We start from the raw sequence: 110573 nt of genomic DNA on the forward strand, positions 1-110573 counted from the left end.
ACGGCCGGTCGGTCGTCATGGAGAACCGCCGCCTGCGAACGGCGGACCTTTATTCGCTGTCCAGCACGCCCCTCCAGCTCATCCTGGGCGACCGGATCGACCTATCGGGCGGGCGGGTTCGCGAAGTGGTGCAGGATGACGATCTGACGACGATCCGCATCGCCGACAATTCAATGTTTGGCGATTCCATCATCACCATGATGTTCGATCCCGAGACCTACGATCTGCGCCAGTGGACCATCACCGATGCACAGGGGCGCGACACCACGGTGATGATCTTCAATGTCGAGCAGGGCGTACAGTTCGACCCCTCGATCTTCCAGATCAACTACCAGCGGATCAACGAGATCAACACGCAGCGTCAGTAGCACCAGACGCTCTGTCGAGCCATTTTCTGTGGAATTTCAACCGGCCGGTGCCGACCAGGCGCCGGCCGGTTGCCTTGTGGGCGGGCGGCTGGCAGGTTCCCCGCCAGAATTCACCGCCCGGATCCCTCCATGCCCTTCACCGTCGCCACCTGGAACATCAACTCCGTGCGCCTGCGCATGCCGCTGGTCGAGCACTTTCTTCAGGAGTTCCAGCCGGACGTGCTGTGTCTTCAGGAAACCAAGTGTCCTGACGATGTCTTCCCGTTCAAGCCGCTGAGAAAGCTGGGCTATGAACATATCCAGATCAGCGGACAGAAGGGCTATCACGGGGTGGCGACGATCTCGCGCCGGCCGCTTGAACTTGTCGAGAAGCGGGATTTCTGCACCAAGGGCGACTGCCGCCACCTCTCGGCCAATGTCGAGGCCGGCGGTCGCAAGATCCTCGTGCATAATTTCTATGTCCCGGCGGGTGGCGACGAGCCGGATCCGGAGATCAATCCAAAATTTCGCCACAAGCTGGATTTCGTGGCCGAGATGCACAGTGTCCCGGCGACGGAGGGACCGGCGGCTGCATCGATACTGGTCGGCGATCTCAACATCGCGCCCCTCGAGACAGATGTCTGGTCGCACCGTCAGTTGCTGAAGGTGGTCAGCCACACCCCCGTGGAAACCGAAGGTCTGGAAACGATGCGCAAAGCCGGGGGCTGGGTCGACCTGATGCGCCGCCACATTCCGCCGGAGGAAAAGCTGTTCACCTGGTGGAGCTATCGCAACAGGGACTGGGCCGCTTCGGACCGCGGTCGTCGCCTCGACCATGTCTGGACGTCGCCGGGGCTGGCCGACGCCATGAACGGCGTTGAAGTCTTGCGCGCGGCCCGTGGCTGGGAGCGCCCATCCGATCATGTCCCGGTGATCGCCCGCTTCGACATCGACTAAGCTAGCCGAAGCGCGGCCCCAGTGCGGTGATGCGGGCAAGAAGGTCCTGGAGGTCGCGCGAAATGCGCTGGTGCAGCTTGGCCGCCAGTTCGGGATATTCCTCAAGGACGCGACGGAAGAGCTTGCGGTTGACCCGCAACAGCTCGGTCTGCGTGTCGGCGCGCGCATGCGTCATGCGCCGCGTGTCGGCGATCAGTGCCATTTCGCCCAGCAGGGTGCCGGCGTCGAGCGTGGCGAGGTCTTCGCTCTCGCCATCGCGTTCGCGGAACAGCACGACGCGCCCCTTGACCACCACATAGGCACCGTCCGCCGGATCTCCCTGGCGGTAGAGTATCGTGCCGGAAGGGCACGAAACGTTCTCGGATCCAAAGGCGAGCAGGCGCAGATGTTCATTTGCCAGTTCAGAGAAAAGGCTCACACCCGACAGGATACGAATGTCGTCGTCGACCGCCATAAGGCGTCCCCGGTTTTCTGCAGCCCCCTCCCGCTTGTTCTATTCCAACCGGGCTGCGTCAAGGGACGAGCTTGTAGCCGCCACTCTCTGTCACCAGAATTTCGGCATTTGACGGGTCGCGCTCGATTTTCTGGCGCAGACGGTAGACATGCGTCTCCAAAGTGTGGGTTGTGACGCCCGAATTGTAGCCCCAGACCTCTTCCAGCAGGATATCGCGGGTCACGACCTTCTTTTCGGCGCGGTACAGGTACTTGATGATCGCGGACTCTTTTTCGGTCAGCCGAATCTTGCCACCCTTCTCATCCGTGAGCAGCTTCTGGCTTGGCTTGAACGTATAGGGGCCCACCAGGAACGTCGCGTCTTCACTTTGCTCGTGCTGGCGCAATTGGGCACGGATGCGTGCCAGGAGCACGGCGAACCGGAACGGCTTGGTCACGTAGTCATTCGCACCGGCTTCGAGCCCAAGGATCGTGTCGGAATCCGTATCCTGCGCCGTCAGCATGATGATGGGGGCCTTGAAGCCGCCCTTGCGCAAAAGCTTGACAGCTTCGCGTCCGTCCATGTCCGGCAGGCCGACATCCATGATCACGAGATCGATCAGATTGCCGCGCACGGCCTGAATACCCTTGGACGCGGTGTCTTCCTCGACCACCGAGAACTCTTCATAGAGCGACAGTTGCTCGACAAGAGTCTCGCGAAGCTCGGCATCGTCATCAACGATCAGGATGGTGCGTGAGGTCATGGGTTCATTCCAGTTCTGCATGGCCGACCGGGCGAAACCGGCTTATGGATGTAATCGCGATAATTGAACGTGTGGTCACGACGATCTAACGAGGTGCCCAGCACCGTGCGTGCCGGGTGAAATGCATGCTTGCCAAGAATATAGGACAATCCTGTCGGCTGGCCACCGTGCGGGCACGGCCGGGCAATCCGCGCCAAGGTTTTCTGTCGATAGGCGGACGCGTCTTTCCTTGCGCGCTCGGGCGCGGCGGCATCCGGGCGATGAAGCGGGAGGGAGATGGGGCGACGCCCATGGCGGCGATGCGCGTGCTGGAGGGCTACTGGCGCGGCGATCGCGCTCGGCGCCCGAATTCCGCGCTCGGCTTCCGAATCATCCATGCAGAGGATGGATGGTGCGACGCTCCGTCGGATCCGAACTACAACCGCCCCGTTCAATTGCCCTATCCCGCCAGCCATGAACACATGCATCGTCATGATCGACTTTACGATCACGTGATCGTTCTGGATTGGAATTATGGCAGGCGTATGCGCGGGGCGGGCAGCGCGATATTCCTGCACGTGGCCAAGCCCGGCCTCCAGCCGACCGAGGGTTGTATCGCAGTTGACCCCCGGACCATGCGTATGATCCTGCCGCTCCTTTCGAAGCGAACGGTCATCCGCGTCGTCGGGTGACCAAGGACCCTTTGCAGCACCCTTCCACGCCGGCCCATGATCAGCGCGCTGCCGGGCAAAATCCCATCAGGGCGTCGCGATCCGCCACACCGATGTCGTCTTGACCTCTGCGTCTTCCAGCGCCCGCGTCACCGGCACCGTGTAAGTGGCCAGCCGTTCCAGCCCCGATATCGGCAAATAGGCGCGGCCGGGATCTCCCACGAGGATGATGGCGCCCCCGGCCGCCAGAGCGGAGAACCATGGCATCAGCCGACCAGCCAGGTCGCGGTCGTAAAACACGTCTCCGGCCAGAACCACGTCCCAATCGCCCAGGGTGCCGATCAGGTCCTGGGTCATGGTTTCCACCGGTACCTGGTTCAAGCCGGCATTGAGGGTCGTGGCTGCCGCACAGAACGGATCGATATCGCAGGCCTGCGCGCGGCGCGCGCCCGATTTCATCGCTGCTATGGCAACAAGTCCCGAGCCGGTGGCGAAATCCAGGACCGTCTTGCCGGCCACAGTTTCGGGATGGTCGAGGATGAAGCGGGCCAGCCCCTGGCCGCCGGCCCAGGCAAAAGCCCAGTACGGCGGCGGCAGGCCGATCTCCCGGAGTTCGTCTTCCGTCTTCAGCCACAGTTCGTGCGCCTCCGCCGCCATGTGCAAAGGGATTTCCGGCACATGGGGCGGCCGCAGGATCGCGGTGTTGGCGCGGATGAAGGCCGTTCGCGCAGCCTCATCTGCCGCCACCTCGCTCATGTCGCGGCGTCGAGACCACCCATGCGGCAGATCTCGGCCCATTCTTCGGGCGCCACGGGTTGGACCGAAAGCCGCGAATTGTTGACCAGCACCATATCGGCGAGTTTGGGGTTGGCCTTGATGTCGGGGAGGGACACCGGCTTCGGCATGTCCTTGAGCGCTCGAATATCAACACATTCCCAGCGGGGATCGTCGGTCGTGGAATCCGGATGGGCCAGCGCGCAGACTTCGACGATGCCGACGACCTCCAGACCTTCGTTGGAGTGGTAGAAGAAGCCCTGGTCGCCGAGTTTCATCTCGCGCATGTTGTTGCGTGCCTGGTAGTTGCGCACGCCATCCCATTGCTCGCCCGCCTTGCCCTTGGCCTTCTGCATCTCCCAGGACCATTTGAAAGGCTCGGACTTGAAGAGCCAGTAGCGCATCAGGCGTTCTCCGGGTTGTTGAAGGTCCAGTTCCACTGCTGCACGACGACGCTCTCGAACAGGCCGGCCTTCGAATAGGGGTCATCGGTCGCGATGCCCTCGGCCTCACCCCTGCTCGCAGCTTCGACCGCCACGAGCGAGCCGCTTGCCTGGCCCGCTGTGTCGAGCATGGGTCCGGCAAATTTGAGTTTGCCCGCCTCATTGAGACGGTTGAGATAGGAGACATGTTCCGGCCGTGTGTCGACTCGGGTCTGGATGTGGCCCGGCTTGTCCTTGCAGATCAGAAGGAAGATCATCGGTTACCTCGTTTTTTCGTCATTCCGTTTCGCTCTTGAGCGGGCGTGACATGAGCGCCTCCACGGCCTGATGGATGGTTATCCGGCCGGCCAGAATTCCCTCGACGGCAACGGTGATCGGGGCTTCAATCCCCCGTTCGCGGGTGATTCTCACCGCGATCGCGGCTGTCGCCACGCCTTCGGCGAGAGGGCGGTTCGCCAGGCTTTCGCCACGCCCGAGCGCCATGCCATACGCAAAATTGCGCGATTGCGGCGACGAGCAGGTAAGAACGAGATCACCCAGTCCCGACAGGCCGAACAGGGTTTCCGGCCGTGCGCCCAGCGCTTCGCCGATGCGGCGCAGCTCCACGAAACCGCGCGTGACCAACGCTGCCTGAGCGCTGGCGCCGAGCCCGGCACCGGCCGCGGCGCCGGCCGCGATGGCCATGACATTCTTGAGCGCACCGCCGATCTCAACGCCAATCAGGTCGTCGGACGAATAGCACCGGAAATGCGGCGCGGACAGAAGCTCGGCCAGCTGCGAGGCGTGCTCGGCGCTTTGCGCGGCCACGGTGACGGCCGTCGGCAAGCCACGCGCCACGTCGGCTGCAAAACTCGGCCCGGAGAGCGCCGCGACCGGGCTCATTGGCAGGACTTCCGCGGCAATGTCGGACATCAGCTGCCCTGTGTCGCGTTCAATGCCCTTGGCGCACAGCACGAGCGGGACGGTCGATGTCACATGGTCGCGCATCGCCAAGAGCATCTGGCGCAGACTCTGAGCGGGCGTCGCGACCAGCACACAGTCGACGCCTCTCAGCGCATGGCCGAGATTGCCGGTCGCCTCCACCTGTTCGTCGAAGCGGATGCCGGGCAGGTAGCGTGGGTTCTCCTGTCGTTCGACAATGGAACGCACCGTCTCGGCGTCGCGCGCCCACAGACGCGTCTCATGGCCGGCTCTGGCCGATGTCAGTGCCAATGCCGTGCCCCAGGCGCCTCCGCCGACCACCGCGATCCTGTCGCTCATGCCTTGGCCCCCCGTTTGCCCGATCCGACGCGTGCTGCCGCCGTCTCATCGAGCGGCCAGCGCGCGCGGGGCGCCAGGGCGAACGCCTCTGCTGGCACGAGGCCCGCATTCAGCCGTTCGAGGCCGGCCCAGGCGATCATCGCGGCATTGTCGGTGCAGAGTTCGAGCGGTGGCGCCACAAGGCGTGCGCCGCGCTCCCGGCACAGGCCATCGAGGGTCGATCGTATAGCCTGGTTGGCAGCCACGCCGCCCGCGACAACGAGTGTGGGCAAGGCGATGCCGGGATGCTCTGATAGAAAGCGGTCGAGGCTGCGGCCCACGCGCTCGCTCAGCGTGCGGGTGACCGCGCTCTGGAAAGAGGCGCAGATGTCCGCGACATCGGCGTCGCTCAGCGGCGCCAGCGACGTCGCGACCTGTCGGACTGCTGTCTTGAGACCGGAAAACGAGAAATCGAGGCGCTGGCTGCCGGCGAGCGGTCGCGGAAGAGCAAAGCGCGAGGGGTCGCCGGTGCGAGCCGCGCGCTCGACATTCGGCCCGCCGGGATAAGGCAGACCGAGCAGCTTCGCGGTCTTGTCGAAGGCTTCGCCCAGCGCGTCGTCGATCGTGGTCGCCCATCGTCGATAGCGGCCGACGCCCTCAACGAGCAGAATCTGCGTGTGACCACCGGAGACCAGCAGCAGCAGATAGGGGAACGCAAGACCGTCAGTCAGTCGGGCGGTCAGGGCGTGTCCCTCCAGATGGTTGACCGGTATCAGGCTTTTGCCCGACGCGGCGGCCATCGCCTTTGCGGTCATGGTGCCCACGATCAGGCCGCCGATGAGGCCGGGTCCCGCGGTCACGGCGATGGCATCCAGCTGGGCAAGCTCCGCACCCGCGTCGTCCATTGCCCTATTGATCACGCCATCGAGCAGTTCGACATGCGCCCGCGCGGCGATTTCGGGCACGACTCCGCCATAGGCGGCGTGGTCCTCAATCTGGCTGGCAACGACATTGGACAGGATGTGGCCCGCGCCGAGGTCGTCGAGACAGACGATTGCCGCCGCCGTCTCGTCGCAGCTCGTCTCGATTCCGAGCACCTTCCTCATGCCGTTTCGCCCAACATATCCCGGCCGATGTTGCCGCAAAAGCAGTTCGCCTATAGGTAGGCCAGAGCGGCCCGAAATCCGAGCCGGACCTATCACGGACCCGATGGCATGCAAACACGAGTCTTGAAGATCGGCACCCGCGGAAGTGAACTCGCGCTTGCCCAGGCGCGCGAGACACGGGCGCGGCTGATGGCAGCTCACCGCCTGCAGGAGGATGATTTCGAGATCGTCGTCATCTCGACCAGCGGCGACCGTATTCAGGATCGTCCGCTGTCGGAAGTTGGCGGCAAGGGGCTCTTCACGAAGGAGATCGAGGAGGCGCTGCTCACCGGCGGGATCGATATCGCCGTCCATTCCTCGAAGGACATGCCCACGGCGCTGCCGGAAGGACTGGAACTCTCCTGTTTTCTAGAGCGGGAGGATGTCCGCGATGCTTTCATCGGCCGCGCCGCGGCGAAGCTCGAGGAATTGCCGGAGCGCGCCGTGGTCGGATCATCGTCGCTGCGCCGTCAGGCGCTCATCCGCCGCCTGCGCCCGGATGTCGAAGTGGTGATGTTCCGCGGCAATGTGCAAACGCGGCTGCGCAAGTTGAACGAAGGCCAGGTCGGCGCCACGCTTCTTGCCAATGCCGGCTTGCGTCGGCTGGGCATGGCCGAGGTGATCACCGAACTTCTGCCCGTCGACCGATTTCCGCCCGCCCCGGGCCAGGGGGCGATCTGCATCGAGAGCAGGATAGGCGACACGCGTGTCCGCGACATGCTCGCTCCGATCGGGCATGGCGAGACCGAAGCCGCGCTGTCCTGCGAGCGGGCGTTCCTCGCCGCCCTGGACGGTTCGTGCCGGACACCCATTGCCGGGCATGCCCGCGTCGAGGGGGACCGGATCGCCTTCAGCGGCATGATCCTGACGCCGGATGGCGCCGAGGTTCACGAGATCGAAGCCGATGGAGGGATTTCGGATGCGGCCTCGATCGGCGGGCGAGCCGGCGAGACGGTCCGGGCGCGGGCTGGTACGACTTTCTTCGACAGCTGGACCTGAGATGGCTCGGCGCGTGATGGTGACGCGCCCCGAACCGGGCGCTTCGGCGACGGCGGCACGGTTGAGGGAAATGGGCCTGGAAGCCGTCGTTCTTCCCCTGACCCGGATCGAACCTCTTGCCGGTACCGTCAAGAATGCTGCCTCCTTCGACGGCGTCGTCCTGACCAGCGCCAATGCGGTGCGGATGGCTTCACCGGATCTGCTGGTGGTTATGCGCGAGCTGCCCTGCCATGCGGTAGGGCCGGCAACCGGAGAAGCTGCCCGGTTGGCCGGACTGAAGGTGGTGCTGGAGAGCAGGGGCGATGCAGCCAGTCTTTCAGAGGACATCATATCCCGTTTGCCTCGCGGATCGCGGCTTCTCTACCCCTGCGGACGCGTGCGCTCCCTCTCGCTGGAAGACGCGCTCGGGGATGCCGGGATCGATGTAACCCCGCTGGAAGTCTATGACGCGGTCGCAGTCGGCTATCCGTCATCGGCTATTCGCGAGGCGGTGGCCGACCGTCCATTCGATCTTGCGCTCATCCATTCCCGGCGTGGCGGCGAGTTGCTGGCTGGCATCATGTCGCGGCCGGAACTTGGCGATCTGTTTGCCGGCACGATGATTCTCAGCATTTCCGCCAAGGCAGCCGCGCAACTTGCAAATCGTCACGTTGAGGTTGCCGCGGAACCCTCGGAACCGGCGCTTCTGGCACTCGTTAAGGCGAAGGTCTGAGAGCTTCGCCCTTTTCAGACGGTCGCCATGTGCTAGAGCAGGAGGCGATATCCGAATTCGAGTGGAGTTCCGCCATGGTCAAGTCGCCCGGTCCCAAACACTCCAAGCCACGCAAGGAGCCTGTGACCATCGATCTCGATCCCAAGGACGTGGAGCGAAAGCCAGGCGAGGCCAAACCTTCGGCCGATACGGCACCCTCCAAGCCAGACGACGGCGCCATCGGCACCTCCCGCAATACGGGAGAGAAATCCGCCTCAACTGGAGCGGGGGAGGCCAAAGCCGACCCTGTCGCGCCCGCCGGTGATACCAAGTCGCAAGGCAGCGGCCCGGCGCAGGCCGAGCCGACGGCGTCACCCTCCGTCTCACAGGCCAAGGCGGCCGCTGGAGGACCTGAATCCACCAAAGCCGGGTCCGCGGCTTCCCCCTCGGCCGCAAGCAAGGCGCAGAGCGATGCCGGCACGACATCCGACGGCTCCAAGGCGAACCACAAGGATGGTGCCGGCGCCGAACGAAAGGCTTCAGGTCCTGCGGTTCCGCCCTCCGGTGCCGGCGGTGCAGGAGGCATGAAGCCGCCTTCCGATACGCGGGGCACCGCGTCTGCAAGGCCAGGCCGGGGAACGGCACTTCTCGCCGGCCTCGCGGGCGGGCTGATCGCGTTGCTTCTGGTCGCGGTCCTCCAGTGGGCAGGCATGTGGCCGGTAGGAACGGCGGCACGCGGCAGTGGCGAGGTCGCCGAGTTGCGGATGCAGATCGACGAGTTGCGACAGGCCATGGCGGACGACGAAACGGGTGCAACGTCGGAGGACATCGACGCCCGCATCGGCGAGGCGGTCGAGGCGAGCGTCGCCCCGCTGCGCGACGAACTCGCTTCGCTTCAGGCCGATCTTCCCGATGGGAGTGGCGAGGCGGCCGATCTGCAGCCGCTCCAGGAGCGGCTCGACGCGGTGGAATCTGCGCTTGCCACCATCGGTGACGGCTCGCCGGATGGTCTGCAGGCCGAAGCCGATGAACGCTTTGCCGCGCTCGAATCACGGGTGGAAGCGATCGAAGCCGGCGCAGGCCAGGACGATGAACTGGCCGCGCGCATGGACGGGCTCGAGCAGGAGCTTGCCGCGGTGCGGACGGAAATGGGCGAGCGGGCGGATGAACCACGCGCGGCGCTGGTCATCGCGGCATCCGCGCTGAAGATGGCGATCGATCGCGGTAACGGGTTCCAGAGCGAACTCGAAACATATGCGTCGCTGGCGCCGGATGCGGAGAGCGTGGCAAGCCTGGGCGCGTTTGCGGAAGCTGGCGTGCCGACACGCAGCGCCATCCTGGCCGATTTACCTGCCGCCGCCGACCGGATGGTCGCCGCAGGGCGCGCGCGTGACGAGGGTGCGGACTTTCTCGGCAATCTGTGGCAGAGCGCGCGCGATCTTGTGGCCGTGCGTCCCATAGGCGCGATCGAGGGCGACAGCACCGAGGCAATCGTGGCGCGGCTGGAGGCGGCGGTGCGCGAGGGCGAATACGGAACGGCGCTGTCCGAATACGAGGCGCTTCCGGCAGCTGCCCAATCGGCGGGCGCCGACTACATGGAAGGCGTGCGCGCGCGCCACGAAGTCGACGGGTTGATGGACGAGGCGTTGACCGGCGCGCTGAGGGCGTCCTAGGGCATGGTATCGCGCAAAGGGCCACAGGTCCCTCACCCTTCCAAGATCATTTTCCCGCTTCCGTCGTCCAGGCTGAGTTCAGCCCGGCGCGGGACGCGATAGGAGAAAGCAAGACCCAATGTTGCGTGTGCTCTTCTTCCTGATTCTGGTTTTCGCCCTTGCCATCGGCTTTTCCTGGCTGGCCGACAGACCGGGCGAACTCACCCTCCTCTTCGGAGGATATCAGTATCGCGTCTCGCTGCTCGTGGCGGCGATCATGGTGGTCGCGACGGTAGCGGCCGTGATGATCGCCTGGTGGGTGGTCAAGGGTATCTGGAACAGCCCGCACGTGGTGGCGCGCTATTTCCGGGCCCGGCGCCGCGACAGGGGATATCAGGCACTGTCGACTGGCATGATTGCGGCCGGCGCGGGCGATTCGGAACTCGCGCGGCGCAAGAAGAAGGATGCGCTGAAGCTGCTCAGTTCCGACCAAGAGCCGCTGATCCTGCTGCTCGACGCGCAGGCCTCGTTGCTGGAGGGCGATCACGACGCCGCCCGCGCCAAGTTCGAGGGCATGCTCAAAGATCCTGAACTGAAGCTCCTAGGCTTGCGCGGTCTCTATCTCGAGGCGCGCCGTCTGGGCGAGAACGAAGCGGCAAGGCACTACGCCGGTCAGGCCGTCGCTGAGGCGCCCCAACTCTCCTGGGCCGCCGATGCGACGCTGGAACAGATGAGCGAGTCAGGCGAGTGGGACGCCGCGATCCAGCTTGTCGAGCGGCAGAAGGCCACGCGTCAGATCGAGCGGGAACAGCTTGCCCGGCGCAAGGCTGTTCTGCTCACTGCAAAGGCACGAGAGACCCTCGACGCCGATCCCACGGCCGCCAAGAATGCCGCGCTGGAAGCCAACCGCCTGTCTCCCGATCTCGTTCCGGCCACCGTGACGGCGGCGCAGGCACTCTTCCAGCTGGGCGACCTGAAGCGGGGAACCAAAATCCTCGAGGCAGCCTGGAAGAAGGAGCCGCACCCCGAGATCGCCGATGCGCATGTTCATGCCCGACCCGGCGATTCGACACATGACCGGCTGGCGCGCGCCAAGAAGCTGGCGGCACTGCGGCCGAACCATGTGGAAAGCGCTCTGGTCGTGGCACGGGCGGCCTTCGAGGCGGGAGAGTTCACCGAGGCGCGCAAATCGATCGAAGCCGCGCTCCGCCAGGAGCCCCGCGAAGGCACGTTTCTTCTTCTTGCCGATGTCGAGGAGGCGGAGACAGGCGAGCAGGGCCGCGTCCGGGAGTGGCTGGCGCGGGCCGTGCGGGCACCGCGAGATCCCGCGTGGGTGGCCGATGGGTACGTTTCGGAAAGATGGGCCCCAGCCTCTCCCGTGACCGGGCGACTCGATGCCTTCGAATGGCGCTCGCCGGTGGAAAGGCTGGGCCGCATCGTGGAAGCGGGCGAAAGCGAACTTCCGCAGATCGCGGTGATCCCGCCCGCCCGTCAGATGTCCCCCGCAGTCGCAGAGGTCGAGGCTGCTCCGGCGGCGGTAACGACGCCCGGCGCGGAAGACGCACAGAGGATGCCCGACCCGAAGGGTGACGGCCCTGTCGCGGAACAGGCAACAGGCGGTGACGTCGAAACGCCGTCCGAAGTCTCTACAGGTGGAAAAGAGCCCACTTCGCCGTCTCCCGAAGCGTCCAAGCCGGTCGTGGCTGAAGCGAAAGTTGGCGGCCAGGTCGACGCGGAGCCGACGGACGACGAGGCTGTAGGCACCGAGGAGCCGCGCCAGCCGCCGATCCCCGACGATCCCGGCGTCGACCCCGATGAGCCCATGAAGCGCGAGGCGAGCCGCTTCAGACTGTTCTAGAGTGCAGGTTGCGCCCAATAAGTTGTCGCCAATCGAAGCGGCCTCTTGGCCCCGGCGCATTGGTGGTCATATGCTACACGGATGTTCGAGCGATTCCTGTCCTTCTTGAAGGACCTTCCCAATGGCGGCAAGGTCGAGCGTGAACCGGATACGATACACGATCCGCGTGTGGCTGCCGCTGCCCTGATGTTTCACGTGATCGATGCAGACGGAGTGCGCGACACCAGCGAACGCAACCGTCTGCGCGAGGTGGTCTCAAAGGCCTACTCGGTGACGGGGAGCGAACTCGACCGTGTCCTGGCGGAAGGCGAGGCCGCCGAGCGCGAGGCGGTCGACCTTTATGCCTTTACCAGCGTGCTCCTGCGCCATCTCGGGCCAGAGGCCAAGGTCGAGCTCATCCGCCTGCTTTGGGAGATGGTCTATGCCGACGGCGAGGCGCACGAGCTGGAGGACAATGTGGTGTGGCGGGTTGCCGAACTGGTCGGCGTCGATTCGCGCGACCGAATCATGATGCGGCAAAAAGTGCGGGAGGGACGTGGCTTGCCTCCTTCGCGAACGGACGCCTCGTGATGCTTCAGGTGCCAAGGCGCACTGAGCGGTCACAGATACTGGTGGTGCTCCATCAGGAGACGTCCAGCCCGGGACGGGTCGGGCAATATCTGGTTGAACGCGGCTTCCACCTCGACATCCGCCGGCCGCCACTCGGCGATCCGTTGCCCGAGACTCTGGCCAATCATGCGGGCGCGGTCGTCTTCGGCGGGCCCATGAGCGCGAACGATCCCGACGAATTCGTGAAGCGGGAGACCGATTGGCTGGCCGTGCCGCTGAGGGAGGGCAAACCCTATCTCGGCATTTGTCTCGGCGCGCAGATGCTGGTCAATCATCTGGGCGGCAAGGTCTTCGGCCGCGACGACGGACAGGTCGAGATCGGCTGGTACCCCATCGAGCCGACGCCCGAGGGCAGGTCCGTGATGGACTGGCCCAACATGGTCTACCACTTCCACCGCGAGGGTTTCGATCTGCCGGCAGGTGCGACGTTGCTGGCCACGGGCGGCATCTATCCCAACCAGGCCTTCCGCTATGGGGACAGGGCCTGGGGGGTGCAGTTCCATGCCGAGCTGACGCGGGTGATGATGCATCGCTGGGTGGTGCATGGCGCACACCGCTTCGTTCTTCCCAACGCGCAGGCAGGTCGCGAGCATCTCAACGGGCGCATGATCTGGGATGCGCGGCTGCGAGCGTGGCTGCACGACTTCCTCGACATGATCTTCCTGCCCGAAGCACTGCGCATGGAAAAAGCGGACAAGGAAAAGGGCCGCCCCTGAGAGCAGCCCTTCCGTGAATTTCCGTCCGTGGCGCGGCCCGTGGCGATAGAGGCCCTATCTGCCGCGCTTCACGCGCCTGTCAGGAAGACTGCTTCCCGAAAGGACGATCCGCCGGGGCCCCGCTACGGTTGAAACCACTCGACATTGGATCACCTCCTTTCGTTTCGTTGAACACAATCAAGAGATTGGGGTGCTTCGCGCGGTTGCGCAAGTCCCCTCAGCGAAATTCCTATTTCTTCTTGTTCTGACGGTTCTCGACCAGATCGTCGACCACGGCGGGATCGGCGAGTGTTGAGGTGTCGCCCAGCGCGCCGAAATCATCCTCGGCGATCTTTCTCAAGATCCGGCGCATGATCTTGCCCGAGCGTGTCTTGGGCAGGCCTGGCGCGAACTGGATCTGGTCGGGCGTGGCGATCGGGCCGATCTCGTTGCGTACATGGGTGACGAGCTCCTTGCGCAGCGCGTCCGAGCCTTCCACGCCATCCATCAGCGTGACGTAGCAATAGATGCCCTGGCCCTTGATGTCGTGCGGGTAGCCAACGACGGCGGCTTCCGACACCTTGTCGTGGGCAACCAGTGCCGATTCCACCTCGGCGGTACCCATACGGTGGCCGGACACGTTGATGACGTCATCCACCCGGCCGGTGATCCAGTAATAGCCGTCCTCGTCGCGGCGGCAGCCGTCACCCGTGAAGTATTTGCCCTTATAGGTGGAGAAATAGGTCTGGACGAAGCGCTCATGGTCGCCATAGACGGTGCGCATCTGCCCGGGCCAGGAGTCCACGATGCACAGATTGCCGTCTGCCGCGCCCTCGATCACCTTGCCGTCATTGTCGACCAGCTGTGGCTGGACGCCGAAGAAAGGCCTGGTGGCGGAACCGGGCTTGAGATCGGTGGCGCCGGGTAACGGGGTGATGAGGATGCCACCGGTTTCCGTCTGCCACCAGGTGTCGACGATGGGCACGCGCTTCTCGCCGACGACGTCATAATACCATTGCCAGGCCTCCGGGTTGATCGGCTCACCGACGGAGCCCAACACCTTCAGGGACTTGCGCGAGGTCTTGGTGACATGGGAATCGCCCGCGCCCATCAGCGCGCGGATGGCGGTGGGGGCGGTATAGAAGATGTTGACCTTGTGCTTGTCGATCACCTCCCAGAAGCGTGAGGGAGAGGGATAGTTGGGCACGCCTTCGAACATCAGCGTGATGGCACCGTTGGCGAGCGGGCCATAGACGATGTAGCTGTGCCCCGTCACCCAGCCGACATCCGCCGTGCACCAGTAGACGTCGCCGTCATGGTAGTCGAAGACGTATTCATGGGTCATCGATGCGTAGACGAGATAGCCGCCGGTGGTGTGCAGCACGCCCTTCGGCTTGCCGGTGGAACCGGAGGTGTAGAGGATGAAGAGCGGGTCCTCTGCCTTCATCGGCTCCGGCGGGCACTTGGCATCCACCTCGCGGATCTCGTCGTGATACCAGAGGTCGCGGCCATGGGCCCAGCCGACCTTGCCGCCGGTGCGACGTACGACCAGCACATGCTTGACCATGACATGCTGGCGCGCGGCGATGTCGATCGCCTTGTCGGTGTTCTCCTTGAGAGGAACAGGCTTTCCTCCACGCAATCCCTCATCCGCGGTGATCACGAAGGTCGATTCGCAATCGACGATGCGGCCGGCGAGTGAATCGGGCGAAAAGCCGCCGAAGACGATGGAATGCACCGCGCCGATGCGCGCGCAGGCGAGCATCGCATAGGCCGCCTCGGGGATCATCGGCATGTAGATGGTGACGCGGTCGCCCTTCTTGACGCCGTGCTTCTTCATCACGTTGGCGAGCCGGCAGACGCGGTCGTAGAGCTCGTTGTAGGTGATCTTCTTGTCGTCGTAGGGATTGTCGCCTTCCCAGATGATCGCCGTCTGGTCCCCGCGCTTCTTCAGATGCCGGTCGACGCAATTGTAGGAGACGTTGGTAAGCCCGTCCTCAAACCACTTGATCGAGACCTTGCCCTTGAAGGAGGTGTTCTTGACCTTGGTGTAGGGCTTGAACCAGTCGATGCGCTTGCCGTGTTTCGCCCAGAATTTCTCCGGATCCTTGACGCTGGCACGGTACCATTTCTGGTAGGTATCGTCATCGATCAGAGCATTCTTCTTCCAGGCCGCCTTGACCTTGTGGACCTTAACCTCGGACATAAACCCTCCTCGAACCATTGCTTTCGGCGCGCGGAACCCGCCCCCGGCAGGCGGAACGCCAGATTTTCCGGCGCATTATTACCATTCCGGACCGGGCCACAACATTAGACCAATGGTTGGGTGCGGCGGAACGTCCATGCGGGCTGGCAGCAATCGAGGTCGCTTGCTGCTAAGTTGCTGAATATAATGGACTATTAGCGATTTTTTCATGGACTGCAAGGCAATCTCGGTGCAGATTTTTGCGTTAGGAGGAGCGCAACCGGCAAAGAGGCAAGGCCATGCATGACCCGCGTGAAATGGAACTGATGCTGAAGGGATACGGCCTGACGACGGCCGAAATCCTCTACCACATGCCCGACCATCCCCACCTTATCCAGAGCTTCGTGTGGCAGCATTACGATCTCGCCCCGCGATTTCCTGCCCTCTACAAGTTCATCGATTTCTGGAAGGAAAAGCTCGACGGACCGCTGCATTCGGTCACCTACACGCACAGGCGGCTGATCTCGGCCACCGAATGGCGAAACGTGACGGGCGAGTTGGTGGTCCATTAGCCATCGCGGCCGCGCCGCTGTTGCGCAGGGGGCCCGCCGCCCCTACGACGGCGGTATGGATGACAGGCTCGTCACGCTGACCGTCTATTACAGCCTCGTCGAGGCGCGCATTTGCGTCTCCATGCTGGAAGCGCACGGCATCTTCGTTCTGGCGCCGACCGAACTGGCCAACAACGCGCCGCATCTTATGACGGCGTTGGGCGGTATTCCCGTCATGGTGATCGGCCGCGATTACGAGGCCGCCAAGGCGCTGCTGGCCGATGTAGACACCAGAGCCGACAGCGGGCCGCCACCGCCGGCCAGACCTTTCCTGCAACGCATATGGGAGGCGACAGTAGGCGCGCTCGTCCTTCTCGTGGCGGGGCTTCCTCCCGCGCCGACGCCGCCCAGGCGGGGCCGCAAGCCGGGTATCCGAAAGGGTTGAGGGGCGGCCCCATCGGCCCGGCGAGGTAATGTCAAACGCAATAAACCGCCCGTGACGTGCGTCGCGGGCGGTTTGGGTGGGCGGGAAGCAACTGATGCCTAGCCCGCCTGTCCCTGGCGCTGTGCCATGAACTGGTCGAATTCCGCGCGGTCCTTTGCCGAGCGAAGCTCGTCGAGGAAGCTGACAAAGGCGTCACGCTCCTCCTCGAGGCGCTTCAGCGTCTCTTCGCGATAGGCGTCGAATGCCGTGTTGCCGGTCCTGCCGACATGGGCGTCGCGACGCCCGCGCTTCCAACCTCTGCAGCTCATGCGCTTGCTCCATATGATGTAGAAGAGAATTGCGAGCCCCACCGGCCAGAAGAAGATGAAGCCCAGTACCATGGCGACAACCCATGCCGCCTTTCCACGCTCGTCCAGCCAGTCGCGGCCGCGTGCCAGCCACTCCGTCACAGTGTCCACGTTCCCGTACTCCTATGTGAATGTTAATCACATTTACATAATGGCGATGCGCGCTGGCGCTTTCAAGAAGAGAATCGAAAAAATCAGGGAATAAGGCCGAGCCCGCGCAGATAGATGGCGGTGCCGCTTTCCAGCATTTCCTCGGCAGAGTAGGGCGCGCGCGGGCGGCCGCGGGTGAAGAGTTCCACCACGCCGTGGCTCAGCGCCCAAATGTGGTTGGCGACCATGCCGGCGGGCGGGCGCTTGCCGGGCGGCAGATGAGCACCCAGGCGCTCGGCAGCGATACGGAGCACGCCCATGGCCCGGTCGGCCGCAAGCTTCAGATCGGGATCACCGGCAATGGATACACCCGATTCGAACATGGCCATGTAGTAGCCGGGATGCTGGCGCGCAAAATCCAGATAGGCGGTGCCGGCTGCCGAAAAGGCCTTCAGCGGTGCCTTCTCCCCATCGCGCGTCGCTTCCTCGAGCCGTTTTGCGAACAATTCGAAGCCGCGCAGAGCGACCGCCTCCAGCAGATCCTCGCGGCCCTTGAAATGGCGATAGGGTGCGGCGGCGCTGACTTTCGCGGCACGCGCGGCCTCGACCATGGTAAAGCCGAGCGGGCCTTTTTCCTCGATGAGCTTGCAGGTCGCCTCGACGAGCGCTTCGCGCAGATTGCCGTGGTGATAGCGGCGACGGCCGCCCGAGCCATCGTCCGGTCCATCTTCCTCGGTATCGGCATCGGTTCTGGCCATGCCCTTTCGGGTAAACCGGTTGCCGGTCGAGGGCAAGGGCTGCTCAGATGACCGAGAAGCCCCTGGCAAAGGGGTCGCGGTCGTCGATGAAGATGGTGTTGAGACCGGTCATGCGCGCCCAGCCGGCAACCGAAGGCACAATGGCGGGCGTAGCCCCGACGGTGGTCTCGGCCTCGACGCGTCCGCGGAACTGCGAACCGATGATGGATTCGTGAACAAAGTCTTCGCCCACCTCCAGCTTTCCCTTCGCATGAAGCTGGGCCATTCGGGCCGAGGTTCCGGTGCCGCAGGGCGAGCGGTCGATCGCTTTCTCCCCATAGAAGACGGCGTTACGAGCATGCGATCCTGCTTCGCTTGGCGCTCCCGTCCACATGATGTGGCGCAGGCCGGAGATGCCGGGGTCACCCGGATGGATGAAATCATGCGCGACGTTGAGGTTTTCGCGCAGGGTTCGGCTCATCGCGACGAGTTCGCCGGCCGAAAAATCCGCCATATCGCGGTAACTCTCCTGCGGCTCCACAATGGCGTAGAAATTACCGCCATAGGCGATATCGACGCGGATTTGCCCCAGAGGCGGGCAGTCGACCTCTATGTCGGTTGCATGCAGGAAGGAGGCGACATTTGTCAGTCGCACCTCCTCCACATAGTCGCCTTCCTGCCGGTATTCGGCCCGCACCAGGCCGGCCGGCGTATCGAGATTAAGAACGCCCTGCGTCTTCGGCCGCACCAGCCCGTGCTCGATGGCGAAGGTGACGGTGCCGATCGTGCCATGCCCGCACATCGGCAGGCAGCCGGAGGTTTCGATATAGAGGACCCCCACGTCGCAATCCGCGCGTGTGGGTGGATAGAGGATAGTGCCGGACATCATGTCATGTCCGCGCGGCTCGAACATCAATCCGGTGCGGATCCAGTCGAACGTTTCCATGAAGTGCGCGCGACGCTCCATCATGGTGTCGCCATCGAGTTGCGGGCCACCGCCGGAAACGAGGCGAACCGGATTGCCGCAGGTATGGCCGTCTATGCAGAAGAAGCTGTAGCGCATGCGCAATTCCTTCAGAAGCGATCCGGGCTGTAAGGCGAAAGATCGATCGCCGGGTCCACCCCGGTCACCAGATCGCGTACCAGACGCCCGGTTGCGGCCGACTGGGTGAGGCCCAGATGGCCGTGGCCGAAAGCATAGATCACATTGGGGGCGCGGGACGAGCGACCGATCACGGGAATCGTGTCCGGGAGCGAGGGGCGATAGCCCATCCATTCGCGCCCGCCTTGTGTCTTAAGCCCCGGCAGGAAACGCGACGCCTTCTCCAGCATCGCCCTCGATCGCGCATAGTTGGGCGGGCGTTCGAGCCCGGCGAACTCGACCGCGCCACCGACGCGAAGCCCCGTCTCCAGAGGCGTAATGACGAAGCCGTGCCGCGCGAAGACAAGCTGGCGACGGACGTCGAAGGCGTCCGGAGGCAAGGTCGTGTTGTAGCCGCGTTCGGTCTCCAGCGGGATGTGATCGCCAAAATTGCGCGCCAGGCGGTGCGACCAGGCGCCTGCGGCGATCACCAGCGTCGAGGCGCCGATGACCCGGCCATCGGCGAGCCGAAGCCGTGACCTGCCGTTCTCCTGTCCGAGATCCGCCACCTCGCCGCGGAGGAAGGATGCGCCGCCGGCTTCCGCATGCGCCCAGACCGCCTTGCCGAGCCGCTGAGGATCGGCCACCGTCTTCCAGCCGGGGACGAAGGTGCCAACGGCGAAGCCCGCCGACAGGCCCGGCTGCAATTCCGCCAAATCCTTGCCGCGCACATGGCGGAATTCAATGCCGAATCGCTCACGGGCCGCCCATCCCGGAAGGGAGGCTCGCCACTCGGGCTCACTCTCGTAGAGTTCGAGGCACCCATCCTCGCGCAGGTAAGACCTCGTGCCCGTTGTTTGCATGAGGGAGGCCCATTCGACTTCGGCAAGTTGCATCATGGCTGCCTGAGCGGTCACGCTCGCATCATGGTTGGCCTGTCGACCGGCTTGCCAGAAGCGCCACAGCCAAGGGGCAAGCCGCGGGAGATAGGCGGGCGCGATCGTCAGCGGTCCGAGCGGGTCGGCCAGCCAGCGCGGCACCTGTCCCATCATGCCCTTCTGCGCCAAGGGAAGGATGTCTGAAAAGGCGAGCGCGGCGGCGTTGCCCGAACTCGTCTCTTCGCAGATACCCGTGCGGTCGATGACGGTGACTTTTCTGCCTTCCCCGACGAGCCCCGCCGCGACCGCGATACCAATAATGCCGCCTCCGATGACGACGACCTCGCGCGAATCAGTCATAACTTCTGCAACCTGTCATATATGGAGAAAGGCGCGCGTGGCCCCGCGCAATATTCTTAAAGCCCCGAGCGACTTGAGAAAAACTTTCATTCCAAATGTATATGGCGAACGAATTACAGCGATTTGCATGAGAGAACACATGGAAATCCTATTACAATCGATTTTGAACGAAGCTATTGTCCCCGCTACATGTCGGCGCTGGAGGGCATTGTGAAGGTGACGGACTGTTTCGGATCAATCAAGACGTCTGCCGAATTTGCCTACAGACGTCTGGAGCAAATGATCGTCATGTCAGAACTTTCGCCCGGCAGCCAGACAACCGAAGCTGAACTGCAGCACAAGGTGGGGGTGGGGCGCACACCAGTGCGCGAAGCCATCCAGCGGCTCGCCTGGGAGGGATTGCTGGAAATTCGCCCAAGGGCTGGCGTGGCTGTGGCACCACTGAAGGGTGATGATTGGGTGCGGATCATGGAAATCCGCCGCAACGTGGAACTCGTTCTGGCGCGCGCTGCAGCGGACCAGATCGAAGACGATGCCAAGCGCACCCTATCGGCAGCGATAGAACTGATGATTCAGGCCTGCGACGCGGGCGATCTCCCGGGCTATGCGGCCGCCGACAAGCTGTTCGACATGGGAATGGCGGAGGCCTCGCGCAACTGCCATGTCGTCAGGGCTGCAATCCCGCTTCAAACCCACACCAGACGCTTCTGGATTCACTTTCATGGGCAAGAAGAAATCCGCAACGCCCTCACGGGCCATATCGCCTTGGCTGAAGCCGTGATGGACAAGGATGTCGGTCGCGCTGTACGTCAGGCCCGGCATCTCATGAGTTATGTGCGTGGGCGCGCCGAGAACGCCGTGCATCGGCTTGGAGTGGCGTAATTACGCGTCCACGCCGAGCACCAACGACGTGCTTTCCCATCCCTCTCCGGCAGACAGCACACAGCTCATGCCGTCGGTACCCGTGGCGATGATCGTCCAGGTGCCGGTCTGCGAGACAAAGACCTCGACAACCGCGTTGTCGTCGACCATGCCCACGGCGGTGGCGCTCTCCTGGAAATGCTGTTCGAGTTCGCCCACGATGCGTTCGCGTTCACCGCACATGTTCATGGCGAGCATATTGGCGTTGAGGGCGGGCGGCATCGCCTGTTCAATGGAACGAAGGTCCTGCGCAGACTGCGTCTGCTGAACATCGGTAGCAGATGCGAAGGGAAGCGCGGACAGGATCATCGCGCCTGCCGCTGCGGTTGCGAAAATTGCCGTACGTGCCATGACAGCACCTCCTTGGCCATGATCGGTGCCATCTGTAATGGCAGAACTGCCGACCATCGGGTTGCTCGCGGTCTCATCGACCGGTGTTGCTTGAAAAATGGCTGGAGGTGCAGAAAGGTTGCATCACGGTTTCTTCACCGGAGCTTCGAGACGAAAAAAGCGGGCTCGGAAGCCCGCCAATCTCGACACAGTCTGGATAGCGCAAGCCAGCGCGCAGCCTGTTCTTGACGCTAGTTCATGGTGGGGATCACGAATTCGGCGCCGTCTTTAACCCCGCTCGGCCAACGCGAGGTCACGGTCTTGGTCTTGGTGTAAAACCGGAAGGCGTCGGCGCCGTGCTGGTTGAGATCGCCGAAGGAGGACGCTTTCCAGCCGCCGAAGGTGTAATAGGCGATCGGCACCGGTATCGGCACGTTGATGCCGACCATGCCGACCTGGACGCGGCTGGCGAAATCGCGAGCTGCATCGCCGTCGCGGGTGAAGATTGCAACGCCATTACCCATCTCGTGATCATTGGCCAAGGAAAGCGCGTCTTCATAATTTGTGGCGCGGACCACTGACAGTACCGGCCCGAAGATTTCTTCCTTGTAGATGCGCATGTCCGGCTTGACGTCGTCGAACAGGCAGCCGCCCATGTAGTAGCCGTTCTCGTAGCCCTGGAGGCTGAAGTCGCGCCCGTCGACGACGAGCTTGGCGCCTTCCTTGACGCCGATATCGACGTAACACTTGATGCGCTCGAGCGCATCCTTGGTGACCACGGGACCGAAATCGGCGGAAGAATCGGTCGAGGGCCCGACCTTGAGGCTCTCGACGCGCGGGATCAGTTTCTCCAACAAGCGGTCAGCAGTCTCCTTGCCCACCGGCACGGCGACCGAGATCGCCATGCAGCGCTCGCCAGCCGAGCCGTAGCCGGCGCCGATGAGCGCATCGACCGTCTGGTCCATGTCCGCATCCGGCATGATGATCATGTGGTTCTTGGCGCCGCCGAAACACTGGGCCCGCTTGCCGTTGGCCGTGGCGCGGGAATAGATGTACTGGGCGATCGGCGTGGAGCCGACAAAGCCGATGGCGTGGATGTCGGGGTCGTCCAGAATGGCGTCGACGACCTCCTTGTCGCCATTGACGACGTTGAGGACGCCGGCCGGCAGGCCCGCCTCGATAAAGAGTTCGGCCAGACGCATGGGCACGGACGGGTCGCGCTCCGACGGCTTGAGGATGAAGGCATTGCCGGCCGCGAGCGCGGGCGCAATCTTCCACAATGGAATCATGGCCGGGAAATTGAAGGGTGTGATGCCGGCCACAACGCCGAGGGGCTGACGCATCGAGTAAACATCGATGCCCGGGCCCGCGCCGTCCGTGAATTCGCCCTTCATCAGGTGCGGGGCGCCGATGCACACCTCGACCACTTCCAGCCCACGCTGAATGTCGCCCTTGGCGTCGGCGATCGTCTTGCCATGTTCCCGGGCGAGCGTTTCGGCCAGTTCGTCATACTCGGCATGAACCAGATCGAGAAACTTCATCAGCACGCGCACGCGGCGCTGCGGGTTGGTCGCGGCCCAGCCAATCTGGGCGGCCTTGGCGTTCTCCACGGCTGCGCGCAATTCCTCCTTCGAGGCGAGGGCCACCTGGCCGCGCACGGAACCGTCCATGGGCTGCATGATGTCCTGGCTGCGGCCGCTCTGGCCTGGTACGCGCTTGCCTCCGATGAAATGTCCGACTTCGATCATGGTCTCGCTCCCTCGCGAAAGTGTTCAGTCCTTATTGTCCTGCTTCGCGGCCCCGGATGCAACGCGCAGGCGCCCGCAACTGTTGTGCAAAAATCAATACTCAGGCAATGTCGAGCTTCAATCTGCGCAACTCAGGCAAGCGATGAACTGGGACGATCTCCGCATATTTCTGGCCGTGGCACGGGCCGGGCAGATACTGGGCGCGGCACGGCGCCTGGAACTCAACCATGCCACGGTGTCGCGCCGGACAACCGCGCTTGAAGTGGCGCTCGGCACGAAACTGTTCCGTCGACTGACCACGGGCACGGAGCTGACGCTTGAAGGAGAGCGGCTGCTGGAGGTCGCCGAACGCATGGAAGCGGACCTGATCGTGGCGCGCGCCGACATAGCCGACGAGGGCGAGGCGGTATCCGGCACGGTGCGTATCGGGGCGCCGGATGGTTTTGGCGTGGCCTTTCTGGCCTCGCGGCTCGGCGGGCTGACCGCGCTTCATCCGCAGCTGGCGATCCAGCTCGTGCCGGTGCCGCGTTCCTTCTCGCTGTCGCGGCGCGAGGCCGACATCGCGATTACGGTGGAGCGGCCGACCGAGGGGCGGCTGGTGGCGGTCAAGCTGGTCGACTACACACTCGGCCTCTATGCCTCGCGGGCCTATGCCCAGAGGCACGGCCTGCCGACGGGCAAGGAAGGACTGCGCGGGCATCGGCTGGTCGGCTATGTGCCCGACCTCGCGATTTCCTCCAGCCTCGACTATGCGGACGAGTTCCTTCCCGGATGGGCGGCGTGCTTTTCCGTGTCGTCGGCATTAGGGCAGGTGGAAGCGGTGCGCTCAGGCGCTGGCATCGGCATCCTGCACGCCTTCATCGCCCGGGCTCACGACGACCTGGTGCCGGTCGAGGCGGTGGCGCCGATCCGGCGCGCCTACTGGCTGGTCTATCACGAATCCATGCGCCCGCTGCGGCATATCCAGGCGGTGGCAGGCTTTGTGCAGGGCGCGGTCGAGAAAGAACGCGCCCTGTTCGGCTAGCCTACAAAGGCCCGTTCGACAACGAAGTCGGCGGGGCGGCTGTTGGAACCTTCCTCGAGACCCGCCTTTTCCATCAGCGCCTTGACGTCGTTGAGCATCGCCATGGAGCCACAGATCATGCCGCGATCGGTCGCGGGATCGAAAGGGGCGACGCCGAGATCGGAAAACAGCTTGCCACTTTCGATCAGGCTGGTGATGCGACCCATGCGGGGGTGGTCCTGCCGCGTGGTCGTGGCGTAGTAGGTCAGGCGGCCGGCCACCAGCTCGCCGATCAGCGGGTCATTGGTCAGCGCCTCGACGAGCTCGTCGCCATAGGCGAGATCGGCAACGTCGCGACAGGTGTTGGTGAGGACGACCTCTTCGAACTTCTCATAGGTCTCGGGATCGCGGATGAGGCTCGCGAAAGGCGCGATGCCGGTGCCCGTGGCAACCATGTAGAGACGCTTGCCCGGCTTCAGCGCGTCGAGCACCAGCGTACCGGTCGGCTTCTGGCGCATGAGCACCGTGTCGCCGGGCCGGATCTTCTGCAGATGCTGGGTCAGCGGACCATCCGGCACCTTGATGGAGTAGAATTCGAGTTCGTCGTCCCAGGCCGGGCTGGCGATCGAATAGGCGCGGAACACGGGCTTGGCCGCATTCGGAAGGCCGATCATCACGAATTCGCCGGAGCGGAAACGAAAGCTCTGCGGTCGGGTGATGCGGAAAGCAAAGAGTGAATCGGTATAGTGTTTCACCCACACAACCGTTTCGGCGAAGACGCCGGGGGGGATCGGAAATTCGCGCGCCTCTTCGGGGGCGTCGGCACGTGCTGTCGCGTCTTGGTGCTGCATAGTGTCCATATCGCATAATTCTGGGAGGTTTCAAGGACAGCGCGGCAGTCGCACTTGCGATGGGTATTTATTAGTATACAAATGAATTTCAAGTCAAGGAGCGGCACTAGAGCGCTGTTCCAAAACGTTGCCTTCTGTTGGGTTGATCTTGCGGGTGGGGCGCTTGAACGAGAAAAAGAGGATCAACCGCGGATACGTGGTCGCCGGTGTCGACGTCGGGGGCACCTTCACCGATCTCATCCTGATCGACACGGGCGAGGGCGGCCGCGTGACCGTCGCCAAGACGCCCACGACGCCCGACAACCAATCCGGCGGTGTCCTTGCGGCACTGGCCCAATCGGGTACCCCGGTTGAGGACATCGACCTCATTGTGCATGGCACGACCACCACGACGAATGCCGTGCTGGAACGTCGGCTCGCGCGCACCGGCATGATCACCACGCGCGGGTTTCGCGACGTGATCGAACTCGGGCGCCGCACGCGGCCCCAGCCCTACGGGATGACGGGGCGTTTCGTGCCGGTCATCCCGCGCGATCTCAGGCTGGAAGTCAACGAGCGCATGGAGGCTTCGGGGCGGGTGCGCGAGACGCTCGACGATGCGGGCATGCGCGCGGCGGTCCAACAACTGCTCGATGCCGGCTGCGAATCGCTCGTCATCCATTTCCTGCATGCCTATGCCAATCCGGCGCATGAGTTGCGCGCGGCAGAGATCGCGCGCGAAATGTGGCCGAACGATCACATAACGATGGGTCATGCGCTGTTGTCGGAAGCGCGCGAGTTCGAGCGCGGCGTGACGGCGGCGGTCAATGCCTCCGTGCAGCCGATCCTGCAGCGTTACGTGCGGCGGTTGGCGGACGAACTCAACGCGCAGGGCTACCTCCGCGACTTTTTGATGATGAACGGCAATGGCGGCATGATTTCGGCCCGCTTCGTTACGCGCGAAGCCGCCAAGACCGTGATGTCGGGCCCTGCCTCCGGCGTGATGGCTGCCGCCTACACGGCCGAACGGGCCGGCATGCCCAATGTGATCACCTACGATATGGGCGGCACCTCCACCGACGTGGCGCTGATCCGCAACGCGCGGCCTGCCGTCTCGAATGAGATCGAGATCGAATATGCGATGCCGATCCACGTGCCGATGGTCGACGTGCAGACAGTGGGCGCGGGCGGCGGCTCGATCGCGCGGCTCGATGATGCCGGGTTGATCCGCATCGGGCCGGAAAGCGCAGGGGCAAGACCGGGGCCGATCTCCTATGGACGCGGCGGCACCGAGCCGACCATCACCGATGCCAATCTGGTGCTCGGGCGCCTGAACCCGAACCGACTGCTCGCCGTCGACAACCCGATCCGCATCGAAGATGTGCGTACCGTCTTCGCGGAACGCATCGGCGGGCCGGCCGGCATGGACGGTACGGAAGCGGCCGGCGCGGTCCTGCGGCTCGCCAACACGAAGATGGCCGGGGCGATCCGCATGGTGTCGCTCGCCAAGGGCCATGATCCGCGCGATTTCGCGCTGTTTGCCTTTGGCGGCGCCGGGCCGCTGCACGCCACGGCCCTGGCGCGCGAACTTTCGATCCCAAAAGTGCTGGTCCCGGCGCGGCCCGGTATCACCAACGCGCTTGGCTGCGTGGTGGCCGATCTCAGGCACGATTTTGTGCGCACCATCAACCGTCCGGTGACAGAGGTCGAAAGCGCCACGATCAGGGCAGTGCTGACCGAACAAGCGGAAGAAGGCCGGGCCCAGATCGACAAGGAGGCGGTCCGGCCGCAGCAGATTGATTGCGTGCATTCGGCCGACATGCAGTTTGTCGGCCAGACACATCTCATCAACGTGCCGCTGCCGTCACTCGAGGTAACGGGCGAGCAGTTGCAGGCTCTGTTCGAGACGGCCTATTTCGCCCGATTCCGGGTCGATCTGAAGGAGATCCGGGCCAATCTGGTCAATCTCAACACCTCGGTAATCGGGCGCCGGGCGCCGGTCGACCTGGCGCGGCTGATCGAGCCGGATGGCCGCGCGGCCACGCTGGACGAGGCGCTGGTGGAACGGCGCAACGTCTGGTTTGCCGGCAAATGGCTCGACACCCCGGTCTATGCCCGTGAACGCATGCCGCTTCACGCCAATCTCAGCGGCCCGGCCATCATCGAGCAGATGGACGCTACCACGGTCGTCGAGCCGGGCGACCGGGTGAGCGGCGACGTCGACGGCAACCTCATCATCCAGATCGGATCAGGCCGATGACCACGCTCGATGCAATCACCCTTTCGGTCATCGAGGCGGGGTTGAACCAGGTCTGCGACGAGATGGATATCGCCTTCTCGCGTTCCGCCTTCTCGCCGATCATCGCGGAAGCCAATGATCGCTCCGACGGTATCTATTCGGCCCAGGACGGTTCGCTGATCGCGCAGGGCATCGGCGGGCTGCCGGTCTTCGTCGGCGTGATGCACTATTCCACCCGCACCATCATCGAGATGATCCGCGACGGGCGCTGCCTGCCGCCGGAGCCGGGCGACATCTACATCGTCAACGATCCCTATCTCGGCGGCACGCATCTGATGGATGTCCGCTTCGCCATGCCCGTCTGGCGGAACGGCGCGATCTTCTGCTGGCTGTCCAACACAGGCCACTGGCCAGATATCGGGGGCGCGGTGCCGGGCGGTTTCTCGGCTTCCGCCACAGCGGTCGAGCAGGAAGGGCTACGGCTGCCGCCGGTAAAGCTCTTCCGCAAGGGCGAGCTCGACCCGCAGATCCAGGCGATCATCTTTTCCAACATTCGCATCGCCGACCAGCGCATCGGCGACATCAAGGCACAAGCCGCCGCCCTGATGGTTGGCCAGGACCGGCTGTTCGAATTGCTGGATCGTTACGGCGACGAGACGGTTGTCGACGCCATCGCCGAACTGCGCCGCCGCGCGGCCGAGCAGATGCGGAGCCGTATCGCGACCATCCCCGACGGCACCTACCGCTCGACGGCCTATGTCGATTCCGACGGGGTGGTGAATGAGCCGCTTACCATCGCGCTGACGGTGGAAAAGAGCGGCGATGAGCTGACCTTCGATTTCGCCGGCTCCAGCCCACCCTGCATCGGCCCGATGAACAGCGTGCTGGCGACCACCTATTCCTCGGTCTATCTCGCCATGCGCCACATCTTCCCCGACGTGCCGATGAGTGCCGGGGCCTTCGAGCCGCTGACCATCCACCGGCCGGAAGGCACTTTTCTCGACGCGCGTTACCCGCGTCCCGTCTCGGGCTGTGCGGCTGAGGTCTCGCAGCGCATCGCGGAGGCCGTGTTTGCCGCGCTCGTCCAGGCGATACCGGACAAGGTGACGGCCGCGCCGGCCGGGTCCAGCGGCAATTTCGGTCTTGGCGGGCATGACCCGGAGCGCGGGCGCGATTTCGTGCTCTACCAGCTTTCGGGCGGCGGCTATGGCGGCAATGCCGATCATGACGGGCTGTCGAATGGCTGCTCAACCATCGGCATCTCCAAATCGCCGCCGATCGAGATCATGGAACAGAACTATCCCATCCTCTATCGCCACTACGCGCTGCGCGAAGGCTCGGGCGGGGCCGGCCGCCATCGCGGCGGGATGGGGCTTGCCTATGAGATCGAGCTGCTGCGCGGCGACGCGCGCGCTTCCTTCGTCATGGATCATGGCCGCTATGGGCCGCAGGGGGCGCTGGGCGGCGCGGATGGCGCAGTCAACACCGTGACCGTCTGGCGTGATGGCGAGGCGCATGTGCCGAAACATCTGTCGAAGGAGCAGGACGTCCCCATGCGCGCCGGCGACAGTGTTTCAGTCGAAACACCGGGCGGCGGCGGCTATGGCGATCCCCTGCAGCGCCCGCCGGAGCGGGTGCTGCAGGATGTGCGGCTGGGTTACTACTCGCCGGAGCAGGCGGCGGATCTGTTTGGCGTCGCGGTCGCGGATGGCCGGATCGATGCGGCTGGAACCGCCGAGCTGCGAGGCGCGGTGGCCGGGGACTGAAAGCTATCGCCGGCCTGTTTGCGATGCGCCCCCTCCACCATGCTTCGCATGGTCCCCCTCCCCCGCTTCGCAGGGGAGGATTTGCCCTCGCGGCCGGCCTCTAGCAACCCGCTTACCTCGTAAGGAAGCTACGCCGACGCGGACATCTGCGCCCTGATCCTCCCCTGCGAAGCGGGGGAGGGGGACCACCGAAGGTGGTGGAGGGGGCGCTCTATTGGGTGTCGGCTCAACCCATCTTTGCCAGCAGCTTCAGCAGCTTTTCCGCCTCGCGCCCGGTCAGCGGCGACAGGGTTTCGCGGGTGATGGCATGGGCGAGCGGCAGTAGATTTTCGACCGTATCGCGGCCTTCCGGGGTCAGCGACACGACCAGGCGGCGCTTGTCGCCGTCATCCTTGGCCAGCGTCACCAGATTGCGCGCCTTGAGCCGGTCGATGACGCCCTTGATGGTGGCGGCATCGGTGGCGATCAGGACGCCGAGCTGGTTCTGGGAAGTGGCCCCTACCTCGTGCAGTTTCGCCAGCGTGGCGAATTGCGGCGGGGTGAGGTCGGAAATATAGCGCGCGAAGATGGCGATGTGGCGCTGGCTGGCCTTGCGCAGCACGAATCCGACCTGCTCGTCGAGCCGGTATGCGGTCTGCTTGGGTTCGGCCGGCATTGCGCCCCTCGCTTGGTTCACCTGAGTCCGTCCTCGCCTTTCACGTCGTCTGCCGCCAGACCGGCAACGCGGGCATGGATACGCGGGCCGCACGCCATGACCAGGCAGAAGAGGATCTCGTCGGGATAAGGCGCATCGGACAGGCCGATCTCCATGGCGTCGAAATGGCTGCGCACATAGGCCGCGTTGATGTGGCCGATCGGCACGTCAAGCCGCGCGCCCAGGGCACCGACTTTCTTGGCAGACGGCACGATGGCCTTGGCATCACCCAGCCGTTCGCGCATGCCGTAGCCGCCGGGCGCATGCCAGAGCGCGGCATGTTCGAGTTCACCATCGGTGCCCACGATGCCGCCCTTGCCGTAGCCGTCGATCGCCGAAATGTCGCCACCGAGCGCATCGATCAGCCGATCCGAGAGCATCAGGCCGAGCGGCTTGAGGTCTTCCATCGCGGGCAGGATGTCGGCGTGAAACCTGCCGGCAAAGGGATTCTTCACCACTGCCATGGCAGCGCCGCGACGGCGCGGAGTGGCGGGCGGCGTGCCCTTGTCGTGCAGGATTTCCTCGGTGAGGACGGCAATCTTGCGGATGGGAAATTCAGGCATCAATGGGTTCCTTCAGTGCATATGCTGGCGACAAAAGCGACCCGTCGCGCCCGCAGACGCGTTCCCGGCCGCCAAGATAGATGATCGCGGCCTCGATCAGGCCGCGGGCGACGCAGGTTCGTGCCAGGCGCGCACCGAATTCGAGCGCCGCGTCGATCTCCGCCGGCTCCAGCGGATCGACCGAAACCGTCACCAGCCGATTCCCCAGATCGCTATCGGGCGACAATTCCAGGGCCGGGCGGCGGTGGATGGCGGGGTGGCCGGGCAGGTCGACCGCGTTGGCGATGAGGGTTGCCGCGACATCCGCCCCGGCGGCCGTACGCGCCAGCACGGTGACCGCATCGGCGATGCCCAGCGAATGGCTGCGCCCGTGCCGGCCGCTGGTGGCGATGCCGCGTACGGGGTCATCGTGGAAGATCTCCAAGCGTTCCGAGGCGCCCTTCCCTGTGCCAGCTATGGCGGCCGCTATGCTCGCACCGGGCCGGAGGTGAAAGGATATGTCGCCGCCATTGTTGACATAGGCCTTCTCCAGCGTGCGGCCGGCCATCATCGCAGCGAGGGTTTCATCGGCGACCGCGCCGGCCACGGCGGCCATCGGGGTGACGAAGAACTCGTTGGCAAAAGGCCCAGTGGCACCCTCCATTCGTCGGGCCGTCATGTGCGCGAACGCGCGCGGCGAATCCGTCGAGGGTTGACGCAGCGCAGGCAGTTCCTCGACCAGTTCGGTCAGGATGGCGTCGAAGCGCCCGCATGCCTGCGCATATGCAGCTTCGATTTCCGCCGGAGCGCCGAACGCTTCCAGAACGAGGTCGATGGGTCCGTGATTGAGGTGCAGGCGTCTGCCGTCGGCGAGCAGGGCTGCTTGCGGGCCGTTCATCGCGCCGGTTCCCGGACCAACTGCTGCAGCGGCGGCCAGGCATTCCGGATCGGCGCGGGCCCGATCTGCCTTTCGTTGAAATACTCGCCGCCCGTTGCCAGAACGTCCGCGACGGTGCGCACATAATCGGCGTAGCCGCCGAGTGCGACGAAATCGTCGCGCCTGAGCGTGAACTCGATGGGCGCCACGAGCGCCGGCGTCGGGACGTAGCCAAAGGCATTGTCGGGCAGCCTGGTGACGTCGACCATCAGCGTGATGCCGCCGCCCGGCCAGACATAGACCGGTGCGCCGCCGCAGGTGACATAGGTCTGCAACCCCTGCACGGAGCGGGTGAGATTGACCGGGTTTTCGGTCACGCCGGCGCGGAGCGACCCGCCGGCACCGGCCATGAACAGTACGGTGCAGAGGGCTGGTTCACAATTGTCCTCGATCAGCTCGACAGACTTGCGCAGCCTTTCGGGGAAGGGCTTTTCAACCGGCTTGAGGTCTTCGTCGAGTTCGAAATAGGCGAATTGCTCCCCGGTGGTCGACACCATCAGCAGCGACATGCCGGGGCGGGCGCCCTTGTTCGGGTTCCAGGGACCGAGGATCTGCAGCGGGTCGGAGATGGTCGTGCCGCCCCATCCGAGCCCAGGTTCGGACACCTTGAAATAGCGGCCGGGCGTAGAGCGGCGACCGAGGATCTTGATGCCGGTGTCTTCCCATCCGATCACCTTGCCTGCCTGATGCTCGGAAACGACGCCGGTGATGTGGTCGTCGACCACCACCACCTCGTTGACGAGATCCTTCCACTGGGTGGCAAACATGCCGATGGCGGCCGACCCGCAGCCGACCCGCATGCGCTCTTCCTGCCGTCCGTCGATGATCGGGGCATGGCCGGCCTGGACGACGATGGTCGACCCGCCTTCGATCTGAAGCTCGACGGGCTGCTTGTTGCAGAGCGCCAGCAGCGTCTCGCAGGTGACGCGGCCTTCCGATTTCGAGCCCCCTGTGAGGTGACGCACGCCGCCGAGCGACAGCATCTGCGAGCCGTACTCGGCGGTCGTGACGTGGCCGACCGGCTCGCCACCGGCCGTCACCATTGCGGTCTCGGGGCCCAGATGCCGGTCGGTGTCGATCTTCACCTTGACGCCGCAATAGGAGAAGATGCCCTCGGTGACGACGGTGACGAGATCGACGCCCTCGACTTCCTGGCTGACGATGAAGGGAGCGGGCTTGAAATCCGGATAGGTCGTGCCGGCGCCAATGCCGGTGACGAAGCGGCGCTTCTCGGTGACAGGATTGCCGTTCCACACGCCTTCGCGCTTCTCGAATTCAACGACCGGCTGCCCTGCGTCGATCTGATGCTCGAGAATGGTGACCGGATCGCAGCGCACGATGCGGTTGCCGAAATTGCCGTAGCGGTCGCAGGCGCCGGTGCGGCCTTCCGCGATGTAGCACATGACCGGGCAGGCATCGCATCTGAGCTTCTCACCAGCGGTCTTTTCCGGCGCGTTGGCAGGCTCGAAACGTTCCGACAGTTCGCTCATCCGGACAGCCGCGTCTTGTCGATGGCGGCCAGCACGCGGTCGGGCGTGGCGGGCAGGCGGGTGATGGTGGCGCCGGTGGCGTGGCGGATGGCGTTGAGAATCGCCGGGCCGGTCGGGATCAACACGTGCTCGCCCAGCCCCTTGGCGCCGAAGGGGCCCTCCGGGTCGGGCACCTCGACCAGGATAGAGCGGATTTCGGGCACGTCGCCGATGGTGGGGATCAGGTAGTCGTGCAGATTCTCGGTGCGGCCGGGCACATATTCTTCCATCAGTGCCATGCCGATGCCTTGCGCGATGCCGCCCTCGATCTGGCCTTCGGCAAGCATCGGGTTGATGGCGCGGCCGACATCATGGGCGGCCGTGATGCGCAGGAGCTTCACCGTGCCGAGCCCCGTGTCGACCTCGAGTTCGACAAGCTGCGCGCCCCAGCCATAGACGGCGTAGGGCTGGCCCTGGCCGTTTTCGTCCAGCGGCCTGGTCGGCGGGTCGTAGCTTTCCATGGCGGAAAAGACGAAGCCGTTCTCATCCGACGGCATATCGGCAAGCGCGATGCGGCGCACGGCCTCGCCCTCGCGGACGACCAATGCGCCGGCTTCCAGCGAAATCGCGGCAGCGTCCGAAACATTGGCGTGGCGCAGGATCGTCTCGCGCAGCGCACGGCCGGATTTCTCGGCGGCCTTGCCCGAGATGTAGGTCTGGCGCGATCCGGAGGTCTTGCCGGCATCGGGCGTCAGCGCGGTATCGCCGCCGACGAATTCGAACGTTTCCAGCGGCATGCCCAGCGCCTCGGCGCAGATCTGCGGGATGACGGTGTTGGAACCCTGCCCGATGTCGACGGCACCCTGATGCAGCACCAGGCGTCCGTCCGCCGTGATGCCGAGCTTCATGGTCGAGGGATTGGGAATGCCGGTGTTGCCGCAACCATACCAGCAGGAAGCGATACCGATGCCGCGGCGCACGACGCTGTCCGCCCGGTTGTGCCGGTCGGCGTCGGCCAGCGCGCGGGTCCAGTGCGGCTGCAGTTCCTCCAGGCATGCGGAAATGCCGATGCCTTCTTCCATGACGTGGCCGCAGACGGTGGGCTGACCGTTCCGGAGCGCGTTCTTCAGGCGGAATTCGAGACGGTCGATGCCGAGCCGGTCGGCGAGCTCGTCGTAGAGCGTCTCCTGCATGTAGGCGGCCTGCGGCACGCCAAAACCCCGAAAGGCGCCCGATACGGGGCCGTTGGTGTGGATGGCGCGGGCAGACGCGCGGTAATTGGGCGTAAAGTAGGGGCCGGAGGCATGGACCGGCACACGGGTTGCGACCGTCGGACCCCAGCTTGCATACGCGCCGGTATTGAAGTCGCCGTCGAAGACCATGCCGGTCACGTGACCCTCGGCATCGGCGCCGATGGTCGCCGTCATGCTTGCGGGGTGGCGTTTGGTGGTCGAGGCCATGGATTCGGCGCGGGTATAGACCATGCGCGCCGGGCGTCCGGTCTTCAGCGCGGCCAGGCCAATCAGCGGTTGGACCGACAGGTCGAGCTTGGAGCCGAAGCCGCCGCCCGTGGCCGTGGGGATGACGCGGACCTTCTCCGGCGGGAGGCCCAAGATCGTGGCGGTATCGTCGCGGTCCATGATGGGGGCCTGGGTGCAGGCCTTGATGACTAGCGTGTCGCCATCCATGAAGGCGTAGCCGGCTTCTGGCTCGATATAGGCGTGCTCGACATAGGCCGTCTCGAAACTGCCCGTCGCGATAGCGGCGGAAGCGGCAAGGGCGGCTTCGGCATCCCCGCGCCGCACCGTGCCGCCGGTGAGCACATTGCCGACGCGTTCGCTATGGATGGCGGGAAAGCCGTCGGCCGTCGCTTCTTCCATTGTCAGCGCATGCGGCAGCGGCTCCCAGGAAATGGGGAATTCACCAAGTTCGAGATCGGCAAGTGCTGCCGGCTCGCCTACCAGAATGGCCACAGCTTCGCCGCGGAATCGGGCTGTCTCGACCGCCAACGCGGGCTGGTCGGCAAAGGGTGGAATGACGCCGAAGCGGTTCTCGCCAGGCAGATCGCGTGCCGTATAGACCGCGACCAAGCCCGGCGTATTCTTCAGAAAATGGGCGAGGTCGCCAAAGGCGAACCGCGCATGCCAATAAGGCGAGCGTATCGCCACCACCCCCAGGGCGGCTTCAGGGCATTCGTCGGCGCCGAACAGTTCCGTGCCGCGCACCTTCGGCTCGCCGTCCAGCCGCAGCGGCGAAGCGCCGACGATGCCGGAATTGTGGCCCGGGCCGGGTAAAGCAACGGCGGCATTGGCGTCCATCACCGCGTCGATGATCTTGCGGTAGCCCGTGCAGCGACACAACACTCCTCCGAGTGCATCCTTGACGGCCTGTTCATCCGGCTGCGGGTTTTCTTCCAGCAAGGCCGATGCCGCGACGAGAAAGCCTGGCGTGCATATGCCGCACTGCGCGGCTCCGTGGCGCAGGAAGGACGCCTGGAGTGCCGAGAGGGTTCCGTTTGAAAGCCCTTCTACGGTGCGGATCGCCGTTCCATCGGCTTCGGCTGCAGGAACGAGACAGGCGCAGGCGGCCTCGCCATCGATCAGTACCGTGCAGGCGCCGCAATCGCCTGCATCGCAGCCGACCTTGGTGCCGGTCGCGCCCAGCTGGTCGCGCAATAGCGCCGACAGGCGGATGGCGGGCGCGGACTCAGTCGTGACCGGGCGTCCGTTGAGCTCGAAACTGAGCGAGAGACGGTCCGCGTTCATGCCGCCACTCTCCCTTCCAATGAGGGATCGCGGACCATCTGCTCGTGCGCCTGCCGCAGCGCGCGGCGCACAAGTTCGGCGGCTGCCTTGCGCCGGTAGCCAGCAGTCGCGCGCACGTCGTCGATGGGGGTCAACTCGTCGAACGGCCAGTCCGCGACTGCTGCCAGCGCGTCGTCGCCCACGCGGCGGCCGATCAGCGCGGTTTCCAGCCGCCGCAGCCGCTGCGCCACGGCCGAGCAGGCGCCGACCGCAACCGCGACCTCTTCAATCCGCCCATCCTGCCCGACAGCGACGCGCACGGCCACCATGGCGATTGAGATGATGAGGTAGCTGCGCGCCCCCAGTTTGAGGAAATGTGAAACGCCAGTGGTGCTCGTTGTCGGGATTCGAAGCCCGGTAAGCAACTCGCCGGGTTGGCGCGCCGTCTGGCGGCTGCCAAGAAGGAAGGCATCGAGAGGCAGAATGCGCCGGCCAGCCAGGGAGGCCAGTTCGACTTCCGCATCAAGGGCCAGGAGCGGGGGTACACCGTCGGCGGCGGGCGATGCGTTGCAGAGATTGCCAGCGATCGTGCCGCGATTCTGGATCTGGACCGATCCCACTTCGCGCGCGGCCAGCTTCAAGGCGTCGAATGCCGGCGGCAGCTCGGCGCGCAGGATCTGGGACCATGTAGCGCGCGCGCCGATAAAGAGATGGTCATCTCGATGGTGAAGGTCGACCAACTCTTCGAGGCCGTTGATGTCGAGAATGTCGTCGCGGATCGGGCGATTGCCTTGAGCAGGAAAAAAATCTGTACCACCTGCCAGAATGCGCCAGTTGCCGGTGGCCAGGAGATCAAGCGCCTCCTCGGTCGATGCTGGGCGGACATAGCGCGACAGGGGAGCCTCCGAAGCTTGGACCGTCATGCACTAATTCATTCGTATGCAAATGATACCAGTCGACCGGGGCTTGTCAAAGCGCAGTTTTGACATAAGCCTGCCCGCCAAGACAAAAGCAGAAGGGAAAGACGCCATGGCCGCATCGGCCCTAGTCGTGATCGATGTACAGAACGATTTCTGCCCGGGCGGGGCGCTGGCCGTCGCGGGTGGCGACGAGATTCTGCCCATCGTCAACCGGCTGGTCGGCGAGCACGAACATGTCGTCGTGACACAGGACTGGCATCCCGCAGGACATTCAAGCTTCGCTTCACAGCATGGCGGCAAAAGCCCGTTCGACAACGTAGAGATGCCCTATGGCACGCAGACACTCTGGCCGGACCATTGCGTGCAGGGCACGCCGGGTGCCGAGTTCCATCCTGCGCTCCAATGGGAAAAGGCCGAACTCATCATCCGCAAAGGATTCCGGCGCAGCATCGATTCCTATTCGGCCTTCTTCGAAAATGATCACGCGACGCCGACCGGCCTCAACGGTTATCTGGTTGAGCGGGGGATCCGCAAACTGGTCATGGTGGGGCTGGCGACCGATTTCTGCGTGGCCTTCTCGGCGCTGGATGCTGCCAGGCTGGGCTTCGCGGTCACTGTGGTGATGGAGGGGTGCCGCGCCATCGATATGGGTGGTTCGCTGGGCGTCATGACAGAAAAGATGCGCGCAGCCGGGGTCACGCTTGAATAGCGTGCCCCGGCTTTAGTCAGGTCACTGAGGCGCTGGGCCAGCAGGCGCGGTTTCCGGCGGTGGCTGGGTTGCCGGCGGGGTCTCCTCACCGGACTGCTCCATGGGGTCGCCACCGACCTGGTCCTGGGCGGCCGGTTCGATGGCTGTGCCGTACATGCCGACACCCCACCAGACGACCAATGCGAGAAGCAGCCCGACGATCAGGATGACGAGTACAGGCGCGCCCCTGCGTCCCTGTCGCGCTTCCGTCGGTTTGACTTGCTTGACCATAATGTTCCTTCTTTCCAATGTTGAGGCATCAATGCGATGCGGCCGCGCCTAGCCCGGGCTGTCGGGATAACGGGGGCGGCGCCTGGAGCCCTTGCGGGGTCTGTTCTCGCGGTAGATGCCATAGCCGAGAAGGGCGAGCAGCGGCGTGGCGACTCCGCCGACCCCACCACGGGCGATCAGAGCAGGCACGACGATCATTGCGGCGGTCTGCGCCATGGCCTTGAAATCATGCGCGCGCCGCTGCTGTGCCACAACTTTCTGGGTTCGTTCGCCCATCCTGTGCGCCACGATGATGATGATGGCGAGCAGAATGAAACCGCCGCCAAAACCGAGCGCCGTGTAGACGGTACCGTAGATGCTCGCGAGCCAGGAAAAGCCCGCGGCAATCAGGAAGCCGATGCCGATAAGGGCGATCACACCCGCTAGAAGATATGCCATGGCCGCGGCCTTTGCGCGGCGCATGGCATCCATGATTTCGCCTGACGCCATCGAGGCGATAAGAGAGGCTAGCATGAGGCTGGCCTATCGGCGCATGAGGACTGCGAAAAGAAACCCGACACCGGCTGCGATGGCCAAGGACGTGATCGGCTTCTCGCGCACGGTTTCCGACAGCTGCTCTTCGACGTCGCGCGCCTGAGCCTTGATGTCCTCCATGGCGGCTTCGCCCTGAGCTTTCGCCTGCTCCAGACCTTCAGTGGCTGCACGGCGCGCCGCCGAGTATGAAGTGTCCCGCGTCTTCGCCATCTGATCTACGAGCTTCGCCATCTCTTCACGCAGCTTTGCGATCTCGGCTTCCAGATCCTGCTGCGTCGCCTCGTTCTTGAGAGGTGCCCCTGCCTTGCCCGCACTCGTTGCCATGAAACTTCTCCTTCTTAATTTGTCGAGGGAAACGTCCGGATGCTCGACTGGTTCCCCGGAATCACCGCCAAACGGGGTAGATGAAGGCTGCCACCGGAACCGAATTCCGATCCGGGCGTTTGTCGTCTGCCCTCCAGACAGCAGATGATATGTTACCGCTGAATTCCAAGAAACCGCCAGTGGTACGTTTGCCCCCGAAATCGGGTGTCGAGGTTGGGCTTTCGCGCGCCGCTCAGGTATCGCTGATCTTCCTGGGGCTCCTTGGCCTCACATTCGCCCTTCATGCCGGCAAGTATATTCTCGCCCCCGTGAGTCTGGCCATCGTTGTCGGCCTCATGCTGGGGCCACTCGCCGGGCGCCTCGAGCGGCTCGGCATGTCTTCCTGGCTATCCTCGGCATTGGTCTTCCTCCTCTTCATCTTCGCCGTCTTGGCTCTGGCGGTGGCTCTGTCGGGGCCCTTGGCTTTCTGGATCGGCCAGGCTCCGGAAATCTGGGAAGAATTGCAGTTCCAGCTGTACCAGCTTCGTCAGCCCATGGCGGCCATTACCGGGCTGCGAGATGAACTCCGCTCGATTACCGGAAATACGGGGTTCACGGTGGCCGTGGAGGAAGGTTCCCCGGTCGAGGACATGGCGTATCTGGCGCCTGCGATCCTCGGGCAGGTGCTCCTTTTCATGGCCAGCCTCTATTTCTATGTGGCGACGCGTCATCAGACCCGAGCGGCTGTCCTCAGCCTCTGCATCGGCCGCAGGCTGCGCTGGCGCGTGGCGCACGTGTTCCGCGACGTCGAGTGGCTCGTGTCGCGCTATCTGCTTTCCATAGCTCTCATCAATGCGGGTCTGGGTGTTGTCGTGTCGCTGGCGCTTTGGGCTGCCGGCGTGCCTTCTCCGGCCCTGTGGGGCGCGCTTGCGGGGCTCTTGAACTTCATCATGTATGTGGGGCCGGCAATCATGGTGGCGATCTTGTTCGCCATCGGGCTTGCCACTTTCGACACGCTGGGCGGTGCTCTTATTCCGCCGCTCGTCTATCTCTCGGTCAACCTTATCGAAGGACAGGCGATCACGCCGGCCGTCCTGGGGCGCACGCTGACGCTCAACCCGTTCCTGGTGCTTGTCGCGCTGGCCTTCTGGATCTGGCTGTGGGGTCCAGTCGGTGGCTTCATCGCGATTCCCGCCCTGCTGATCGTGTTTGCGATCGTTCGCAACATCCTGCCTGGCGCAGATCTGGTGACACCCGTCAGATAAACGGACGCGGCGGGAATTCGACTGGCGACCAACCGGCCAGATCCTCGAGCCGTTCCAGATCGAGTATCTCGCAGCCCCCGTCGCGCCACCTCAGGAGCTTGCCTTGGGCGAGCTTGCGCACTGTCTTGTTGGTATGAACCAGCGATAGTCCCAGCGTATCGGCCAGGTGCTGCTGAGTGATGGGAATCTCCATTGGCCTGCCATTGAAAAGACCCACGTCGCGCGCCCGCTCCGCTATGAACGAAAGAAGATAGGCGAGCCGTTCAAGCGCGCTGCGGCGGCCGACGCTCAACAGATTCTCGTCAAGAATGGATTCCTCGCGGGCGGCGATCCAGGTGACGTCGTAACCCAGAGCGGGGTGGGCTTCATAAAGGCGAAGCAACTCCTCCCTCTCGAACACGCAAAGCAGCATCGGCGAAAGCGCTTCGACGGAATGCTGCATATCGCCCATCAATGTCCCCTGCAGGCCAACAAGGTCTCCCGGCATAGCGAAGTTGACGATCTGACGGCGGCCATCCGTCAGCAATTTGTAGCGGAATGCCCATCCCTTGAGGATGGTATAGAGGTGAGGGTTGCGGGTTCCCTCGGCAAGAACCGTACCGCCCTTGTCGACGCTCAACTCGCCCTTCTTGAATCGAGAAATGAAGTTGAGTTCGTCGCCGGTCAGGTCACGAAAAACCTTGCGATCCTTCAGCGGACATTTCTGGCAGGGATAGACTCGCGCCGAACGAGACTTGGTATCCATCGAACGTGGCTATTCCTCAAAAGACGGGGCCAATGCCCCGCTCCCGCACGAGGCATGTCTTTGTTTAATGACAGATCACGCGCATTGGAAGAAGTAGCATATTGAGGGACCGCGTCAGGAAAGAACACCATTGGCCGACAAATTTCTCGATGGGCTCAAGGTCCTCGTCCTTGAGGACGAATTTCTCATCGCAATGGATGTCGAGGAGCTGTGCCGCGAGCATGGGGCAAGGGACGTCGTCATCATGCGCCACCTCGGAGAGCTGGCAGGCGCTCAGCTGGGAGTGCACCAGTTCAATCTGGCCATTGTCGACGTGCGGCTCGGCGGCGAGACGACTTTCGACTTTGCACGAGAGTTGACCAGCCAGGCCATCCCCTTTGTCTTTGCGACCGGGTACAGCGAAAGCGAAGTGCTTTTCGAGATGTTTCCGGGCGTGGCTGTGGTCAGCAAGCCCTATGTCGGATCGACACTTATCGAAGCCGTGCGTGCAGCGATCATCGCGCGGCCTGTCTCAGGCCGCGCTTGATCCCATTACCTGGGCCGCGATGGAATCGGGTCCGAAATCGCCTTCGCCGGAAATGCCCAGCGTTTGCTGAAGATGGGACCGGGCACGGCTGACCCGGCTCTTGATCGTGCCGACCGCGCAATCGCATATGTTGGCGGCTTCTTCGTAGGAGAAGCCCGAGGCGCCGATCAGAATGATCGCCTCGCGCTGATCCTCCGGAAGGCGCTCAAGGGCCTTGCGGAAATCGTCGAGGTCGAGCGAACCGTGTTGAGCCGGATGGACGGCGACACGTCCCGTGATCGCCCCATCGCTATCTTGAACCTCGCGACCGCGCTTGCGCATCTGCGAATAGAATTCGTTGCGAAGGATTGTGAAGAGCCAGGCCTTCAGATTGGTCCCGGGCTGGAAGGAGGACTGCTTGTCCCAGGCCTTGACCAGCGTCTCCTGGACAAGGTCGTCGGCGCGATCGGCATTCTGCGACAGCGAAACCGCAAAGGCACGCAGGCTGGGAATAGCGCCGAGAAGGTCGCGCTTGAAGTCAGTCGCGACACTCATGCGTCATCTTTCTGCTGGCCGTTCTCGTTCTCGCCAGCCTCTAACTGTCGAAGCAGTTCCGCAAATCGATCCGGCACCTCTTCGGTCACGAGATCATCGTAATATTGCTTCAGCTTGCGTCCGATTTCGGAATTGGCTCCAAGATTCATCGAGCCGTTGCCCCGCTGGCGCTGCTTGGGTTCGTCATTTGCCATGCTATTTCCCTGCCCCCAGGCGTTCATCATTATCATCGGCAGGCCTCTCGCCCTCTGCCTGCTCGGCTCGGCGCTACGCCGTCTGCGTTTGCCGGCGTGCGGCCCAGCCCCATTCGTTCGGTCTAAAACGTGCTTTGTAGCATTCGGTTCCATGATGTCGGAACTTTTTGCAGTCGGCCGCGTTTGAGGATAGCTGGAGACAGTTTACTATTTTGTTCAGGCTGTTCGAGGGAGACGCCATATCATGAGTTTGTCCGCAAGGATCGCGCCGCACTTGCCATTGTTGCGGCGGTTTTCACGTGCCGTATCGGGCTCGCAGACCAGCGGCGATGCCCTTGTGGCCGCCACGCTGGAGGCGATCATCGCCGATCCCAGCATCTTTCCCAAGGCGTCGTCCGACCGGATCGCCCTCTACAGCATTTTCGCGAAGCTGTTCACTTCCGTAGCGCTGCGGGTGCCGGATGAACAGCCGCTGTCGGCTTGGGAAAGCCGCGTGGTTACCAATCTGTCCGCGCTGGCGCCAAAGCCGCGTCAGGCCTTTCTGCTCGTTGCCGTCGAGGGCTTCAACGAGGCCGAGGCGGCCGAGATCCTCGGCGCTTCCGAAGATGAGTTCAGCGAGCTGCTAAACCAGGCGAGCGACGAGATATCGCGGCAGGTCGCTACCGAGATCATGGTGATCGAGGACGAGCCCCTGATCGCCATGGATATCGAGCAGATGGTCGAGAGCCTCGGGCACCGCGTGGTGGGTACCGCGCGCACGCATCAGGAGGCGACCGCCCTCTTCAAGAGCTCGAACCCGAAGATGGTGCTGGCTGATATCCAGCTGGCAGACGGCAGTTCGGGCATTGACGCCGTCAACGAGATTCTGGCGATGGCGAGCGTGCCCGTCATCTTCATTACCGCGTTTCCAGAGCGTCTGCTGACCGGCGAACGCCCGGAGCCGGCCTTTCTCGTCACGAAGCCGTTCAATCCCGACATGGTCAAGGCTCTGATCAGCCAGGCTCTGTTTTTTGATCGGCAGGCCCAGGCGGCTGCCTGAGCGAGCGGTTGCACGTTTGACAAAGAAAGCCCGCCACGCGAATGCATGGCGGGCTTTTCCGTGTCTGCCGACAGGAACGAATGCGGCGGCGCGACGTTACACAATTCAGTCACATCGGAGGCAGGACAAATGCTCTACTGGACCTTGATTTTCCTGGTCGTCGCCATCATTGCAGGCGCCTTGGGGTTCACCGGCATTGCGGGCGCGTCGGCCAGCATTGCGCAGATACTGTTCTTCATCTTCCTGGCGCTGCTTGTGATTTCGCTTGTCGCGGGGTTCATGCGCCGCGCCCGGTGACAGGCGTATCGCCATGAATTCCCGGTTGCCCGCATGGTTTCGCCAGCCTTCCGCAGTTCTGCAGGTGGCGGATGTTGCCATGCGAGAGCTTTCCGCCTTGGAGCAGTCCCATACGCAGGTTCGCGCCCGATAACCCAAAACGAGGCCAACCCGCCACCGCGGAGTTGGGTCGGAGCCTGATTCGGGCGCTCGGCAACACCGGCATCACCGTCGTCTATCAGGACCCGGATTTGCGCGTTGCGTGGGCACACAATTTGCCTGATGCGTGGGGTACCGACACCGACGACATCACCGGGCTTACGGACGCAGAGTATCTGGCTGCCGCCGACCTCAGTCGGGTGCTGGCGCTGAAACATCAGGTGCTTCAGGATGGGCAGCCTCGCCGCTTCGAACTGCGCCAGAGGATCGAGGCGGGTAGTCGGTGGTATGATGTCTGGCTCGACGCTGATCGCAGCCCGGACGGTCGCGTGCTCGGCGTCGTGACCACTCTGGTTGAGACCACCGTCCACAAGCAACGCGAGCAGGCATTGCGAACCTTGCTGCGCGAGGTCAGCCATCGATCGAAGAATCTGCTGGCCGTCATCCAGAGCATCGCGAACCAGACCGGCCGCTACTCCGGCAGCATCGACGTGTTCCTCAACCGTTTTCGTGGACGGCTGCAGTCCCTGGCATCGTCGCAGGATCTGGTGACGTCCTCGAACTGGCGGGGAGCCCGCCTCGGCGAACTCGTCGAGGGGCAGGCCGCGCGATATTGCGACGATCCCGCCTACAGCATCCGGCTGTCCGGCGCCGATCCGCAGCTTTCTCCCAACGCCGCCCTGCATATCGGCCTTGCGCTGCACGAGTTGATCGTCAATTCCATGAGCCATGGTGCGCTTTCGAAGCCCAATGGCTACGTCGACCTCAAGGCGACGATCATGGATGGTGGCGACGGTTCAGCGCCGCTGGCGCTGACGTGGCTCGAGAAGGCTCCGGTAACCGCCGAGGCGAAACCGACCAAGCAGTTCGGCAGCGTTGCGCTGGAACGCGTGGTTCCTGCTTCGCTCGATGGTGAGGCGCAACTGATGATCGGGGAGGGAAGGGTGGAATATCGGCTGCGCATACCGGCGGCCAATTTCGAGCTTAGCTGAGCTGTCTCTTCAGACATGAACGCAGACAAGAAAAAAGCCGGCCCGCAGGCCGGCTTGAAGGTGTGGAAGGTGCGATCGGGGTGGGGGACTTTGTGCACCTTCCCTATGAGACACGGGAACATATTGGGGGGCGATTGGAGGGCTATGTCCGCCGTGTATCATGCCAATAACCCCCACAAAGAGAATTGGTTCCACGCCGCGCGAAGATTTTTTTTCGGTTTTTTCGGCGGAACCCGAGCGGACCCAGACCCGTTGAGCAGACGAGTTGTCCGGGAGGCCCCGCCATGTATTCGCAGATGTCGCAGATTGAACGCGTTGCTCGGCTCGCGATGGGCGACTTTCGAGAGCAAAACAGTAGCGATCCGCTGCCGCCTGGGCCCAATTACAGTCCGTTCGGATATTTCCGGCTGTCCATAATGATTTTCGCAGCCTTCGTTGCGATCCTGCTGGCGCTGATGATCCTCTGATCGCAGTCTCGCTTCAGTCCAGCGGGACGCGCACGCTCATCTCGCCGTAATTCGGCTCGACGAATGTCGCCAGCGCGAACATTGCGCCATAGGCAATCGCGGCCAGAAGGGCCAGGATAAATATAAAACGAAACAGAGTGGGCATACTGCTCCACTATCCCCAAATACTTGTCTGCGCCCCCTGCCCCTTATCGTATGGGAGGCGGCCGATTTCAAGGCAGGCCTGCCGGTCTTGACCCAAACCGCTTTTGCGCCTATTGGAACGGCGAATTTTCCATGAGGCTGGCCTCCATAGCCGCGCCGCGACCTTGATGTGGTGCGGAAGGTGGTCGTGGCCAAAAATGAACCGAAGGTAATTGCAATGTCCCGCGCTTGCGAACTGACCGCCAAGGCCGTGATGAGCGGCAACAATGTGAGCCACGCCAACAACAAGACCCGGCGCGTGTTCCGTCCCAATCTCGTCAACGTGACGCTTCAGTCCGAAGCGCTGAACCAGAATGTGCGTCTGCGTATCTCCGCGGCCGCCCTGCGCTCGGTCGAACACCGTGGCGGTCTGGACGCCTTTCTCGTGAAGGCCGACACAGCCGATCTTTCGCAGCGCGCGCGCCTCCTGAAAAAGCAGGTCGAGAAGAAGCTCGCGGAAATGGAAGCCGCCTAAGGCGTCTGTTCTCCTACCCCGCTTGGCGCGGCGGGCCATGGCCCGCCCGACTGGTTCCATCACCCAGGTTAAAAAAATGAACTCCAGCACGTTTACGATCTGGCCATTCGTGGCCGCAATGGCGATTGTCGTGGTCGCCTCCAATATTCTCGTCCAGTATCCGTTCGGCCATTTCGGGCTTCAGGATCTTCTCACCTGGGGTGCATTCACCTATCCGATCGCTTTCCTCGTCAACGACCTGACCAACAGGCGTTTCGGGAAGGCCGCGGCCCGCAAGGTCGTTTTTGCCGGTTTCGCGCTTGCCGTGCTGCTTTCGGTGTGGCTCGCCACGCCGCGCATCGCCATTGCTTCGGGCTCCGCCTTTCTGGTCGCCCAGCTTCTCGACACGCAGATTTTCGACCGGCTGCGCCATGATGCCTGGTGGAAGCCTCCTCTCGTGTCGACGGTCATCGGCTCGATCGTCGACACCATTCTGTTCTTCTCGCTGGCATTCGCGTCGGCTTTCGCCGTTCTCGATACCGGTCTCGGCATGGAGGATGGCTCGCTCGGCTTCGCCGTGCCGTTCTTCGGCGCCGAGGCGCCACTGTGGGTGTCATTGGCCTTGGGCGACTTCGTGGTGAAGATGCTGGTCGGCCTGGCCATGCTGGCGCCTTACGGGGCGCTCCTGGCAGTCCTGAGGCCGTCCCCCGCAGCGCGCTAGCTGCGCAATTCACCCAAACGCCAGCCTGACGGCGATGGCAGGCGGCGCGCGCATCCGATACATCTGGCGCTTCTTCGTACATGAACGCCCCGGCCAAGGTCGGGGCGCTCTTATATCAGGCGGCCAGCGCCACACGAGTCTTGCCGATCATGAGTGCTGCCCGGGCAGCTTCGCGGCCCTTCTCGATGAAATGCTCGCGATAGATCCGGGTGTGGTGCTCGGTTTCCTGGTAGTGATGCGGAGTCAGCGAGACCGAGAGCACTGGCACGCCCGTGTCCAGCCCGGCGCGCATCAGGCCGTCGACCACAGCCTGGGCGACGAATTCATGCCGGTATATTCCGCCATCGACAACGAAGGCAGCGGCCACGACCGCCCCGTAGCGACCGGTGGCTGCCAGGTCGCGGGCGAGCAGCGGCATCTCGAAGGCACCAGGCACGTCAAACACGTCGATCTGTTCGGCGGGGATCAGTTCCCGAAAACCGTCCAGCGCCCGGTCCACGATATCGGCATGCCAATTGGCCTTGATGAAGGCATAGCGGGTGTGTGTCATCGCGATCTCCTTTCCAGCAACGGACACGTCACCCAAGGCGATCACGAGCATCCGCCGCCGGAGTGGCGGGCAGGACACGCGTTCTCTTCCATCCGGACTGTAACCGTCGGCCCAGGCTTCCCACCTGGTCTGCTGACCCTTTCCCGAAGGTAAGGCGCTCGCGGGCTCGCGGGTCGTCCCGCATACCGCCGGTGGGGATTTCCACCCCGCCCTGAGAACGAGCAGAACATAGGTGACGGGGGGCGGCACCGCAAGCAGCCCACCCCCATCAACGCCTTCTGGCTGGTCTCGCAGCGCGGCGTGCATCGCTTTGAACCGGCGCGGCTTCGTCCGCGCCGTTTCGCGTTCCTCATTCGTCCAGAAGCACGAACTCCAGATAGAGAGAGCGCTGAAACATCGACTGGTTGTCGTCCGACAGAAGCGCCAGCACCAGCGCGCCGTCCTCGCGGCGCCACCAGTCGATCGACTCCATATTGTCGATCTGATGGGTCATGTCGGCTTCGTAGAGAACCGGCCCGTCGACCAGCGCCCCGGCGCGGATGGCGTCGCCTTCGATGCGGCGCATTCGCATGGCCACCCCGCCCGGCAGCGAAAAGCGCCGCTCGAGCAGCAGCAGATCGCCTCCCGGCAGGAAGACGGCGTCCGTGACGTCATAGTCGTTGCTGCGCGTGATGAAGAACACGCCGCGCCGCGGGCCTTCGAGGATTGCCGCAAACAGGTTGCCGTCCCCATCGAGACTGCGCTCGGCGACGACGATCCGGGCGCCCTCCAACGGGCCATCCGCCGGCGCGCGCGCGACCGCCTCCATGCCGTGATTGTAGCGCAGCTCATGAGGCGGGATCAGGAAGTCCACTTCGCCGAGCGGTGGGCCCATGGCGCCCGGCTCGAGACGGAACTCCTCCACGCGGTGCGCGCGCTCGAAGGTCGCGGTGGCGATGCCGCCGGAAATGGAAAGGCCTTCGGCATCGGCATAGTGCTTGTCCTCGAACGGTTCGCCGTCGGGCCCCAGCATGGGCTGCATGGAAAACGCCGCCATGCCGAGCGGCACGCCGTCGCCGTCTCGCTCGACCGAGCCGAAAAACCAATAGCCGTGATCGGCCACGCCGATGAAGTCCCTGCCGGGGGTCAGGAAGCGCATGGAGGAGAGTTGGCCGAAGCTCGATCTCGGTGAGCGCATCTCGAAGCCGCCCACGAATTCGAGCGGCCCGAAGCGCATTTCGTCCGAGCCGAGGCGAAAACGGTCAATGGGCAGGAAGGCGAGTTCGATGTCCCTGGCGGGTTCGGCCCGGGAGGATGTGGCCAGCCCTCCCGCCACGGCGAGCAGCACAAGCAGGAGCCTGGCGGCGAGCCGGGAGACAGCTGCCGCGCGGCGGCTCATCCTGTACGCCGCATCCCGCCGCGCAGGTTCTCTCGCCGCATATCGCGGGCGCTTTGTTCACCGAAAAGGGCGGCCAGCTGTTCCGTCATCGCGCCCGCCAGTTCCTCGGCATCGACGATCGTGACGGCGCGCCGGTAATAGCGGGTGACGTCGTGACCGATGCCGATGGCGAGCAGTTCGACGGGCGAACGGGTCTCGATGAGTTCGATGACGGCGCGCAGATGGCGTTCCAGATAGTTTCCGGGATTGACCGAGAGAGTCGAGTCATCCACCGGGGCACCGTCCGAGATCATCATCAGGATGCGGCGCTGCTCCGGCCGGGCCAGCAGGCGCTGATGGGCCCACAGCAGGGCTTCGCCGTCGATGTTCTCCTTCAGCAGCCCCTCGCGCATCATGAGGCCGAGATTGCGCCGGGCGCGCCGCCAGGGCGTATCAGCGGATTTGTAGATGATGTGGCGGAGATCGTTGAGACGACCGGGACTGGCGGGCTTGCCATCCTTCAGCCATTTCTCGCGGGACTGACCACCTTTCCAGGCGCGCGTCGTGAAACCCAGGATCTCGACGGAGACCCCGCAACGCTCAAGCGTGCGGGCGAGGATGTCGGCGCAGGTGGCAGCCACTGTGATGGGGCGGCCACGCATCGAGCCCGAATTGTCGAGCACCAGCGTGACGACCGTGTCGCGAAAATTGGTGTCGCGCTCCTGCTTGAAGGAGAGCGGCTGCATGGGGTCGATGACGAGGCGCGGCAGGCGTGCGGGATCGAGGACGCCTTCCTCGAGATCGAAGTCCCAGGCGCGGTTCTGCTGTGCCATCAGGCGACGCTGGAGCCGGTTGGCGAGCCGCCCGACCACGCCCTGAAGGTTGGAGAGCTGCTTGTCCAGAAAGGCGCGCAGGCGATCGAGTTCCTCTTCGTCGCAGAGTTCCTCGGCGCCGACCGTCTCATCGAACGCGGTGGTGAAGACACGATAGTCGACATCGCGCGAGACATTTGCGAAGGGATCGTCGTTGCGGCGGGTCTCGCCAGGCGTCTCGGCGTCGAGATCGTCGTCCGACATCTCGTCGGCGCTGGCATCCGATGCCTCGGTCTCGCCCGCGTCCTGTTCCTCGCTGGACGCTTCCATCTCCTCGGCCTGGGCATCGTCGGAACCGGTGTTCTCCTCGCCACCTTCCTCGCCCGATTCCTCGCCCTCGGGTGGCTGTTCCTCGCTGTCGGACTGCTCGTCGCTCTCGTCGTCCTCGCTCAGTTCTTCCGCCATCTCCATGGAGACCAGCATGTCCCGCACCGCGCGGGCGAAGGCCTGCTGATCGTCGAGTTTCTCGAGAAGCGTGTCGAGATTGCTACTGGCGCGGTCCTCTATCCAGTCACGCCACAGCGCGACGAGCTTCTCGCCGCTCTTGGGCGCGGCGCGGCCGGTCAGCTTTTCGCGCACCATCAGCGCGAGTGCTTCCTCGAGCGGCGCGTCGGCCTGATCGGCAACGTTGGCGAGATTGGCGCGGACGAACTTGTCTTCCAGCATGGAGCCGAGATTGTCCGCCACGCCGACCATGCTGCGGGCGCCGATTGCCTCCACGCGGGCCTGTTCGACAGCGTCGAAAACGGCGCGGGCCTGGCGGCCATCCGGGGCAAGCTTCGAATGAAGACGCATGTCATGGCAGGCGGTGCGCAGCGCCATGGAATCGCCCAGTCCGCGGACGATGGCGAGATCTTCGGCCGTCGGCTTGCGCGGAAGGTCGGGCAGGCGGGCGGTGTGACCGACCAGCGCAGGGCGGTCCTTGGCGAAAGTCACCTCGAACTGGCTATCGCCGGAGATCGCCCGCATGCATGTGGCGAGCGCGCGCTTGAAGGAGTCGGTCTCGCCGCCCTTGCCCGATTTCGATCTGGAATTGTCGCCGGGGCCTGCCATTCGTTCCCGTTCAGCTCAACACGACGTTGGCAGCCGATTCCGGCAAATCCTCGCCAAAGGCGCGCTGGTAGAACTCGGCCACCACCGCACGCTCGAGCTCGTCGCATTTGTTGAGGAATGTCAGGCGGAAGGAAAAGCCGACATCGTTGAAGATCTCGGCATTCTCCGCCCATGTGAGCACGGTGCGCGGGCTCATGACGGTCGACAGGTCGCCATTGATGAAGGCCGAACGGGTCATGTCGGCCACCCGCACCATCTTGTTGGCGATGTCGCGGCCCTTTTCGTCCCTGAGATAACGGGCCTTGGCCAGGATGATGGCAACCTCGTCGTCATGCGGGAGGTAGTTCAGCGTCGTGACGATCGACCAGCGGTCCATCTGCGCCTGGTTGATCTGCTGGGTGCCGTGGTAGAGGCCGGTGGTGTCGCCCAGACCGATCGTGTTGGCCGTCGCGAAGATGCGGAAGGCGGGGTGCGGCCGGATGACGCGGCTCTGGTCGAGCAGCGTGAGGCGGCCGGAGGATTCCAGCACGCGCTGGATGACGAACATCACGTCCGGGCGCCCGGCATCATATTCGTCGAACACCAACGCGACGTTGTGCTGGTAGGCCCAGGGCAGGATGCCGTCACGAAACTCGGTGACCTGCATGCCTTCCTTGATGACAATGGCGTCCTTGCCGACGAGATCTATGCGGCTGACATGGCTGTCGAGGTTGATGCGCACACAGGGCCAGTTCAGGCGCGCGGCGACCTGCTCGATATGGGTCGATTTACCGGTGCCGTGATAGCCCGAGACCAGGACGCGCCGGTTGTACGCAAAGCCCGCGAGGATCGCCATCGTGGTCTGGCGGTCGAACAGATAGTCGGGATCGATGTCGGGTACATGGGAATCGGCGACCGAATAGGCCGGCACGACCATGTCCGATTCGATGCCGAAGGTTTCCTTCACCGAAACGGTCGTGTCGGGAAGATTTGCAATGTCGCGATCGACCTTGTTCATCATGCCTCCATGCGGAAGCCGCGGCTGCCGCAGGTCAAAGTTCTGGGATATCGGGGGCCGTCTTTAGCAGATCGACAGATCAACACAAACCCGCCTGCTTCAGCATCCGGTAGGCCTGGATGACTTCCCGGAACCGATCTTCCGACTCCCGATTGCCACCATTCGCATCCGGATGATGGCGCTTCACGAGTTCCTTATAACGCGCCTTGATCTCCGCGCCAGTGGCCGCTTCGCCCAGGCCCAGCGTATCCATCGCCTTGGCCTCAAGCGCGCGAAGCTTTCGCTGGCGAGGAAGGTTGTCCTTCTCGCGACGCTGTTCGTCGCCAAAAACGCCGAAGGGGTCGCGCAGCCGGTTGTAGTAGCCGGCGGAGCCCGAGCGCATCCGGGCGAAATCGTTGGCATAGACGCTGCCCCCATTGGCGCCCATGCGCCAGGTGGGCCGGTGACCCGTGAGGGCCTCCTTCTGAAAGCGGGCGACGTCCGAATCGCCGATGCCGGAGAAATAGTTGAAGCTCTTATTGTAGTGGCGCACGTGGTCGATGCAGAAGTGAAAATACTCTCCCTCCCGCATGCGTCCAACCGGGGCGCGATGCGTGCCGGGCCGATCGCAGCCGTCCCACTGGCATTCAGGCGTGCCAGCTTCCGGCGCGGCCTCGCGGTCGCGCTTGATGCGGATCTTCTCGAAATATTTCGAATAGGCGACCATCGGTCCCAATGCCGTGCAAATCAGAAGGGATTATGGGGTGTTCGTGGTGCGAAACAAGAATTGACTTTTAGCAGACCTTCACCCTAGGCCGGTGCTTCGCCGTATCGCAACGACCACACATATGGTCAATGGAGGTAGGTTTGTCCACCAAAGCCCGCATCGAGGAAAAGATCGCAGCCGCGCTGGAGCCCGAGCGTCTGGAAGTGCTCGACGAAAGCCATCTCCATGCCGGACACGCCCATCACGACTCCGATCACCACGCCGCATTCGACGGCTCGGGAGAGACCCATTTCCGGGTGCGCGTCGTCTCGCCGCGCTTTTCCGGCATGGGGCGCGTGGACCGTCACCGGATGGTCAACGAACTTCTGAGCGAGGAACTGGCGGCCAATGTCCACGCCCTGGCGATCGAACCTGCCGCCCCCGGCGAAAAGACGCGCTGGTAGGACCAGTCACCGTTTGGACTGAACGACCTCGACCGGCTTGATGCGCAGGCTGGTGATCCGATTGCGGTCGCGCTTCAGCACCACGAAGCGCATGCCGTGGAAGGTGAAGGCCTGCTTCTCCTCCGGAATCGTCTGCGTCTCGTGGATCACCAGACCGGCGATGGTGGTCGCCTCCTCGTCCGGCAAGTGCCAGTCCAGCGCGCGGTTCAGATCTCGAATCGGGACGGAGCCGTCGACCACGACCGAGCCGTCCGCCTCCTGCTTCACGCCCTGCATCTCGACATCGTGTTCGTCGGAAATGTCGCCGACGATCTCCTCGATGATATCCTCCAGCGTCACCAGCCCTTCAACCTCGCCATATTCGTCGACCACGATCGCGAAATGGGCCTTGCGGCGCAGGAAGGCGTTGAGCTGGTCCTGGAGCGAGGTCGTGTCAGGCACGAACCACGGCTTGCGCGCCACCTTGACGATATCGACACGCGAAAAATCGTTCTCGACCTCGTGCAGCGCGCGCAACAGATCCTTGGCGTGCACGACCCCCACGATGTTGTCCATCGTCCCGCGCCAGATCGGCATGCGGGTGTGGGGGCTCTGAAGCACCTCCCGCACGATCTCGGCCGGCGAATCGTCGGCACAGATGGTGCGCATGTTGGTGCGGTGGATCATGATGTCGGAGACTTCGAGCTCGTGCAGGTCGAGCAGGCCGCCGACGCGGTCGCGGTCCTGTTTCACCACGCCACCCTCGCGGTGCAAAACCTCGACCGTGCCACGCAGTTCCTCGTGGGCCGACAGCATCGGCGCGTCACGCGACAGGTTGATCCCGAAGAGCGAGAGAAGGCCGCGCACGATGACATTGGCAAGCGAGGACAGGTGGCCGAAGAGCAATACGATGAGCTGGGTGAAGCGGGAGACGGCGAGCGCAAACTGCTCCGGCCGCGACAAGGCCCAGGATTTGGGCAGGATTTCCGCGAAGATCACCAGGAGCACGGTCATGCCGATCGTGGCGTAGACCACACCTGCCTCGCCGAAAATATTCAGCATGGCCGTGGTCGCCAGCGCGGATGCGAGAATGTTCACGAGATTGTTGCCAATGAGGAGCGCGCCGACAAGTCGGTCGCGCCTCAGCACCAGCTTGCCGACGATGCCTGCGCGCTTGTCGCCATTGGCCTCGAGCGTGTGCAGCCTTGCCCTGGAAACGGCCGTAACGCTCGTCTCGGTGCCCGAAAAAAGGAAGGACACCATGATGAGCAGGGCGATGATAAGCAGGGTAATCCAGATTTCGCCGATCATGATCGGAGGTTCTCCTCAAGGAAGATACGTACATCGTCGGCCGCAACGTCGCGAGCGATAAAGGACCGGCCGATGCCGCGGGTCAGGATGAAGGTCAGTGCGCCGCGGGAGACCTTCTTGTCCTGCGCGATGAAATCCATCAGCGTATCGGCGCCCGGCAGGCCGCCGGGGACGTCGAGGAGTCGCGTGGGCAGCCCCACGGTGGCGAGATGCGCTTCGACACGTGCAGTATCGCCTTCCGGCGCTAGGCCCAGCCGTGCGGAAAAGCGATGGGCGAGAGCAAGCCCGATGGCCACCCCTTCGCCATGAACCAGCCGCGCCCCGTCATAGGCGGTGGCGGCTTCGAGCGCATGGCCGAATGTGTGCCCCAGATTGAGGAGCGCGCGGTCACCAGCTTCCAGTTCGTCGCGCGCGACGATGTCGGCCTTTGCCTGGCAGGATATCGCAATCGCTTCCCCGCGCGCGCCACCGCCGGCGAAAATCTCACCCCAATGGCTTTCGAGCCAGCCGAAGAAATCGGGCCGGTCGATGAGGCCGTATTTCACGATCTCGGCGTAGCCGGCCGCGAACTCGCGCCTGGGCAATGTGTCGAGCACATCGGTATCGGCCAACACCAGGACCGGCTGCTTGAAGACACCGACGAGGTTCTTGCCCCGCGGGGTGTTGATGCCCGTCTTGCCGCCGACGGACGAATCCACCTGGGCGAGCAACGAGGTGGGAAGCTGCACGAGGTGCATGCCACGCCGCACGATGGCCGAGGCAAAGCCGGCCAGATCGCCGACCACGCCGCCGCCCAGCGCGATCACGGCATCGCCGCGCTCCAGCCGGGCCTCCAGCACGCCGTCGACGACACGTTCGAGGAGTTCGAAACGCTTGGATGATTCACCGGGCGGGATGATGATGGCGGAATTCTCGATGCCCGCCGCGTCAAGGCTCGCTTCGAGCGCCTTCAGATGCGGGGCTGCCACGTGTTCGTCGGTGACGATCGCGGCACGTATGCCGGGAAGACGAAGGGCGATCTGGGAGCCGGCGCTTGCGATCAGGCCGCCGCCGATCAGGATGTCATAGCCCCTGTCGCCGATGGCGACCTCCACCTTCCGTGCAGATGAAACGGTCATGATCTGGAATGTTCCTCGGAAGAGATTTGCGAGTGACACAGGAAGGCATCCAGCGACTGGAGGACTTCCTCGGCTATGATGTCGCGATGGGCATCGCGTGTCTTCACCACGATGTCGGCGGAGGCATAAACGGGATAGCGCTCCTTCATCAGTCTTTTCATGACGGCGACGGGATCGTCAGCCTTCAGGAGAGGACGATTCTGCCGCTTCTTCACGCGCTCCATCAGAACGTCGAGATCCGCGTCGAGCCACACGGAAAGGCTGGTCGCGCTGATTTCTCCGCGGATGGCCGGGTTCATGAAGGCGCCCCCGCCGGTGGAGATGACGCGCGGGCTTTCGGACAGGAGGCGATGCAGGACGCGCTCCTCCAGCGCTCGGAACTCCGTCTCGCCATAGGTCTCGAAGAGTTCGGGGATCGTCATGCGTGACGCGCCCTCGATCTCGTGATCGCTGTCGAAGAACGGAATGCCCAGCCGGGCGGCTACGCGGCGACCTATGGAGGTTTTTCCCGCCCCCATGAGCCCGACGAAGACGATGTTGCGCCTGCCCAGCGCATCGAGCAGGTTCTTGGGCGAAATTGCCGGAGGCTTTTCGAAATCGGTCATATGTCAGGTCTACTCGCGGAAGCCTTTCGACACAAAAGGCCGGACGCGTCAAGCAGATGGGCTCGTCGGATATCCGTCGTCGCTTCCGCGTGACGGCAACATCCATGAATTCGCCGGAATTTAGCGGCAAAGCGATTCACGGTGGTGAAGGGACGCGCTGCCCCTCTGTCATCCCGGAGCCCTGTCATGTCTCTAGCACGCTTCCTCGTCCCTGCGCTTGGTGCCGCGATCTCGCTTTCAGCCCTTCCGGCCGCCGCCGAGACCCGATCCTACACAGCCGACTATACCGCCAGCTATCTTGGAATTCCCGTGGCGCGTGCGACTTTCACGTCGACCATCGCCAAGGATGGCGGTCTCGAGATGCGGGGGTCGCTCAGCAGCGCCGGCCTAGCCCGCATCTTCAGCAGCACCAGTGGCAACGCAAATCTTAGCGCCCGCATAGCGGGGCGTGGGGTGGTGCCTCGGAACTTCCAGGTGGAATTCAATTCCGGCGGTCGTCCGGATGGCGTCGACATCCGCTTCCGGAACGGATCGGCGGTTTCCGTCAGCCACCGCAGGCCGGCGCCGCAGAGGCGGCGGACCTATGTGCCGATCACGTCGGACCATCTGGAGTCGGTGATGGATCCCCTGTCGGCCACCCTCGTGCGCGCTGCCTCGGCAGATGAGGTGTGCGATCGTCGGCTGAGCATCTTCGACGGGTGGCTCAGGGCGGATATCCGGCTGCGCCCGGTTTCAACGGGGCCGCTGCCGCGGCATGAAGGCGAGGGCGCGGTCTGCGCCGGCAGCTTCACGCCGGTGGCCGGCTTCAATTCGGATAACCGGGACATGCGCCACCTTCGCGAAAGCGGTGCCATCCGCATCACCTTCGCGCCGCTGGGCGACAGCGGTCTCTACGCGCCGGTCGAGGCCAGCATCGGCACGAGAGTGGGGACCGTCCAGATCAGCGCCGGGCCGCTCCGGGTCAATTAACGCGATCAGGCCGGGGGCGTGGGAATGCACCCGGCCAGAAGCACTGCCGACACGATGACGAGACCGACGAGGCCGGCGATGAAGATCGCTTTCCTCAGCGGCGTTCGCAGCACGATATGGCCCTGGCTGGTGTCCCTGCCGGAAAAGGTACGGGGTTCGTCTCGGTTTTCCATCTTGCTTCCTTCCAGCTCCAAAACGACTGCGGTCTCGGCTGGGTTCCTCAGATGAAGCCGATGAAGCGGCCGGCCACGATCACCCCGACCCAGACGAGGATCGAGGTGAATGCCAGAAAGCGAGCGCTGCGGGGATAGGGGCGACCGGTCCGGTCACCGTCGGCGATTTTCCGGAACGCCCACAAGTTGAGGCCGGCCAGTACCAGCAACGCCATCTTGGCCTGGAATGCCGGGTTGAAGACATATTCGCGGGCCTGGACGGCGAACATGGGCAAACCGGTGACGGCCGCGACCGCGAACCCCGAGACGGCGAAGCGACGCATCAGGGACAAGAAGACCTCTCGGTCGAGGACGCGGATCGTGCCGATGATGCGCAGATCCATCAGGAACACGCATGCAAACAACATCGCGAAGCCCATGATGTGGAGTGCGCTGACGAGCGGGTAGACGAGGAAGGAAAGTCTGAACGCCTCAAGCGCCGGCAACCTCTCGATGGCGGTCAGCAGCTCCAAGCCTCGCCCCTTCAGTCTGCCGGCAGGCGGCGGGGATAAATGTCGTAGGTTTCCCCGCCGATGATGAGGCGAACGGCCTTGAAGGTCCGCTCCTCCGGCGTCCGGGAACGGTGACCGATGGCCTGGACCGTGTCGCCTTCATCTGCGACACCCTCGACGAAGCCCGAACTGGCGGTCGCCCGGGGCGGGGCGAGCTCGACATGCCAGATCTCTCCGTCGACATCGACGTCGAGCGCGGCATGCGGATTGCCGAGCGAGATGGAAACGATGGTGCCCTCGAGTTCGGAGATATCATCTTCCGTCCAGGCCCAGCCGTGATGCGCCTGCACCACGCCGGCGCCAAGGCCGACGCTTGCGGCCATGATCACGGCGGCAAAAGCGAAAACAAGCGATTTGCGGATCAGGCGCATGTCAACTCCTTCGGGTCGGTGGGCCACCCCGATGCCCCACACTAAGCGGCAAGGTGGCAGGGTCAAGGCAGCAGACCTGCTCTGTCGTCCGGGCGCGGAGCGTGCTAAGCGGCGGCATGGCGGAAAAGAAGGCACACGAAGTCGACAACTGGCTGAAGAAGCCCGATCCGGCGATGCGGATCGTGCTCGTTTATGGCCCGGATCGAGGCTTGGTCTCGGAGCGGGCGCTCGCTTTCGCCCAATCGACGGGGCTCCCCCTCGACGACCCCTTTGCGGTCACGCGGCTGGAGGGCAGCGAGGTCGAGAAACAGCCAGGCCGCCTGACGGAGGAGGTCGCCTCGATTCCGATGTTCTCTGAGAAACGGCTGATCTGGGTGCGCGGTATCGGGGCCGGCACAGGCATGGCCGCAGAGGTGGCCGAACTGGCCAGGACGACGCCCGCCGATGCCGTGGTGCTGCTGGAGGCGGGCGAGCTGAAGAAGGGCACCGGGCTTCGAGCTGCCGTCGAAAAGGCCGGCGGCGCCATGGCTCTGCCATCCTATGCGGATGAGGGAAAGGGCATCGAAGGCCTGATCGACGAGATGTGCGCGCGCGAGAAGCTGACCATCGAGCCGGAGGCCCGCCAGGCGCTCAGGGCGTTACTCGGCGGGGACCGGCTGGCCACGCGCGGCGAACTTTCCAAGCTGGCGCTCTATAGCGCCGGCAATGATCGTATTGGCCTGGCCGATGTGGAAGCGGCAATCGGCGACGTATCGGCGCGCAGCCAGGAAGACATGCTCGATGCGGTCCTGGCGGGGGAGGCGGGTACCTTCGACACGATCTTCTCCTCGCTCATGGCTGGTGGTGCCAATGCAGGCGTCGTGCTGTCGGCGGCCCTGCGCCGCTTCCAGATGCTGGAAACGCTGAAGGCGGAGATGGACGCGACCGGCAAGCCGGCTCAGGTGGTGATCGCGTCCGCACGGCCGCCGATCTTTTTCGCGCGGCGGCGGGCCTTCGAGGCGGCGATCGGCCGCTGGCCGGCAGATGCGCTGGCGGCGGCTGTCACGCGCCTCGACGCGGCGGTGCTGCAAACCCGTCGAAATGCCGGTCTTGCGGTTGCGACCGCAAGACAGTCCCTGCTTGCGCTGACGCTGGAAGCTCGGCGCCAGGCGCGTCGGCGCTAGGTCGCGACCGCCACGGGCGACGGCGACCAGCCAAAGACGTAGATCAGCACCAGGAGCAGGACGCCCAGCACGAGCCGGTAGGCGACGAAGGGGGTATAGGAATTGTGGCGCAGCCATTTCATCAGGAGCGCCACGGCGATCCAGGCCGCCACGAAGGCAAAGAACCCGCCGATCAGGGCCTCTCCAGTCAGCCGCGCATCACCGGCGCGGTAGAGATCGAGTGTGGCCAGCAGGCCCGCGCCAGCGATGGTAGGCAGCGACAGGAGCAGCGCAAAACGGGCCGACAGAGGACGATCGAGGCCGGTGAGCCGGCCGGCCGTCATGGCGATGCCGGAGCGGCTGACGCCAGGTATGAGCGCCAGACATTGGGCAAGTCCAACCACGATCGCCTGACGGAAACTCATCTTTTCCATGGCTTCCGCGCGTTCCGGCTGGCGGTCGGCCACATAAAGCAGCACGCCGAAGATGATGGTCGTCCAGGCGATGATCTCGGCCGAGCGCAGCATGTAGGTCACGACATCCTTCATGAGGAAACCGACGACCATGATCGGCAGCGTCGCCACGATCAGCAGCAGGAGCAGGCGCGTATTGTCGCTGGCCCTCAGCCTTACCGCATCGGCGAGCCCGAGGAAAAGCTGGGCCACGTCGCGCCAGAAATAGAGCAGGATCGCCCCGAGCGAGCCGACATGGAGCGCAATGTCGAGGGCCAGTTCGTCGGCCTGGCTGCCTTCCCACATGGGCATGCCGAGGGCAACGAACAGATCGCGCACCAGGATGAGATGAGCCGATGACGAGATGGGCAGGAATTCCGTCACGCCCTGAACGACGGACAGGATGAGGAGATAGGTCCAGATCATGGGAAGGGCGAATCCGAAAGGAGGGGAGGATTACGCCTTATGCCATGACGCCATCAGCGGCGCCATCGGGCAAATCGCGGCTCGCGTTGAGCCTCAGCCCTGGGCGGCGTAGACGTAGATCGCGTAACCCAGAAGGAGGGCGAGACCCGATAAGCGCCCGATTTTGGATCGGGCGATGAGCATCACGGCCAGAAGGACGGACGCACCGATCATCACCGGAAAATCGAAGGCGAGAAAGCGCGGGGCGACCGGGATCGGCGCCACAAGCGCGGTGACGCCCAGTATGCCAAGTATGTTGAAGATGTTGGAGCCGACGACATTGCCGATGGCGATTTCGGACTGGCGTCGGAAGGCGGCGATGAGCGAGGTCGCCAGTTCAGGCAAAGAAGTCCCGACCGCGACGATGGTGAGACCGATGAAGGCCTCCGATATGGCGTAGTCGCGCGCGATCGCCACCGCGCCGTCGACCAGGAACCGGGCCCCGACCATCAAGGCAACGAGGCCGATGGCCACGACCCCAAGCGCCTTGCCGGTCGACAGGGTAGGGACCTCCTCGGTTTCGGGCTCCGGTGCACTGCGTCCGGCGCGGTAGGCGGCAAACAGGTAGAGAACGAGAGATGCGACCAGAAGCCCACCTGCCGGGCGCGACAATTCCTCCAGCATGAAAAACGGCAGCAGGACCAAGGCCGCCACCAGCATCACGGCCAGGTCACGGCGCAACGAGGCACCGGCAATCGCAATCGGCCAGACCAAGGCGGCGATGCCCACGATGAGAAGTATGTTGGCAATGTTGGAGCCGATGACATTGCCCAGCGCGATGTCGGGCAGACCGCGCCAGGCAGCGTCGACGGAGACGAGCAGTTCGGGGGTCGAAGTCCCGAAGCCGACCACCGTCAATCCGATGAGAAGCGGGGAAATGGCGAAACCGCGCGCCAGGGCGACGCTGCCGCGCACGAGAAACTCACCGCCCGCAAACAGGCCAACAAGGCCGAGCGCCACCAGCAGGTAGTCCATCTTCGGGAATCCTCACGCGAAAGCGGACGCTTCCGGTCGCGGAATAGATGTGAACGAGATCGAGGTTGCGCAAGGGCGCCGACGTGCCGTTTTCACCGTTCTGCGGGCGCGCTTCACGCGGCATGTCCCGAGGCACGCAGCGCGTCGGCCACATCGCTGGTGTCGGCCTCGGTCAAAGGCTGGCCAGCCGCCGTTTCGGCGATCCGGGCGAGCTGGCTCGCGAGAGCTGACCGCTCTCCCGGTCCCGCTGCGGCGGCCTTCAGTTCGCCGATGGTCTCCACCATGCGGATGAGAATGGCGGGGTGACCCGCACCGGCCTGCCGGATGGGGTTGAAGGCGGCCTCCAGCATGCCCGACAGGGAGGCGCGGTCGGCCAGGACGCGGGCCTTGCCGTCCTGGTCGCGGTAGATGCGGCGCTGCTGCGGCCGGGTCATCACGATCTCGAAACAGGCACCGAGGCGGTCGATGACGGCAATGGCGGTGAAAGGATCATTGGTGCCGGGCGACAGCGCCCGGGTGGCGATCTCGACCAGTTGCCGGATGCCGTGTTCGGGGTCCTGCGCAGCGGTACGCTGCCGGCCGATGGTGAAAGCCCCGCGCATGGTTTCGAGAAGCGCTTCATCGGGGCGCTGCCGGGCATGGATCACCAGATGGTCTCCGCTGCCCAGAAGATGATGCCCCGCCCGCACCCTGACCTCGATAACGGCGTCCTGCTCGCAGGCGATGTGCAGGAGACGGTCGTAGTCGACGACCTGGAGGTAACCGGCCTTCCCCAGCGAGGTCGACCAACCAGACCCGACCGGCGCCGTTTCCTGCAAGGGCGGCTCGATGTCGTTGCCCGGCGGCATGATGCGGTGGATCGTGCCCTGCAATTCGCTCGCGACCACTTCCACCACGTTATCGGCGATGATCGAGCGGGCGATCTTGTGGATGTAGAAAAGCAGCGCCATGAGGCACAAGACAGTCAGAATCGTCCCGGTGGTGACCGCGAAATGCGGGACGCCATCAGGCCCCAGCGTATCGCCGATGCTGCGCAGGACCAGGATCAAGTACAAGATGGTGCCGACAAACAGGCCGAGGACGGACTGGATCTGCTTGTCGGCCATGAAGATGGCGATCAGGCGCGGCCCCAGCTGGTTGGCGGCAAGCGTCAGGATGACGAAGGTGACCGAGACCACCAGCGACGTCATGGTCATCAATCCCGACAGAAGTGCAGACAGAAGATTGCGGGCCGTATCAGCCTCGCCGCCATAGAGCCACCAGCCGATCTCGCCCTCCGGCGAGACAAATTCGCCGCCGAAGCTCAGCAGCAGGAAGGCAAGGGCCCCGGCGCTCAGGAAGAAGAAAGCAGGAACAAGCCAAAGCTGGCCGCTGACCATTGCCAGGAAATTGCTCAGGCGGTCCATTTTTCCCCGTTCTCTCCTTATCCCGCGTCCAGAACGACGTGCAGAGCGAAAGGGTTGCACGGGGGTCGGCAGAAGGAAAGAAGAGGGCCGGGATGCCCCGGTCCTCTCCATTCGCCTTCACTGTGCCGGTGGGCTAGTCGACCTGTGTAAGGAGGTCCTCGAAGATGTTGCGCGCCCGGCCAGGATGACGGACTTCTTTCGCCTCCTCGAGGTTCAGCGGCTCGCCGACCACGACGAGCATAACCATGCCCATGCCATAATGCGGCAGGCACTTTATGCCGTAGATGCCCTCCTCGGTGAGCGTGTAGACGATCTCCTGGTTGATGGTGCCCTTGAAAGGCTCGGCTCCCTCGGGCAGCATGCCGGGAATGGTTTCGGCGTTGTGACCGGGATCGACCGCGACGAAGCGCAAGGTGTCGCCAGGCTCCGCGCGAAGGAACTCGGGCTCGAATACCATCGGCCGTTCGCCGCGATTGAGCATCTTGATCTCGTGCTCAACGGCATGAGCCGCACCAGAGAGGGCGAGGCCGGCAGCAAGGGCGATGAGGGCGAGTGATCTTTTCATGGGTTATTCCTTTTTTCTTGCACGGCCCGTGGCCGTTGAAAGAACCCATACGCTCTCGTTGGCGCGTGCTCTTTGAGGTTGCGCAAAGAGTGATGGTCATCACCGCGAGGGTGCCGCAGGGCCTGCCGCCCCGTCGGCGGGCTTGTGTCACAGTCCGCGCGATCATATTTCATTGCCGCAATTCCTCCGTCCCGCTAAACAGAGCCAAACGAGCGAGCGAATTGGGAAAATGAACAAGCACCGTAGCGACAGACGAGGATCCCGTAAGGACGAATGGGGCGACGATTCCCCCGGCGACTTCCAGGAGCCGAGCTTCTTCAGCCGCAGGCCCGACCCGATAAGGTCGGATGCCGGGCAATCCGAGCCAGTCGAGGCCGATGTCCTCTGGTTCAATGCGTCAAAGGGATTCGGCTTCGTCCAGCCTGCCCAAGGCGACAAGGCGTTCCTTCATATCCGCCAGGTGGAGGCTGCCGGCCTCGCCACGGTGGCTGAAGGGGCCCGTCTGAGGGTTGTCATCGAGCCTGGGCCCAAAGGGCTCAGCGTCACGCGAATCGCCGACGTGCTGTCAGAGCCGGCGGCGTCGGCACGACCGCAGGCTCACCACAGCTCGCAGGCACCTACCGGCGAGGAAGCGGAGGCCGAAGGCACCGTGAAGTGGTACAATGCCGAAAAAGGCTTCGGATTCATCGGTCGCGCAGATGGCGGCAAGGATGTATTCGTCCATGTTTCGGCATTGAACGCGTCCGGCATCTCGTCCCTCGATGAGGGGCAGGCGGTCATCGTGCGCTATGCCGAGGGCAAGAAAGGCCTGGAGGCACGCACGATACGGCTGGCATAGAGCCTGCCGCTCAGGCGGAGCCTTCCAGCACGGCGTCTCCCTCTCCCCGGCGTGGTCTTACCGCTTCTCTTGAAGCGTTTGCCTGGCCGGGGCGAGTTTGCTTGCCTTGCCCCACCGCTGTCGCCGCCACAACGCGCAAATCTTGCTGTTCGTCGCAACGCTCGCCGGCCGGGGAAGAGGGGCGGGCGATGACGGCCCGCCGGGCAGCGGATCCGGACAATTTCGCCGTCTAGACGACATAAGCCGGCCAACGATTCTCCGTGCGAGGACAATCGGTGCCGGGCAGACTCAACATGTGACGGAAAAGAAAGATTGGCACTCCCAAGGGGAATCGAACCCCTGTTTCCGCCGTGAGAGGGCGGCGTCCTGACCGCTAGACGATGGGAGCGCAAGCGATGCGGCCGATATAGAAAGAATTTGGCGGCATTGCAACAGGGGGAACGCGCGATTCGACCGAGAACGACAAGCGGCGCCGCTTTCACGGCGCGGAAATAATCTGTCTGAATTGGTGATGGCCTCGCCACTTTTTAGCCGTCTTTTGCCCGCCCTACGGCCGCAATGTGCCCCCACCTTGCACGTGTTGCCTGAGACGGTTCGGTCCGGCGCGGCTCCGTAATCCCCAAGCCCCCCGCCCACGGGGTCGGTGTTCGGATCGAACCAACTCCGGGTATCCCGGGCTCTACAGCAACATCTCCATTTTGGCCGGTTCTGGTTTCTCCAGCGCCGGCCATTTGCGTTCTAAAGCTACCGGTAGCCACCGTCTTCGGGTTTGCGCAAGATGGCCGCGCCGAGGATCTTGCCCGGCATGCCATCGCGTGTGGTCGCCTGGATCAGGACGGCGCACCCCTCGGCGCCATGCTTGACGAACTCACTCATCGGCATTTCGAACCGCGCCGCACGACCGTGCCATACGCCGGCGCTGTGGAAGCGCGAGACGGAATTCCAGAAGGTGAACGAGCGCCCCTTGTTGCGTCCCCGCGTGATCTCGACCTCGGTGGCGGGATTGAAATAGACGAGCATCACATGGGCCTCGCCCCCCGGGACCTCACCCGCACCGGTCTCGATGACCACGGTGTCGCCCTCGTAGCTCAGCTCGACCTCGACCGACAGCGCGTTGGTTTCCGAATCGATCGCCCCGGCGATGGCGACGCGGTCCGAGCCGTTGACGTGCAACGCTCCGTTCACGACGGCCTGGGGCGTATAGACCGACCGGCTGCCGAAAGCCTGGCTGTATTCGTATTGACGGGCCGTGTTGTCGGCGGTCGCCAGCGTGTCCTGCCAGCCGAGATAATCCCAATAGTCAACGTGATAGGCGAGCGCGACGACATCGCCCGAATGCGCCAGTTCCGCAAGCAGGGCGTCGGCCGGCGGGCAGGAGGTGCAGCCCTGGCTCGTGAACAGTTCAACGACGGCGAGTGGGCGCGACGCAGCGGCCTTCTCTGCGGCCAGACCGGTGGCAGGCGCGAGCAAGAGCAATGCGGCCGCGAAGAGCCTTGTCATCAGGCGTCGTTTCGTCATGGATCCAACGTTTCCGACCGTCTCAGCGCGCGTCCCACGCGGCTGGACAGGATGCTCATAATTTAGGCTGGCGGAGGGCACAACAGGAAGTCACGTTGCGGTGACAGTGCCAACCCGTTCCACAGCGCTGCGAGAGGCGGTCCAATGCTCGAACTTGTCGATCAATATTGCGAACGCACCGGCCCGGAACTCTGGTCGGAGCCGATCAACGCGGCGACCAATCTGGCCTTTCTGCTGGCCGGCTTCTGGGGATTGCGTGAGGCGCGGCGTCATGGCGCCGACTGGCCGGTGGTCACGCTGTGCTGGTGGGTGGTCGCGATCGGCGTGGGCTCCATGCTCTTCCACACCTTCGCCAATCGGGTCACCATGCTGGCCGACGTCATCCCAATCGCGGTCTTCACGCTGGCCTATACCGGTTTCGCCATTCGCCGCTTCCTGGGGTACGCGCGCGGGAAGGCGGCCTTCATCTTCGTCATCTTCTACCTGGCGGCGGGCGGGCTGACGGCGCTCGTCCCGGGATGGCTGCACGCGCTCAGCAACGGCTCGACAGGCTATCTACCGGCCTTCCTTGCGCTGTTTGTCTTCGGCGGCTGGATCGCGGCGCGCGGGCACGAGGCGGGTCCCTGGCTGCTGGCGGCCGCCGCGACCTTCCTGGTCTCGGTAACCTTCCGCGCCGTCGATCAGGAACTGTGCGCGCTGCTGCCGTTCGGCACGCATTTCATGTGGCATCTCCTGAACGCAGCGATGCTCGCGCTGCTCCTTGGAGCGGCCGCCAGGCACGGGCGCGAGGTCAGCTAGCGCCGGGGCCTGACGGCCGTTACCAGCCCCGTCATTCGGCGGGGCTGGGATGCGGGCCCGCGGGCAGTTCGCCCGCAGATTCCTCGGCCGCTCTGCGGCGGCGGAACATCCGCGACAGGAGGCTGCGACGTTCCTCGTTGGGATCGCGGTTCTTGCGCGTGAACACCATCAGTGCCGCGGGCGTGACCACCAGGGTCAGCAACGTCGCGAAGGCCAGACCCCAGACGATCGCGCTCGACATCGACATCCACCACTGCGTGGACGGCGCGTCGATCGTGACCTCGTGGTGGAACAGTTCAAGGCCGAGGCCGAGGGCGATGGGCAGCACGCCGAGAATGGCTGATACCGCAGTCAGCACCACAGGGCGCGCACGTTCGCGGCAGGTCTGAAGCACCGCATCGCGCTTGTCCCAGCCCTCGCTGCGCAGGCGGTCGTAGGTGTCGATCAGCACGATGTTGTTGTTCACGACCACGCCGGCTAGCGCGATGATGCCGAGGCCGGACATCACGATGCCAAAGGGCTGTCCCGTGATCAGCAGGCCAAGGAACACGCCGATGGTCGACATGACCACGGTCATGAGGATGAGGAACACGCTGGTGAACTTGTTGAACTGGGCCAGAAGCACCACGAAGATGAGGAAGATCGCCGTTCCGAATGCGCCGCCCAGGAACGCGCTTGCCTCGTCGCTCTCCTCGCTCGAGCCGGCGAGACGGAAACGCGTGCCGCCAAGTTCCAGCTCTTCCACCGCATGGGCGACCTGTGCCTGGACCGCGGCGACCTGCTGGCCGCTCGCGACGTTGGCCGACACCACGATGGTGCGTTCTCCGTCGATGCGGTTGAGGGTTCCGACGCGCCGCTCCGGCTCCCGGCTGACGAAGTTGGAGATCGGCACGGCGCCCTGGCTCGTCTCGACGCGAAGTTCGTCGAGGGTCGCCAGCGTGCGGCGGTCCTCTGGCAAGCGCAGGCGGATGTCGACGGGATCATCGACGCCGGCAGGACGATAGTCCGAGAGCTTGAGCCCGTTGGTGACGAGTTGCACCACCGTGCCGACCATGCCGGGGCTGATGCCGTATTGCGAGGCCTTGGCGCGATCCACCCTTATCGCCCAGTCGACGCCTGGTGGCGGAAGGCCATCGGCTATGTCGATCACTCCGGGAACTTCGGCGATGCGCGCGGCCACCAGCCTGGCATGGTCCTCGAGATTGGTGGGATCCACCGCCGACAGCCGGATCTGGATGGCCTGGCCGGTGGGCGGGCCAGCTTCGGGCACGCGCACCTCGACTTCCACACCGGGAATGTCGCCCATCACGCCGCGCAGATCATCGAGAATCTCGCTGGCGCCCTTGCGTTCGCGCCAGTCGACGAATTCGTATTGGATTATTCCGACAACGTCCTCGGCAATGTCCTGGCCGCCACCGCGGGTCTGCCCCACGCGCGTGTAAACGGACGAGATGCCCGGCCAGCCCAGCAATCGTTCCTCGGCCTGGCGCGTCGCGCGGTCCATTTCCTGAAGCGAGAGATTGCCGCGGGCCGACACATACATCAGCCCGTAATCCGGCTCGACGTTGGGGAAGAACTCTACGCCCGAACCATATTGGGAATAGCTGTACTGGACGCCGACCAGGAGGCCGAGCGCCAGCAAGAGAACGGTCTTGGGGTAGGTCACGGCCTGCTTGGCGATGCCCATGTAGAGGCCGTCCGGCTTGGCCTCGTCCTCGACATGGGCCTTGGCGAACATCGCGCCGATGGTGGGCGCAAACAAGAGAGCGTAGATCAGCGAGGCGGAAAGCGTGACGATCAGCGTAATCGGCAGGTATTTCATGAATTCGCCGACGATGCCGGGCCAGAACAGCAGCGGCGAGAAGGCGGCGATACGCGTGGCCGTGGCGGCCAGCACAGGACCTGCCATGCGCTGGGCGGCCAGTTCGAACGCAGCGCGCCGATGCATGCCTTCGTTCATCCGACGCTCGGCATATTCGGTCACGATGATGGCGTCGTCGACAAGCATGCCCACCGAGAGGATCAGGCTGAACAGCACCACCATATTGACGGTGTAACCGGCCACCGACAGGGCGAGGATGCCCATCAGGAAGGAGGCGGGAATTGCCAGGCCGATGATGATGGAGGACCGGCCGGACAGCGCGTAGAGGATGACGATGAAGACCAGGATGACGGCGATCAGCACGTGGTTCTGGAGATCGCTCAGAAGGGTCCGGACCATTACCGACTTGTCCTGGCTGAACGACACCACAGTGCCTTCCGGCAGGCGGCTCTGGAAATCGGTTGCCACGGCCGTCACCGCATCGACGGTTTCGACAAGATTGGCGCCCGTCCGCTTCTTGACCTCGATGGCGATGGCAGGCTGGCCGTTGAGGCGGGTTACCGTTTCCGCATCCTTGAAACTCTGGCGGATGGTGGCGAGGTCGCGGGCGCGCACCACGGCGTCGGGGGCCGCGACGATGGGCAGATTGGCAACGTCCTCGACCGTCTCGATCAGCGAGGGCACACGGACCGGGAACCGCCCCTCCGAGCCCTCCATGGCACCTGCTGCAACAAGCGCATTGCCTGCATTGACGCCCTGGATCATCTGGTCGAGCTGCAAACCGTAGGAGGACAGCTTCACGGGGTCCATGATGACCTCGACGAGGTCGTCACGCGCACCCTGCAACGATCCCTCCAGAACGCCGGGCACCTCTTCGATGGCATCGCGCAGGCGGCGTGCCGCCGCCGAGAGGACGCGTTCGGGAAGATCGCCCGACAAGGTCACGACAAGCACTGGAAACTCGGAGATGTTGACTTCGTGGACCCCCGGCTCATCCGCCCCGCTGGGCAGGTGCCGCTTGGCGTCGTTAACCTTGGCGCGCACATCCTCGAGGGCGTTGGAGAAGTCGTAGCCGGCCTGGAACTCGATCAGCACGAAACCGCCGCCCTGATAGGCGGAGGAGCGCATTTCCTTCACGCCAGCAAGGCCCTTCAGCGCCGTCTCGACGGGGCGCAACAGCATACGCTCGGAGTCCTCCGGCGAGATGCCCTGATAGCCGAGGCTGACATAGATGATGGGGATCGCGACATCGGGTTCGGCTTCCTTGGGGATGGCCTGATAGGCGGCCGCCCCCGCGATCACCAGAAACACGAGTATCGAAAGCGTCAACCGGGCATTGTTGATCGCAAGGCTGATCGGATTCATGGGCAATATGCCTCAGCGCGCGTCAGTGGCGGCGAACTCGCCCACCAGCCGGCGCAGGGTGTCCTCGTCCGCGGGCACCGCATTCACGCGTTCGCCTTCGGTGACAAGCTCCTGGCCCGCCACGATTATGCGAACGGCGTCGGGAATGCCGGCGAGATACAGGCCGGTTGGTGAATCATCGACAAGATCGATGGGATAGAACACCACGGTCTCCGACTGGTCGACGCCGCGAACGCCAAGGTCGCCATCGGCGCTGAGCGTGATGACGGAACGCGGCAGCATCACCGACTGCACTGGCTCGGCGCTGAGGGTGATCTCCGTGGTCATGCCGGAAGGGATGGTGGCCTCGGGATTGGGAATGGCTACCTCGACACGGAAGGTCCGCGTCTGGGCGGAGGCCTCACGGCTCACGAAACGAATCTCGCCAGTCATCTCGCGACCGTCGACCAGGCGGATCGAGGCGGGGTGGCCGGGACGCACATAGGCGACATCGCGTTCGCTGACTTCGCCCACCGCGACGATCGGATCGAGGCTCAACAGGGTGGCGATTTCGGAGCCCTGAGACACCGAACTGCCGATTTCGGTGCGCACGCGATCAATGATGCCCGAAAAGGGCGCGCGAACCTCGATGCGAGCCAGTTCAGCGGCAGCCGCATCGAGTTGGGAGCGCGCGCTGGCCAGGGCCGACCGGGAATTGTCGAGCTGCAACCGGGGCAGGTTGCCACTATTGACGAGGCGTTCAGTGGCCGCGAATTCGGTCTCGCGCTGGGCGAGAAGCTGTCGTGCCGTTTCAACGGCGGATTCCTTGCCTTCCGTCTCCAGCCGCATGACGATGTCGCCGGCTTCCACGCGGTCGCCCTGGCGCAACGGCAGGTCCTCGACAATCCCGCCGACGCGCGATGCCAGGACAGCCCGCTGGTCAGCCTCGGTACGACCAGAGATACGGATGGTGCGGGCGTGGACGATGCGCGGCGCGTCGACGACGGCGACAAGACGCGGGGGGCGTTCCGCCCTCGCCTCAGGCGCCGTTTCGGCTGCGGCATCCGGGGTCGCGCTACCGACGGACGAAAATTCGCCGGTGAGCATCCAAGCCCCCGTCGCCACCAGCACGGCGATTGCCGCCACCTTGTGGAACCTAAATCCTGCCATTTTCAAAATTCCGCTGTTCAGGTTCCGAAGCCGATCGGATGGCTTGGGAGGATGCACGCCGATATGGGCATTCGGAAAACCTGCTTCAAACCTACTGACATGCGCCCGAAGCGCGCTCCACTACACGAAGCTTACCTTTCGGAACAGTCAAAAGACTTCATGCGACCGATCACTCCTGCCAATTGCCGTCTCGGCGAAGCCGCTCGCGCCTAGAACCTTCTTTTCAAGACGTGACACATTGACAAATTCCGTCATTTTGTCAATCATCTTTACCCAGCGACATGATATCCCTCCTCGACCACCTCGAAAACTCGTCCGACCCTAAGCGGGCGCGCATCCTCGTCGGCGCGACGAAGGTGTTTCTGGCGTATGGGTTCCAGCGAACGACGATGGACGACATCGCGCGATCGGCCGAGATTTCGCGACCCGCCCTTTATGTTGTGTTCCGCAACAAGACGGACATCTACCGCGCGCTCGTTTCGGAATTCCTCGAACAGATGGTGGCGGAGACGCGCGCGGTGCTGGCGCGGCGGGACCCGCTGGCGCAGCGTTTCAGCGAGGCGACATGCTGCTTCATGGATCTTCTGGACGAAGTCGAGACGGCGCCGCACGGCCAGGAACTGGTCGACATGCAGAATAGCCTGGCCGGAGACATCGTGGAAACCGGTCGCGTCGCGATACTGGTCCTGTTTCGCGAAGCCGTGGAGGCGGAACTGCGCCGGAGCGGTCGCGATCTGGCAGCGATCGGTCTGACTGCCGCAGGAATGGCGGAAATGCTGCTCGACGCGATTGACGGCATGAAGATGCGTCGACCCGGGCGCGAAGCGCAGAAGGCACTGCACGCACAGTATGTCCGGGCCATCAGCTTGCTGATCACGGGACCCGGCGAGGCGCCTCCGGCGCCTTCGTGATTCAGCTGTCCGCGGAAGCCGGGCGCTTGTGCGTGGCCAGGAACTCGCGAACCTTCCGGCCGAGCCTGCCCCTGGCATTTGGGCGCATGTCCGGCGTGAGCATGTCCTGCAGATCGAGCGTCGTCTCCTTGCCCACGGCCTCGAAATTCTCCGACAACCAGTCATCGGCGGCGGAGCGTCCGAGATCCCGCAGATATTCGAGAAAGGCCCATTCGGCGTTGAGCTTGGAGGAGGGCGAGAGATCGCTCAAGGCTTCGTCGGCATCGATGCGGTGCATGCGAATGTCGCGGTATTCCTTGGCATCGATGCGGCCTGCAGCGATCAGTTCCTTCACGAAAGCGATGGCCCGGAATTCGCGCAGCAAGCCGGCATTGAAGGTAATCTCGTCGACGCGGTTCTGGATCTCGCGCGCCGATTTCGGCACGCCAGACCGGATGACGGGATTGATCTGGATCAGCAGCAGGTCTTCGGTCGGCGAGGCGTAGAAGAATGGATAGAGCGGCGGGTTACCGCCGTAGCCGCCATCCCAGAAATGCTCGCCGTCTATCTCGACCGCCTGAAACAGGTGCGGGAGGCAGGCCGAGGCCATGACCGCCTCCTCGGTGATGCCATCGCCCTCGAAGATGCGCGGTTGGCCGGTTTCGACGTTTGTCGCCGATATGAAGAGCTTGGGACCCTCGCAGTGTCGCACCCGTTCGAAGTCGATCTCCTTGCGGACCACGTCGCGAAGCGGATTGTAATCGAAAGGGTTGGCCACATAAGGCGAAATGGCACGCGCCATCGCGTCGAACCAGAGGAAGCTGGGCGAGTTCTCGATCGACCAATTGCCGGTCAGCACGTCCCACGGCGTGCGCTGCACGGGGCTGAAGCGGCCCTTGCGGCCGACCGATCGCCAGAAGCTTGCAAGCTTGGCACGCGCGCCTTCGGCCCCGCCAGTCACCCATCCATCGGCGAAGGCCACGGCGTTCATGGCGCCGGCGCTGGTGCCGGAGATGGTCGCGACCTCCAGCCGGTCGTCCTCGAGCAGACGGTCTAGCACACCCCATGTGAAGGCGCCGTGCGAGCCGCCACCCTGAAGCGCGACATTGATGGGCTTGCGCGCGGCCACGGCTATTGTGCCGTCCATCCGCCGTCGACCGACAGGGTCGTGCCGGTGATCTGGGCGGCCGCGTCGGAGCACAGGAACGCTACCGTCTCGCCGATCTGATCGGCGGTCGCGAATTCGCGGGTCGGCTGCTTGTAAAGCATCAGATCGCGCACGACCGTATCGCGGTCGAGATTCTTCTCGGCCATCAGATCCTCGATCTGCTTCTCGACCAGGGGCGTGAGCACGAAACCGGGGCAAACGGCGTTGCAGGTGATGCCGGCTTCCGCGTTTTCCAGCGCCGCCACCTTGGTCAGTCCGACGACGCCATGCTTGGCCGCGACATAGGCTGACTTGTTGATGGAGGCGCGCAGCCCGTGCGCGGACGCGATGTTGACGATGCGACCCCAGCCTGCCTGTTGCATGGCCGGAAGGGCAGCCGCCATGGTGTGGAAGGCAGAGGACAGGTTGATCGCGATAACGGCGTCCCAGCGCTCCGGCGGGAAATTCTCGATGGACGCGACGTGCTGGATGCCGGCATTGTTGACGAGGATGTCCACCCCGCCGAGCGCCGCGCCGGCCTTCGCGACGAGGTCACGGCACTCATCCGGCTTCGACATATCGGCCTTGACGTAGACGGCCTTCACGCCATGCGTGCCGGCGATCTCGTCGGCGGCGGCACGATCCTCGTCGCGGTCGCCGAAGGAGTTGAGGACCACGTCAGCTCCCTTGGCGGCAAGAGTCTGGGCGATGGCCAGACCGATGCCGGAGGTGGACCCCGTGACGATGGCTTTCTTGCCGGCAAGCATGCGTCGTCTCCTGTTTCAGTGCCCGAAGGCCTTCTCAGCAGACATATATTGCAGCGCAGCAAAGGTACAAGGCGCGAACCCGGTCGCGCCTCGACAAGATCAGTTGCCGAACATTCCGAGAAGACGGCCCAGGCGACCGCGCTTGTCGGCGTTCTCCACCTGCACGCTGGCACGCAGCGGGTTCTCGGCCGGGACGGGCGCGCCGGCCATGGTGGTGTCCTGACGGACCGTCTCGGGCACGGCGGCAACCTCGGCCGTCGGCGTGGTTTCGGCTGCCGCGGTCGCGACCGGTGCCGGTGTGGCCTGTGCGGGCGCGGCTGCGATCGCGGTGGCGGCCGGCTGCGACATGTTCGGCGGCTGGCGCGAGACGCTTTCGCCCCGGGCCCGGCGGCGCGACCATTCAGCGACCTGGCGTGCCTCGCTCTGACCGGCAATGGTCGGCGAAGCGGGCTTGGTGCTGGTGGCCTCTTCCACGGCCGACTGGAAGGCCGCGTCGAAGCTGCGTTGGTGGTTTCGGTAGGCCGTCACGAGCGCTTCGGGCTGCGTCATGGGCGGGCAGGCCGCCGTCGGCTGGAACTGGCGGCCATTCTCCGGATAGGAATTGAACACGTAGCGCCGGTCGCAGACGTCGATCTTCGGCGGTACCCGCGTGATCTCGAAATGGTCGTAACCTTCCTTGAGCATCTTCCAGAACTCGAAGTTCGGATCGTCCCGGTAACGCGCCATGTTGGCGGCCGTCATGCGGAACGGGAAGGCCTGGACCTGGAACTCGGTCTGCCCGCCGCGGAAAGCGTCGCGAGCAAAGGCGTAGATCTGCTCGATCGGACCGTCTTCCATCGAATAGCAGCCGGCCGATGAGCAGGCGCCGTGCACCATCAGGTGCTGGCCCGTACGTCCGTTGGCGCGATCATAGGCGTTGGGGAAGCCGAGATTGAAGGCGAGGTGATAGCTGGAGCGCGGATTCATCTGGTGCGAGCGCACAGTGTAGAAGCCTTCCGGCGCCTGACGGTCGCCCTCGGTGAATTTCGGACCGAGCTTGCCTGACCACGTGCAGATTTCGTAGGTCGCGATGATGTCGAAGCGGCCGTTGTCGCGCTGCTTCCAGACTTCCAGCTGATCTTCTTCCTTGAAGATGCGGACCATGATCGGGGAGGTCTTGCTCATTCCCCGAGCCTGCATCTGGTTGACGATCGACTGCGGAAGCGACCTTTCGGCCTTGGGTGCGATGTCTTCCAGCGATGCGTTGCATCCGCCGAGGACGAGCCCCGCCGCAAGAAGACCTGCAAATGCGAAAGTGAACTTCATGTCCCCGGTCGTACTCGCTGTGCCATGCCGGCGAATTCCGGCGCCAAATCCCGGCTATGCCTCCAGTCTGGTAACCAGACCGTTAACTTGGAATGAAAAATGTCGCAAGTCTCCCCTACGAACCCCTGCCGGCAAGGGTGGTGCGGAAGCAACCGAAATGAAACGGCATTTTTGTGACGCAACGAGAGGTCGCGCAGGTTTTGCCCCTGCCTCGGCGGATTTCCGGGGATTCTGCGCGTCAGAGAGTGCGGCCTATGGCCAGAAATTTCTCGCGCCGGTGTTCCCGGTAATCCGTGGCCGAGGCGGCGAGCTCCTCAAAGGCGCCCGCGATCCGGTCACCTGCATCGGCGATCACCTTTTCGGGAGCGCGATGCGCGCCACCAATGGGCTCGCCAATGATGTCGTCGATCACCTTGAGTTCGAGCAGGTCCTGAGCGGTGATGCGCATGTTGGTGGCAGCGTCCCGGGCGCGGGTGGAATCGTGCCACAGGATGGAAGCGGCCCCTTCCGGCGAGATCACGGAGTAGATGGAATGCTCCAGCATGAAGACCTTGTTGGCGGTGGCGATGGCAATGGCCCCGCCCGAACCGCCTTCGCCGATGATCACCGAGACGGACGGCACTGACATGGAGAGGCTTTTCGAGGTGGAGCGGGCGATGGCCTCGGCCTGCCCGCGCTCCTCGGCGCCGATCCCGGGATAGGCGCCGGCGGTGTCGACCAGCGTGATCATGGGTATCTGGAAACGCTCGGCCAGTTCCATGATGCGCACCGCCTTGCGGTAGCCTTCCGGGCGCGCCATGCCGAAATTGTGCTTGAGCCTGCTCTTGGTGTCGGAGCCCTTTTCCTGGCCGATGATCGCCACGGGCTCGCCGCGAAAGCGGGCGAAGCCGCCAACGATGGCGCTGTCGTCGCCAAAGGAGCGATCGCCCGCCAAAGGCGTGAAGTCCGAAAAAAGAGATTCGACATAGTCCATGCAATGGGGCCGGTCGGGATGCCGGGCGACCTGCGCCTTCTGCCAGGGCGTCAGCTGCCGGTAGATGTCGCGCAGCGCATCCGCGACGCGCTTTTCGAGCCGGGCGATCTCCTCGGCGACATCCACGGCCTCGCCGCTGTCGGCCAGCTTCTTGAGTTCGAGGATCTGGCCTTCCAGGTCCGCGACGGGTTTTTCGAAGTCGAGATAATTGTACATGTGTCTTGCACTACCCGTATCGGAACATGCTACGCAACATCGGATGCGGCGGGGCCGCGCAGGCGCGCCTCACATAAACGCCTCAACCCCGATCGGCAAGCGGGTGGTGCCGGCTCACCAGTTCGACCAGCCGCTTCTCCAATACATGAGTGTAGATCTGGGTGGTCGAAATGTCCGCATGGCCCAGCAGTTGCTGCACGGCACGCAGGTCGGCGCCGTTCTGCAGCAGGTGGCTGGCGAAGGCGTGGCGCATCACATGCGGCGACACCGCGGCCGCGGAAACCCCCGCGCGGGTGGCCAGTGCCTTCAACTCGCGCGCCACGACCTGACGGGCGACATGGCCAGAGCCCGAATGAGCTGGAAACAGCCAATTTCCATCCGCCAGGTCCCCCATTGCCTGTCGCACGGGCATCCAGCGATCTAGCGCGCCCTTCACACTATGCGACAGCGGGACCATGCGTTCACGTTCACCCTTGCCGCGGACCAGCACAAAGCGTTCGGCCGTGCGGGCAACAGATACGGGAAGGGAAACAAGTTCGGACACGCGCAGGCCTGTTCCGTAGAGAATCTCCACCACCGCGAGGAGCCGCAGGGCGGCCGGATCGTTGCCTTCTGCCTCCTGGGCCGCCAGTTCCAGGACCCTGGCCGTTTCTGTTTCGCCCAGTACCTTGGGCAAGGCCGCGCGCCGGCTCGGGCTTTCGAGCGTGCCCGTGGGATCGTCTGCGCGCAGGCCCTCGCCATAGAGAAAACGAAAGAATTGGCGCAGAGCCGACAGCCGGCGGGCCTGCGAGGAGGGGGCAAAGCCGCGCCGTGCAAGATCGGCCAGATAAGAACGAAGCGCGTCGGCATCCGCGCGGTGCAGGCCCCGCTCAAGGAAGGCGTCCGCGTCCTCGAGATCGCGGCCATAGGCTTCGAGCGTATTGGAACTGGCGCCGCGTTCGGCGGCCAGCATTTCAAGGAATGCCTCGATGGCGGATCTGCTGTTCATGGGTGCAGGTTAGTCGACCTTGGTAAGCGCCGGGTGAACGCCGCGAGGCCGGTTACGGAACCAAGAGGCGCCTAAACCCGTTGAAATGCAGAAATCAAACGAGGTTTGTCATGAGTGCCGCCGCAATCCTGCTGATGATCGTTGGATGCAATGGAGGCGTGGAGGAATGCCATGAGATTCCCGCGCCAGCGCCATATTATGCCTCCATCGGCGATTGTGAGGCCGACGGCAAGCAGGCGGCGGCCCGACACGCGGGCCAATTCGACGAGGTTTTCCGTGTCTGCGCAGCCTTCGATCCCGACCTTGTCGGGGAGGACGCCGATATCGTCTGGGACGTGACGGCAGAAGATGGCCTTGTGGTCGCCATGGAACCTATCCACGGCGAGGATGTTTATGTGCTGGCCCGCACCATCGCGCCAGCGGTGCAACAGAATTGACGAACGGGTTTTTGTAATGCGGGCACGTCGTGATAGAAGACGGGTGTCTGCCCAACTTGATGGAGGCTCTAAAATGAGAAAAATGATTATCGTCGCCGCTGCGTCGATGGCCGTCCTGGCCGGCTGTACGACCGCCGAGCGCACTGCTGCGGTGGGTGCTGGCGTTGGTGCCGGCGTTGGCGCAATTGCCACCGGCACGATCGAAGGAGCGGCCGTCGGCAGCCTCGTCGGCGCTGTGGGCGGCTACTTGGTGGGTCGGGCTGCCGACCGTCCGGGTCAGTGCCAGTATCGTCGTCCCAACGGTCAGATCTTCTACGACCGCTGCCCGGGCGCCTACTGATCTAATACCGGCGACCTCCGGTTTATCGAGGGCGAAGCGCAATGCGCTTCGCCCTTTTTCTTGACCGGGTCAGGCGGCGGCAGGTGCGAGCGCTCCCGGGCCCGGAATTGCTCCGGGCGGACACTTGCCCAGAATGATCATGCCGAGGATCTCATCTTCCGTCACATCATCGACGCTCGCCGTACCGACCACCTGCCCGTTCTTCATGACGACGACGCGGTCTGCGAGATGCATGACATCATGGATGTCGTGACTGATCAGGAAGATACCGAGCCCCTCTCCCTTCAGGCTCTTAACCAGTTCCGTGACATGCGCGGTCTCCTGGGGGCCCAGCGCGGCGGTCGGTTCGTCCATGATCAGGATGCGGGCGTTGAAGTAGAGGGCCCTGGCGATGGCGACAGACTGGCGCTGGCCGCCCGAGAGCTTCATCACGGGTTCCTTAAAGCGCTGGAAGCGCGGGTTGAGCCTGCCCATCACCTTTCGGGTTTCCGATTCCATCGCGACGTCGTCGAGCGTGCCCCAGGCCGTGCGCAATTCCCGGCCCAGAAAGAGGTTGGCCGCGGCGTCGACATTGTCGGCGAGCGCCAGCGTCTGATAGATCGTCTCGATGCCATACGCCTTGGCATCGCGCGGGTTGGTGATGTCGACCTCCTTTCCGTCGACGAGAATCTGCCCGGCATCGCGCCGATAGGCGCCGGACAGGATCTTGATCAGGGTCGACTTGCCGGCGCCGTTGTGGCCGAGCAGGCCCACGACTTCCCCGGGGAACAGATCGACCGACGCGTTGTCGACGGCATGAATGCCACCGAAGGAAATGGAGATGTTCTTCATCTCCACGAGCGGGGTGGATGTGGCCATGGCTTGCGTCCTCCCTATTGCGTGCGGCGGCGATAAAGGGTGTCGAGGAAGACCGCGAAGACCAGCACCGCGCCCACGACGATGTTCTGAAGCGGAGAGTCCACCCCCATGAGGATCATGCCTGTCGCCAGCGATTGCATCAGCACAGCCCCGATCATGGCGCCCGCCACGGTTCCGACACCGCCGGAAAGCGATGTGCCGCCGATGACGGCCGCGGCGATGACGAGCAGTTCGTCCAGCGTGCCCTGGGCATTCGTGGCGGCGTTGAGCCGGGCGGTCGAGATGACGGCGCCGATGGCCGCGAGTGCGCCCATGATCATGAAGATCTTCATGACCACCCAGCGCGTGTTGATGCCGGCCAGTTCCGCTGCCTCTGGATTCCCGCCGATGGCAAAGACATAGCGGCCGAACCGCGTCCGCCGCGTGATGAAGGTCATGATAACGCCGGCTGCCAGCGCGATGAGCACCGGAACGGCAATGCCGTGGGCGATGAAGAGCCCTTCGTCCGGCAGATCGATGGCCTGCGCTTCGGCATAGCGGCGCACGATGCCGATCGGCCAGGGATATGCATTCGCCACCGCCACGGCACCGAGGATGGCGGCACAGCCGACGGCGGCAAGGAAGCCTTCCGCCCAGAGCGGGCGCACGGGAAATGCGAACCGCTTGCGCTGCATCCGACCGTTCCAGATCATCACGACGAGTGCAATGCAGGCGACGATCCCGAAGATCCAGCTCCAGGTGGCGCCGATCGCCCCGTCTGGTCCGCCGCCCAGCAGGCGGAAGGTCGGATCCATGGGCGCCACGGTGCGGCCGCTGGTCATCCACCAGGCAGCCCCACGCCAGACCAGCAGACCACCCAGCGTGACGATGAAGGCGGGGACGTTGAGATAGGCGATCAGGTAGCCGTGCAGCGCGCCGATCGCGATGCCCGCGACAAGGCCCGCCAGGATAGCGATGATCCATATGGCGGGATGCCCGAAGCCCAGATATTGCGGCAGGATTTCGGCCTGGGTGACCCCGATTATCATGCCGGTGACCCCGAGCACGGACCCCACCGACAGGTCGATGTTGCGGGTGACGATGACGAGCACCATGCCGGTGGCCATGACGGCCACAGAGGCCGATTGCACGGACAGGTTCCACAGATTGCGGGGCGTCAGGAACAGGCCCCCCGACATGAGGTGAAAGACGATCCAGATCAGCGCCAGGGCCCCGATCATGCCGAGCATGCGCGTGTCGAGTTCGGTTGCCAGCAGGAAGCGGCCGACCGGGCCTTTTTCGGCCGCGCGGGCGGTGTCCAGCGTGGTGGGTGACGTGGTGTCCGACATGATCTCCTCCCAGACCGTCCGCCGATCAGCGAAACGGTGGCATCACGCATGGCCATTGGCCGCGGAGCCTAATCCAAAAAGACGCCGCGGTCTCATCGAAACCGCGGCGTCCAGACTTGCCTCACGCGGTCAGTCGCAGGCAGCTACAGTACCGGAGGCCACGCCCTGGCAGACGACCTCCTTGGAAACCCATCCCGCATCGATCACGAGATCGAGATTGTCGCGGGTGATCGGCACGGGCGCTAGGAACAGCGCATTCATTTCCACGCCCTGCGGCCCATCGGTCCAGACTTCCGCGCCATCGACATCCGCCATGGCGGTGCCTTCGGCGAGCTGGTTGGCGATTTCGGCAGCGGCGCGGCCCAGGTCGCGCGCATCCTTCCACACCGAGACGGTCTGGGTGCCCAGTGCCACGCGGTTGAGCGCGGCATGGTCGCCATCCTGACCGGACACGGGGACGGTGCCGGCAAGGCCCTGCGCCTCGAGGGCGGCAACGACGCCACCGGCGGTGCCGTCATTGGACGCAACGACCGCATCGACGTTGTTGTCGTTCTGGGTCAGGAACTGTTCCATGTTGCGCTGCGCGTTCGCGGGCAGCCAGCCATCTGTGTAGGCCTCGCCGACATTCACGATGTCGCCGGAATCAAGCGCTTCCTGGAGCACTTCCAGCTGGCCCGAATGCAGGAAGTCTGCGTTCGGATCGGCGGACGAACCCTTGATGAAGACGTAATTGCCGGTCGGCTGCGCCTCGAAGACCGCGCGCGCCTGCATGCGTCCGACTTCCTTGTTGTCGAAGGTCAGGTAGAACGCATCGGGATGCTCGATCAGGCGGTCGTAACCGACAACGGGGATGCCTTCGTTGACCGCGTTTTCCACGGCGGGAACGACAGCCGAAGCATCCTGGGCCAGGATGATGAGCGCGTCGGCGCCTTGCGAGATCAGCGATTCCACGTCGGTCAGCTGCTTGGATGCCGAGGACTGGGCGTCGGCGGAGATGTAGCTGTTGCCGGCCTCTTCGATGGCTGCGCGCATGGCGGCTTCATCGGTCTGCCAGCGCTCTTCCTGGAAGTTGGACCAGGAGACACCGATGACCTTGCCTTCTGCCTGCGCGTAGCCCGACATGGCCAGCGACATGGCAGCACCCGCCAGCATGGCGGTTGCGAAACGTTTCATGATATTCCTCCCTGTAAACGCCCGTGTCGAGCGTTCGATAGCCTCAATTGAAGCCCTTTTTTTCGAGCCTCGAAAAAATTAATGACTCACCTTTCCAATCATGTCAACATCGTTGGCCCTGCCCCTGCGCGCCCCGCGCAGGCACGGCAGCGGGAGGAGAAAAGATGACAGGCGGGGTTCGACATGACGATCTGCGTCGGCAGAACCGCACCATGGTGCTGTCGGCCGTGCGGAGCGTTCCTGGTGTCTCACGTACTGAGATTGCGCGTCGAACGGGGCTGAGCCACTCGACGATTTCGGCCATCTCGTCGGACCTCATCGAGGAGGGCATCCTGCGGCAGGCAAAGCCCGAGGGGCAGGCCGAGTCGCGTCGGGGACGGCCGCAGGTGGCGCTGGAGACCAATCCCGATGCCGCGCGCGTCGCCACGGTGGTGCTCACGTTAAACACGCTTTCACTCAGCCTGTTCGACTATTCGGGCAAGAGCGTCTCGGAACGGCATTGCCGGCTGCCGACCGCTTCCGTGGGGCGACGGGAACTGACCGACCGTATCGGCGACGAACTGGCGGCACTCATGGGCGGCTGCACGACCGGCGGCCCATGCCTGCGCATCACCATGGCCGTTCAGGGCATCGTGGATGCGCGCGGGCGCGAGATGCTGTGGTCGCCGATCACGCCCCACACGCATATTCCGTTGGCCGAAATCCTCGAAGCCCGCTTCGGCATACCGGTCGCCGTCGAGAACGACTGCAACATGATCGCCATCGCCATCCGCGAGCGCACGCCGGATCGCTATCGGGACAATCTGGTCGCCGTCCTTCTGTCCAACGGCATCGGCATGGGCCTCATATTGGGGGGGCGGCTCTTTACCGGGACCATCTCGTCGGGGGGCGAGTTCGGCCATATGATCCATGTCCCCGACGGCGCGCTGTGCCGCTGCGGCCGACATGGCTGCATCGAGGCCTATGCCGGCAATTACGCCATCATGCGCAACGCGCGGCGCCAAGGCGAATGGGCATTGCCGGAATCCGACATCAGCGAACAGGAGATGGTGGCGCTGGCCGTCGAGGCGCGTGCCGCCGAAGGCCCCGAAAGAGAAGCATTCCGGCGGGCGGGGCGCGCCATCGGCTATGGTCTCGGCAGCCTGTTTGCGCTGATCGACCCCGCGCCGGTGGCGATCGTGGGTCCCGGTACTGCCGCGTTCGACATCATCGAGCCGGCGTTGCGAGAGGCCCTGCTCAACACGGCCGGCGGCCAGGACGCCGGCCCGCTACGCTTCGAACTCGAACTGGACGAGCGCCCGCTGATCCGGGCCGGCTGCGCCCACAGCGCGCTCGCCTATCTCGACGAGAGCGTGTTCGCGCTGCAGGCAGGCAGCCTGCAGCCGGCCGGCGTGGCCTGAAAAGACCGTCAGGCCTTCAGGCGTCCGCTCACGGCCTCGCCGCCGATCCACTTGTCGATCATTTCGAGCAGGAGCCGCGGGCTGATCGGCTTGGACAGATAATCATCCATGCCAGCGTCGATGCAGCGCTCCCTGTCACCTTTCAACGCATGGGCGGTGACGCCGATGATGGGCGTACGCGACTGCTGGCCCGCTTCCGTCTCCCGGATGCGACCCGTCGCCTCCAGCCCGTTCATCTCCGGCATGGACACGTCCATGAGGATCATGCGGGGGCTCATTTCCGACCAGGCCCTGACGGCGAGGGCACCATTGCCCACAATCTCGAAGGTCAGTCCCGTTTCCGAGAGGATCTGGGTAAAGACCAACTGATTCACCTCGTTGTCCTCGGCGACCAGAATGTCGACGCGATGCAGGCCGTCCGAAGCCGCCAGGCGGGGCGCCACCGCTTCCAATGGCGCAACAGGCTCCGCCGGAGCGGGCACGACCGAACGCGGTTCGGGGGCAGGCGCCACGGCGGATCGCGTGACCGATAGCGGTTGCTGGCGTCGTTTCTGGATCGTCTCGACAAGTGCTTCCAGCAAGGCAGAGGAGCGCGCCGGCTTGGTCAGTTGCACGTCGATGCCCAGATCGGCGCCAAGGCCCGGTGCAAGCGCCTGATCGACCGAGGAGAGGAGCACGATCGGCGTGTCGCGGATGCCGTCATTGCGCCTGACCTCCCGAGCCACGTCCAGCCCCGACATGCCGGGCATCTGGTGGTCGAGCACGATACAGTCGACGCCAATGCCGAAACCGGTGGCCGCCTTGAGCACGTCGATGCCCTCGACGCCGCTTTTCGCCGCGCAGGAATCGAATCCCCATGAGGCCATCTGTTCCATCAGGATGGAACGGTTGATCTGGTTGTCGTCGACGATCAGGATGCGTGCGCCCGTGACGTCGATGGGCGTCACCTTCTGCGCCTCGCCGACATCCGCCTTGGGCAGAAGCAGTTCCACCCAGAATGTCGAGCCCTGGCCCTCGACGCTGTCGACGCCGATGCGTCCACCCATCAGATCGACCAGTTTCGAGGTGATCGCGAGGCCGAGCCCCGTGCCCTCGTGGCGCCGGGTCGACGATGCGTCGACCTGGCTGAATTTGTCGAAAACGGCGGCCAGCTTGTTTTCAGGGATGCCGATGCCGGTATCGGTGACAGCAATGCGCAGCTCCGTGCCGTCGGAAGTCTCGGTTCCCGTCACTTCCAGAAGCACGTGCCCCGCATCTGTGAACTTGACGGCATTGCCCATGAGGTTCGTGACGATCTGCCGGATGCGTCCGGCATCGCCGACATGGTGCTCGCAGAGACCGGGCTGGAAACGCACGATCATCTCGAGGTCCTTCTCCTTCGCGCGCGTCGTCATCAACGTGGCGACGTCCTCAACCGCTTCGGCGAGATTGAAGGGCGCGGGATCGAGCACCATCTGGCCGGCATCGATCTTCGAGAAATCGAGAATGTCGTTGATGATCGTCAGAAGCGCGTTGCCCGACTTCATGATGATGTCGGTGAAGGTCTTCTGCTTCTGGTCGAGCTGCGTCTTCGAAAGCAGTTCGGCCATGCCGAGGACGCCGTTCATCGGAGTGCGGATTTCATGGCTCATATTGGCCAGGAACTCCGACTTGGCCCGATCCGCCAGGACGGCCTTGTGCTGCGCCGCCTCGAGTTCGGCCTCGCGCTGCTTCAAGTCGGAGATATCCGCGCTGGAACCGATCAGATGGACGCGGCCGTCGCTGCCGATAAGGCGGCTCTTCCGCGCGATGAGGAAACGCGACGTGCCGTCGCGGTGGGGCACGACCTCCTCGAACTCGCTCATTCGTCCGGTTTCCAGCACCTCGCGGTCGCGTTCCGCAAAGGCACCTGCGTCGGCGCCAAAGAAATCGTCGTCGCGTTTGCCGATGGCTTCCTCCGGCGTGACGCCGGAAACGTCGCACCACGCCTTGTTGACGAACTCGAAACGCCGATCGGCATCCTTCACATAAGTGGAGACCGGCAGTTCATCGAGCACGTGGCTGAAGAGCTCGATCTTGTCCATGCTCTCGCGCAGAGCCTGCTCGCGCTGCTTCAGTTCGGAGATGTCGACGCGGACGCCGACATAGGTTCCATCCTCCAGGCGCGTATCGAAGGCCTGGAACCAGCGGCCATCCGGATTGGCGCGTTCGAAAACCCTCAGCCTGGCGTCGTACCGGGCCATGTAGCCGTCGATCCAGGCCTCGCGATCGCTGTCGTAAATGGCGTCGAGTTCGGGGTCGCCGCTCTGGCGGAAATAGCCCGCAGCGTGCGCGGTCTCCACCGCCTCGCGCAAGGGCTTGCCCGGCTGCATGGCGGGAACCATGGCGGGCAGCGCCTCCTGGACCTTGTTATTGGCGAGAACGAAACGATTGTCGCGATCATAGATGATCACGCCCGCCGGCAGCGATTCCAGAACGTTCGCGAGATGGCGGCGTGCCTGAACAGCCTCCATCTCGCGCCGCTTCATGTCGGTGACATCGAAGATGGAGCAGGCGAGATAGTTGCGGTCGGCGCCGGTCGTGACCCGGTTCTTGCGAACCAGGCGCGATCGCACGGCGTCATCCTCCTTATAGTCCTCCTCGATCTCAAAGAGCTCGCCGCTTTCAAGGACCTCGCGCTCCGTTCCCTCGAACTCCGCGGCGTCGGCGGGACCGACAAGGCTGGAGGCCGTCTTGCCGATCATACGGGAGGGCGTGGAGCCGAAGAAATCGGCGAAAGCCTTGTTGGCCATGACAAAGCGCAGCTTGTCATCCTTGACGAAGATCGGGTTTGGCAGGCTGTCGACGACGGCCTCGGCGAGGCGCGACATCTCCAGTGCCTCGGCGAGCTGACCTTCGCGCTGCTTCATCGCGGTGACGTCGTAATAGGAGATCAGCCGCTTGCCGTCGCTGAGCGGCGTGACACCGTAGATGCAGGTCTTGCCATCGGCGCGCGCGAATTCGCGGGGGGCAATCTCGCCGGTGCGAATCTCGTCGAGGCGCCACCGAACGAAGGCGTCCCATTCGGTGTCCGGCACGTCATAGATTCCGTTGTGCCGGTTGGCGGCGAGAATGGCCTCGAAGGACGCGCCGACAGGGGCAGTCTCGGGTGTCAGACCCCAGAAATCATAGAAGGCCTTATTGATCATGAGGGCGTTGAGATCGCGGTCGAGAAGAACCACCCCCAAATCCACGGTATCCAGCGTGAGGGTGAGATCGTGACGCAGGTGCTCGGCGCGCTGGGTCGCCCTGTCCAACTCCACTTCGCGCAGCTTCATCGCGGTGACGTCGTAATAGGTGACCAGTCGCTTGTCGTCGGAGAGCTTGTGGACGGCGTAGATCATCGTGCCGCCATCGGCGCGCCGGATTTCCTGCTGCGCGACTTCGCCGCCCCGCAGCGTCTCGATGCGGGCATCCACATAGTCTGCCCATTCATCTTCCGGCACGTCGTAGACACCGCATTCACGTGCCTTTTCGAACATCCCGCGCGCCGAGATGCCGATCGGCACGTCCTCGGGATCGATGTTCCAGATCTTGAAATAGGCCTGGTTGACGATGACCGTGTCGAGATTTCCGTCGAGGACCACCACGCCGAGATGCATTGCATCGAGGATGCGCTTCATATCTTCCAGCAGCTGCTCAGAAGCTTGCCGCGCCCGCTCGACCTCGAGTTCCCGGTTCTTGTTGGCGGTGATGTCGGTACAAATCGAGATCTGTCCACCATCATCCACCGGCATTGTCCGGTGCAGGATCCAACGCCCATCCGCGGTGAGCAGCTCCGTCTGGGTCGCAGTCTTCTGCGGCGCGCTCGAGGTAAGAGCCTCCCTCAGCTCTTCGAAACCGTCCGCCCACATCCCGCGTTCGCCTGCGGCCTGCACGACGGCGTGGAGCGACACGCCCGGAACCAGAACGTCTTCCAGCATGGGAAACATGTCCAGCAGGCTGGTATTGTGCAGAAGCATGCGGCCGGCGCCATCGAAGTAGCAGAACGCGTCGTCGATCGCGTTCAGTCCGGCGATCAGACGCTGGGCGATGGAGTCGGAAGCAGCCGGGACAGTATCACTGGCCCGAGGTCCTCCCATGCGTGACATCATGCGCGAGACGTCCCGGCCGATGCCGCGATAACCCGCAAATTCCCCATGCGCGTCGAAGAGCGGCCGCCCGGAAATCGAGATCATCCGGCTGCGGCCCTGCCGGTCTTCCAGAAAATAGACGAAGTCGCGGAAAGGCTGGCGTGCCTCGATCTCTTCAAGGTGGCGCGCGGCATCGACATCATGCGCGGCTTCCTTGCGGAGATAGGCAGTCCGGGAACGGCCGATGAACTGTTCCGGCCGATGGCCGGTGCAGCGCCGAAAACCCTCGCTGATGCGCCGGAACCGATGCTCCGCATCGGTCTCCCAGAACCAGTCGCCTCCCATGAGGCAGATTTCGGCCAGCTCTATGTCCTCGAGGCCGAAATCGGCAAAATCCCGGGCCAGTGCCTTGGCGGCATCCCTTGCAGTTCCACTCGCCACGCGCATCCCCCTGAAGCAGCATTTGCCGCCGACGATTTCCGGCTGGCCTCAGCATGAATCCAGTCGACCGCGATGGCGCGCGGTCGTGCTCAGGGCAATCTGGAGTAGAAGAATTAACGTTCGACTAAGATTAACCGGGCGCTAATCGCCGCATTAATGATTGTGGCGAAAAGCGGCTGGATCACGCAAATATCGAGGGTCGGCATAAAGATTAGTTGATGGTGTCGTGCAGAACCGCAGAGCCGGGCGCGCCGTAGACCCCCATGAACCGAACGGAACGAGACGGTTCGTCGAAATCCGAAACCGAAACATGTAAAGAGGGTCTTACGACATGTTCAAGCGCACCATTCTGGCAGCTACCGCCGCCATCGCCATCACCGGCTACGCCCATGCCAACAATCATCAGGCCGACATCGTCGACACCGCCGTGGCGGCCGGCAATTTCGAGACCCTCGTTGCGGCCGTCGAAGCCGCCGGTCTGGTCGATACGCTGAAGGGCGAAGGTCCATTCACCGTCTTCGCGCCGACCGACGAGGCGTTCGCCGCACTGCCCGACGGCACGGTCGAGTCGCTCCTCCAGCCGGAGAATCGTGACCAGCTGATCTCGATCCTCACCTACCACGTCGTACCCGGCGCGGTGATGTCGGGCGACCTCGAGGACGGCATGATGGCCGCGACCGTCGAGGGCTCCGAAGTGACCTTCAGCCTCGCCGATGGCGCGATGGTCGACGGCGCCAACATCGTGCAGGCCGACATCGAGGCCTCGAACGGTGTCATCCACGTCATCGACGCCGTGATCATGCCCGGCGAGTAACACCGGCTTCTTGCCTCCAGCAGGTTGCACCAGCGCCCCGTCCCGCAGATCGCCGGACGGGGCGTTTTCATTGCGGCGGGGCGGGTTTGGCGGGGCGGTTGGCAAGGCCTGCCTCAACAAGGTAGTTTGCGCTGCGCGACCATGAAGGGCGCGCTCTTCCGGTAACCGTCCGACCATGTCCTTCGTCATTCCCATCCTCGGCGGCATCGGCCTGTTCCTCATCGGTGTCTCGATGATGACGGAGGGGCTCAAGGCGGCGGCCGGCGCATGGCTCCAGCGGATCCTGGGCGCGGTCACCAGTTCGCCCCTGCGCGGTCTCGGCGCCGGCATCTTCATCACCGCCCTTGTTCGCTCGTCGAGCGCCGTGACGGTTGCCACGATCGGGTTCGTCAACGCCGGACTGCTGACATTGGCGCCTGCCGTCTGGGTGGTTTTCGGCACCAACATTGGTACCACCACCACGGCGTGGCTGGTGGTGCTGGCGGGGACGGGCTTCTCGGCGGCCACCATGGCGCTGCCGATGGTGGGCATCGGCATGATCCTGCGGCTGGTCGGCTCGGGGCGCCCGAGGCTCGGTGGTCTCGGCCAGGCAATCGCCGGATTCGGCGTCTTTTTCCTGGGCATCGGGTTCCTGCAGGACGGCTTCGACGACCTGACTCCGCTGCTGGAAGGTCTCGACCTCGATCCGGATGCATGGCTCGCCGTGCCGGCCTTCCTTTTGCTCGGCTTTGCGCTGACCGTGGTCACGCAATCCTCCAGCGCGGCCATCGCCATAGCACTGACGGCGAGCGCCGGCGGGTCGGTGCCGCTGATGCTTGCTGCCGCTGCGGTAATCGGCACCAATATCGGCACGACTTCGACCGCCGCCTTCGCGGCCATCGGCGCCACCGCCCCGGCGCGCCGCGTGGCCGCCGCGCACATCATCTTCAACGTTCTCACGGGGCTCATCGCGCTGACGCTGCTGCCGTGGCTGGTTGCGGCAAGCGCGGCGATCGCCGGCTGGGCGGGGGACGGGGGCACGACCGTCACGCTGGCCGTGTTCCACACCGTCTTCAACTGTCTCGGCGTGCTGGCCATCGCGGGCGTCGCGCCGCGGCTGATCGACTGGCTGGGTACCCGCTTCGTGACCCAGGAGGAAAGGATCGGACGGCCCCGCTTTCTCGACGCGACGCTGGTGGGCGTGCCCGAGCTGGCGCTGCGCGCGCTGGTGCGCGAGGCCGGGCACATGGCCGATATAGGCTTCGAGGTGGCCCGCGCACGCGTCGGGGAGAACGAGGATGCACGGCTGCGGGTCGCGGGCATGCATATGGGCGCCTTGAGGCTCGGCAAGGAAATCCGTACCGTAATCGGACGCCTGGGCGGCGAGCAGCTTTCCGGCCCGGTCGCAACCGCCATACCGGACATCATCCGCGGGGTTCAGCACATCGAGGAAGTGCTGCGTGTCTCCAACCAGATCACACCGCCCACGGAGGGCATCGCGGGGACCGACGCGCTGATCGAGGAGCTGCGGCGCCTGACGCTCGACACCCTGCAGCGATGGGACGAGAGCCTGCCGGAGGGCGAGGCCGCGCCGCAGGCACGGGTCGAAGAGGCCTATCAACGGCTGAAGGAACGATTTCTGCGGGATGCGGGCAGGGGCATGGACGTCGACACGATGGAGCGCGGCTTTCTCCAGTCGCGGCTCCTGCGTCGGGTCGCCGAGGAAGCGCTGAAGGCGAGGCGCCGTCTGAAGCCGTGGGAGGTGCATCTGGAGACTGTGCTGCAAGGCGGGGCGGGCGAGCCTGCGACCCCGATGGAGCATTGAGCCGACGCGATATTGCCCGCGGTTGACCTCGGTCAACATGTCGCACCACCCAATGGCTTATGCGGCTCTGACATTGGAGTAAGCGCATCGTGGCTCAATCGATCTTCCGTACCGAGGGCGTGACCAAGGTCTATGGCTCTGGGCCGGCGGCGGTCCATGCGTTGCGCGGGGTCGACCTCGCTCTCAACGAGGGCGAACTGGTGGTCATGCTGGGCGCGTCGGGATCGGGGAAGTCGACGCTGCTGAATATTCTGGGTGCGCTGGACACGCCGACGGCGGGACGGGTCTTCTTCCGCGACCGCGAGTTGACGAAGCTCTCCGATGCCGCCCTGACGGCCTTTCGGCGCGACCATGTCGGCTTCGTGTTCCAGTTCTACAACCTTGTGCCTTCGCTGACGGCGCGCGAAAACGTGGCGCTGGTGACCGAGATCGCGAAGAACCCGATGCGACCGGAGGAGGCGCTGGAGCGTGCCGGCCTGCCGCACCGCATGGACCATTTCCCGGCCGAACTGTCGGGCGGCGAGCAGCAGCGGGTGGCCATCGCGCGCGCCATCGCCAAGCGGCCGGACGTGCTTCTCTGCGACGAGCCGACCGGTGCGCTCGACAGCAAGACCGGCGTCACCGTCCTGGAAGCGCTCGTTGCGATCAACGACGAGCTGGGCACGGCGACGGCGCTGATCACGCATAATGTCGGCATCCAGAAGATCGCCCATCGCGTGGTAATCCTCGCCGATGGCCGGGTATCGGAGGTGATCGAGAACGACAACCGAATCGCGCCCGCGGAGGTGACCTGGTGATCAGCGCGCTGGACCGCAAATTGCTGCGCGATCTGCGCCGGATCTGGGCGCAGAGCGTCGCCATCGCGCTGGTCATGGCGTGCGGCGTGGCGATGCTGATCATCTCCTTCGGCACGCTGCAGAACCTCACGCAGACCCGTGATGCCTATTACGAACGCAACCGGTTTGCCGAGCTGTTCGCATCCGCAACGCGTGTCCCCTACGATCTGCTGGCGGAGATCGCGGCCATCGATGGCGTGGCGCAGGCGGAGGCACGCATCGTCGACTATGTGGTGCTCGACATGCCGGAAATGGTAGAGCCCGGCATGGGCCGCATCGTTTCGCTGCCCGAGGACGGGGAGCCCGTCCTCAACGTGCCGCTGCTCCGGCTGGGGCAATTGCCGGACCCGACGAGCGTCGACGAGGTTGCCGTCTCCGAACCCTTCGCCAATGCGCACGGACTTCGTCCGGGTGACAGTTTTCGTGCGATCGTCAACGGGCAGGCCCGTGATCTCCTCGTGAGCGGGATCGCGCTTTCGCCCGAATATATATACACGATTGGACCGGCGACCCTGCTGCCCGACAATCGCCGGTTCGGCATCTTCTGGATGAGCCATCATTCGGCGGCATCCGGCTTCGATCTCGACGGCGCCTTCAACGATCTGACGCTCCGGCTGACGCCGGGAGCCGACCCCGCGCCGGTGATCGCCGCCGTCGACGAATTGCTCGACCCCTATGGCGGTACCGGCACGTCTGACCGCGATAGCCAGATGTCGCATGCATTCCTCAAGCAGGAACTCGAGCAGTTGCAGGCGCTGGCCTGGATCATGCCTCCGATCTTCTTCGTCGTCTCCGCCTTCCTAGTCAACATGGTGCTGGGCCGACTCATCGCGCTGGAACGCCAGCAGATCGGACTGATGAAGGCGGTCGGCTATTCGACCTTCGAGATCGCCGTCCACTATCTGAAGCTGGCTGCGCTGGTCGGCGTTATGGGCGTCGTGTTGGGCTGGGGCGCGGGCATGTGGGTGGCCGACGGGATGACCGAGCTCTACGGCGAGTTTTTCCAGTTTCCATATCTGGTCAGTTCGCCTTCCACGGCCGCCTTCGCGATCTCGGGTGTGTTGGCCATGGCCACGGTGCTGGCCGGCGCCTTTCGCGCCGTGCAGGGGACGGTGCGCCTGAGGCCCGCCGTCGCCATGTCGCCGCCTGCACCGCCGAAATTCACGCAGGGCCTGGTCGACCGGGTCGGACGCGGCTTGCGGTTGCGCCAGACGACGATGATGATCCTGCGATCCATCACGCGCTGGCCGGGGCGTGCTGCCGTGACGCTGTTCGGCGTCGCGGCCTCCGTGGCGGTGCTCGTCGGCTCCTTCTTCTTCTTCGATGCCGTCGAGGTGATGAAGGACGAGATGTTCTCGCTGTCGAACCGCCAGCAGATGACGCTCACCTTGACCCGCGAACAGACGCTCCAGGCGGTCGACGATGCGCGCCACCTGCCCGGCGTTCTCACGGTGGAGGGTGGCTATGCCGTGCCCGTGCGCCTCTCCCACGGATCGCGCCAGAGCCTGCAGAGCCTGCAGGCCCGCAGCAACGGCACGGAACTCGTCCGCCTGCTCAACCGCGACCGCCAGCCGGTCGCGATGCCGAGCCGCGGCCTCGTCCTGCCCGAACTGCTGGCGCTCGAACTCGATGCACAAGAGGGCGATCTGATCGCGGTCGAGTTCTTCACCGGACACCGCGAGACCCATATCGTGCCGGTCGCTTCGGTCGTGCAGCAGACGCTCGGCGAAGCCGCCTACATGCGCGACGAGGCACTGCATGCGCTCCTGCGCCAGGCGCCGCGGGTCAACCAGCTCAATCTTCTGATCGACGAGGCCCAACTGCCGGCCCTCTATGCGCAAATCAAGGAGACACCTGGCATCAGCGGCGTGGCGTTGTGGCGCGAGGTGCGGCAGCGCTTCGACGAGCAGCTCAACGAGAACCTGTTTACCAGCGTACTGATCTACGCCACGCTTGGCGTGCTGATCACGGTGGGCGTGGTCTATAACGCGGCCCGCATCCAACTCTCCGAACGCGCCTATGAACTCGCCAGCCTGCGCGTGCTCGGTTTCTCGCGCGGCGAGGTGAGCTATGTGCTCGTCGGCGAGATCATGTTCCTGACGGTGATCGGGCTGCCGGTCGGCTGGCTGGCCGGCTATGGCTTTGCCGCCTTGTCGGCGGAGGGCCTGTCGTCGGAGCTCGTCAACATTCCGCTGGTCGTTTCGACGAGCACCTATGGCTGGGCGACAGTGCTGGTCTTTGTCTCCGCGCTCGTTTCCGTTCTCATCGTGCGCCGCCGGCTCGACAGGGTCGACCTCGCCAGCGCGCTCAAGCAGAAGGATTGATCGATGTCGAAGATCCGTATCGCCGTGATTTCGGTTGCCGCCGTCGCGGCGGCCGGCGCCCTGACCTGGGCGTTCTGGCCCGAGCCGGTGCCGGTCGACCTCGCCACGGTCGAGCGCGGCCCGATGGAGGTTACCGTGTCGGCTAACGGCGTGACACGGATCCGCGATACCTATCTCGTGACGGCGCCGATCGCCGGCACGACGACACGGTCGCCAGTCGAAGTGGGCGACGATGTCGTCGCGAACGAAACCGTGGTGGCGACGATCCAGCCGGCCGCACCCGCCCTTCTCGATGCCCGGGCCCGCGCCCAGGCAGAGGCCGCGGTAGAGGAGGCGGTGGCCGCGCTGCGCCACGCGCAGACAAATGTCGAGCGGGCGGAAGCCGATCTCGATCACGCGCAAAACCAATATGAGCGCACCCGAAGGCTGGCGGAGCAGGGCACGATCCCGCTGCGCATGCGCGACGATGCGGCACTGCAGCTGCGCACGGTCGAATCCGCCCTGGAAGCAGCGCGCACCGATGTGGTCCGGCAGGAGGCCACGCTGCGGCGAACGCGTGCGCAGCTGCTCGGCCCGGAAGGCGAAGGTGGCCCCCGCGAGCCAGGCGAATGCTGCGTGCGCATTCATGCGCCCGCTTCGGGCAGCGTGTTGTCGATCGAGAATGTCAGCGCCCGGCTCGTGCAGGCCGGCGAGCCGCTGCTCACGATCGGGCGCCCTGACGAGCTGGAGATCGAGGTCGAACTCCTGTCGGCCGACGCCGTGCGCATCAGCGAGGGTGCAGCCGCTCATATCGGCCGCTGGGGCGGGCCGGGCGAACTGGCGGCGCGGGTCCGCCGCATCGAACCATCCGCCTACACGCGGGTTTCGGCACTCGGCATCGAGGAGCAGAGGGTGCGCGTGCGTCTCGATCTTCTCACGCCAAGCGACGAGCGCGCCGGGCTTGGCGACAATTTCCGGGTCTTCGTGCGGGTCGTCGAATGGGCGGGGGAGGACGTGCTGCGCGTGCCTGTCGGCGCGCTGTTTCGTGCCGGCGAGAACTGGGCGGTCTACCGCATGGCGGAAGACGACAGGGCCCGAATGGTCCTGGTCGAGATCGGCCGGCGCACCGCGCTGGAGGCGGAGGTGCTGTCCGGGCTGGAGACCGGAGACCGGGTGGTGCTGTATCCCGCCGACCGCATCGACGAAGGCACCAGTGTGGTCGATCGCGCCGCACTCTAGGGCTTGCGCGAGGTCAAGGACGGCAAAGCCGTCCTCGCGCGATGGTGCCGCGACATCGACCGGAGCATGACATGACCGTTCTCAAGGAGCCGCCGCGGCTTGAAGATCTCGCTGCGCAGCCCGTGCCGCGCTATACTTCCTATCCGACCGCACCGCATTTTTCCGCCGACATCGACGGTGAACGCCACGCCGACTGGTTGAGGCAGGCCGGGATGGCTGCCGGACCGGCTTCGGTCTATCTGCATGTGCCTTTCTGCCGCTCCATGTGCCATTATTGCGGCTGCAACACGCGGGTATCGCGGCGCGACGATCCGATCCGTGATTACGCGCGGGTGCTCCGCGACGAAATTGCCCTTTCGGCTTCGCTGACAGGCCGCATGCGGGTCGAACATCTCCATTGGGGTGGGGGTACGCCCAACCTTCTGCCGCCCGACAGCTTCGAGATGCTGGTCGAGGCCCTGGACCGTCATTTCGATCTCGCGCCGGCGCTCGAGCATGCGATCGAACTGGATCCGCGCCATGTGGGGGAGGAAAATGTCCGGCTCCTGGCGCGGCGCGGCGTCAACCGCGCGAGCCTGGGCGTTCAGGATCTGCACCCCGCCGTGCAGATCGCGATCGGGCGCGTCCAGCCTTACGAGAAGGTGCGGGTGGCGGCGGAGCGTCTGCGCGCAGCCGGCATCGCCGCCCTGAATTTCGACGTCATGTACGGGCTGCCCTTTCAGTCGGTCGACACGATCCGCCGCACGGCCGAACAGGTCGCCGGCCTGGCGCCGGACCGCATCGCGCTGTTTGGCTACGCGCATGTGCCCTGGATGAAGAAACACCAGCGGCTGATCGACGAGACCGCCTTGCCGGACGCCGCGCAGCGGATGACGCTGGCCCGGGCGGCACGCCAGGTGTTCGTCGAAGCCGGTTATGTCGAGATAGGGATCGACCATTTTGCGCTGCCGGGCGACGCCATGGCGCAGGCGCTGCGCGATGGCGCGCTGCGACGCAACTTCCAGGGCTATACGACCGACTCCGCAGAGACGCTTATTGGACTGGGCGTTTCCTCCATCGGCCGCACGCCGGCGGGCTTCGTGCAGAACGCCAGCGACGAGGGCGCCTGGCGCCGGGCGGTGGCGGCGGGGAGATTGGCGTCCGCGCGCGGCAAGGCGTTCGAGGGAGAAGATCTGGTGCGGGCCGCAGCGATCGAACAGCTTCTGTGCTTCTTTTCCGTCGATCTCGAGGCGGTCGCGGCTGCGCATGGGCATGATGCGTCGATCTTCGACGCCGACATCGCAAGCCTCGCGGAGTTCAGGCAGGCCGGCTGGCTGCGGATCGAGGCCCGCAAGATCTCGATCGACGCTCACCAGTGGGAACTGGCGCGGCTGGTTGCCAGCCGCTTCGACACTTATCTCGGCCGCGCTGGCCGCCATTCGGCGGCGGTCTGAGGGCCGCGCCCCCGGCATACCGGCCGCGGCTTCAGGCCGGGGGAATGGCGCCGGTCCGGCGGCGTGCGCTTACCTCTGCCATCCAGATGCCGCCGAGCACCATCGCCATCGCCACGGCATGGTAGGCATGGAAAGCCTCGCCCAGGATCAGTATGGAGAGGATCGTTCCGAAAATCGGCACGGCGTTGATGAACAGACCCGCCCTGTTGGCGCCGATCATCTCGACGCCGCGGATGTAGAAGATCTGGGAAAGAACGGAAGGAAAAAGCGCGGTATAGGCAACCACTGCCCAGCCGCGCAGGTCGGGCAGGATGATCTGGCCGCTCTGGAACTCCCATAGGAGGAAGGGCAGGGACGAGACGAGTGCCGACCCGGCCAGCACGATCATCAGGCTCTGCCAGTGGATCGCGGGCTTGAAGCGCAGCGCCACCGTGTAGCCGGCATAGACGATGACGGCGGCCACCATCAGCGCATCGCCCAGGTTGACGTCGAGCTCGGCCAGCCGCCGGAGATCGCCATGGCTGGCGGTCAGCGCAACGCCGATGACGGAAAGCGCAAGCCCCAGCAATTGCAGCCATGTGGCACGCTGCGAAAACGCCAGGAAATTCACCAGGAAGATCACCATGGGAATGGCGGCCTGCTCGATCGATACGTTGATCGCGGATGTCATGGTCAGGGCGCTGTAGAGCGCGGCGTTGAAGAAGGTGAAGCCGACGGAGCCCAGCACGAAGAGGAACGGCAGATGGCGCCTGGTTTCCGGCCAGTCGGCGACGAACTGGCGCCAGCCGATGGCCAGCAGCATGGCCAGTCCGAACACCCAGCGCAGCGTCGTCAGCGCCATGGGCGAGACGTGACCCACCGCGAGCTTGCCCGCAACCGCGTTGCCGCCCCAGAAGAGGGCGGTGAGGAGAAGCAGGACATAGGCGTTGCGTGGCATGGCAGGGCTTTTGCGGCGGGCAGGCACCCTTAGACGGCTGCAACTCCGCTGGCAAACGCGGAAATCCGCTCCTGCGCCTGGCAATATTGCGCGCGGGTCTCGCATCCGGTGCCTTGTGACGCTATAGAGGCGCGAAAAACATGGGCGCCGGGCGCCCGATCCGCTTCGAGAGAGGGAAAGAATTCATGGCCAATGTTGTGGTCGTCGGCTCGCAATGGGGTGACGAGGGCAAGGGCAAGATCGTCGACTGGCTGTCGGAGCGTGCGGATGTCGTGGTGCGCTTCCAGGGTGGCCACAATGCCGGCCATACGCTGGTCGTCGACGGCAAGGTCTACAAGCTTTCGCTGCTGCCTTCCGGCGTCGTGCGTTCCGGCAAGCTGTCGGTCATCGGCAATGGTGTCGTCTTCGACCCGCATGCCTTCGTGGCCGAGGTTGGCCGCCTTCGCGAGCAGGGTGTCGAAATCGGTCCGCACTGCCTGAAAATCGCCGAAAACACGGCGTTAATCCTGTCAGTACATCGGGAACTGGATGCCTTCCGCGAGGATGCGGCGTCCAATAGCGGAACCAAGATCGGCACGACCCGCCGCGGCATCGGCCCGGCCTATGAAGACAAGGTCGGCCGCAGGGCGATTCGAGCAATGGACCTCGCGGACATGGATACCCTGCCGGCCAAGGTGGACCGGCTCCTGACGCATCACAATGCGCTGCGGCGCGGGCTGGGCCAGCAGGAAGTGTCGCATGATACGCTGATGGACGAACTCGGCGCGGTCGCGTCCGAGATCACGCCTTATGTGGACCGCGTCTGGAAGAGCCTCGACGAGGCGCGCCGCGCGGGCCGTCGCATTCTGTTCGAGGGCGCGCAGGGCACGCTTCTGGACATCGACCATGGGACCTATCCCTTCGTCACCTCGTCCAACACGGTGGCGGGACAGGCGGCGACGGGCGCGGGCGTGGGCCCGGGCACGATCGGATACGTGCTGGGCATCACCAAGGCCTACACGACGCGCGTCGGCGAGGGCCCGTTCCCGACCGAGCAGGACAACGAGGTCGGCGAATTCCTCGGCACGCGCGGGCGTGAATTCGGCACCGTGACGGGACGCAAGCGGCGCTGCGGCTGGTTCGACGCCGTGCTCGTGCGCCAGGCCGTCGCGGTCAACGGGATCGACGGCATCGCGCTGACCAAGCTCGACGTGCTCGACGGCATGGACGAGATCAAGGTCTGCACGGGCTACATGCTCGATGGCGAGCCGATCGACTATCTGCCGGCCAGCCAGGGCGCCCAGGCGCGGGTGGAGCCGGTCTACGAGACACTGGAAGGATGGTCCGGCACGACGGCCGGCGCGCGTTCCTGGAACGACCTTCCCGCACAGGCGGTCAAGTATGTCCGTCATATCGAGGAACTGATCGGGGCGCCGGTCGCGCTTCTGTCGACCAGCCCGGAGCGGGACGACACGATACTTGTGACCGACCCCTTTCAAGATTAGGTTCAAACGCCGCCAAGTCGCGGTAGCAAATACGCGACTTGGCGGACAATGATGTGGGGCTTTAACTGAATGGCAGATTTCGTAGCCGTCTTGCGCAAGACAATCGACGGTCTCGAGCACAACACGCCCGAGGCGCGCGAAAAGGTCTTCGCCAAGGCCCGCAATGCCATCGACAGCAAGCTGGCTTCCATGAACCCGCCGCCGCCGCAGGTGGTGGCGGACCGGCAGCGCAAGACGCTCGAAGACGCGATTGTCGCCGTGCGCGCGGAGTACGAGCCGCCCGTCGAGGACGATTTCGAGGATTTCCTCGGTGCGTTCGAGGCTGAGGCGGGCGATGCCGGCAAGTCGGAGGCCGACGGCGCCGCTGTGCCCGTGGTGCCTCTGGCGGCGGGGCCGGCGGAGCGGGTCGAGGGCGATGTCGCACCCTACGGGCAAGAAGTCCCGGACGAATCAGCTCCAGCGCCGGGGTTCGGCGATTCGGAGCAGCCCTCGGAGGATTCATCTGATCACGCCGGCCCGGTCTTCGAGCCGCGCAACGATGCGGCGGCGCCCGTTGCTGCCGATGACGAAGGCGTTTCCGGTGCCGGGGCGGCTTCGGAGGAGACCGTCGGCGCCAGGCGCCCGGTGCGGCCAAAGCGCCGTCGCACCGGCACACTGGCGATAGCCGCGGCACTGATCCTCCTGATCGGCGCCGGCGCCTATGCCTACTGGCTCAACCCCGACCGCGTGACCGCACTGTTCGGGACGACGCCGGCCGTCGAGTCCGTGGCAACGGATGGCGAGGCCACGACCGATGCGGCGGAATCTGCCACGCCGGAAGAAGAGGCTCCCGCCGCCGAGGCCGCGGAAGCGGCGCCGCCGCCGGTCGCGGCCGACGATCCCGAGAAATTCACGCAGCGGCTTCTGCCGGACGGCAGCGAGGTCGATGAGGGGCCGGCTGGCGAACAGCGGCGCATCGGCGAAGGAACCTCCGTGGCAAGTTCGACGGGTACCTCGGACGAGCAGCCGGCCAGCGCTCCCTCGAGCAGTGCCCAAGTGCCGGTCGGCCAACGCGCGATCTTCTACGAGCAGACGACGAGCACGGCGGAAGGTTCGGCAGAGACCGGTTCGGTCGTCTGGTCTCTGGTGCAGGAATCGCCGGGGGGCGACGCCCCGCCGGAACCCGCCATTCGCGGCGAGGTGACGATCCCCGGTCACAGCCTGCAACTGCGCATGACGATCAGGCGAAATGCCGACCAGACCCTGCCGGCCGGCCACATCATGGAGATGATCTTCCTGACGCCGGAAAATTTCGCGGGCGGTGCAATCGACAGCGTGCTGCGCGTCGCCATGAAGAACACGGAAGAGGAGACGGGCAACTCACTGCTCGGCATACCCGCCAAGATCGCGGACGGCTTCTTCCTGTATGCACTGAGCGACGCGGCGGCGGAGGTAGAAACCAATCTGGAACTGATGCGGGGCCAGAGCTGGATCGACGTTCCGATCATCTACCGCTCAGGCCGCCGCGCATTGATGACGATGGAAAAGGGCCTGACAGGCGAACGCATCTTCAACGAGGCGATCGAGGCCTGGCAGAATCAGAACAGCGGCTGAGCCGGCGCGGCCGCCGCGGGGCTCAGCCCGCGTCGGCCTCGATGGTGCGCAGCGCCTGCTGGCGCCGTTTGGCGTTGGCCTGAACGGCCTCCTGTACCTTCTCGAAGGCACGAACCTCGATCTGACGCACGCGCTCTCGGCTGATGTCGAACTCGCCGGAGAGTTCTTCGAGCGTCATCGGGTCCTCGGCCAGGCGGCGCGCCTCGAAGATGCGGCGCTCGCGCTCGTTCAGCACGTCCAGGGCCTCGCTCAGCATCGAGCGACGCTGATCGAGTTCGTCCTGCTGCACAAGGATTTCTTCCTGGCTCTGGTGGTCGTCGACGAGCCAGTCCTGCCATTCGCCGGATTCACCTTCGGCCGCGCGGATCGGCGCATTCAGCGAAGCATCGCCGGAGAGGCGCCGGTTCATGGAGACGACTTCTGCCTCGCTCACGTTCAGCCGGGTGGCGATCTCCGTGATCTGTTCAGGCTTGAGGTCGCCGTCGTCGAGCGCCTGGATCTTGCCCTTCACCTTGCGCAGGTTGAAGAACAGCCGTTTCTGGTTGGCGGTGGTGCCCATCTTGACGAGGCTCCAGGACCGCAGGATGTATTCCTGAATTGAAGCCTTGATCCACCACATGGCATAGGTCGCCAGGCGGAAACCACGCTCCGGCTCGAATTTCTTCACGGCCTGCATGAGGCCAACATTGCCTTCGGAAATGACCTCGCCGATCGGCAGGCCGTAGCCGCGATAACCCATGGCGATCTTGGCCACGAGCCGAAGATGGCTCGTCACCAGCCTGTGGGCCGCATCGGGGTCGTCATGCTCGCCGTAGCGTTTTGCGAGCATGTATTCTTCCTGCGGCTCCAGCATGGGGAAGCGGCGGATCTCCTCCAGGTAACGGGACAGCCCGCCTTCGCCGGAAACGATACTCGGTAGTGACTGGGCCATGAAGCGCCCTCCTCTTGTCTGGTCCAATGTCCCCAACGCGTGGCGGACATGAGGCGCGACCGCCGGATGGCGCATCGCAATTGGTGCATTATAGGAATTTTTGCCGCGCGCGCACTCGAAAAATGAGATGCGAACGCTGTGTCACGAAAAACTGAACGTTTCGCTCACGTTTTCCTGGATCTGGTCACACCCAACGCTTCAGCGCGTCCCTCAGTTCCGCCAGATCGGCCGGAAGCGGGGTCTCGAAACGCATGGTGTCCCCGGTGCCGGGATGCCGGAATGCAAGCAGCGCGGCATGCAGCGCCTGACGTCCGAGGCCCTTCACCAGCGCGGCGGCCCGGGGCGGCAGGCGGTTGACCTTCGTTGCGAAGGCACGACCATAAGCAGGGTCGGCCAGAAGGGGATGGCCGATATGGGCCATGTGAACCCTAATCTGATGCGTGCGCCCGGTCTCCAGCCGACATTCGACCAGCGAGACGAAGGCCGGCCGGCCTGGTCCGAAATGTTCGAGCACCTTGTAGCGGGTCACGGCGTGGCGGGCGTCGGGGCGCCCCGGCGGCACGACCGCGCGCAGGGTCCGGTCGGCCCCCGCTCGGCCAAGCGGGGCGTCGATGCGCCCCGTTGCCAGCTCCGGTTCGCCCCACACGAAAGCCAGATAGGCGCGTTCCAGTTCTCCGTCGCGGCCATGGTCGGCAAAGGCCTCCGAAAGGCCGCGATGGGCGGTGTCCGTCTTCGCGACGACCATCACGCCGCTCGTGTCCTTGTCCAGGCGGTGCACGATGCCGGGTCTCTTCACCCCGCCGATCCCTGAAAGCGAATCGCCGCAATGATGGATCAACGCATTGACCAGCGTGCCGGACGGGTTGCCGGCACCGGGATGCACCACCAGCCCGGATGGCTTGTCGATGACGATCAGGTCGGAATCCTCGTGGAGGACCGAGAGAGGAATGTCTTCGGCGACCGGCGCGGCTGGCTCCGGCTCCGGCTGTTCGATCACGATCTCTTCGCCGCCCGACAGGCGGTGCTTGGGTTCGCGCACTGTGGCCGCACCCACCGTCACGCGGCCGACGCGGATCAGCGACTGCACGCGGCTGCGCGACAGGTCGGGCGCAAGCGCGGCGGCCAGAAACTGGTCCAACCGCTGGCCTGCGGCGTCGGGCCCCGCCGTCAGGGCTTTTCTTGCCGCCGCGGCTTGGATATCAGGGGCGCTCATCGCAAACCCTTGAACTGGACGCGCGCAGACATGGCAGACAGCAAGCCCGACCCGGCCGACGAGCAACTCGATCCCGCCGCCGAACGCGTTCGCCGCAAGCTGGTGCGTTTCATGGCCATCAATCTCGGGATCCTGTTTCTCGCCCTTATGGCGGTGGTCGCCGCCCTTGTCTACCGCGCCTTCCTGTCGAGCGGCCCTGACGAAACCCCGGCCATGATCACGGAGATCCCGACCCCGCCGCCAGGTTCCATGCTGACGGGCGAGATCGCGCTTCCCGACGGTGCGCGGGTGGTTTCGCATGCGCTCTCGGGCAACCGGCTGACGATCGACATCGAGGTGAGTGGCGAGCGCTCCATTCTGGTCTACGACATCGCCGAAGGCCGTATCATCGGCCGCTTCACGCTCAGCGGCGCGCGCTGATCCATGGCCGGCCGGCGTGTCGCCCTGGTGACGGTCGTCGTGGACGATTACGACGAGGCGGTCGCCTTTTACACGCAGAAACTCGGCTTCATGCTCGTCGAGGACACGGCGCTGGGCGCCGGCAAGCGCTGGGTGGTGGTGGCGCCAGGCAGCGGTTCGGCGGGCCTGTTGCTGGCGCGCGCGGCCGACGATCCTCAGCGCGCGCGTATCGGCGACCAGACGGGCGGCCGGGTCGGCTTCTTCCTGGAAACCGATGATTTCGATCGGGATCATGCCGCGATGCAGGCATCAGGCGTCACCTTCCTGGAGGAGCCCCGCCGCGAGCCCTACGGCACGGTCGCGGTGTTTGCCGATCTCTACGGCAATCTGTTCGACCTGATCGAACCGCGCCATTCTTGACTCCGCCGACAATTTGGGGTCTACAGCCGCCTAATTCCGCGACGAGTGAAAACTCCGAGCAACCGACCGGGGCGGCCCTTCCATTTTGGGCAGGATCCCGGAGGTCAACATCCGGCAGCGCGATGCGCCCCCGGATGCCATTCGGCTTTGGGTTTCAACCGGGCCGCGGAACCACTACTTCTCGGGTCGATCGACGCGAGATGTGAGGAAACCGGATGTTCGAGAACCTTCAAGAGCGCCTTGGCTCAATCCTGAACGGCCTGACCGGGCGCGGCGCGCTTTCGGAACAGGACGTTTCGGCCGCGCTGCGCGAGGTGCGCCGTGCGCTGATCGAGGCCGACGTCGCGCTGGAGGTCGTGCGTTCCTTCACCGACAAGGTGCGCGAGAAGGCCGTCGGGGCCGAGGTCCTGAAATCGATCAAGCCCGGCCAGATGGTCGTCAAGATCGTCCATGACGAGCTCGTCGAGATGCTCGGCTCCGAGGGCGAAACGATCGACCTCAACGCGCCTGCCCCCGTCGTCATCATGATGGTCGGCCTGCAGGGCTCGGGCAAGACGACGACGACTGGCAAGATCGCGCGGCGCCTGACCGACCGCCAGGGCAAGAAGGTCCTGATGGCCTCGCTCGACACGCGCAGGCCGGCCGCACAGGAGCAGCTCAAGCAGATCGGCGAACAGCTGTCGGTCGCGACCTTGCCGATCATCGCCGGCCAGGGGCCGGTCGAGATCGCCCGGCGTGCCGTCCAGGCTGCCAAGCTCGGCGGGCATGACGTGGTCATTCTCGACACCGCCGGCCGCACTCACATCGACGAGCCGCTGATGGCCGAGATGGCCGAGATCAAGGTCTCGTCCAATCCGCATGAGACGCTGCTCGTCGCCGACTCGCTGACCGGCCAGGACGCGGTCAATCTCGCGCGCTCCTTCGATGAGCGGGTCGGGGTAACCGGCCTCGTGCTCACCCGCATGGATGGCGACGGGCGCGGCGGCGCGGCTCTTTCCATGCGTGCCGTCACCGGAAAGCCCGTCAAGCTGATCGGCACCGGCGAGAAAATGGACGCGCTGGAGGAGTTTCATCCCAAGCGTATCGCCGACCGCATCCTCGGCATGGGCGACATCGTCAGCCTGGTCGAGCGGGCATCGGAAACCATCGACGCGGAAAAGGCCGCGGCGATGGCCAAGAAGATGCAGTCCGGCAAGTTCGATCTGAACGATCTCGCCGATCAGTTGCGCCAGATGCAGAAAATGGGCGGCATGGGCGGCATCATGGGCATGATGCCCGGCATGGGAAAGATGCAGGGCCAGATGGCCGCCGCGGGTTTCGACGACAAGACGTTCTCGCGCCAGATCGCCATCATCCAGTCGATGACGGCCAAGGAACGGGCCAATCCCGACCTTCTCAAGCACAGCCGCAAGAAGCGCATCGCGGCGGGCTCCGGCACCGATGCGGCGGCGATCAACAAGCTCTTGAAGATGCACCGCCAGATGGCCGACATGATGAAGGCGATGGGCGGCAAGGGGAAAGGCGGCGGCATGATGCGCGGCCTGATGGGCGGCATGGCCAACAAGATGGGGCTCGGCGGTCTGATGGGCGGCGGCATGCCGGATCTCTCCAAGATGGACCCCAAACAGCTCGAGGCGCTCAAGAAGCAGGCGGAGGCCGCGGGTCTCGGTGGCGGCATGCCCAAGGGTCTGCCGGGTGGCCTGCCTGGCCTTCCCGGCGGCGGACTGCCCGGGCTTCCGGGCGGACGCGGTCTTCCCGGCCTGCCGAAAGGCAAGAAATGATACCCACAATTGAAACCGACAGGCTAATCCTGAGAGCTCTCAAGCAAGCGGATTTCGAACCGCTTGCCGCTTTCTTCGAAAGCGACGCGGCACGTTTCGTGGGCGGACCGATGGACCGGGTCGCGGCCTGGCGCCACGTGGCGGCATCGGCCGGCAGCTGGGTGTTGCGCGGTTTCGGCGAGTTTGCTGTCGAGCACAAGGCAAGCGGCCGCATCGCGGGGCTCGTCGGCCCCTGGTTTCCGGAGGGATGGCCGGAAAAGGAGATCGGCTGGATCATCCTGCCGGAGTTCCAGAACAGCGGTTTTGGCTTCGAGGCCGCGGCGCGTGCGATCCGTTTCGTCTACGAGGATCTTGGCTGGACGACCGCGATCTCATGCATTGCGCGGGACAATCGCCCATCTGCGAGCCTTGCCGAGAAGCTGGGCGCTACGTGCGGCGGCGAGATGGAGTTCAAGCCCTATGGCAAGTTCCCCTTCTACCGCCATCTGTCGCCAGCGGCCTTCGTAGAGCATGTCGAGCGGAGGGCGTATTGTGACGGATAAGAGCGATACCGAGAAAGCGCGTGCGCAACTGGGCCAGTACCGCGCCTCGATCGACAACATCGACGCAGCCCTTATCCACATGTTGGCCGAGCGCTTTCGCTGCACGCAGGCGGTCGGCCATCTCAAGGCGACTTATGGCCTGCCGCCGGCCGATCCCTCACGCGAGGCCGAGCAGATCGCCCGGCTTCGCCGGCTGGCCGACGAAGCCAATCTCGACCCCGATTTCGCGGAGAAGTTCCTGAACTTCATCATCCGCGAGGTCATACGCCATCACGAGGCCATTGCCGCCGAAAACGGCGCCTCGCAGAAACAGTGAACTATTCCAAGGAGCAAATGAAATGGCACTGAAGATCCGTCTGGCACGCGCCGGCTCGAAAAAGCGGCCCTATTATCACATCGTCATCGCCGACGTGCGTTCGCCGCGCGACGGCCGCTTCATCGAGCAGGTCGGTTCGTGGAACCCGATGCTGCCGAAGGAGGGCGAACGCGTGAAGCTCAACGAGGACCGCATCAAGCACTGGATGAGCCAGGGCGCGCTGCCGACCGACCGCGTGCTGCGCTTCCTGGACCAGGCCGGCCTGGCCGCACGCCCGGCCCGCAGCAACCCGAAGAAGGCCGAACCCGGCCAGAAGGCTCAGGAGCGCCTGGCCGCTGCCAAGCAGGCCGAGGAAGAGGCAGCCGCAAAGGCCGCCGAGGCCGCCGAAGCCGCGAAGGCTGCAGCCGAAGCTCCCGCCGAGGAAGCTCCTGCGGAGGAAGCTGCTGGCGAAGAGGCGAAGGCCGAATAGTCTACGGGCTTCAGCCGGAAGCGATTTCAGGGGGATGGCGTGTCTGCGCCGTCCCCTTTTTCGTGGCGACCATGCAGCCAGATGCCGGCCGACCGGCCCGCGACGAACCAGTAGGCGATGCCGGCGACCATGCCGGCGGCGATGGCGGCCGCGGCAAAGCCGGGATTGCTCGTTTCGGGGTGGGCGGCAGGGTCCATCCAGGACCAGGCGAGGACGTAGAGGGCGCTGGCGGCGCCGCCGAGCGCGTAGAACAGCCAGTCCCTGCGCGCCAGATATTCAGCCACGACCACGAGGATGGCGACCGGCAAGAATGCCAGATAAGCAAAAAAGAGCGTGAAGAAGCCGAGCGAAACCCAGAAGCTCGGACGTGAGGCCACGCCATACTCGCCCGCGAACAGGTCGAAGGCGGAGAACAACACCACATTCATGAACAGGCTGGCGGAAACCGCGGCTGCGACAAACCCGACGAAGATGACGGCCAGCCGCCAGAGATGGGCGAAGACCCGGCTCAATCCTCGCCATGTCCCGCGATCATCATGGCCTCGAGTGCCAGGCGGTCGGATTTACGCATGCGCTCGGATTCCGACTTGAGCTGTCCGCAGGCGGCAAGGATATCGCGGCCGCGCGGGGTCCGGATCGGCGAGGCATAGCCCGCACGATTGACGTAGTCGGCGAAGGCCTCGATCGTCTCCCATTCGGAGCACTGGTAGTTGGAGCCGGGCCATGGGTTGAAGGGAATCAGGTTGATCTTGGCCGGAATGCCCCGAAGCAGCCGCACCAGCTCCTTCGCGTCCTCGAGAGAGTCGTTGACGTCCCTCAGCATCACATATTCGAAGGTGATGCGACGCGCATTGGACAGGCCGGGATAGGCGCGGCAGGCGTCCATCAGTTCCTTCAGCGGATACTTCTTGTTGATGGGCACCAGCATGTCGCGCAGATCGTCACGTACCGCATGCAGCGATATGGCCAGCATCACGCCGATTTCCTCGCCGGTGCGGTAGATCTCCGGCACGAGGCCGGAGGTCGACAGGGTGATGCGTCTCTTCGACAGGGACAGCCCGTCGCCATCGGCGGCGATCAGAAGCGCCTTCTTCACTTCCTCGAAATTGTAGAGCGGCTCGCCCATGCCCATCATAACGATGTTTGTCACCTTGCGGCCTTCCGACGGGACGATGGCGCCGGCCGGGGTGTCGCGTTCGGGGAAGTCTCCCAAGCGGTCGCGGGCGATCAGCAACTGCGCGAGGATCTCCTCGGATGTCAGGTTGCGCACCAGCTTCTGCGTGCCGGTGTGGCAGAAGGAGCAGGTCAGCGTGCAGCCCACCTGGGAGGAAATGCAGAGAGTACCGCGTCCTTCTTCGGGGATGTAAACGGTCTCAATCTCGACCGGCCGGCCCGCGCCGCGCGGCGGAAAACGCAACAGCCACTTGCGCGTGCCGTCATTGGAAATCTGTTCCTCGACGATTTCCGGGCGGGCAATGGTGAATTGCGTGGCGAGTGCGGCGCGCAGATCCTTCGATACGTTGCGCATCTCGTCGAAATCGGCCACGCCGCGCACATAGAGCCAGTGCCAGAGCTGCTGCACACGCATGCGGCGCTGGCGCTCGGGCACGCCGGCCGCGCCGAGCGCGTTGGCCATCTCGTCGCGACTCATGCCGACGAGCGAAGGCTTCTGCGAAAATGCAGGGCGGTACGCGGCGCGGGATTCCGCGCTGGTGAGATCAAGAGTAAGTGACATGGCGTCCGATATAGGCTTGGCGGCGCGGCTGCGCCAGTCTTCGCCGTTCCATAGCATGAAGGGCGCCCCACGTCATGGGACGCCCTGTTCCGGTCAGGATACCGACGCCGCGTGCGGCTAGCGGCAGTTCGCGATCGCGTTGAGCGCAGCGGTCACGCCGCGCAGCGAGAAGGTGTAGCTGACGTCGCGCGGACGCGTGGAACGCGCGGCTACCCGCATGTCCGTGCCGGCCTTCATGGCGTCGACGAGGCGCGGTTCATCGGCCGCGTTCTCGACCCAGGCCCAGCCGCCCTGTGTGTACATGGTGAAGTTCGTGTCGCCAATGCTCACGCGTACACGCGATCCCTGCTCGAAATCGAAACCCGCGGCGCGGAAGCTGGGCTCCAGCGGCACGTTGGCGGCGGGCTTGTTGGAAACGAGGAAGAAGATGTCGCCGTGGTTGACGCCTTCGGATGGGTTGAACGCGGTGGGCACGCTCGAAATGTAGCAGACCGGACCGTTGTCGCTCTGATAGCTGTACGTTGCCCAGGCATTGTGCTGGCCGGTCTTGGTGGCCGTCTGCGCGAAAGCGGGCGATGCCGCCGCGACGATGGCCAGGCTTGCGAATGTTGAGATGAGTGCACGCATAGGCCTGTCGTGATCCCTGTGTGTTGCCGTCATGTCGATGGTGAGCCATCGCCCCCTTGCGGAGGCAGATTGGATTCATCTTGACTTAATCAGGGTTACCAAAGGGTGAACGCAAATTGCTTTCGACCCCCAATTCCCTCGATCAGCCCCAAAACGACCGCTGGCTTCATCGAACCTGTCCCTGTACGTGGTTGAATGGGGCAAAAGCGGCAAGATTTGGGCTGCCATCGACGCGAGGCGACGAGAAGCCGGTTGCGCCCTATCATTTGCATTCGTAGGTTTGGCGCCATGACCGGCGGGGTGGTTCGGTCTGGTTTGGGAGCGATCCGGTCTGAATGGATAATCTGAATCAGGAGGAGTACGCGCGCTTGATGCGGCTCGTCGCGGAAAAGCGTGACCGCAAGGCGTTCGAGGCGCTGTTCGACCATTTCGCCCCGAGGCTGAACGGGTATCTGCAGCGGCTGGGTCTGGAGCGCGGCGAGGCCGAGGACATGGCGCAGGAAGTGATGACCGTGCTCTGGCACAAGGCAGACCTGTTCGACCCGGCCAAATCCTCGTTGTCCACATGGCTCTACCGCATAGCGCGCAACCGCCGAATCGACGCGGCGCGTCGCGAGCGCAGCCGCGTGCTCGATCCCCAGGAGCCGATGCTGCTGCCCGCCGAACCCGAGCCGGTGGACGACGAGATCGATTCGCGGCAACGCGACGAGCGCGTCCGCGTGGCATTGGCCACGCTGCCGGAGGAGCAACTCGAGCTGGTGAAGATGGCGTTCTTCCTCGGGCTGAGCCACAGCCAGATCGCGGAGCGCTCTGATCTGCCGCTCGGGACCGTCAAGTCGCGCATCAGGCTCGCCTTCCAGCGGATGCGTCGAATCCTGGAGGCCGACGAACTCATCGATACCGATGACGAGACTGGACAGCCGGCCTGATCAGGCGCCGGCGGCGCGATCCATCTTCCTGGCGAGATCAAAATCAAGTGATGTGAGACCGCCGGCGTCGTGGGTCGTGAGCCGCACTTCCACGGTCTTGTAGACGTTGGACCATTCGGGATGGTGGTCCAGTTTCTCGGCGGCAAGTGCGACGCGCGTCATGAAACCAAAAGCCTCCGAGAAATTCCTGAAGGTAAAGGTGCGGGCAATGGCCGCGCCGTCTTCCTCCAAACTCCAGTGAGCGAGATCGGCCAGCGCGGTCTTGACCTCTTCAGATGTCAGCTTGGCTCTCGCCATGTCGTCCTCCGGGCTTTTAGGTTTGGCGTCACCCCCTGAACCTAATGCCGGGTCGGCCAGATGCCAGGCCAGCGGGCAAACATTGCCTGAAATCGCGGGGGGCAACCATGCGTCGGCCTGCGCCTAGCGGAACGACCGCGAGGCTTCCGCGCCTGCCATGTCGAAGTTTGATGCAATATTTGCACCCTGAAGCGGCCAGGCCTCTTCGACGACATAAGGGCCGCCGCCGGTCACCTCGCGTGCCGACATCAGGACGAAGCGGGACACGCGAAACGGGGCGGTGGAGAAATTGCCACGCGACGACAGGTATGCCGCAACCTCATGCGGTCCGACATTCCTCAGCCTTGCGAGCGTCACATGCGGCACGAATTTGCGCGGGTCGGCAGGAAGGCCGAGCCGCTGGCACTTGCGCTCGATCTCGGACTGCAGGGTGAAGAGGTCAGGTGAGGCCGATACCCCGGCCCAGAGCGCGTGCGGCTTCTTGCCGCCGAATGCGCCGACACCAGACAGCGATATCGTGAAGGCGGGACGGCGCACCCGATCGAGAGCATTGGCGATCTCGTCCGCGACATGTCCCTCGACATCACCGAAGAAGCGCAACGTGATGTGATAGTTCTCGCCGTCGACCCAGCGCGCGCCGGGCAAGCCTCCGCGCAGGAGAGAAAGCGACATGGCGGCGTCTCGCGGAACCTCGAGGGCGGTGAAAAGACGGGGCATTGCAACCTCCTCGAATCGTTCCGACAAGGCCAAGCGAATCATCGATCCGCCCCTGCGGCAAGCGGTTTCTCCCCGCCAGGGCGATCTTCCCCTAGCCTTCGCGGTTGGCGAGGGATGCCTCCACGAGGGGCAGAACACGATCGACCATGATCTCGACGCCCTCCGCATTGGGGTGCAGACCGTCGTCAAGCATCAGGCTCGGCTGCGTGACGACGCCGTCGAGGAAGAAGGGATAAAGGGCGATGCCGTAGTTCTCGGCGAGTCGCGGAAAGATGCCATCAAAATCATCGCGGTAGGCACTTCCCAGATTGGGCGCTGCCAGCATGCCCATCAGGATAATTTCCATGTCGCGGGCCTGAAGCCGCTCGATCATCTCGGCCAGATTGCGCTCGGTGACCGGCGGCGGGACGGCGCGCAGCATGTCGTTGGCGCCGAGTTCCAAGATCACGATGTCGGTATCGTCGGGCACCGACCAGTCGAGCCTCTCGAGCCCGCCGCTGGTGGTGTCGCCGGAAACCCCCGCATTGGCGATCACGACATCGTGTCCGCGCGCGCGAAGCGCCTCTTCGAGCCGTTCGGGGAACGACTGGCCCGGATCAAGGCGGTAGCCCGCCATAAGGCTGTCGCCGAAGCCGACGATGCGCACCGGTTCGGCGACTGCCGGAAAAACTGTCAGGAATGCCAGGAATCCTGCCGCGATGACGCCGGAAAGCTGTTTGAAACCCATGCCTTTGTACCCATATCTGCACCGTCGTCCGTGACCGGCCGACCCGCCCTCATATAGGACCATCTTCCCGTGACAGAACCCGCCATTCGCCTTTCCGACGTCTCACTGACCTTGGGCCAGGGCGCTTCCAAGGTGGACGTGCTGCGCGCGGTCGATCTCGATATCGCTGCCGGCGAGGCCGCCGGGATCGTGGGACCCTCGGGTTCGGGCAAGACGACGCTTCTCATGGTCCTTGCGGGGCTGGAGGGCGTGGACCGGGGCACCGTGCGTATCGCGGGAGAGACGATCACCGGCATGAGCGAAGACCAGATGGCGGCGTTTCGCGGGCGCAATGTCGGCATCGTGTTCCAGTCCTTCCACCTTATCCCGAACATGACGGCGCTTGAGAATGTCGCGGTGCCGCTTGAACTGGCGGGCTCGGCCGATGCCTTTGCGCTCGCGGAGGCTGAACTGGCGGCGGTCGGCCTGCGCGACCGGATCACCCATTATCCAGGCGAGCTGTCGGGCGGAGAGCAGCAGCGCGTGGCGATCGCGCGTGCAATGGCACCTTCGCCGCGCATTCTGGTTGCCGATGAGCCGACCGGCAATCTGGACCAGGAGACCGGGCGCCAGATCGCAGACCTTATCTTTGCCAAAGCGCGCGAACGCGGAACGACACTGGTTCTCGTCACGCACGACCCGGCGCTCGCCGCGCGTTGCGACCGTCAGATTTCGATGCGCTCCGGCCGCATCGTCTCGCAGCCGCTGGAGGCCGCGCAGTGAGCCAGGGCAGCGAGGCTTCCCTGGCCGCGTCATACGCCGCCCAACGCGGCTCGACCGCAGCCCCGACCGCCGGTCTCGCGCTCGCCACCCGTTTCGCGTTGCGCGAGATGCGGGGTGGGTTGTCTGGCTTCTTCATCTTCCTGGCGTGTATCGCGCTCGGCGTTGCGGCGATCGGCGGCGTGAACTCGGTCGCGCAGGCCATCACGCTCGGCGTGCAGTCGCAGGGCCAGTCGCTGCTCGGTGGCGATATCCGCTTCCGCCTCATCCACCGCGAGGCGAGCGAGGCCGAACGCGCCTTCCTCGACGATCTCGGAGAGGTGGCGGTGAGCGCGTCGATGCGCTCCATGGTGCGCCTGGCGGATGGCAGCGACCAGACGCTGGTCGAGCTCAAGGCCGTCGACGGAGCCTATCCGCTCTATGGCGACCTCGTCACCGCGCCGGCGGCGCCGCTGGAGCGGTTGCTGGGTGAGCAAGACGGCGTCTACGGCGCGATCGTGCCGCAGCTCTTGTTCGACAGGCTCGACATCGCGCCGGGCGAGACCGTGCGGCTCGGCGATGCGACGTTCGAACTGCGCGCCGAACTGCTTTCGGAACCGGACGCGGTTTCCGACGGCTTCGGCTTCGCCCCGCGCATGATGGTCTCGGTGGAAGGCCTGCAGGCTGCGGGGCTGCTTCAGGAAGGCAGCCTCGTCGAGAACATCTACAAGATCGCGCTGCCGGCCGGGACCACCGACGACGACATAGAGGCGATCGGCGAGCGCGCCAACGCGACCTTTCCGGAGGCCGGATGGACCGTTCGCGGACGTGCCAATGCCGCACCCGCCCTGACCGCCAACATCGAGCGCTTTTCGCAATTCCTGACCCTGGTCGGCTTGACCGCGCTTGTTGTGGGCGGCGTGGGCGTGGCCAATGCCGTGC

General features: G+C 64.4%; 114 protein-coding genes, 1 tRNA gene and 1 riboswitch (2 of these 116 running past the window's edge). Of the genes, 50 read left to right on the forward strand and 65 right to left on the reverse strand.

The window, feature by feature from the left end:
- Both GRZ55_RS02530 and GRZ55_RS02535 read left to right on the forward strand, forming a co-directional pair.
- A protein-coding gene (locus tag GRZ55_RS02530; protein ID WP_169285295.1) for an outer-membrane lipoprotein carrier protein LolA crosses the window boundary here: on the forward strand, positions 1 to 368 show its 3' portion. 313 nt of this gene lie to the left of the window's left edge; the window shows 368 of its 681 coding nt (coding positions 314-681); its start codon lies off the left edge, out of view; the stop codon is at positions 366 to 368.
- A gap of 129 nt (positions 369 to 497) precedes the next feature.
- Positions 498 to 1304 (forward strand): exodeoxyribonuclease III, encoded by an 807-nt coding sequence (locus GRZ55_RS02535; protein WP_169285296.1) that lies wholly within the window; start codon positions 498 to 500, stop codon positions 1302 to 1304.
- A 1-nt stretch (position 1305) separates the two neighbouring features.
- Here the strand turns inward: GRZ55_RS02535 and GRZ55_RS02540 are convergent, their stop codons facing one another.
- Both GRZ55_RS02540 and GRZ55_RS02545 read right to left on the reverse strand, forming a co-directional pair.
- Positions 1306 to 1758: a Crp/Fnr family transcriptional regulator gene (locus GRZ55_RS02540; protein ID WP_169285297.1), complete on the reverse strand. Its 453-nt coding sequence runs from the start codon at positions 1756 to 1758 to the stop codon at positions 1306 to 1308.
- 58 nt (positions 1759 to 1816) lie between these two features.
- Complete coding sequence (locus tag GRZ55_RS02545; RefSeq protein WP_169285298.1) at positions 1817 to 2500, reverse strand: response regulator transcription factor; 684 nt, start codon at positions 2498 to 2500, stop codon at positions 1817 to 1819.
- A 125-nt stretch (positions 2501 to 2625) separates the two neighbouring features.
- On the opposite strand from GRZ55_RS02545, the gene GRZ55_RS02550 reads away from it, so the two are divergent.
- Positions 2626 to 3171, forward strand: coding sequence for a L,D-transpeptidase (locus GRZ55_RS02550; protein ID WP_210257181.1), 546 nt, complete (start codon positions 2626 to 2628; stop codon positions 3169 to 3171).
- A 66-nt stretch (positions 3172 to 3237) separates the two neighbouring features.
- Here GRZ55_RS02550 and GRZ55_RS02555 read toward each other — a convergent pair whose 3' ends face one another.
- From GRZ55_RS02555 to tsaD, 5 genes are read right to left on the reverse strand one after another with little or no spacing between them, the layout of a single operon-like run.
- On the reverse strand, positions 3238 to 3906 hold the full coding sequence (locus tag GRZ55_RS02555; protein WP_169285299.1) for a methyltransferase: 669 nt from the start codon (positions 3904 to 3906) through the stop codon (positions 3238 to 3240).
- Positions 3903 to 4328 carry an EVE domain-containing protein gene (locus tag GRZ55_RS02560; protein ID WP_169285300.1) on the reverse strand — a complete coding sequence of 142 codons (426 nt, stop codon included), beginning with the start codon at positions 4326 to 4328 and terminating at the stop codon, positions 3903 to 3905. The genes GRZ55_RS02555 and GRZ55_RS02560 overlap by 4 nt, the downstream gene beginning before the upstream one ends.
- Entirely contained in the window at positions 4328 to 4624 is a 297-nt protein-coding gene (locus tag GRZ55_RS02565; RefSeq protein WP_169285301.1) for a YciI-like protein, read from the reverse strand. Before GRZ55_RS02565 ends, GRZ55_RS02560 begins: the two co-directional genes overlap by 1 nt.
- 19 nt (positions 4625 to 4643) lie before the next feature.
- The gene (locus tag GRZ55_RS02570; RefSeq protein ID WP_169285302.1) at positions 4644 to 5627 is read right to left on the reverse strand and encodes an NAD(P)H-dependent glycerol-3-phosphate dehydrogenase; all 984 of its coding nucleotides are present in this window, start codon (positions 5625 to 5627) and stop codon (positions 4644 to 4646) included.
- A complete protein-coding gene (tsaD, locus tag GRZ55_RS02575) occupies positions 5624 to 6712 on the reverse strand; it encodes a tRNA (adenosine(37)-N6)-threonylcarbamoyltransferase complex transferase subunit TsaD (protein WP_169285303.1) in 1089 nt (362 codons plus the stop codon). Before tsaD ends, GRZ55_RS02570 begins: the two co-directional genes overlap by 4 nt.
- Before the next feature lie 108 nt (positions 6713 to 6820).
- Between tsaD and hemC the strand changes: the two genes are divergently transcribed.
- The 6 genes from hemC to GRZ55_RS02605 all read left to right on the forward strand — a co-directional run bounded on the left by hemC (position 6821) and on the right by GRZ55_RS02605 (position 13276).
- Positions 6821 to 7750 (forward strand): hydroxymethylbilane synthase, encoded by a 930-nt coding sequence (gene hemC / locus GRZ55_RS02580; RefSeq protein WP_169285304.1) that lies wholly within the window; start codon positions 6821 to 6823, stop codon positions 7748 to 7750.
- Position 7751: 1 nt separating this feature from the next.
- Positions 7752 to 8462 carry a uroporphyrinogen-III synthase gene (locus tag GRZ55_RS02585; protein ID WP_169285305.1) on the forward strand — a complete coding sequence of 237 codons (711 nt, stop codon included), beginning with the start codon at positions 7752 to 7754 and terminating at the stop codon, positions 8460 to 8462.
- Between the two features lie 74 nt (positions 8463 to 8536).
- The gene (locus GRZ55_RS02590) at positions 8537 to 10114 is read left to right on the forward strand and encodes a COG4223 family protein (protein WP_169285306.1); all 1578 of its coding nucleotides are present in this window, start codon (positions 8537 to 8539) and stop codon (positions 10112 to 10114) included.
- Positions 10115 to 10232: 118 nt separating this feature from the next.
- Positions 10233 to 11951, forward strand: coding sequence for a heme biosynthesis protein HemY (locus GRZ55_RS02595; protein WP_169285307.1), 1719 nt, complete (start codon positions 10233 to 10235; stop codon positions 11949 to 11951).
- 81 nt (positions 11952 to 12032) lie between these two features.
- Entirely contained in the window at positions 12033 to 12521 is a 489-nt protein-coding gene (locus GRZ55_RS02600; RefSeq protein WP_169285308.1) for a TerB family tellurite resistance protein, read from the forward strand.
- A complete protein-coding gene (locus tag GRZ55_RS02605) occupies positions 12521 to 13276 on the forward strand; it encodes a glutamine amidotransferase (protein WP_169285309.1) in 756 nt (251 codons plus the stop codon). The genes GRZ55_RS02600 and GRZ55_RS02605 overlap by 1 nt, the downstream gene beginning before the upstream one ends.
- A gap of 229 nt (positions 13277 to 13505) precedes the next feature.
- On the opposite strand, the gene acs is transcribed toward GRZ55_RS02605, so the two are convergent.
- Positions 13506 to 15461, reverse strand: coding sequence for an acetate--CoA ligase (gene acs, locus GRZ55_RS02610; RefSeq protein ID WP_169285310.1), 1956 nt, complete (start codon positions 15459 to 15461; stop codon positions 13506 to 13508).
- 278 nt (positions 15462 to 15739) lie between these two features.
- Between acs and GRZ55_RS02615 the strand changes: the two genes are divergently transcribed.
- Positions 15740 to 16012, forward strand: a complete 273-nt coding sequence (locus tag GRZ55_RS02615) for an usg protein (protein WP_169285311.1) — start codon at positions 15740 to 15742, stop codon at positions 16010 to 16012.
- Positions 16013 to 16067: 55 nt separating this feature from the next.
- On the forward strand, positions 16068 to 16436 hold the full coding sequence (locus GRZ55_RS02620) for a hypothetical protein (protein WP_169285312.1): 369 nt from the start codon (positions 16068 to 16070) through the stop codon (positions 16434 to 16436).
- A gap of 98 nt (positions 16437 to 16534) precedes the next feature.
- Here GRZ55_RS02620 and GRZ55_RS02625 read toward each other — a convergent pair whose 3' ends face one another.
- From GRZ55_RS02625 to GRZ55_RS02640, 4 genes are all read right to left on the reverse strand, one after another.
- Positions 16535 to 16894, reverse strand: a complete 360-nt coding sequence (locus tag GRZ55_RS02625; RefSeq protein WP_368856573.1) for a DUF2852 domain-containing protein — start codon at positions 16892 to 16894, stop codon at positions 16535 to 16537.
- 83 nt (positions 16895 to 16977) lie between these two features.
- Entirely contained in the window at positions 16978 to 17631 is a 654-nt protein-coding gene (locus GRZ55_RS02630; protein ID WP_169285313.1) for a TetR/AcrR family transcriptional regulator, read from the reverse strand.
- 43 nt (positions 17632 to 17674) lie between these two features.
- Entirely contained in the window at positions 17675 to 18673 is a 999-nt protein-coding gene (locus tag GRZ55_RS02635; protein WP_169285314.1) for a 4-hydroxyproline epimerase, read from the reverse strand.
- 11 nt (positions 18674 to 18684) lie between these two features.
- Entirely contained in the window at positions 18685 to 19929 is a 1245-nt protein-coding gene (locus GRZ55_RS02640) for an FAD-binding oxidoreductase (RefSeq protein ID WP_169285315.1), read from the reverse strand.
- A 189-nt stretch (positions 19930 to 20118) separates the two neighbouring features.
- Between GRZ55_RS02640 and GRZ55_RS02645 the strand changes: the two genes are divergently transcribed.
- Positions 20119 to 20811 carry a GntR family transcriptional regulator gene (locus tag GRZ55_RS02645; protein WP_169285316.1) on the forward strand — a complete coding sequence of 231 codons (693 nt, stop codon included), beginning with the start codon at positions 20119 to 20121 and terminating at the stop codon, positions 20809 to 20811.
- Here GRZ55_RS02645 and GRZ55_RS02650 read toward each other — a convergent pair whose 3' ends face one another.
- Entirely contained in the window at positions 20812 to 21201 is a 390-nt protein-coding gene (locus tag GRZ55_RS02650; RefSeq protein WP_169285317.1) for a hypothetical protein, read from the reverse strand. It lies immediately after the preceding gene.
- A gap of 230 nt (positions 21202 to 21431) precedes the next feature.
- Positions 21432 to 22928, reverse strand: coding sequence for a CoA-acylating methylmalonate-semialdehyde dehydrogenase (locus GRZ55_RS02655; RefSeq protein WP_169285318.1), 1497 nt, complete (start codon positions 22926 to 22928; stop codon positions 21432 to 21434).
- 142 nt (positions 22929 to 23070) lie between these two features.
- Here GRZ55_RS02655 and GRZ55_RS02660 point away from each other — a divergent pair, with 142 nt between their 5' ends.
- Positions 23071 to 23952, forward strand: a complete 882-nt coding sequence (locus GRZ55_RS02660; RefSeq protein ID WP_169285319.1) for a LysR family transcriptional regulator — start codon at positions 23071 to 23073, stop codon at positions 23950 to 23952.
- On the opposite strand, the gene GRZ55_RS02665 is transcribed toward GRZ55_RS02660, so the two are convergent.
- Complete coding sequence (locus tag GRZ55_RS02665) at positions 23949 to 24782, reverse strand: ferredoxin--NADP reductase (RefSeq protein WP_169285572.1); 834 nt, start codon at positions 24780 to 24782, stop codon at positions 23949 to 23951. The genes GRZ55_RS02660 and GRZ55_RS02665 overlap by 4 nt on opposite strands.
- Positions 24783 to 24945: 163 nt before the next feature.
- On the opposite strand from GRZ55_RS02665, the gene GRZ55_RS02670 reads away from it, so the two are divergent.
- Both GRZ55_RS02670 and GRZ55_RS02675 read left to right on the forward strand, forming a co-directional pair.
- Positions 24946 to 27021: a hydantoinase/oxoprolinase family protein gene (locus GRZ55_RS02670; RefSeq protein WP_169285320.1), complete on the forward strand. Its 2076-nt coding sequence runs from the start codon at positions 24946 to 24948 to the stop codon at positions 27019 to 27021.
- Positions 27018 to 28766: a hydantoinase B/oxoprolinase family protein gene (locus tag GRZ55_RS02675; RefSeq protein WP_169285321.1), complete on the forward strand. Its 1749-nt coding sequence runs from the start codon at positions 27018 to 27020 to the stop codon at positions 28764 to 28766. Before GRZ55_RS02670 ends, GRZ55_RS02675 begins: the two co-directional genes overlap by 4 nt.
- Before the next feature lie 226 nt (positions 28767 to 28992).
- On the opposite strand, the gene GRZ55_RS02680 is transcribed toward GRZ55_RS02675, so the two are convergent.
- Genes GRZ55_RS02680 through GRZ55_RS02705 form a run of 6 tightly spaced genes read right to left on the reverse strand, consistent with a single transcriptional unit; the run spans position 28993 to position 36075 of the window.
- The gene (locus tag GRZ55_RS02680) at positions 28993 to 29421 is read right to left on the reverse strand and encodes a MarR family winged helix-turn-helix transcriptional regulator (RefSeq protein ID WP_169285573.1); all 429 of its coding nucleotides are present in this window, start codon (positions 29419 to 29421) and stop codon (positions 28993 to 28995) included.
- Between the two features lie 17 nt (positions 29422 to 29438).
- A complete protein-coding gene (locus tag GRZ55_RS02685; protein ID WP_169285322.1) occupies positions 29439 to 30023 on the reverse strand; it encodes an amino acid synthesis family protein in 585 nt (194 codons plus the stop codon).
- Positions 30016 to 30900: a UPF0280 family protein gene (locus GRZ55_RS02690; protein ID WP_169285323.1), complete on the reverse strand. Its 885-nt coding sequence runs from the start codon at positions 30898 to 30900 to the stop codon at positions 30016 to 30018. The genes GRZ55_RS02685 and GRZ55_RS02690 overlap by 8 nt, the downstream gene beginning before the upstream one ends.
- Positions 30897 to 32429: a 6-hydroxynicotinate reductase gene (locus GRZ55_RS02695; RefSeq protein ID WP_169285324.1), complete on the reverse strand. Its 1533-nt coding sequence runs from the start codon at positions 32427 to 32429 to the stop codon at positions 30897 to 30899. Before GRZ55_RS02695 ends, GRZ55_RS02690 begins: the two co-directional genes overlap by 4 nt.
- On the reverse strand, positions 32426 to 35173 hold the full coding sequence (locus GRZ55_RS02700) for a molybdopterin cofactor-binding domain-containing protein (RefSeq protein ID WP_169285325.1): 2748 nt from the start codon (positions 35171 to 35173) through the stop codon (positions 32426 to 32428). The genes GRZ55_RS02695 and GRZ55_RS02700 overlap by 4 nt, the downstream gene beginning before the upstream one ends.
- Positions 35170 to 36075, reverse strand: coding sequence for a xanthine dehydrogenase family protein subunit M (locus tag GRZ55_RS02705; RefSeq protein ID WP_246734459.1), 906 nt, complete (start codon positions 36073 to 36075; stop codon positions 35170 to 35172). Before GRZ55_RS02705 ends, GRZ55_RS02700 begins: the two co-directional genes overlap by 4 nt.
- Positions 36076 to 36181: 106 nt before the next feature.
- On the opposite strand from GRZ55_RS02705, the gene pncA reads away from it, so the two are divergent.
- Positions 36182 to 36781: a bifunctional nicotinamidase/pyrazinamidase gene (pncA, locus tag GRZ55_RS02710; RefSeq protein WP_169285326.1), complete on the forward strand. Its 600-nt coding sequence runs from the start codon at positions 36182 to 36184 to the stop codon at positions 36779 to 36781.
- Between the two features lie 21 nt (positions 36782 to 36802).
- Here pncA and GRZ55_RS02715 read toward each other — a convergent pair whose 3' ends face one another.
- The 3 genes from GRZ55_RS02715 to GRZ55_RS02725 are packed head-to-tail and all read right to left on the reverse strand — an operon-like array spanning position 36803 to position 37909.
- On the reverse strand, positions 36803 to 37051 hold the full coding sequence (locus GRZ55_RS02715) for a hypothetical protein (protein WP_169284837.1): 249 nt from the start codon (positions 37049 to 37051) through the stop codon (positions 36803 to 36805).
- Between the two features lie 48 nt (positions 37052 to 37099).
- Positions 37100 to 37564 (reverse strand): hypothetical protein, encoded by a 465-nt coding sequence (locus tag GRZ55_RS02720; RefSeq protein ID WP_210257182.1) that lies wholly within the window; start codon positions 37562 to 37564, stop codon positions 37100 to 37102.
- A 9-nt stretch (positions 37565 to 37573) separates the two neighbouring features.
- On the reverse strand, positions 37574 to 37909 hold the full coding sequence (locus GRZ55_RS02725) for a YqjD family protein (protein ID WP_169285328.1): 336 nt from the start codon (positions 37907 to 37909) through the stop codon (positions 37574 to 37576).
- Positions 37910 to 38088: 179 nt separating this feature from the next.
- Here GRZ55_RS02725 and GRZ55_RS02730 point away from each other — a divergent pair, with 179 nt between their 5' ends.
- Entirely contained in the window at positions 38089 to 39153 is a 1065-nt protein-coding gene (locus tag GRZ55_RS02730) for an AI-2E family transporter (RefSeq protein ID WP_368856574.1), read from the forward strand.
- On the opposite strand, the gene GRZ55_RS02735 is transcribed toward GRZ55_RS02730, so the two are convergent.
- Positions 39146 to 39898 (reverse strand): Crp/Fnr family transcriptional regulator, encoded by a 753-nt coding sequence (locus tag GRZ55_RS02735; RefSeq protein ID WP_169285330.1) that lies wholly within the window; start codon positions 39896 to 39898, stop codon positions 39146 to 39148. The two genes, GRZ55_RS02730 and GRZ55_RS02735, sit on opposite strands and share 8 nt — an antisense overlap.
- A gap of 130 nt (positions 39899 to 40028) precedes the next feature.
- On the opposite strand from GRZ55_RS02735, the gene GRZ55_RS02740 reads away from it, so the two are divergent.
- Positions 40029 to 40424: a response regulator gene (locus tag GRZ55_RS02740; RefSeq protein WP_246734460.1), complete on the forward strand. Its 396-nt coding sequence runs from the start codon at positions 40029 to 40031 to the stop codon at positions 40422 to 40424.
- Here GRZ55_RS02740 and GRZ55_RS02745 read toward each other — a convergent pair.
- Positions 40410 to 40958, reverse strand: a complete 549-nt coding sequence (locus tag GRZ55_RS02745) for a sigma-70 family RNA polymerase sigma factor (protein WP_169285331.1) — start codon at positions 40956 to 40958, stop codon at positions 40410 to 40412. The two genes, GRZ55_RS02740 and GRZ55_RS02745, sit on opposite strands and share 15 nt — an antisense overlap.
- Complete coding sequence (locus GRZ55_RS02750) at positions 40955 to 41152, reverse strand: NepR family anti-sigma factor (RefSeq protein WP_169285332.1); 198 nt, start codon at positions 41150 to 41152, stop codon at positions 40955 to 40957. The genes GRZ55_RS02745 and GRZ55_RS02750 overlap by 4 nt, the downstream gene beginning before the upstream one ends.
- Before the next feature lie 244 nt (positions 41153 to 41396).
- On the opposite strand from GRZ55_RS02750, the gene GRZ55_RS02755 reads away from it, so the two are divergent.
- From GRZ55_RS02755 to GRZ55_RS02770, 4 genes are all read left to right on the forward strand, one after another.
- Positions 41397 to 42191 carry a response regulator gene (locus GRZ55_RS02755; protein WP_169285333.1) on the forward strand — a complete coding sequence of 265 codons (795 nt, stop codon included), beginning with the start codon at positions 41397 to 41399 and terminating at the stop codon, positions 42189 to 42191.
- Positions 42192 to 42320: 129 nt separating this feature from the next.
- Positions 42321 to 42488: a DUF1328 domain-containing protein gene (locus GRZ55_RS02760; RefSeq protein ID WP_169285334.1), complete on the forward strand. Its 168-nt coding sequence runs from the start codon at positions 42321 to 42323 to the stop codon at positions 42486 to 42488.
- A gap of 71 nt (positions 42489 to 42559) precedes the next feature.
- Complete coding sequence (locus GRZ55_RS02765) at positions 42560 to 43618, forward strand: sensor histidine kinase (RefSeq protein ID WP_169285335.1); 1059 nt, start codon at positions 42560 to 42562, stop codon at positions 43616 to 43618.
- A 284-nt stretch (positions 43619 to 43902) separates the two neighbouring features.
- Positions 43903 to 44085 (forward strand): hypothetical protein, encoded by a 183-nt coding sequence (locus GRZ55_RS02770; protein ID WP_169285336.1) that lies wholly within the window; start codon positions 43903 to 43905, stop codon positions 44083 to 44085.
- 13 nt (positions 44086 to 44098) lie between these two features.
- On the opposite strand, the gene GRZ55_RS02775 is transcribed toward GRZ55_RS02770, so the two are convergent.
- Positions 44099 to 44230: a histidine kinase gene (locus tag GRZ55_RS02775; RefSeq protein WP_169285337.1), complete on the reverse strand. Its 132-nt coding sequence runs from the start codon at positions 44228 to 44230 to the stop codon at positions 44099 to 44101.
- Between the two features lie 216 nt (positions 44231 to 44446).
- Here GRZ55_RS02775 and rpmB point away from each other — a divergent pair, with 216 nt between their 5' ends.
- Positions 44447 to 44743 (forward strand): 50S ribosomal protein L28, encoded by a 297-nt coding sequence (gene rpmB, locus GRZ55_RS02780; protein ID WP_169285338.1) that lies wholly within the window; start codon positions 44447 to 44449, stop codon positions 44741 to 44743.
- Positions 44744 to 44819: 76 nt separating this feature from the next.
- Positions 44820 to 45443 (forward strand): queuosine precursor transporter, encoded by a 624-nt coding sequence (locus tag GRZ55_RS02785; protein ID WP_246734461.1) that lies wholly within the window; start codon positions 44820 to 44822, stop codon positions 45441 to 45443.
- 115 nt (positions 45444 to 45558) lie between these two features.
- Here GRZ55_RS02785 and GRZ55_RS02790 read toward each other — a convergent pair whose 3' ends face one another.
- The 5 genes from GRZ55_RS02790 to GRZ55_RS02810 all read right to left on the reverse strand — a co-directional run bounded on the left by GRZ55_RS02790 (position 45559) and on the right by GRZ55_RS02810 (position 50978).
- Complete coding sequence (locus tag GRZ55_RS02790) at positions 45559 to 45993, reverse strand: 6,7-dimethyl-8-ribityllumazine synthase (RefSeq protein WP_169285339.1); 435 nt, start codon at positions 45991 to 45993, stop codon at positions 45559 to 45561.
- Positions 45994 to 46069: 76 nt separating this feature from the next.
- Positions 46070 to 46216, reverse strand: a riboswitch (FMN riboswitch).
- Positions 46217 to 46342: 126 nt separating this feature from the next.
- On the reverse strand, positions 46343 to 47371 hold the full coding sequence (locus GRZ55_RS02795) for an esterase-like activity of phytase family protein (protein ID WP_169285340.1): 1029 nt from the start codon (positions 47369 to 47371) through the stop codon (positions 46343 to 46345).
- Entirely contained in the window at positions 47368 to 49275 is a 1908-nt protein-coding gene (gene cobT, locus GRZ55_RS02800) for a cobaltochelatase subunit CobT (RefSeq protein ID WP_169285341.1), read from the reverse strand. Before cobT ends, GRZ55_RS02795 begins: the two co-directional genes overlap by 4 nt.
- 10 nt (positions 49276 to 49285) lie before the next feature.
- Positions 49286 to 50272 (reverse strand): cobaltochelatase subunit CobS, encoded by a 987-nt coding sequence (cobS, locus tag GRZ55_RS02805; RefSeq protein WP_169285342.1) that lies wholly within the window; start codon positions 50270 to 50272, stop codon positions 49286 to 49288.
- A 79-nt stretch (positions 50273 to 50351) separates the two neighbouring features.
- Complete coding sequence (locus GRZ55_RS02810; RefSeq protein WP_169285343.1) at positions 50352 to 50978, reverse strand: J domain-containing protein; 627 nt, start codon at positions 50976 to 50978, stop codon at positions 50352 to 50354.
- 140 nt (positions 50979 to 51118) lie between these two features.
- Between GRZ55_RS02810 and GRZ55_RS02815 the strand changes: the two genes are divergently transcribed.
- Positions 51119 to 51421 (forward strand): BolA family transcriptional regulator, encoded by a 303-nt coding sequence (locus tag GRZ55_RS02815; RefSeq protein WP_169285344.1) that lies wholly within the window; start codon positions 51119 to 51121, stop codon positions 51419 to 51421.
- 6 nt (positions 51422 to 51427) lie between these two features.
- Here the strand turns inward: GRZ55_RS02815 and GRZ55_RS02820 are convergent, their stop codons facing one another.
- From GRZ55_RS02820 to GRZ55_RS02830, 3 genes are read right to left on the reverse strand one after another with little or no spacing between them, the layout of a single operon-like run.
- Positions 51428 to 52711: an HlyC/CorC family transporter gene (locus GRZ55_RS02820; RefSeq protein WP_169285345.1), complete on the reverse strand. Its 1284-nt coding sequence runs from the start codon at positions 52709 to 52711 to the stop codon at positions 51428 to 51430.
- Entirely contained in the window at positions 52708 to 53829 is a 1122-nt protein-coding gene (gene aroB, locus GRZ55_RS02825; protein WP_169285346.1) for a 3-dehydroquinate synthase, read from the reverse strand. The genes GRZ55_RS02820 and aroB overlap by 4 nt, the downstream gene beginning before the upstream one ends.
- The gene (locus GRZ55_RS02830) at positions 53826 to 54434 is read right to left on the reverse strand and encodes a shikimate kinase (RefSeq protein ID WP_169285347.1); all 609 of its coding nucleotides are present in this window, start codon (positions 54432 to 54434) and stop codon (positions 53826 to 53828) included. The genes aroB and GRZ55_RS02830 overlap by 4 nt, the downstream gene beginning before the upstream one ends.
- Before the next feature lie 186 nt (positions 54435 to 54620).
- Here GRZ55_RS02830 and GRZ55_RS02835 point away from each other — a divergent pair, with 186 nt between their 5' ends.
- Complete coding sequence (locus GRZ55_RS02835) at positions 54621 to 55403, forward strand: DUF3108 domain-containing protein (protein ID WP_169285348.1); 783 nt, start codon at positions 54621 to 54623, stop codon at positions 55401 to 55403.
- A 5-nt stretch (positions 55404 to 55408) separates the two neighbouring features.
- Here GRZ55_RS02835 and GRZ55_RS02840 read toward each other — a convergent pair whose 3' ends face one another.
- Genes GRZ55_RS02840 through GRZ55_RS02850 form a run of 3 tightly spaced genes read right to left on the reverse strand, consistent with a single transcriptional unit; the run spans position 55409 to position 56498 of the window.
- Positions 55409 to 55576, reverse strand: a complete 168-nt coding sequence (locus GRZ55_RS02840) for a peptide ABC transporter permease (RefSeq protein ID WP_169285349.1) — start codon at positions 55574 to 55576, stop codon at positions 55409 to 55411.
- 47 nt (positions 55577 to 55623) lie between these two features.
- A complete protein-coding gene (locus tag GRZ55_RS02845) occupies positions 55624 to 56088 on the reverse strand; it encodes a DUF6644 family protein (RefSeq protein ID WP_169285350.1) in 465 nt (154 codons plus the stop codon).
- Positions 56089 to 56099: 11 nt separating this feature from the next.
- The gene (locus tag GRZ55_RS02850) at positions 56100 to 56498 is read right to left on the reverse strand and encodes a hypothetical protein (protein ID WP_169285351.1); all 399 of its coding nucleotides are present in this window, start codon (positions 56496 to 56498) and stop codon (positions 56100 to 56102) included.
- 116 nt (positions 56499 to 56614) lie between these two features.
- Between GRZ55_RS02850 and holA the strand changes: the two genes are divergently transcribed.
- Complete coding sequence (gene holA, locus GRZ55_RS02855; RefSeq protein ID WP_169285352.1) at positions 56615 to 57661, forward strand: DNA polymerase III subunit delta; 1047 nt, start codon at positions 56615 to 56617, stop codon at positions 57659 to 57661.
- On the opposite strand, the gene GRZ55_RS02860 is transcribed toward holA, so the two are convergent.
- The 4 genes from GRZ55_RS02860 to GRZ55_RS02875 form a co-directional block, all read right to left on the reverse strand.
- On the reverse strand, positions 57658 to 58518 hold the full coding sequence (locus tag GRZ55_RS02860; protein ID WP_169285353.1) for an undecaprenyl-diphosphate phosphatase: 861 nt from the start codon (positions 58516 to 58518) through the stop codon (positions 57658 to 57660). The genes holA and GRZ55_RS02860 overlap by 4 nt on opposite strands.
- 93 nt (positions 58519 to 58611) lie before the next feature.
- Positions 58612 to 59532 (reverse strand): calcium/sodium antiporter, encoded by a 921-nt coding sequence (locus tag GRZ55_RS02865; RefSeq protein WP_169285354.1) that lies wholly within the window; start codon positions 59530 to 59532, stop codon positions 58612 to 58614.
- Between the two features lie 113 nt (positions 59533 to 59645).
- A complete protein-coding gene (locus GRZ55_RS02870; protein WP_169285355.1) occupies positions 59646 to 60938 on the reverse strand; it encodes a DUF2254 domain-containing protein in 1293 nt (430 codons plus the stop codon).
- A gap of 133 nt (positions 60939 to 61071) precedes the next feature.
- Positions 61072 to 61503: a pseudoazurin gene (locus tag GRZ55_RS02875; RefSeq protein WP_169285356.1), complete on the reverse strand. Its 432-nt coding sequence runs from the start codon at positions 61501 to 61503 to the stop codon at positions 61072 to 61074.
- Between the two features lie 172 nt (positions 61504 to 61675).
- Here GRZ55_RS02875 and GRZ55_RS23680 point away from each other — a divergent pair, with 172 nt between their 5' ends.
- Positions 61676 to 62341: a cold-shock protein gene (locus tag GRZ55_RS23680; RefSeq protein WP_306785587.1), complete on the forward strand. Its 666-nt coding sequence runs from the start codon at positions 61676 to 61678 to the stop codon at positions 62339 to 62341.
- A gap of 313 nt (positions 62342 to 62654) precedes the next feature.
- Here GRZ55_RS23680 and GRZ55_RS02885 read toward each other — a convergent pair.
- Both GRZ55_RS02885 and GRZ55_RS02890 read right to left on the reverse strand, forming a co-directional pair.
- Positions 62655 to 62729 (reverse strand) — tRNA-Glu (locus GRZ55_RS02885).
- A 356-nt stretch (positions 62730 to 63085) separates the two neighbouring features.
- Positions 63086 to 63859, reverse strand: a complete 774-nt coding sequence (locus GRZ55_RS02890; protein ID WP_169285357.1) for a thioredoxin family protein — start codon at positions 63857 to 63859, stop codon at positions 63086 to 63088.
- Between the two features lie 144 nt (positions 63860 to 64003).
- On the opposite strand from GRZ55_RS02890, the gene GRZ55_RS02895 reads away from it, so the two are divergent.
- Entirely contained in the window at positions 64004 to 64657 is a 654-nt protein-coding gene (locus GRZ55_RS02895; protein WP_169285358.1) for a ceramidase domain-containing protein, read from the forward strand.
- Between the two features lie 31 nt (positions 64658 to 64688).
- Here GRZ55_RS02895 and GRZ55_RS02900 read toward each other — a convergent pair whose 3' ends face one another.
- Entirely contained in the window at positions 64689 to 67844 is a 3156-nt protein-coding gene (locus tag GRZ55_RS02900; protein WP_169285359.1) for an efflux RND transporter permease subunit, read from the reverse strand.
- A gap of 12 nt (positions 67845 to 67856) precedes the next feature.
- The gene (locus GRZ55_RS02905) at positions 67857 to 68993 is read right to left on the reverse strand and encodes an efflux RND transporter periplasmic adaptor subunit (RefSeq protein ID WP_169285360.1); all 1137 of its coding nucleotides are present in this window, start codon (positions 68991 to 68993) and stop codon (positions 67857 to 67859) included.
- Positions 68994 to 69274: 281 nt separating this feature from the next.
- On the opposite strand from GRZ55_RS02905, the gene GRZ55_RS02910 reads away from it, so the two are divergent.
- Entirely contained in the window at positions 69275 to 69904 is a 630-nt protein-coding gene (locus GRZ55_RS02910; RefSeq protein ID WP_169285361.1) for a TetR/AcrR family transcriptional regulator, read from the forward strand.
- 1 nt (position 69905) lies between these two features.
- Here the strand turns inward: GRZ55_RS02910 and GRZ55_RS02915 are convergent, their stop codons facing one another.
- The 5 genes from GRZ55_RS02915 to GRZ55_RS02935 all read right to left on the reverse strand — a co-directional run bounded on the left by GRZ55_RS02915 (position 69906) and on the right by GRZ55_RS02935 (position 75279).
- Positions 69906 to 71030, reverse strand: coding sequence for a patatin-like phospholipase family protein (locus tag GRZ55_RS02915; RefSeq protein ID WP_169285362.1), 1125 nt, complete (start codon positions 71028 to 71030; stop codon positions 69906 to 69908).
- Positions 71015 to 71797: a 3-hydroxybutyrate dehydrogenase gene (locus GRZ55_RS02920; protein ID WP_169285363.1), complete on the reverse strand. Its 783-nt coding sequence runs from the start codon at positions 71795 to 71797 to the stop codon at positions 71015 to 71017. Before GRZ55_RS02920 ends, GRZ55_RS02915 begins: the two co-directional genes overlap by 16 nt.
- Positions 71798 to 71896: 99 nt before the next feature.
- Positions 71897 to 73102: a murein L,D-transpeptidase family protein gene (locus GRZ55_RS02925; protein WP_169285364.1), complete on the reverse strand. Its 1206-nt coding sequence runs from the start codon at positions 73100 to 73102 to the stop codon at positions 71897 to 71899.
- Between the two features lie 238 nt (positions 73103 to 73340).
- Positions 73341 to 74291, reverse strand: a complete 951-nt coding sequence (locus GRZ55_RS02930; RefSeq protein WP_169285365.1) for an acetyl-CoA carboxylase carboxyltransferase subunit alpha — start codon at positions 74289 to 74291, stop codon at positions 73341 to 73343.
- Positions 74292 to 74373: 82 nt separating this feature from the next.
- The gene (locus GRZ55_RS02935; RefSeq protein ID WP_169285366.1) at positions 74374 to 75279 is read right to left on the reverse strand and encodes a site-specific tyrosine recombinase XerD; all 906 of its coding nucleotides are present in this window, start codon (positions 75277 to 75279) and stop codon (positions 74374 to 74376) included.
- A gap of 110 nt (positions 75280 to 75389) precedes the next feature.
- Here GRZ55_RS02935 and GRZ55_RS02940 point away from each other — a divergent pair, with 110 nt between their 5' ends.
- On the forward strand, positions 75390 to 75716 hold the full coding sequence (locus GRZ55_RS02940) for a hypothetical protein (protein WP_169285367.1): 327 nt from the start codon (positions 75390 to 75392) through the stop codon (positions 75714 to 75716).
- A gap of 73 nt (positions 75717 to 75789) precedes the next feature.
- Positions 75790 to 76056: a glycine zipper domain-containing protein gene (locus tag GRZ55_RS02945; RefSeq protein ID WP_169285368.1), complete on the forward strand. Its 267-nt coding sequence runs from the start codon at positions 75790 to 75792 to the stop codon at positions 76054 to 76056.
- A gap of 69 nt (positions 76057 to 76125) precedes the next feature.
- Here the strand turns inward: GRZ55_RS02945 and GRZ55_RS02950 are convergent, their stop codons facing one another.
- From GRZ55_RS02950 to xylF, 3 genes are all read right to left on the reverse strand, one after another.
- Complete coding sequence (locus tag GRZ55_RS02950) at positions 76126 to 76914, reverse strand: ATP-binding cassette domain-containing protein (RefSeq protein WP_169285369.1); 789 nt, start codon at positions 76912 to 76914, stop codon at positions 76126 to 76128.
- A gap of 14 nt (positions 76915 to 76928) precedes the next feature.
- Complete coding sequence (locus GRZ55_RS02955; protein ID WP_169285370.1) at positions 76929 to 78242, reverse strand: sugar ABC transporter permease; 1314 nt, start codon at positions 78240 to 78242, stop codon at positions 76929 to 76931.
- Positions 78243 to 78371: 129 nt separating this feature from the next.
- The gene (xylF, locus tag GRZ55_RS02960) at positions 78372 to 79415 is read right to left on the reverse strand and encodes a D-xylose ABC transporter substrate-binding protein (RefSeq protein ID WP_169285371.1); all 1044 of its coding nucleotides are present in this window, start codon (positions 79413 to 79415) and stop codon (positions 78372 to 78374) included.
- A 164-nt stretch (positions 79416 to 79579) separates the two neighbouring features.
- Between xylF and GRZ55_RS02965 the strand changes: the two genes are divergently transcribed.
- A complete protein-coding gene (locus GRZ55_RS02965) occupies positions 79580 to 80815 on the forward strand; it encodes an ROK family transcriptional regulator (protein ID WP_169285372.1) in 1236 nt (411 codons plus the stop codon).
- 8 nt (positions 80816 to 80823) lie between these two features.
- Here GRZ55_RS02965 and GRZ55_RS02970 read toward each other — a convergent pair whose 3' ends face one another.
- Positions 80824 to 85347, reverse strand: a complete 4524-nt coding sequence (locus GRZ55_RS02970; RefSeq protein ID WP_169285373.1) for a PAS-domain containing protein — start codon at positions 85345 to 85347, stop codon at positions 80824 to 80826.
- Between the two features lie 331 nt (positions 85348 to 85678).
- Between GRZ55_RS02970 and GRZ55_RS02975 the strand changes: the two genes are divergently transcribed.
- The 6 genes from GRZ55_RS02975 (at position 85679) to hemN (ending at position 93776) form a co-directional block, all read left to right on the forward strand.
- Positions 85679 to 86161, forward strand: coding sequence for a fasciclin domain-containing protein (locus GRZ55_RS02975; protein WP_169285374.1), 483 nt, complete (start codon positions 85679 to 85681; stop codon positions 86159 to 86161).
- A gap of 175 nt (positions 86162 to 86336) precedes the next feature.
- Positions 86337 to 87965, forward strand: a complete 1629-nt coding sequence (locus GRZ55_RS02980) for a Na/Pi cotransporter family protein (RefSeq protein ID WP_169285375.1) — start codon at positions 86337 to 86339, stop codon at positions 87963 to 87965.
- An 89-nt stretch (positions 87966 to 88054) separates the two neighbouring features.
- Positions 88055 to 88762, forward strand: coding sequence for an ABC transporter ATP-binding protein (locus GRZ55_RS02985; protein WP_169285376.1), 708 nt, complete (start codon positions 88055 to 88057; stop codon positions 88760 to 88762).
- Positions 88759 to 91125, forward strand: coding sequence for an ABC transporter permease (locus GRZ55_RS23345; RefSeq protein ID WP_210257183.1), 2367 nt, complete (start codon positions 88759 to 88761; stop codon positions 91123 to 91125). Before GRZ55_RS02985 ends, GRZ55_RS23345 begins: the two co-directional genes overlap by 4 nt.
- Before the next feature lie 3 nt (positions 91126 to 91128).
- Complete coding sequence (locus GRZ55_RS02995) at positions 91129 to 92343, forward strand: efflux RND transporter periplasmic adaptor subunit (protein ID WP_169285377.1); 1215 nt, start codon at positions 91129 to 91131, stop codon at positions 92341 to 92343.
- 71 nt (positions 92344 to 92414) lie between these two features.
- Entirely contained in the window at positions 92415 to 93776 is a 1362-nt protein-coding gene (hemN, locus tag GRZ55_RS03000) for an oxygen-independent coproporphyrinogen III oxidase (RefSeq protein WP_169285378.1), read from the forward strand.
- A gap of 31 nt (positions 93777 to 93807) precedes the next feature.
- Here the strand turns inward: hemN and GRZ55_RS03005 are convergent, their stop codons facing one another.
- Positions 93808 to 94713 (reverse strand): DMT family transporter, encoded by a 906-nt coding sequence (locus tag GRZ55_RS03005; RefSeq protein ID WP_169285379.1) that lies wholly within the window; start codon positions 94711 to 94713, stop codon positions 93808 to 93810.
- A 185-nt stretch (positions 94714 to 94898) separates the two neighbouring features.
- Between GRZ55_RS03005 and GRZ55_RS03010 the strand changes: the two genes are divergently transcribed.
- The gene (locus tag GRZ55_RS03010) at positions 94899 to 96197 is read left to right on the forward strand and encodes an adenylosuccinate synthase (RefSeq protein ID WP_169285380.1); all 1299 of its coding nucleotides are present in this window, start codon (positions 94899 to 94901) and stop codon (positions 96195 to 96197) included.
- A 69-nt stretch (positions 96198 to 96266) separates the two neighbouring features.
- A complete protein-coding gene (locus GRZ55_RS03015) occupies positions 96267 to 97790 on the forward strand; it encodes a hypothetical protein (RefSeq protein WP_169285381.1) in 1524 nt (507 codons plus the stop codon).
- Between the two features lie 22 nt (positions 97791 to 97812).
- On the opposite strand, the gene rpoH is transcribed toward GRZ55_RS03015, so the two are convergent.
- Entirely contained in the window at positions 97813 to 98721 is a 909-nt protein-coding gene (gene rpoH, locus GRZ55_RS03020; RefSeq protein WP_169285382.1) for an RNA polymerase sigma factor RpoH, read from the reverse strand.
- A 184-nt stretch (positions 98722 to 98905) separates the two neighbouring features.
- Entirely contained in the window at positions 98906 to 99934 is a 1029-nt protein-coding gene (locus tag GRZ55_RS03025) for an RluA family pseudouridine synthase (protein WP_169285383.1), read from the reverse strand.
- A 30-nt stretch (positions 99935 to 99964) separates the two neighbouring features.
- Here GRZ55_RS03025 and GRZ55_RS03030 point away from each other — a divergent pair, with 30 nt between their 5' ends.
- From GRZ55_RS03030 to rpsP, 6 genes are all read left to right on the forward strand, one after another.
- Positions 99965 to 100354, forward strand: coding sequence for a fimbrial protein (locus GRZ55_RS03030; RefSeq protein ID WP_169285384.1), 390 nt, complete (start codon positions 99965 to 99967; stop codon positions 100352 to 100354).
- A 3-nt stretch (positions 100355 to 100357) separates the two neighbouring features.
- Complete coding sequence (locus tag GRZ55_RS03035; RefSeq protein WP_169285385.1) at positions 100358 to 100753, forward strand: VOC family protein; 396 nt, start codon at positions 100358 to 100360, stop codon at positions 100751 to 100753.
- Positions 100754 to 100968: 215 nt separating this feature from the next.
- Complete coding sequence (gene ffh / locus GRZ55_RS03040; RefSeq protein ID WP_169285386.1) at positions 100969 to 102534, forward strand: signal recognition particle protein; 1566 nt, start codon at positions 100969 to 100971, stop codon at positions 102532 to 102534.
- Positions 102531 to 103076: a GNAT family N-acetyltransferase gene (locus GRZ55_RS03045; protein ID WP_169285387.1), complete on the forward strand. Its 546-nt coding sequence runs from the start codon at positions 102531 to 102533 to the stop codon at positions 103074 to 103076. Before ffh ends, GRZ55_RS03045 begins: the two co-directional genes overlap by 4 nt.
- Positions 103066 to 103392, forward strand: coding sequence for a chorismate mutase (locus tag GRZ55_RS03050; RefSeq protein ID WP_169285388.1), 327 nt, complete (start codon positions 103066 to 103068; stop codon positions 103390 to 103392). The genes GRZ55_RS03045 and GRZ55_RS03050 overlap by 11 nt, the downstream gene beginning before the upstream one ends.
- A gap of 22 nt (positions 103393 to 103414) precedes the next feature.
- Positions 103415 to 103861 (forward strand): 30S ribosomal protein S16, encoded by a 447-nt coding sequence (gene rpsP / locus GRZ55_RS03055; RefSeq protein ID WP_169285389.1) that lies wholly within the window; start codon positions 103415 to 103417, stop codon positions 103859 to 103861.
- A 26-nt stretch (positions 103862 to 103887) separates the two neighbouring features.
- Here the strand turns inward: rpsP and GRZ55_RS03060 are convergent, their stop codons facing one another.
- From GRZ55_RS03060 to GRZ55_RS03070, 3 genes are all read right to left on the reverse strand, one after another.
- Positions 103888 to 104373: a hypothetical protein gene (locus GRZ55_RS03060; protein ID WP_169285390.1), complete on the reverse strand. Its 486-nt coding sequence runs from the start codon at positions 104371 to 104373 to the stop codon at positions 103888 to 103890.
- Positions 104370 to 105596 carry a 23S rRNA (adenine(2503)-C(2))-methyltransferase RlmN gene (gene rlmN / locus GRZ55_RS03065; RefSeq protein WP_169285391.1) on the reverse strand — a complete coding sequence of 409 codons (1227 nt, stop codon included), beginning with the start codon at positions 105594 to 105596 and terminating at the stop codon, positions 104370 to 104372. Before rlmN ends, GRZ55_RS03060 begins: the two co-directional genes overlap by 4 nt.
- Before the next feature lie 117 nt (positions 105597 to 105713).
- Positions 105714 to 106223 (reverse strand): invasion associated locus B family protein, encoded by a 510-nt coding sequence (locus tag GRZ55_RS03070; RefSeq protein ID WP_169285392.1) that lies wholly within the window; start codon positions 106221 to 106223, stop codon positions 105714 to 105716.
- 335 nt (positions 106224 to 106558) lie between these two features.
- Between GRZ55_RS03070 and GRZ55_RS03075 the strand changes: the two genes are divergently transcribed.
- The gene (locus tag GRZ55_RS03075) at positions 106559 to 107152 is read left to right on the forward strand and encodes a sigma-70 family RNA polymerase sigma factor (RefSeq protein ID WP_169285393.1); all 594 of its coding nucleotides are present in this window, start codon (positions 106559 to 106561) and stop codon (positions 107150 to 107152) included.
- Here the strand turns inward: GRZ55_RS03075 and GRZ55_RS03080 are convergent, their stop codons facing one another.
- The 3 genes from GRZ55_RS03080 to GRZ55_RS03090 all read right to left on the reverse strand — a co-directional run bounded on the left by GRZ55_RS03080 (position 107153) and on the right by GRZ55_RS03090 (position 108893).
- Entirely contained in the window at positions 107153 to 107449 is a 297-nt protein-coding gene (locus GRZ55_RS03080) for a 4a-hydroxytetrahydrobiopterin dehydratase (protein ID WP_169285579.1), read from the reverse strand. It lies immediately after the preceding gene.
- A 123-nt stretch (positions 107450 to 107572) separates the two neighbouring features.
- Positions 107573 to 108166: an RNA 2',3'-cyclic phosphodiesterase gene (thpR, locus tag GRZ55_RS03085; protein ID WP_169285394.1), complete on the reverse strand. Its 594-nt coding sequence runs from the start codon at positions 108164 to 108166 to the stop codon at positions 107573 to 107575.
- Positions 108167 to 108257: 91 nt separating this feature from the next.
- Positions 108258 to 108893: an arylesterase gene (locus GRZ55_RS03090; protein ID WP_169285395.1), complete on the reverse strand. Its 636-nt coding sequence runs from the start codon at positions 108891 to 108893 to the stop codon at positions 108258 to 108260.
- Positions 108894 to 108962: 69 nt separating this feature from the next.
- Between GRZ55_RS03090 and GRZ55_RS03095 the strand changes: the two genes are divergently transcribed.
- A complete protein-coding gene (locus tag GRZ55_RS03095; RefSeq protein ID WP_169285396.1) occupies positions 108963 to 109655 on the forward strand; it encodes an ABC transporter ATP-binding protein in 693 nt (230 codons plus the stop codon).
- A gap of 107 nt (positions 109656 to 109762) precedes the next feature.
- A protein-coding gene (locus tag GRZ55_RS03100; RefSeq protein ID WP_169285580.1) for an ABC transporter permease crosses the window boundary here: on the forward strand, positions 109763 to 110573 show its start. 1688 nt of this gene lie beyond the right edge of the window; the window shows 811 of its 2499 coding nt (coding positions 1-811); the start codon lies at positions 109763 to 109765; its stop codon lies beyond the right edge, outside the window.

Source organism: Chelativorans sp. ZYF759, assembly GCF_012911015.1.
Lineage (GTDB): Bacteria > Pseudomonadota > Alphaproteobacteria > Rhizobiales > Rhizobiaceae > ZYF759.

Coding starts and splice junctions, on each gene's coding strand:
- cobT (WP_169285341.1), bottom strand. CDS start 49,275: ATGGCAGGCCCCGGCGACAATTCCAGATCGAAATCGGGCAAGGGCGGC.
- GRZ55_RS02660 (WP_169285319.1), top strand. CDS start 23,071: ATGAACTGGGACGATCTCCGCATATTTCTGGCCGTGGCACGGGCCGGG.
- GRZ55_RS02850 (WP_169285351.1), bottom strand. CDS start 56,498: ATGCGCCTGATCCGCAAATCGCTTGTTTTCGCTTTTGCCGCCGTGATC.
- GRZ55_RS02865 (WP_169285354.1), bottom strand. CDS start 59,532: ATGGACTACCTGCTGGTGGCGCTCGGCCTTGTTGGCCTGTTTGCGGGC.
- GRZ55_RS02745 (WP_169285331.1), bottom strand. CDS start 40,958: ATGAGTGTCGCGACTGACTTCAAGCGCGACCTTCTCGGCGCTATTCCC.
- hemC (WP_169285304.1), top strand. CDS start 6,821: ATGCAAACACGAGTCTTGAAGATCGGCACCCGCGGAAGTGAACTCGCG.
- GRZ55_RS03045 (WP_169285387.1), top strand. CDS start 102,531: ATGATACCCACAATTGAAACCGACAGGCTAATCCTGAGAGCTCTCAAG.
- GRZ55_RS03090 (WP_169285395.1), bottom strand. CDS start 108,893: ATGGGTTTCAAACAGCTTTCCGGCGTCATCGCGGCAGGATTCCTGGCA.
- GRZ55_RS03080 (WP_169285579.1), bottom strand. CDS start 107,449: ATGGCGAGAGCCAAGCTGACATCTGAAGAGGTCAAGACCGCGCTGGCC.
- rpsP (WP_169285389.1), top strand. CDS start 103,415: ATGGCACTGAAGATCCGTCTGGCACGCGCCGGCTCGAAAAAGCGGCCC.
- GRZ55_RS02735 (WP_169285330.1), bottom strand. CDS start 39,898: ATGGATACCAAGTCTCGTTCGGCGCGAGTCTATCCCTGCCAGAAATGT.
- GRZ55_RS02540 (WP_169285297.1), bottom strand. CDS start 1,758: ATGGCGGTCGACGACGACATTCGTATCCTGTCGGGTGTGAGCCTTTTC.
- GRZ55_RS02905 (WP_169285360.1), bottom strand. CDS start 68,993: ATGGCAGGATTTAGGTTCCACAAGGTGGCGGCAATCGCCGTGCTGGTG.
- GRZ55_RS02775 (WP_169285337.1), bottom strand. CDS start 44,230: ATGCCCACTCTGTTTCGTTTTATATTTATCCTGGCCCTTCTGGCCGCG.
- thpR (WP_169285394.1), bottom strand. CDS start 108,166: ATGCCCCGTCTTTTCACCGCCCTCGAGGTTCCGCGAGACGCCGCCATG.
- GRZ55_RS02765 (WP_169285335.1), top strand. CDS start 42,560: ATGTTGCCATGCGAGAGCTTTCCGCCTTGGAGCAGTCCCATACGCAGG.
- GRZ55_RS02870 (WP_169285355.1), bottom strand. CDS start 60,938: ATGGACCGCCTGAGCAATTTCCTGGCAATGGTCAGCGGCCAGCTTTGG.
- GRZ55_RS02955 (WP_169285370.1), bottom strand. CDS start 78,242: ATGTCGGACACCACGTCACCCACCACGCTGGACACCGCCCGCGCGGCC.
- GRZ55_RS03005 (WP_169285379.1), bottom strand. CDS start 94,713: ATGCCACGCAACGCCTATGTCCTGCTTCTCCTCACCGCCCTCTTCTGG.
- xylF (WP_169285371.1), bottom strand. CDS start 79,415: ATGAAACGTTTCGCAACCGCCATGCTGGCGGGTGCTGCCATGTCGCTG.
- rpmB (WP_169285338.1), top strand. CDS start 44,447: ATGTCCCGCGCTTGCGAACTGACCGCCAAGGCCGTGATGAGCGGCAAC.
- GRZ55_RS02690 (WP_169285323.1), bottom strand. CDS start 30,900: ATGAACGGCCCGCAAGCAGCCCTGCTCGCCGACGGCAGACGCCTGCAC.
- GRZ55_RS02835 (WP_169285348.1), top strand. CDS start 54,621: ATGTCTCTAGCACGCTTCCTCGTCCCTGCGCTTGGTGCCGCGATCTCG.
- rlmN (WP_169285391.1), bottom strand. CDS start 105,596: ATGTCACTTACTCTTGATCTCACCAGCGCGGAATCCCGCGCCGCGTAC.
- GRZ55_RS02675 (WP_169285321.1), top strand. CDS start 27,018: ATGACCACGCTCGATGCAATCACCCTTTCGGTCATCGAGGCGGGGTTG.
- GRZ55_RS02650 (WP_169285317.1), bottom strand. CDS start 21,201: ATGGCACGTACGGCAATTTTCGCAACCGCAGCGGCAGGCGCGATGATC.
- GRZ55_RS02585 (WP_169285305.1), top strand. CDS start 7,752: ATGGCTCGGCGCGTGATGGTGACGCGCCCCGAACCGGGCGCTTCGGCG.
- GRZ55_RS02900 (WP_169285359.1), bottom strand. CDS start 67,844: ATGAATCCGATCAGCCTTGCGATCAACAATGCCCGGTTGACGCTTTCG.
- holA (WP_169285352.1), top strand. CDS start 56,615: ATGGCGGAAAAGAAGGCACACGAAGTCGACAACTGGCTGAAGAAGCCC.
- GRZ55_RS02820 (WP_169285345.1), bottom strand. CDS start 52,711: ATGATCGGCGAAATCTGGATTACCCTGCTTATCATCGCCCTGCTCATC.
- GRZ55_RS02715 (WP_169284837.1), bottom strand. CDS start 37,051: ATGGTCAAGCAAGTCAAACCGACGGAAGCGCGACAGGGACGCAGGGGC.
- GRZ55_RS02860 (WP_169285353.1), bottom strand. CDS start 58,518: ATGATCTGGACCTATCTCCTCATCCTGTCCGTCGTTCAGGGCGTGACG.
- GRZ55_RS03025 (WP_169285383.1), bottom strand. CDS start 99,934: ATGAGCGCCCCTGATATCCAAGCCGCGGCGGCAAGAAAAGCCCTGACG.
- GRZ55_RS02550 (WP_210257181.1), top strand. CDS start 2,626: ATGCTTGCCAAGAATATAGGACAATCCTGTCGGCTGGCCACCGTGCGG.
- GRZ55_RS02545 (WP_169285298.1), bottom strand. CDS start 2,500: ATGACCTCACGCACCATCCTGATCGTTGATGACGATGCCGAGCTTCGC.
- GRZ55_RS02620 (WP_169285312.1), top strand. CDS start 16,068: ATGGATGACAGGCTCGTCACGCTGACCGTCTATTACAGCCTCGTCGAG.
- GRZ55_RS03075 (WP_169285393.1), top strand. CDS start 106,559: ATGGATAATCTGAATCAGGAGGAGTACGCGCGCTTGATGCGGCTCGTC.
- GRZ55_RS02615 (WP_169285311.1), top strand. CDS start 15,740: ATGCATGACCCGCGTGAAATGGAACTGATGCTGAAGGGATACGGCCTG.
- acs (WP_169285310.1), bottom strand. CDS start 15,461: ATGTCCGAGGTTAAGGTCCACAAGGTCAAGGCGGCCTGGAAGAAGAAT.
- GRZ55_RS02705 (WP_246734459.1), bottom strand. CDS start 36,075: ATGACGGTCCAAGCTTCGGAGGCTCCCCTGTCGCGCTATGTCCGCCCA.
- GRZ55_RS02940 (WP_169285367.1), top strand. CDS start 75,390: ATGAGTGCCGCCGCAATCCTGCTGATGATCGTTGGATGCAATGGAGGC.
- GRZ55_RS03035 (WP_169285385.1), top strand. CDS start 100,358: ATGGCCGGCCGGCGTGTCGCCCTGGTGACGGTCGTCGTGGACGATTAC.
- GRZ55_RS02830 (WP_169285347.1), bottom strand. CDS start 54,434: ATGACCGATTTCGAAAAGCCTCCGGCAATTTCGCCCAAGAACCTGCTC.
- GRZ55_RS02965 (WP_169285372.1), top strand. CDS start 79,580: ATGACAGGCGGGGTTCGACATGACGATCTGCGTCGGCAGAACCGCACC.
- GRZ55_RS02755 (WP_169285333.1), top strand. CDS start 41,397: ATGAGTTTGTCCGCAAGGATCGCGCCGCACTTGCCATTGTTGCGGCGG.
- GRZ55_RS02915 (WP_169285362.1), bottom strand. CDS start 71,030: ATGGACGGCACAATAGCCGTGGCCGCGCGCAAGCCCATCAATGTCGCG.
- GRZ55_RS02725 (WP_169285328.1), bottom strand. CDS start 37,909: ATGGCAACGAGTGCGGGCAAGGCAGGGGCACCTCTCAAGAACGAGGCG.
- GRZ55_RS02875 (WP_169285356.1), bottom strand. CDS start 61,503: ATGAAAAGATCACTCGCCCTCATCGCCCTTGCTGCCGGCCTCGCCCTC.
- GRZ55_RS02680 (WP_169285573.1), bottom strand. CDS start 29,421: ATGCCGGCCGAACCCAAGCAGACCGCATACCGGCTCGACGAGCAGGTC.
- GRZ55_RS02945 (WP_169285368.1), top strand. CDS start 75,790: ATGAGAAAAATGATTATCGTCGCCGCTGCGTCGATGGCCGTCCTGGCC.
- GRZ55_RS02665 (WP_169285572.1), bottom strand. CDS start 24,782: ATGCAGCACCAAGACGCGACAGCACGTGCCGACGCCCCCGAAGAGGCG.
- GRZ55_RS02810 (WP_169285343.1), bottom strand. CDS start 50,978: ATGGTCGCCTATTCGAAATATTTCGAGAAGATCCGCATCAAGCGCGAC.
- GRZ55_RS02655 (WP_169285318.1), bottom strand. CDS start 22,928: ATGATCGAAGTCGGACATTTCATCGGAGGCAAGCGCGTACCAGGCCAG.
- aroB (WP_169285346.1), bottom strand. CDS start 53,829: ATGACCGTTTCATCTGCACGGAAGGTGGAGGTCGCCATCGGCGACAGG.
- GRZ55_RS02925 (WP_169285364.1), bottom strand. CDS start 73,102: ATGAAGTTCACTTTCGCATTTGCAGGTCTTCTTGCGGCGGGGCTCGTC.
- GRZ55_RS02640 (WP_169285315.1), bottom strand. CDS start 19,929: ATGACTGATTCGCGCGAGGTCGTCGTCATCGGAGGCGGCATTATTGGT.
- GRZ55_RS02685 (WP_169285322.1), bottom strand. CDS start 30,023: ATGCCTGAATTTCCCATCCGCAAGATTGCCGTCCTCACCGAGGAAATC.
- GRZ55_RS02560 (WP_169285300.1), bottom strand. CDS start 4,328: ATGCGCTACTGGCTCTTCAAGTCCGAGCCTTTCAAATGGTCCTGGGAG.
- GRZ55_RS02720 (WP_210257182.1), bottom strand. CDS start 37,564: ATGCTAGCCTCTCTTATCGCCTCGATGGCGTCAGGCGAAATCATGGAT.
- GRZ55_RS02975 (WP_169285374.1), top strand. CDS start 85,679: ATGTTCAAGCGCACCATTCTGGCAGCTACCGCCGCCATCGCCATCACC.
- GRZ55_RS02995 (WP_169285377.1), top strand. CDS start 91,129: ATGTCGAAGATCCGTATCGCCGTGATTTCGGTTGCCGCCGTCGCGGCG.
- GRZ55_RS02605 (WP_169285309.1), top strand. CDS start 12,521: ATGCTTCAGGTGCCAAGGCGCACTGAGCGGTCACAGATACTGGTGGTG.
- hemN (WP_169285378.1), top strand. CDS start 92,415: ATGACCGTTCTCAAGGAGCCGCCGCGGCTTGAAGATCTCGCTGCGCAG.
- GRZ55_RS02980 (WP_169285375.1), top strand. CDS start 86,337: ATGTCCTTCGTCATTCCCATCCTCGGCGGCATCGGCCTGTTCCTCATC.
- cobS (WP_169285342.1), bottom strand. CDS start 50,272: ATGAACAAGGTCGATCGCGACATTGCAAATCTTCCCGACACGACCGTT.
- GRZ55_RS02760 (WP_169285334.1), top strand. CDS start 42,321: ATGCTCTACTGGACCTTGATTTTCCTGGTCGTCGCCATCATTGCAGGC.
- pncA (WP_169285326.1), top strand. CDS start 36,182: ATGGCCGCATCGGCCCTAGTCGTGATCGATGTACAGAACGATTTCTGC.
- GRZ55_RS02895 (WP_169285358.1), top strand. CDS start 64,004: ATGCTCGAACTTGTCGATCAATATTGCGAACGCACCGGCCCGGAACTC.
- GRZ55_RS02590 (WP_169285306.1), top strand. CDS start 8,537: ATGGTCAAGTCGCCCGGTCCCAAACACTCCAAGCCACGCAAGGAGCCT.
- GRZ55_RS02770 (WP_169285336.1), top strand. CDS start 43,903: ATGTATTCGCAGATGTCGCAGATTGAACGCGTTGCTCGGCTCGCGATG.
- GRZ55_RS02890 (WP_169285357.1), bottom strand. CDS start 63,859: ATGACGAAACGACGCCTGATGACAAGGCTCTTCGCGGCCGCATTGCTC.
- tsaD (WP_169285303.1), bottom strand. CDS start 6,712: ATGAGGAAGGTGCTCGGAATCGAGACGAGCTGCGACGAGACGGCGGCG.
- GRZ55_RS03010 (WP_169285380.1), top strand. CDS start 94,899: ATGGCCAATGTTGTGGTCGTCGGCTCGCAATGGGGTGACGAGGGCAAG.
- GRZ55_RS02630 (WP_169285313.1), bottom strand. CDS start 17,631: ATGGCCAGAACCGATGCCGATACCGAGGAAGATGGACCGGACGATGGC.
- GRZ55_RS02600 (WP_169285308.1), top strand. CDS start 12,033: ATGTTCGAGCGATTCCTGTCCTTCTTGAAGGACCTTCCCAATGGCGGC.
- GRZ55_RS02565 (WP_169285301.1), bottom strand. CDS start 4,624: ATGATCTTCCTTCTGATCTGCAAGGACAAGCCGGGCCACATCCAGACC.
- GRZ55_RS02595 (WP_169285307.1), top strand. CDS start 10,233: ATGTTGCGTGTGCTCTTCTTCCTGATTCTGGTTTTCGCCCTTGCCATC.
- ffh (WP_169285386.1), top strand. CDS start 100,969: ATGTTCGAGAACCTTCAAGAGCGCCTTGGCTCAATCCTGAACGGCCTG.
- GRZ55_RS02795 (WP_169285340.1), bottom strand. CDS start 47,371: ATGAGCCGCCGCGCGGCAGCTGTCTCCCGGCTCGCCGCCAGGCTCCTG.
- GRZ55_RS02645 (WP_169285316.1), top strand. CDS start 20,119: ATGTCGGCGCTGGAGGGCATTGTGAAGGTGACGGACTGTTTCGGATCA.
- GRZ55_RS02840 (WP_169285349.1), bottom strand. CDS start 55,576: ATGGAAAACCGAGACGAACCCCGTACCTTTTCCGGCAGGGACACCAGC.
- GRZ55_RS02935 (WP_169285366.1), bottom strand. CDS start 75,279: ATGAACAGCAGATCCGCCATCGAGGCATTCCTTGAAATGCTGGCCGCC.
- GRZ55_RS02950 (WP_169285369.1), bottom strand. CDS start 76,914: ATGGCCACATCCACCCCGCTCGTGGAGATGAAGAACATCTCCATTTCC.
- rpoH (WP_169285382.1), bottom strand. CDS start 98,721: ATGGCCCAGTCACTACCGAGTATCGTTTCCGGCGAAGGCGGGCTGTCC.
- GRZ55_RS02910 (WP_169285361.1), top strand. CDS start 69,275: ATGATATCCCTCCTCGACCACCTCGAAAACTCGTCCGACCCTAAGCGG.
- GRZ55_RS02535 (WP_169285296.1), top strand. CDS start 498: ATGCCCTTCACCGTCGCCACCTGGAACATCAACTCCGTGCGCCTGCGC.
- GRZ55_RS02930 (WP_169285365.1), bottom strand. CDS start 74,291: ATGTACAATTATCTCGACTTCGAAAAACCCGTCGCGGACCTGGAAGGC.
- GRZ55_RS02750 (WP_169285332.1), bottom strand. CDS start 41,152: ATGGCAAATGACGAACCCAAGCAGCGCCAGCGGGGCAACGGCTCGATG.
- GRZ55_RS02785 (WP_246734461.1), top strand. CDS start 44,820: ATGAACTCCAGCACGTTTACGATCTGGCCATTCGTGGCCGCAATGGCG.
- GRZ55_RS02700 (WP_169285325.1), bottom strand. CDS start 35,173: ATGAACGCGGACCGTCTCTCGCTCAGTTTCGAGCTCAACGGACGCCCG.
- GRZ55_RS02555 (WP_169285299.1), bottom strand. CDS start 3,906: ATGAGCGAGGTGGCGGCAGATGAGGCTGCGCGAACGGCCTTCATCCGC.
- GRZ55_RS03070 (WP_169285392.1), bottom strand. CDS start 106,223: ATGCGTGCACTCATCTCAACATTCGCAAGCCTGGCCATCGTCGCGGCG.
- GRZ55_RS03030 (WP_169285384.1), top strand. CDS start 99,965: ATGGCAGACAGCAAGCCCGACCCGGCCGACGAGCAACTCGATCCCGCC.
- GRZ55_RS03015 (WP_169285381.1), top strand. CDS start 96,267: ATGGCAGATTTCGTAGCCGTCTTGCGCAAGACAATCGACGGTCTCGAG.
- GRZ55_RS02790 (WP_169285339.1), bottom strand. CDS start 45,993: ATGACACACACCCGCTATGCCTTCATCAAGGCCAATTGGCATGCCGAT.
- GRZ55_RS02695 (WP_169285324.1), bottom strand. CDS start 32,429: ATGAGCGAACTGTCGGAACGTTTCGAGCCTGCCAACGCGCCGGAAAAG.
- GRZ55_RS02635 (WP_169285314.1), bottom strand. CDS start 18,673: ATGCGCTACAGCTTCTTCTGCATAGACGGCCATACCTGCGGCAATCCG.
- GRZ55_RS02570 (WP_169285302.1), bottom strand. CDS start 5,627: ATGAGCGACAGGATCGCGGTGGTCGGCGGAGGCGCCTGGGGCACGGCA.
- GRZ55_RS02920 (WP_169285363.1), bottom strand. CDS start 71,797: ATGCTTGCCGGCAAGAAAGCCATCGTCACGGGGTCCACCTCCGGCATC.